At 61.7% G+C, this 106,192-nt stretch carries 86 protein-coding genes (1 of these 86 only partly in view); 49 read left to right on the forward strand and 37 right to left on the reverse strand.

The genetic code is table 11. From position 1 onward, the window contains the following. The 7 genes from BFQ04_RS16410 to BFQ04_RS16440 form a co-directional block, all read right to left on the reverse strand. Positions 1-528, reverse strand: the beginning of a protein-coding gene (locus BFQ04_RS16410; RefSeq protein WP_175413290.1) for a fimbria/pilus outer membrane usher protein. 1,908 nt of this gene lie to the left of the window's left edge; 528 of the gene's 2,436 nt are visible here — the first part of the coding sequence; its start codon is at positions 526-528; its stop codon lies off the left edge, out of view. A 116-nt stretch (positions 529-644) separates the two neighbouring features. Continuing rightward, positions 645-1,349, reverse strand: a complete 705-nt coding sequence (locus tag BFQ04_RS16415; protein ID WP_065951707.1) for a fimbria/pilus chaperone family protein — start codon at positions 1,347-1,349, stop codon at positions 645-647. 34 nt (positions 1,350-1,383) lie between these two features. Beyond that, the gene (locus BFQ04_RS16420; protein ID WP_065951708.1) at positions 1,384-2,067 is read right to left on the reverse strand and encodes a DUF1120 domain-containing protein; all 684 of its coding nucleotides are present in this window, start codon (positions 2,065-2,067) and stop codon (positions 1,384-1,386) included. 3 nt (positions 2,068-2,070) lie between these two features. Next, positions 2,071-2,688 (reverse strand): DUF1120 domain-containing protein, encoded by a 618-nt coding sequence (locus tag BFQ04_RS16425; protein ID WP_065951709.1) that lies wholly within the window; start codon positions 2,686-2,688, stop codon positions 2,071-2,073. A gap of 12 nt (positions 2,689-2,700) precedes the next feature. Further along, on the reverse strand, positions 2,701-3,321 hold the full coding sequence (locus BFQ04_RS16430; RefSeq protein ID WP_065951710.1) for a DUF1120 domain-containing protein: 621 nt from the start codon (positions 3,319-3,321) through the stop codon (positions 2,701-2,703). 25 nt (positions 3,322-3,346) lie between these two features. Continuing rightward, positions 3,347-3,991 carry a DUF1120 domain-containing protein gene (locus BFQ04_RS16435; protein ID WP_065951711.1) on the reverse strand — a complete coding sequence of 215 codons (645 nt, stop codon included), beginning with the start codon at positions 3,989-3,991 and terminating at the stop codon, positions 3,347-3,349. Further along, positions 3,992-4,615, reverse strand: a complete 624-nt coding sequence (locus BFQ04_RS16440) for a DUF1120 domain-containing protein (protein WP_065951712.1) — start codon at positions 4,613-4,615, stop codon at positions 3,992-3,994. A 406-nt stretch (positions 4,616-5,021) separates the two neighbouring features. On the opposite strand from BFQ04_RS16440, the gene BFQ04_RS16445 reads away from it, so the two are divergent. From BFQ04_RS16445 to dacB, 6 genes are all read left to right on the forward strand, one after another. Next, entirely contained in the window at positions 5,022-5,840 is an 819-nt protein-coding gene (locus tag BFQ04_RS16445; RefSeq protein WP_065951988.1) for a response regulator, read from the forward strand. A 198-nt stretch (positions 5,841-6,038) separates the two neighbouring features. Continuing rightward, a complete protein-coding gene (locus tag BFQ04_RS16450; RefSeq protein ID WP_065951713.1) occupies positions 6,039-6,674 on the forward strand; it encodes a response regulator transcription factor in 636 nt (211 codons plus the stop codon). A gap of 91 nt (positions 6,675-6,765) precedes the next feature. Beyond that, positions 6,766-7,236, forward strand: coding sequence for a nuclear transport factor 2 family protein (locus BFQ04_RS16455; RefSeq protein WP_065951714.1), 471 nt, complete (start codon positions 6,766-6,768; stop codon positions 7,234-7,236). A 36-nt stretch (positions 7,237-7,272) separates the two neighbouring features. Continuing rightward, positions 7,273-7,545, forward strand: coding sequence for a GIY-YIG nuclease family protein (locus BFQ04_RS16460; protein WP_065951715.1), 273 nt, complete (start codon positions 7,273-7,275; stop codon positions 7,543-7,545). 119 nt (positions 7,546-7,664) lie between these two features. Beyond that, positions 7,665-10,079, forward strand: coding sequence for a TonB-dependent siderophore receptor (locus tag BFQ04_RS16465; protein WP_065951716.1), 2,415 nt, complete (start codon positions 7,665-7,667; stop codon positions 10,077-10,079). Positions 10,080-10,308: 229 nt separating this feature from the next. Beyond that, on the forward strand, positions 10,309-11,766 hold the full coding sequence (gene dacB / locus BFQ04_RS16470) for a D-alanyl-D-alanine carboxypeptidase/D-alanyl-D-alanine endopeptidase (protein WP_065951717.1): 1,458 nt from the start codon (positions 10,309-10,311) through the stop codon (positions 11,764-11,766). A 1-nt stretch (position 11,767) separates the two neighbouring features. Here dacB and BFQ04_RS16475 read toward each other — a convergent pair whose 3' ends face one another. Then, complete coding sequence (locus BFQ04_RS16475; protein WP_065951718.1) at positions 11,768-12,547, reverse strand: IclR family transcriptional regulator; 780 nt, start codon at positions 12,545-12,547, stop codon at positions 11,768-11,770. Positions 12,548-12,665: 118 nt separating this feature from the next. Here BFQ04_RS16475 and hmgA point away from each other — a divergent pair, with 118 nt between their 5' ends. The 4 genes from hmgA to BFQ04_RS16495 all read left to right on the forward strand — a co-directional run bounded on the left by hmgA (position 12,666) and on the right by BFQ04_RS16495 (position 17,370). Then, positions 12,666-13,949 (forward strand): homogentisate 1,2-dioxygenase, encoded by a 1,284-nt coding sequence (gene hmgA / locus BFQ04_RS16480; RefSeq protein WP_065951719.1) that lies wholly within the window; start codon positions 12,666-12,668, stop codon positions 13,947-13,949. 3 nt (positions 13,950-13,952) lie between these two features. Continuing rightward, a complete protein-coding gene (fahA, locus tag BFQ04_RS16485; protein ID WP_065951720.1) occupies positions 13,953-15,239 on the forward strand; it encodes a fumarylacetoacetase in 1,287 nt (428 codons plus the stop codon). A gap of 12 nt (positions 15,240-15,251) precedes the next feature. Beyond that, on the forward strand, positions 15,252-15,887 hold the full coding sequence (maiA, locus tag BFQ04_RS16490; RefSeq protein WP_065951721.1) for a maleylacetoacetate isomerase: 636 nt from the start codon (positions 15,252-15,254) through the stop codon (positions 15,885-15,887). Positions 15,888-16,038: 151 nt separating this feature from the next. Further along, complete coding sequence (locus BFQ04_RS16495; RefSeq protein WP_065951722.1) at positions 16,039-17,370, forward strand: MFS transporter; 1,332 nt, start codon at positions 16,039-16,041, stop codon at positions 17,368-17,370. Here BFQ04_RS16495 and BFQ04_RS16500 read toward each other — a convergent pair. Then, the gene (locus tag BFQ04_RS16500; protein WP_065951723.1) at positions 17,367-18,170 is read right to left on the reverse strand and encodes a SirB1 family protein; all 804 of its coding nucleotides are present in this window, start codon (positions 18,168-18,170) and stop codon (positions 17,367-17,369) included. The genes BFQ04_RS16495 and BFQ04_RS16500 overlap by 4 nt on opposite strands. A 187-nt stretch (positions 18,171-18,357) precedes the next feature. On the opposite strand from BFQ04_RS16500, the gene BFQ04_RS16505 reads away from it, so the two are divergent. After that, positions 18,358-19,377: a Leu/Phe/Val dehydrogenase gene (locus BFQ04_RS16505; protein ID WP_065951724.1), complete on the forward strand. Its 1,020-nt coding sequence runs from the start codon at positions 18,358-18,360 to the stop codon at positions 19,375-19,377. Positions 19,378-19,436: 59 nt separating this feature from the next. Here BFQ04_RS16505 and BFQ04_RS16510 read toward each other — a convergent pair whose 3' ends face one another. Further along, positions 19,437-19,697 (reverse strand): YebG family protein, encoded by a 261-nt coding sequence (locus BFQ04_RS16510; protein WP_065951725.1) that lies wholly within the window; start codon positions 19,695-19,697, stop codon positions 19,437-19,439. 313 nt (positions 19,698-20,010) lie between these two features. Between BFQ04_RS16510 and BFQ04_RS16515 the strand changes: the two genes are divergently transcribed. Then, entirely contained in the window at positions 20,011-20,499 is a 489-nt protein-coding gene (locus tag BFQ04_RS16515; RefSeq protein WP_057724703.1) for a phosphate-starvation-inducible protein PsiE, read from the forward strand. Here BFQ04_RS16515 and BFQ04_RS16520 read toward each other — a convergent pair. Further along, positions 20,496-20,813, reverse strand: a complete 318-nt coding sequence (locus BFQ04_RS16520; RefSeq protein ID WP_065885908.1) for a DUF3509 domain-containing protein — start codon at positions 20,811-20,813, stop codon at positions 20,496-20,498. The two genes, BFQ04_RS16515 and BFQ04_RS16520, sit on opposite strands and share 4 nt — an antisense overlap. A gap of 305 nt (positions 20,814-21,118) precedes the next feature. Beyond that, on the reverse strand, positions 21,119-22,495 hold the full coding sequence (locus tag BFQ04_RS16525) for an L-serine ammonia-lyase (RefSeq protein ID WP_065951726.1): 1,377 nt from the start codon (positions 22,493-22,495) through the stop codon (positions 21,119-21,121). 137 nt (positions 22,496-22,632) lie between these two features. Here BFQ04_RS16525 and BFQ04_RS16530 point away from each other — a divergent pair, with 137 nt between their 5' ends. Together BFQ04_RS16530 and BFQ04_RS16535 are read left to right on the forward strand one after the other, a co-directional pair. Next, positions 22,633-23,580: a LysR substrate-binding domain-containing protein gene (locus BFQ04_RS16530; RefSeq protein ID WP_065951727.1), complete on the forward strand. Its 948-nt coding sequence runs from the start codon at positions 22,633-22,635 to the stop codon at positions 23,578-23,580. 213 nt (positions 23,581-23,793) lie between these two features. Further along, the gene (locus tag BFQ04_RS16535; RefSeq protein WP_016978251.1) at positions 23,794-24,204 is read left to right on the forward strand and encodes an HPF/RaiA family ribosome-associated protein; all 411 of its coding nucleotides are present in this window, start codon (positions 23,794-23,796) and stop codon (positions 24,202-24,204) included. Positions 24,205-24,256: 52 nt separating this feature from the next. On the opposite strand, the gene BFQ04_RS16540 is transcribed toward BFQ04_RS16535, so the two are convergent. Next, on the reverse strand, positions 24,257-25,768 hold the full coding sequence (locus BFQ04_RS16540; RefSeq protein WP_065951728.1) for an MFS transporter: 1,512 nt from the start codon (positions 25,766-25,768) through the stop codon (positions 24,257-24,259). 104 nt (positions 25,769-25,872) lie between these two features. Here BFQ04_RS16540 and BFQ04_RS16545 point away from each other — a divergent pair, with 104 nt between their 5' ends. Then, positions 25,873-26,745: a LysR family transcriptional regulator gene (locus tag BFQ04_RS16545; protein WP_065951729.1), complete on the forward strand. Its 873-nt coding sequence runs from the start codon at positions 25,873-25,875 to the stop codon at positions 26,743-26,745. A gap of 150 nt (positions 26,746-26,895) precedes the next feature. On the opposite strand, the gene fecA is transcribed toward BFQ04_RS16545, so the two are convergent. From fecA to BFQ04_RS16560, 3 genes are all read right to left on the reverse strand, one after another. Then, positions 26,896-29,232 (reverse strand): TonB-dependent Fe(3+) dicitrate receptor FecA, encoded by a 2,337-nt coding sequence (gene fecA / locus BFQ04_RS16550; RefSeq protein ID WP_065951730.1) that lies wholly within the window; start codon positions 29,230-29,232, stop codon positions 26,896-26,898. Positions 29,233-29,322: 90 nt separating this feature from the next. Beyond that, positions 29,323-30,264, reverse strand: coding sequence for a FecR domain-containing protein (locus BFQ04_RS16555; RefSeq protein WP_065951731.1), 942 nt, complete (start codon positions 30,262-30,264; stop codon positions 29,323-29,325). Next, on the reverse strand, positions 30,261-30,749 hold the full coding sequence (locus BFQ04_RS16560; protein ID WP_065894835.1) for a sigma-70 family RNA polymerase sigma factor: 489 nt from the start codon (positions 30,747-30,749) through the stop codon (positions 30,261-30,263). Before BFQ04_RS16560 ends, BFQ04_RS16555 begins: the two co-directional genes overlap by 4 nt. Before the next feature lie 170 nt (positions 30,750-30,919). On the opposite strand from BFQ04_RS16560, the gene BFQ04_RS16565 reads away from it, so the two are divergent. The 6 genes from BFQ04_RS16565 (at position 30,920) to BFQ04_RS16590 (ending at position 37,079) form a co-directional block, all read left to right on the forward strand. After that, positions 30,920-31,222 carry a DUF3649 domain-containing protein gene (locus tag BFQ04_RS16565; protein ID WP_065951732.1) on the forward strand — a complete coding sequence of 101 codons (303 nt, stop codon included), beginning with the start codon at positions 30,920-30,922 and terminating at the stop codon, positions 31,220-31,222. After that, a complete protein-coding gene (locus tag BFQ04_RS16570) occupies positions 31,219-32,793 on the forward strand; it encodes a PepSY-associated TM helix domain-containing protein (protein WP_065951733.1) in 1,575 nt (524 codons plus the stop codon). The genes BFQ04_RS16565 and BFQ04_RS16570 overlap by 4 nt, the downstream gene beginning before the upstream one ends. Then, the gene (locus BFQ04_RS16575; RefSeq protein WP_065951734.1) at positions 32,794-33,120 is read left to right on the forward strand and encodes a DUF3325 domain-containing protein; all 327 of its coding nucleotides are present in this window, start codon (positions 32,794-32,796) and stop codon (positions 33,118-33,120) included. 7 nt (positions 33,121-33,127) lie between these two features. After that, positions 33,128-33,706 carry an RNA polymerase sigma factor gene (locus tag BFQ04_RS16580; protein ID WP_065951735.1) on the forward strand — a complete coding sequence of 193 codons (579 nt, stop codon included), beginning with the start codon at positions 33,128-33,130 and terminating at the stop codon, positions 33,704-33,706. Further along, positions 33,703-34,680 carry a FecR family protein gene (locus tag BFQ04_RS16585; protein WP_065951736.1) on the forward strand — a complete coding sequence of 326 codons (978 nt, stop codon included), beginning with the start codon at positions 33,703-33,705 and terminating at the stop codon, positions 34,678-34,680. Before BFQ04_RS16580 ends, BFQ04_RS16585 begins: the two co-directional genes overlap by 4 nt. A 158-nt stretch (positions 34,681-34,838) precedes the next feature. Further along, a complete protein-coding gene (locus BFQ04_RS16590; protein WP_065951737.1) occupies positions 34,839-37,079 on the forward strand; it encodes a TonB-dependent receptor in 2,241 nt (746 codons plus the stop codon). Positions 37,080-37,214: 135 nt separating this feature from the next. Here BFQ04_RS16590 and BFQ04_RS16595 read toward each other — a convergent pair whose 3' ends face one another. Both BFQ04_RS16595 and yejK read right to left on the reverse strand, forming a co-directional pair. Continuing rightward, on the reverse strand, positions 37,215-37,565 hold the full coding sequence (locus BFQ04_RS16595) for a glutaredoxin family protein (protein WP_065951738.1): 351 nt from the start codon (positions 37,563-37,565) through the stop codon (positions 37,215-37,217). Further along, the gene (yejK, locus tag BFQ04_RS16600) at positions 37,547-38,569 is read right to left on the reverse strand and encodes a nucleoid-associated protein YejK (protein ID WP_065951739.1); all 1,023 of its coding nucleotides are present in this window, start codon (positions 38,567-38,569) and stop codon (positions 37,547-37,549) included. Before yejK ends, BFQ04_RS16595 begins: the two co-directional genes overlap by 19 nt. Positions 38,570-38,965: 396 nt before the next feature. Between yejK and BFQ04_RS16605 the strand changes: the two genes are divergently transcribed. After that, positions 38,966-39,247 carry an HU family DNA-binding protein gene (locus tag BFQ04_RS16605; protein WP_005785131.1) on the forward strand — a complete coding sequence of 94 codons (282 nt, stop codon included), beginning with the start codon at positions 38,966-38,968 and terminating at the stop codon, positions 39,245-39,247. 184 nt (positions 39,248-39,431) lie between these two features. Here the strand turns inward: BFQ04_RS16605 and rlmF are convergent, their stop codons facing one another. The 5 genes from rlmF to BFQ04_RS16630 form a co-directional block, all read right to left on the reverse strand. Continuing rightward, positions 39,432-40,448, reverse strand: a complete 1,017-nt coding sequence (gene rlmF, locus BFQ04_RS16610; RefSeq protein ID WP_065951740.1) for a 23S rRNA (adenine(1618)-N(6))-methyltransferase RlmF — start codon at positions 40,446-40,448, stop codon at positions 39,432-39,434. A 239-nt stretch (positions 40,449-40,687) separates the two neighbouring features. Further along, the gene (locus BFQ04_RS16615; protein WP_065951741.1) at positions 40,688-43,534 is read right to left on the reverse strand and encodes a valine--tRNA ligase; all 2,847 of its coding nucleotides are present in this window, start codon (positions 43,532-43,534) and stop codon (positions 40,688-40,690) included. A 211-nt stretch (positions 43,535-43,745) separates the two neighbouring features. Next, on the reverse strand, positions 43,746-44,120 hold the full coding sequence (locus BFQ04_RS16620; RefSeq protein ID WP_065951742.1) for a DNA polymerase III subunit chi: 375 nt from the start codon (positions 44,118-44,120) through the stop codon (positions 43,746-43,748). A 7-nt stretch (positions 44,121-44,127) separates the two neighbouring features. After that, entirely contained in the window at positions 44,128-44,556 is a 429-nt protein-coding gene (locus tag BFQ04_RS16625) for a DNA polymerase III subunit chi (RefSeq protein ID WP_065894843.1), read from the reverse strand. A gap of 147 nt (positions 44,557-44,703) precedes the next feature. Then, positions 44,704-46,191: a leucyl aminopeptidase gene (locus BFQ04_RS16630; protein WP_065951743.1), complete on the reverse strand. Its 1,488-nt coding sequence runs from the start codon at positions 46,189-46,191 to the stop codon at positions 44,704-44,706. Positions 46,192-46,474: 283 nt separating this feature from the next. Here BFQ04_RS16630 and lptF point away from each other — a divergent pair, with 283 nt between their 5' ends. The 10 genes from lptF to tadA all read left to right on the forward strand — a co-directional run bounded on the left by lptF (position 46,475) and on the right by tadA (position 56,969). Next, positions 46,475-47,593, forward strand: a complete 1,119-nt coding sequence (gene lptF / locus BFQ04_RS16635) for an LPS export ABC transporter permease LptF (RefSeq protein ID WP_065894845.1) — start codon at positions 46,475-46,477, stop codon at positions 47,591-47,593. After that, positions 47,586-48,665: an LPS export ABC transporter permease LptG gene (gene lptG, locus BFQ04_RS16640; protein WP_065951744.1), complete on the forward strand. Its 1,080-nt coding sequence runs from the start codon at positions 47,586-47,588 to the stop codon at positions 48,663-48,665. Before lptF ends, lptG begins: the two co-directional genes overlap by 8 nt. 153 nt (positions 48,666-48,818) lie before the next feature. Further along, entirely contained in the window at positions 48,819-50,618 is a 1,800-nt protein-coding gene (gene lepA / locus BFQ04_RS16645; RefSeq protein WP_065951745.1) for a translation elongation factor 4, read from the forward strand. Positions 50,619-50,623: 5 nt separating this feature from the next. Next, a complete protein-coding gene (gene lepB / locus BFQ04_RS16650; protein WP_065951746.1) occupies positions 50,624-51,478 on the forward strand; it encodes a signal peptidase I in 855 nt (284 codons plus the stop codon). Positions 51,479-51,622: 144 nt separating this feature from the next. Then, a complete protein-coding gene (rnc, locus tag BFQ04_RS16655) occupies positions 51,623-52,312 on the forward strand; it encodes a ribonuclease III (protein ID WP_003188856.1) in 690 nt (229 codons plus the stop codon). Next, positions 52,305-53,207 (forward strand): GTPase Era, encoded by a 903-nt coding sequence (era, locus tag BFQ04_RS16660; protein ID WP_005785147.1) that lies wholly within the window; start codon positions 52,305-52,307, stop codon positions 53,205-53,207. Before rnc ends, era begins: the two co-directional genes overlap by 8 nt. Positions 53,208-53,357: 150 nt before the next feature. Then, positions 53,358-54,047 carry a DNA repair protein RecO gene (gene recO, locus BFQ04_RS16665; protein ID WP_057724727.1) on the forward strand — a complete coding sequence of 230 codons (690 nt, stop codon included), beginning with the start codon at positions 53,358-53,360 and terminating at the stop codon, positions 54,045-54,047. Positions 54,048-54,098: 51 nt separating this feature from the next. Continuing rightward, positions 54,099-54,842: a pyridoxine 5'-phosphate synthase gene (gene pdxJ / locus BFQ04_RS16670; protein WP_065951747.1), complete on the forward strand. Its 744-nt coding sequence runs from the start codon at positions 54,099-54,101 to the stop codon at positions 54,840-54,842. Positions 54,843-55,092: 250 nt separating this feature from the next. Then, complete coding sequence (locus BFQ04_RS16675) at positions 55,093-56,475, forward strand: multicopper oxidase family protein (protein WP_065951748.1); 1,383 nt, start codon at positions 55,093-55,095, stop codon at positions 56,473-56,475. Continuing rightward, positions 56,475-56,969 carry a tRNA adenosine(34) deaminase TadA gene (gene tadA, locus BFQ04_RS16680; protein ID WP_065951749.1) on the forward strand — a complete coding sequence of 165 codons (495 nt, stop codon included), beginning with the start codon at positions 56,475-56,477 and terminating at the stop codon, positions 56,967-56,969. The genes BFQ04_RS16675 and tadA overlap by 1 nt, the downstream gene beginning before the upstream one ends. A gap of 142 nt (positions 56,970-57,111) precedes the next feature. Here the strand turns inward: tadA and cmoB are convergent, their stop codons facing one another. From cmoB to BFQ04_RS16705, 5 genes are all read right to left on the reverse strand, one after another. Next, complete coding sequence (gene cmoB / locus BFQ04_RS16685) at positions 57,112-58,068, reverse strand: tRNA 5-methoxyuridine(34)/uridine 5-oxyacetic acid(34) synthase CmoB (protein ID WP_065951750.1); 957 nt, start codon at positions 58,066-58,068, stop codon at positions 57,112-57,114. Further along, positions 58,065-58,808 (reverse strand): carboxy-S-adenosyl-L-methionine synthase CmoA, encoded by a 744-nt coding sequence (cmoA, locus tag BFQ04_RS16690; RefSeq protein ID WP_065951751.1) that lies wholly within the window; start codon positions 58,806-58,808, stop codon positions 58,065-58,067. The genes cmoB and cmoA overlap by 4 nt, the downstream gene beginning before the upstream one ends. Before the next feature lie 137 nt (positions 58,809-58,945). After that, positions 58,946-59,335: a protease inhibitor I42 family protein gene (locus tag BFQ04_RS16695; RefSeq protein WP_065951752.1), complete on the reverse strand. Its 390-nt coding sequence runs from the start codon at positions 59,333-59,335 to the stop codon at positions 58,946-58,948. A 177-nt stretch (positions 59,336-59,512) separates the two neighbouring features. After that, entirely contained in the window at positions 59,513-61,930 is a 2,418-nt protein-coding gene (gene lon / locus BFQ04_RS16700) for an endopeptidase La (protein WP_065951753.1), read from the reverse strand. A gap of 159 nt (positions 61,931-62,089) precedes the next feature. Beyond that, the gene (locus tag BFQ04_RS16705) at positions 62,090-63,079 is read right to left on the reverse strand and encodes a GntR family transcriptional regulator (RefSeq protein WP_065937203.1); all 990 of its coding nucleotides are present in this window, start codon (positions 63,077-63,079) and stop codon (positions 62,090-62,092) included. Positions 63,080-63,126: 47 nt separating this feature from the next. On the opposite strand from BFQ04_RS16705, the gene BFQ04_RS29350 reads away from it, so the two are divergent. From BFQ04_RS29350 to BFQ04_RS16745, 9 genes are all read left to right on the forward strand, one after another. Beyond that, the gene (locus tag BFQ04_RS29350) at positions 63,127-63,339 is read left to right on the forward strand and encodes a hypothetical protein (RefSeq protein WP_139111938.1); all 213 of its coding nucleotides are present in this window, start codon (positions 63,127-63,129) and stop codon (positions 63,337-63,339) included. Between the two features lie 74 nt (positions 63,340-63,413). Then, positions 63,414-64,748, forward strand: coding sequence for an amidase (locus BFQ04_RS16710; protein ID WP_065951754.1), 1,335 nt, complete (start codon positions 63,414-63,416; stop codon positions 64,746-64,748). Between the two features lie 11 nt (positions 64,749-64,759). After that, positions 64,760-65,638, forward strand: coding sequence for a polysaccharide deacetylase family protein (locus BFQ04_RS16715; protein ID WP_065951755.1), 879 nt, complete (start codon positions 64,760-64,762; stop codon positions 65,636-65,638). Positions 65,639-65,781: 143 nt separating this feature from the next. Further along, on the forward strand, positions 65,782-67,122 hold the full coding sequence (locus BFQ04_RS16720; RefSeq protein WP_065951756.1) for an MFS transporter: 1,341 nt from the start codon (positions 65,782-65,784) through the stop codon (positions 67,120-67,122). A gap of 10 nt (positions 67,123-67,132) precedes the next feature. Further along, on the forward strand, positions 67,133-67,894 hold the full coding sequence (locus tag BFQ04_RS16725; protein ID WP_065951757.1) for an SDR family NAD(P)-dependent oxidoreductase: 762 nt from the start codon (positions 67,133-67,135) through the stop codon (positions 67,892-67,894). A 137-nt stretch (positions 67,895-68,031) separates the two neighbouring features. Beyond that, the gene (locus tag BFQ04_RS16730; protein ID WP_065951758.1) at positions 68,032-68,781 is read left to right on the forward strand and encodes an SDR family NAD(P)-dependent oxidoreductase; all 750 of its coding nucleotides are present in this window, start codon (positions 68,032-68,034) and stop codon (positions 68,779-68,781) included. Positions 68,782-68,794: 13 nt separating this feature from the next. After that, positions 68,795-69,097 carry a hypothetical protein gene (locus tag BFQ04_RS16735; RefSeq protein ID WP_065951759.1) on the forward strand — a complete coding sequence of 101 codons (303 nt, stop codon included), beginning with the start codon at positions 68,795-68,797 and terminating at the stop codon, positions 69,095-69,097. A 113-nt stretch (positions 69,098-69,210) separates the two neighbouring features. After that, positions 69,211-70,185 carry a CobW family GTP-binding protein gene (locus tag BFQ04_RS16740; protein WP_065951760.1) on the forward strand — a complete coding sequence of 325 codons (975 nt, stop codon included), beginning with the start codon at positions 69,211-69,213 and terminating at the stop codon, positions 70,183-70,185. After that, complete coding sequence (locus BFQ04_RS16745) at positions 70,182-71,357, forward strand: ABC transporter substrate-binding protein (protein ID WP_065885946.1); 1,176 nt, start codon at positions 70,182-70,184, stop codon at positions 71,355-71,357. Before BFQ04_RS16740 ends, BFQ04_RS16745 begins: the two co-directional genes overlap by 4 nt. Positions 71,358-71,473: 116 nt before the next feature. Here BFQ04_RS16745 and BFQ04_RS16750 read toward each other — a convergent pair whose 3' ends face one another. Next, complete coding sequence (locus BFQ04_RS16750) at positions 71,474-73,891, reverse strand: glucose/quinate/shikimate family membrane-bound PQQ-dependent dehydrogenase (RefSeq protein WP_065951761.1); 2,418 nt, start codon at positions 73,889-73,891, stop codon at positions 71,474-71,476. A gap of 454 nt (positions 73,892-74,345) precedes the next feature. Beyond that, a complete protein-coding gene (locus BFQ04_RS16755) occupies positions 74,346-76,364 on the reverse strand; it encodes a TonB-dependent receptor (RefSeq protein ID WP_065951762.1) in 2,019 nt (672 codons plus the stop codon). A gap of 169 nt (positions 76,365-76,533) precedes the next feature. Between BFQ04_RS16755 and BFQ04_RS16760 the strand changes: the two genes are divergently transcribed. Together BFQ04_RS16760 and BFQ04_RS16765 are read left to right on the forward strand one after the other, a co-directional pair. Beyond that, positions 76,534-76,767: a VF530 family protein gene (locus BFQ04_RS16760; RefSeq protein WP_024073644.1), complete on the forward strand. Its 234-nt coding sequence runs from the start codon at positions 76,534-76,536 to the stop codon at positions 76,765-76,767. Between the two features lie 4 nt (positions 76,768-76,771). Continuing rightward, positions 76,772-77,398, forward strand: coding sequence for a Pr6Pr family membrane protein (locus tag BFQ04_RS16765; RefSeq protein ID WP_065951763.1), 627 nt, complete (start codon positions 76,772-76,774; stop codon positions 77,396-77,398). A gap of 59 nt (positions 77,399-77,457) precedes the next feature. Here BFQ04_RS16765 and BFQ04_RS16770 read toward each other — a convergent pair whose 3' ends face one another. Further along, the gene (locus tag BFQ04_RS16770) at positions 77,458-78,225 is read right to left on the reverse strand and encodes a siderophore-interacting protein (protein ID WP_065951764.1); all 768 of its coding nucleotides are present in this window, start codon (positions 78,223-78,225) and stop codon (positions 77,458-77,460) included. After that, positions 78,222-78,731 carry a PadR family transcriptional regulator gene (locus BFQ04_RS16775; RefSeq protein ID WP_005785185.1) on the reverse strand — a complete coding sequence of 170 codons (510 nt, stop codon included), beginning with the start codon at positions 78,729-78,731 and terminating at the stop codon, positions 78,222-78,224. The genes BFQ04_RS16770 and BFQ04_RS16775 overlap by 4 nt, the downstream gene beginning before the upstream one ends. 493 nt (positions 78,732-79,224) lie before the next feature. On the opposite strand from BFQ04_RS16775, the gene BFQ04_RS16780 reads away from it, so the two are divergent. The 5 genes from BFQ04_RS16780 to BFQ04_RS16800 all read left to right on the forward strand — a co-directional run bounded on the left by BFQ04_RS16780 (position 79,225) and on the right by BFQ04_RS16800 (position 84,923). Then, on the forward strand, positions 79,225-79,722 hold the full coding sequence (locus BFQ04_RS16780; protein ID WP_065951765.1) for a CS1 type fimbrial major subunit: 498 nt from the start codon (positions 79,225-79,227) through the stop codon (positions 79,720-79,722). Positions 79,723-79,830: 108 nt separating this feature from the next. After that, entirely contained in the window at positions 79,831-82,353 is a 2,523-nt protein-coding gene (locus BFQ04_RS16785; RefSeq protein WP_065951766.1) for a CS1-pili formation C-terminal domain-containing protein, read from the forward strand. A gap of 31 nt (positions 82,354-82,384) precedes the next feature. Continuing rightward, positions 82,385-83,617, forward strand: coding sequence for a hypothetical protein (locus tag BFQ04_RS16790; protein ID WP_065951767.1), 1,233 nt, complete (start codon positions 82,385-82,387; stop codon positions 83,615-83,617). Between the two features lie 59 nt (positions 83,618-83,676). Next, complete coding sequence (locus tag BFQ04_RS16795; RefSeq protein WP_065951768.1) at positions 83,677-84,435, forward strand: pilus assembly protein; 759 nt, start codon at positions 83,677-83,679, stop codon at positions 84,433-84,435. A gap of 5 nt (positions 84,436-84,440) precedes the next feature. Beyond that, positions 84,441-84,923, forward strand: coding sequence for a CS1 type fimbrial major subunit (locus tag BFQ04_RS16800; RefSeq protein WP_065951769.1), 483 nt, complete (start codon positions 84,441-84,443; stop codon positions 84,921-84,923). Here the strand turns inward: BFQ04_RS16800 and BFQ04_RS16805 are convergent, their stop codons facing one another. From BFQ04_RS16805 to BFQ04_RS16825, 5 genes are all read right to left on the reverse strand, one after another. Then, on the reverse strand, positions 84,924-90,104 hold the full coding sequence (locus tag BFQ04_RS16805) for a dermonecrotic toxin domain-containing protein (protein WP_065951770.1): 5,181 nt from the start codon (positions 90,102-90,104) through the stop codon (positions 84,924-84,926). 421 nt (positions 90,105-90,525) lie between these two features. Then, a complete protein-coding gene (locus tag BFQ04_RS16810; RefSeq protein WP_371914515.1) occupies positions 90,526-92,367 on the reverse strand; it encodes a dermonecrotic toxin domain-containing protein in 1,842 nt (613 codons plus the stop codon). After that, on the reverse strand, positions 92,318-95,371 hold the full coding sequence (locus BFQ04_RS16815) for a hypothetical protein (protein ID WP_065951772.1): 3,054 nt from the start codon (positions 95,369-95,371) through the stop codon (positions 92,318-92,320). Before BFQ04_RS16815 ends, BFQ04_RS16810 begins: the two co-directional genes overlap by 50 nt. A 182-nt stretch (positions 95,372-95,553) precedes the next feature. Next, entirely contained in the window at positions 95,554-100,632 is a 5,079-nt protein-coding gene (locus tag BFQ04_RS16820) for a dermonecrotic toxin domain-containing protein (protein ID WP_065951773.1), read from the reverse strand. A 209-nt stretch (positions 100,633-100,841) separates the two neighbouring features. Then, on the reverse strand, positions 100,842-103,940 hold the full coding sequence (locus BFQ04_RS16825; RefSeq protein WP_065951774.1) for a transglycosylase domain-containing protein: 3,099 nt from the start codon (positions 103,938-103,940) through the stop codon (positions 100,842-100,844). Positions 103,941-104,499: 559 nt separating this feature from the next. Here BFQ04_RS16825 and BFQ04_RS16830 point away from each other — a divergent pair. Then, complete coding sequence (locus BFQ04_RS16830) at positions 104,500-105,912, forward strand: amino acid permease (RefSeq protein ID WP_065951775.1); 1,413 nt, start codon at positions 104,500-104,502, stop codon at positions 105,910-105,912. Positions 105,913-106,192: the final 280 nt, after the last annotated feature.

Consider the following 106,192-nt stretch of genomic DNA (forward strand, 5'->3'; position numbering starts at 1 on the left):
GAAGCCGCTGAGGTCGTAGTTGAGCAGTCCGGCAAACCCACCGGTTTCGTAGCCGGAGATATCCTGTTGCATGGGACGCAGGGCTTCGGTGGGTACCACCAGCGACACCGTCAGCGTTGCCGGGTCCGGCTCCACCAGAGTTTGCGGATAGTGGGCAAGGAAATCCTCGCACCCGGCCGCGTCATCGGCACTCATCAGGTGGGCGGCGTCCAACAAGGTGCGGTCGAAGCACAGATTGCCCTGCTGATCGAAATTCACCGCCAACCGGCCACGGCGCTGGCCGTTGACGCGCAGATTGACGGTATGTTGCCCGGCCGCGTAGCGCGGTGCGGCCAGCAACAGTCTGGCCAACTGCGGATCGATGCCACGTTGATGCAAGGTCTGTGCATCGAAGCCGGACGGGCTCGAATCCTCGGCGCACACCTTGGCGGGCAGGAGCGCACACAGCAGCAGCACCAGCGGCAGGGCCGCGCTGGCAGAGGGATCGGGCACGGCTTCGCCGTCACGGTAACTCAATACTGTTTTCACGCAAGGTACTCGAGTGGTGAACGCCCGGGGCTTGTGGTCCAGGCGTTCTGGTGACGCTCAATGAGCTGTCACTGCGTTACTCAGGCGGCGGTGGGTTATGCCGCCTGGGTGTTCCGTCAGAAACTGATCGGTGCGTCGTAGGCCTTGACCGCAAACCCGTACACGGTGGCCGGTTGCAGCCTTACCGTCCGGGCCTGGCTACCGCTGGCCGGGACGCTCAAGGCTTCGCCCGGCAGTACGTAAGTGCGCGGCAGTATGGCCTTGCCGTCGCCCGGCAGCAGTTGCAGCTCCTGCGCCAGCCGCACCACATACGGCGTGTCGTTGCGCACCTGCAACTGGCCGTCGCGCAGTGTCCAGGTCAGGTCGGTCCAGGGGGTGCGATTGGGTGCCAGGCCCTTGGGGTGCACGATCACCGGCAGGTTCTGGCGCACGGTCACGCCCACGCGGGCATGCCCGGCGGCGGTGGCTGCGCGGCCCTGGGGCATGCCTTCGAACACCGCGCGTTTAAGCCGTTGGGTGAGCAGTGGCTGCTGGTTTTGCAAAATGAAACGCACCAGTTGGGATTTGGACGCTTCGACCCGTGACAGCGGCGGCGTCACCACCAGCAGCGGTTCGGTGTCCTCCGGAATATCCTGCAAGGTGACATGCAGCAGGGCGAGCTGGCTGTCGGTGTTGGTCACCGACACGGACGCTTCGCCGTCTTCTTCATGCACGATCACCACGGAGGTGTCCGGGACCATGCCGTCGGCCTTTACCTGATTGCCGAGCACGAGTAACAAGACAATGAGGCCCACAGCGGTGTTTGAGAATGTCGTCGTCATGACGGGTTTCCATTAGGCCGAAAAGGAGGATCGATCAGAGGTAGCGCAGGTCCAGAACGATGGCTCCGTCGAGCGGGACTTCCTGGTCCAGGGTCAGGTAACGCGAGAAGTTGATGGCGGTGCTCACTTGAAGCTGGACGATCAACTGGCTGATGAAGTCGGGTTGACGGTCACCTGTCGGTGCAAAGGCCATATGGGTACGCGGGTAGGCATTGGGCTCTTGCGACCAGGTTTCGCCGTTGTCGGTGGAGGCCAATACCTGCATGGGCTGCGCATCGCCCACCGCATTGCGATAGGCCAGCGCCACCGAGCCCAGGCGCTCTTCGGGGACGTGGATGTTCCTGCCGAGCCCGTAGAAATAATCGGGAGCCGACGACGAGTCGGCGCGATTATCGATGCCCACCAGCGCAAACAGCATGGGCCTGGCGCACTGCACGCGCAGTTCGAGCGTCTGGATCGGCAGCACGGTGAACTCGTCGGCATTGAGGCTGTGGGAAGCAATCTTGCCGTGATCGACGGTGCCGTCATGGCTCAGCACGATATTGCAGGCATCCGGGGTTACCCGGCCGGTGACCGTCAGATCGACGACCGAAGCCCCGTGGGCACCGGTCATCGTGGCCAGGCAAAGCCCGGTGATGAAGATGCGCATCCATCTACAGTGCACGGGCAACGTAAGGCGCAGCCCATGCCTGCCGGTGGTCAAAGGATGGGCGGCCATGGGTTAGAGGTACTTCACTTCAAGGGTGGCCGAGCCATCGATGGTTACCTCATTGCTGAGGTCCAAGCCGTCTGCGGGGTTGATGATAGTGAGCACTTCCAGATCGACGCTCAGGTCTTTGATCGGCAGCGGCTGGGTGTCGTCGCTCATCGATGCCGCCGCCATGTACATGCTCGGCTCCCAGAATTTCTCGGCGTACCAGGTTTTGCCCTGGTCCGTCGATGCGATGGGTTGAGCGGTCACGCCGTCGGCAACCATGCCGCGCCAGGTAAGGGAGAAGTGGCCCAGCTTCTGGGTTTCGTTGATAAAGCCCAGGCCGAAGTCCGTGGTCAGACCCGAGGCAGCGCGGTTATCGATGGGGTGCAGAGCGAACTGGATCGGCGCGTCACAGTTGACGCTCATCGACAGGGTATGCAAGCCGATCGCCGTTGCCCTGTCCGGGTGCAAATCCTTGGCGGAAATCTTGCCATGGTCGATCACGCCACCGCCAGACAGGCTCGGCGTACAGGCGCTGGGCACGATCAGGCCCTTGACGGTCAGGTCCACGCTGGACGCGGCGAAGGTGGTGGCCGAGTTAAGCAGCAGCACGCTGGCGGCCAGGGCGGTCAATCGGGTTTTCATCGGGGGAGCTCCTTAGAGGTAATTGACTTGCACAGTGGCGTGGCCGTCGATGGGCACTTCGTCGGTCAGCGTAAGGTTGCTGGCGGGGGCGATGTGGGTGATCAGGCGTATTTCGGCGTCCAGCGCCTGCACCGCAATCGGCGCCAGGCCGTCGTTGTCGGCGACCGCCGTCAACAGGGTATGGCTGAGCATCACCGAGGGCATCCAGGTCACGCCGCCATCCCTGGAGGTGATGGTGCGTACCGGCACGCCATCGGCCACTGGCAGATACAGGCCGAGCCCGGCATCGCCGACTTTTTCATCGTTGGGTGTCACGCCCAGGCCATGCCAGGTGAAGTGGCTGGCGGCGGTGCCCGCGCGGTTGTCGATGGTGTTCAGGGTAAAAATGGTCGGCCCTTCACAACGCACGCTCAACAGCATGGTTTCTCTGGGCAGATCGGTGTAGGTGTCGGTATTGAGGTCCTTGACCGATACCTTGCCAAAATCGATGGTGCCGCCACCTGAGACTACGGGTGCGCAGGCGCTGGGGGTAATGCTCCCCTTGACGCTCAGGTCCTGGCTGCTGGCGGCCAAGACCGGGCCGGCGCCAATCAGCAACAATGTCGCGGTAAGGGCAGTGAGGGGGCTAACCATGAGTCACATCCTGTGGGGTTGGGGGTTACAGGTAGTTCACTTCAATTGTGGCGGAGCCATTGATGGGCACCTCTGTAGCGAGGTCCATGCCTGCTGTTGGGGCGATGAGGGTTTGCACCATGAGGTCGGCTGTCAGCTGACGGACCGGTGTAGGGGCCCAACCGCCAGTCGAGCGATCACCGAACGAAGCGAGGTAGGCCGTGGGCCAGATGTCACCGGCAAACGCCTCGCGCCAGGTAAGGCCGTCATCAGTGGACTCGATCACGGAGAGGGGGGTGTCGTCGGCCATGGGGTTGGCTAACGTCAGGGTATATGCGCCCAGTTTTTTGCCGCTGACCAGGCCCAGGCCATAGGCGTTCAGCGGGTCATGTGAACCGCCTCGGTTGTCGGTGCCCTTGAGGGCCAGAAGGGTGGGCGCCTCACAGCCGATCACCAGTTGCAGGGTGTGATTGCCCAGCAATGTCCAGTGGTCCGGCTTCAAATCCTTGGCTGCGACTTTGCCATGATCGATGACGCCGCCGCTGGACAGGTCGGGAGTGCAGGCACTGGGTGTGATCAGCCCTTTGACGCTCAGGTCGACGCTGCTGGCGGCGAACACCGAGGTGGTCATGGCGAGCAGCAGGGCACCGCTCAACAGGGACAGGGAGGTTTTCACGGTGTAAGCGTCCATTTACAGGTACTTCACTTCAAAGGTCGCGGAGCCGTCGATGGCCACTTCGCTGGTCAAGGTCAGGTCTTTTGCAGGCGCAATGGAGCCGTACAGGGTGATGTCCATGGTTGCGTCTTTGACCGGGTGCGGCGCCCAACCGTTATCGCCACGACTGCCCAGTGCGACAAACTCACCTGGCCCAATACCATCGTCCGGATAAATGTCTATCCACTTACCGTCGTTGTTGTACATCGCCAGCAGGGTGGACGGTGTTTCGGCGATGGGGTTGTTGAACGTGAAACTGTACTGGCCAAGTTTCTGGTTGTCGTTGATCAAACCCAGGCCGAAGGCATAGCTATAGATGGAAGAGCCTGCTCGGTTGTCGATAAGGTCGATGGCGAACAGCGTTGCCGCGTCGCAATTCACACTCAGTTGCAGCGTCTTGCGTTCAAGCTGTGTGGGGGTGTCGAGATTCAGATCTTTTGCCGCGATCTTTCCAAAATCGACATCGCCCGGCAGGCTGGCTGCACAGGCGCTGGGGGTGATCAAACCCGTGACGCTCAGGTCGACGCTGCTGGCGGCGAACACCGAGGAGGTCATGGCGAGCAGAAGGGCACTGCTCAACAGGGATACAGGGGTTTTCATTTCAAATCATTCCATTGCAGTCCGGCAGATTGAAACGCGTGCAGGTCAACGCCCGGTCTTGAATGAGCGAGGGGTTGGCTTGGCGGCGGTCTCGATGTTTTTTGCGGTTGCCGGGGAGTGGCAAACCTTCCCTCTTTTTGGGGTGGGCACAATTTAGCGAGGGGGCTGCGAGGGGGAAATACAACTAATACGACATTGGCGAGGCGAGGCCGGCACGCTATTCGGAGGGCTGTTTCGCGGTGCTTTTCGTAGTTGTTGTATCGGCTTGAATGTACTTGAAAGGTTATAGGTTTTGTGTCGATAACCTTCGAAAGAGTATGTCTGGCGCTGCTGCATGACAGGCCGCCCTGGCGACTGCGTCAATGCCGCAAAGGGCTGCCCAATTAACCACCACGAAGAGGTACTGATGGGTTCGCCAGGAGGTTCAACCGCAGGAGCGAACCGCACAGTCAAACCGCCTTTTGCCCCCCCGCCTCATTGGCAGCACCTGAATGTCCTGGTCGTGGAGGATCATTCAGCTTATCGCCTGTTGTTGGGTTGGCTGCTGCAAAAGCTGAGACTCGGCCATCAGTTGGCCGCCGATGGCCTCATGGGGTTGGACGCCTTTACCCATAGGCCCTTCGACCTGGTCATCAGCGATTGCCGGATGCCCCTCATGGACGGTTACAGCATGGCCAGCGCCATTCGCCGGCACGAGCGCAAAAACGGGTTGAAGCGAGTGCCGATCATCGCCTTGACCGCCAATCTGCAAAACGACAGCCCGCAACGTTGCCGCAAGGCCGGTATGGATGCCTGGCTGGTCAAGCCACTGACGCTTGAACAATTGCACGCCGTACTGGTGCGCTGGTTGCCGGGCGATGACGGCCCTCGCACCGGAAAAGAAGCCGCAGTGCCGGTTATGAATTGGCCGACCCGTGCCTCGCTTGTCGCCACGTTTGGCAGCGACGTTATTGTCGACCAATTGCTGGAAAGCCTGCTGGTGGAGGCTTGGGAAGACCTGCGTGTGTTACGTCATGCGCGTGCGACGTTGAACGCATCACTGACCGCCGAGCATTTGCATCGGTTGATCGGCAGCCTGGTGTTCTTGGGGGGTACGGGCCTGGAAACCAGCGCCGTGAGCGTGATCAGGCAGGTCCAGTCCGATGGCGTTGCTGCACATAAGGCGCAGTTGGAAGGGTTCGAGGCACAGCTGTGCACCTATCTCGACTACTTGTCCGACGTTTGAAGAATGCTGATGCAGAGCACTTCATCTATGCACAGATCTTGTTTTGACTGTAGGTGCTTTCCTATTGTGTTGTAGTCCAAAAAGCAGCCGCTACTGAACATTGGGTTCGGCCTCAAGCAGCTCTTTGTTAGCAGTTGTTGATGACCGCAGGCAGAGGTATTTTGCGCGGATTCAAGTTGCCATCATTCGTGGGTGCCTATGCTTCGAGTAATTATTGCTGACGATCACCCCATTGTCCGAGTCGGGCAAAAAGTCGTGATCGAGGCGAATGGCAAGTGCAAGGTGGTCGGTGAAGCTGACGGCCCCGATCAGCTATTAGGCGTGCTGAGTCATACACCGTGCGACGTGCTGGTCACAGACTTCGCCATGCCCGGCGGCCAGCAGGCCGATGGTTATTGCCTGTTGGGCCTGCTGCACCGCCAGTATCCGCACTTGCCGGTGATTCTGGTGACGATGTTCGCCAATGTCGCCACCTTGCGCGCCGCCTTTGCCCATGGTGCGAGGGCGGTGGTCGCCAAAAGCGCGTCGGCCAAGGAGTTGCCCCTGGCGATCAAGGCGATACAGGCCGGACAGACCTTCGTCAGCGAATGCCTGCGCATGCAGCTGGTGGAGGCCGGCACCGGTGACCAGTCCCAGGAACCTCAGCTGTCGGGCAAGGAGCGCGAGGTGGTGCGCATGTTGGCCAGCGGCATGACCGTCAGCCAGATCGCAGCCCAGGTCAACCGCAGCGTCTCCACGATCAGCAAGCAGAAGAGCACGGCCATGCAGCGCTTGAGTATTTCCACCGACGTTGACTTGTTCGCCTACGCCCGCAGTACAGGCATAGCGCCGTAGCCCGCCCATTTGCCTGGCGAATGACAGTAGCCATGGCGGCGTGGGCAGCTTATCGTGCGCCTACTCTTTTGACCCCTGCGGAAGCCTGCCCATGAGTGATGCCCACAACGCCTTGATCAGCCGGTTCTACAGCGCCTTCCAGCGTCTGGATGCCGAAGCCATGGTCGCCTGCTACAGCGATGACGTGGTGTTCAGCGACCCGGCCTTTGGTGAACTGCGAGGCCGTGACGCGGGGGATATGTGGCGGATGCTCACCACACGGGCCAAGGATTTTTCCTTGACCTTCAACCAGGTAAGCAGTGACGAACGCACCGGCAGTGCACACTGGGTGGCCACCTATGTGTTCAGCGCGACCGGCAATACGGTGGTCAATGATATTCAAGCGCGCTTCGTCTTTCGCGATGGCAAGATCTGCGAGCACCACGATCAGTTCGACCTGTGGCGCTGGTCGCGCCAGGCGTTGGGCACCAAGGGCCTGCTGCTGGGGTGGACACCGCTGGTGCGAAACGCCGTGCGCGCCCAGGCGAACAAAGGCTTGAAGGCATTCCAGGCCAGTCGTTGATAAACTGCGCGCCCCTTTGCCTTGCCGAATCCGTCCGTGAGCACGCCTGAACCCAAGCCCTGGTACGTCTACCTGGTGCGCGCCGCCAATGGCGCGCTGTATTGCGGCGTCAGCAACGACCCGGTGCGCCGATTCGCTTCGCACCAAAGCGGCAAGGGGGCGCGGTTTTTCCTGTCCAGCCCGGCCATAGCGCTGGTGTACACCGAGCAATGCGCGAGCAAAGCTGAAGCGTTGCGCCAGGAGCGCTTGATCAAGAAATTGAAGAAGAGCGCCAAGGAGTGCCTGGCGGCGAGTGGCTTATCGGTTTAACGGCGGATACTCGACATTATTTTTCGATTTCGGTGAGGTAAACCCGCGGCCCATCCGTGTAGTGCATGAAACTGCGATCTATTCGCATTAACAGCGCTTTCTACACAGGTTCTCACAGCATGAAGTCTACGGCGGGCGGTTGGGTCAAACAGTGGCTGGGAGCCTCGGTACTGATGGTGTCGGGGTTGGCATTGCTGCCCCTGGCGGTGGCGCAGGCGCAGGAGCAGCAAAGCGCCCAGTTCAATTTTGACCTGGCAGCCAAACCGCTGCCCCAGGCCCTGAGCGATTTCAGCCGGGTGACCGGCATCAGCGTGATCTATACCGATGACGCACCCTATGGGCTCAATGCCCCGGCACTGAGCGGGCCGATGAGTGCGACCCAAGCCCTGCAACGCCTGTTGAGCCACTCCGGCTTCACCTTCCGCCAGATCGACGCCCGCACCCTGGCCCTGGAGCCTGTGCCAACCGACGGCGCGGTCAATCTCGGCGCCACCACCATCAGCGGCGCCAACCTCGCCCAGGACAGCACCAGCTACCAGCCGCCGCCGACCAGCTCAGTGATGCGCTCCCGTGGCCTGCTGCTGGAAACCCCGCAGACCGTCAACGTGGTCCCGGCTCAAGTACTGCGCGATCAACAACCGCGCAATCTGGATGACGCGCTGGGCAATATCAGCGGTATCACCCAGTCCAACACCCTCGGCAGTACCCAGGACGCGGTGATGTTGCGCGGTTTTGGCGACAACCGTAACGGCTCGATCATGAAGGACGGCATGCCGGTGGTGCAGGGCCGTGCGTTGAACGCGACGGCCGAGCGTGTCGAAGTGCTCAAGGGCCCGTCGTCGTTGCTGTATGGCATCCAGGACCCTGGCGGCGTGGTCAATATCGTCAGCAAAAAGCCCGAACTGGTGCAGTCCACCTCCCTGACCGCGCGCGGCTCGACGTTCGGCAGCGGCAAGAACGGCAGCGGCGGTAACCTGGACACCACCGGCCCGCTGGGTGACAGCGGCCTGGCCTATCGCCTGATCGTCGACCATGAAGATGAAGACTACTGGCGCAACTATGGCACCCACCGCGAGACGTTGGTGGCGCCCTCGCTGGCATGGTACGGCGACACCACCCAAGTGGTGTTGGCCTATGAGCACCGCGAATTTCTTTCGCCGTTCGACCGTGGCACCGCCATCGATCCCAAGACCAACCACCCGCTGAACATCCCCGCCACCCGCCGTCTGGATGAGCCGTTCAACAACATGGAGGGCCGCTCCGATCTGTACCGCCTCACCGTCGATCACGATCTGAACGACGACTGGAAAGCTCACGTCGGCTACAGCTGGAACCGCGAAACCTACGATGCCAGCCAGGTACGCGTGGTCAAGGTCAACACCAACGGCACCCTGACCCGCAGCATGGATGGCACCCAGGGCGCGCTGACCACCGACCGCTTCGCCACCGCCAGCCTTGAAGGCAAGGTGGATGTGGCGGGTATGCAGCACGACCTGGTGGTCGGCCTGGACGACGAATACCGCAAAATCTACCGCGCCGACCTGATCCGCCAGACGCCGCGTGGCGCGTTCGACTACAACAACCCGGTGTACGGCAACGAAGTGGCGGGTTCCAAAGTCAGCGCTCCGGACAGCAACCAGACCGACCTGCTGCGCAGCGACTCGCTGTTCTTCCAGGACGCGATCCACCTCAATGACCAGTGGATCCTGGTCGGCGGCGCGCGCTACCAGATGTACGACCAATACGCCGGCAAAGGCGTGCCGTTCACCGCCAACACCGATGGCAACGGCCAGAAATGGGTGCCGCGTGCCGGGCTGGTGTATCGCTACACCGATGAGCTGTCGTTCTATGGCAGTTATACCGAGTCGTTCAAACCCAACTCCACCATCGCGCCGTTGGCCAACAAGACCGTACTGGATGGCAGCCTGGAGCCTGAAGAATCCAAGGCGTGGGAGTTGGGCGCCAAGTTCGACCTGCCGGGGCGCATCACCGCGAGCGCGGCGCTGTTCAACATTGATAAACGTAATGTGCTGGTGCAGGTTGGCGACGGTTTGACCTCGGTCTACAGTGTGGCGGGTAAGGTGCGATCCCGTGGGCTGGAAGTGGATGCCAGCGGTCAGTTGACCGACAAGTGGAGCCTGATCGGCAGTTACGCCTACACCGATGCCGAGGTCACCGAAGACCCGAGCCTCAAAGGCAATCGCCTGCAGAACGTGGCGAAAAGCACTGGCTCGCTGTCGGCGGTGTATGACTTCGGCAGTATCCTGGGCGGTGATCAACTGCGCGTCGGCGCCGGCGCGCGTTATGTCGGTGAGCGGGCAGGGGATGCGGCCAACAGTTTCGAACTGCCGAGTTATACCGTGGCCGATGTGTTCGCCAGTTATGACACACGGCTTGACGGACAGAAGGTCAAGTTCCAGCTCAATGTGAAGAACCTGTTTGACCGCACCTACTACACCTCTTCGGTGAACACGCAGTTCGTGTCCATGGGCGATGCACGGCAGGTATCGGTGTCCAGCACCCTGACTTTCTGATGCGGTTCGCTTTGTGTGGGAGGGGGCTTGCCCTGATGCCAGTCAGTTAAGCGAACGAAATGCTTAAAGCAGCGAAGATCAAATGTGGGAGGGGGCTTGCCCCCGATGACGGTGTGTCAGCAAATGCTGATGTTGGTTCACACACCGCTATCAGGGGCCAGCCCCCTCCCACAATGACACCTGAGCTGTTAGCGTTGCGGGCATTGGATGCTTACGGAAAACGCGACTGATGTATTTTGGAAAATGGTTACACACCCGCACCCTGCTGGTCGGCTTGAGCCTTTTACTGGGCGGCTGCGCCGGCGTTTCACAGACCTCCACGCCCGCAACGCTCGACAAGCTGCTGGCCGACCCGGCGCTGCAGGGCGCCACCGTCTCGCTGATGGTGCGCGACGCCCGCACTGGCGCCACGCTTTACCAGCACAACCCCCGTACACGGTTGGTGCCCGCTTCCAACCTCAAACTGCTGACCACCGCCGCAGCGATGGATGTGCTGGGCCCGCAATACCGCTTCGCCACGCAACTGTTGAGCGATGGCATCCGCCAGGGCGATCGTCTTACCGGCAATCTCTACCTGCGCGGCCTGGGGGATCCGACCCTTCAGTACGCCGACTATCAGGCGCTGGCGGCGCAATTGGCCAGTCAGGGCGTGCGCCAGGTGCAAGGCGACCTGGTATTCGACGACACCTGGTTCGATGCCGAGCGGCTGGGGGTCGATTGGTCCCATGATGATGAAACCACCTACTACGGCGCGCAGATTTCAGCGCTGACGGTGTCGCCCAATAGCGATTTTGATGCCGGCAGCGTGTTGGTCACCGCCAAGGCGCCGGTGCAAGTTGGTCAGCCTGTCAGCGTCGACATCTTTCCGCCCACCGACTACCTGCAACTGAACAACCGCGCCGTCAGTGGGCCGGGCAACAGCTATGGGATCAATCGCCGGCATGGCACCAACCTGTTGCAGCTCAGCGGCGCGGTGGCACCGGGACGGCAGAGCCAGCAACTGATCAGCGTCTGGGAGCCGACGCAACTGGTAGCCAATCTGTTTGAGCACGCCTTGGCGCAACAGGGCATTACGGTGCAGGGGCGTCGCGTGATGGGCGGGGCCAGCCCGGCGGCGGTGACGGTGCTCGCCGAGCACCAATCGGCGCCGTTGCAGGCGTTGATCACGCCACTGCTCAAACTCTCGAACAACAACATGTCCGAAGCCTTGCTCAAGGCCATGGGGCGCCAGACGGCCAACAGCGGCACAGCCGCGGCGGGCGCGGTGGCCGTGGCCGGGTTTCTCAAACGCCAGGGGCTGGACACCACCACGTTCAGCCAGGTCGACGGCTCCGGCCTGTCGCGGCGCAACCTGGTGTCGTCGCAAACCCTCACCGAGGTGCTGCTGGTCGCCAGCAAACAGCCGTGGTTCAACGCCTGGTACAACGCCCTGCCGATTGCCGGCAACACCGACCGCATGACCGGTGGCAGCCTCGGCTATCGCCTGCGCGGCACCCCGGCCGAAAACAATCTGCACGCCAAGACCGGCTCCATGACCGGTGTTTCGTCATTGAGCGGCTACGTGACCGACGCCCAAGGGCGCAAGTTGGTGTTCTCGATGCTGAGCAACCACTACGTGGTGGCCGGCGCGCAGGTCAAGACGCTGGAAGATCGCGTGGCAGTGGCGCTGTCGCGCGGGGCCCCATGATTCAGGGCTGATAGCCCATGCGCCAACTCACGGCCCGGGTCGCCGCCAGCAAATGCTGCGCCGCCGGGCCGTCCTCATCGGCGTGAAACAGCGAGGTGGGGCCGACCACGGTCATGACCGCCGCCACGTGCCCGGTTGCGTTGAACACGGGCGCTGATAACGCATCCACGCCGGGCATCAGCAAGCCATGCACAAAGTGCAGGCCACGGCTGCGGATCTGTTCGCAGAGGGTGGCGTAGGCCGCATCGTCTGCCAGGGCGTGGGCGATACCGGCCTGGATTTCGCGCTCGCGCAATTCCACGGTCTCCCGCGACGGCAGGTAGGCGCTGAATACCAGCCCGGTGGACGAACTCAATAGCGGCAATACCGACCCCAACTGCGTCACCACCGTGACGGCGCGCACCGCCGGCTCGATCTGCACCACGGTCGCACCCTGGTTGCCCCACACCGCCAGAAAGCAGGTTTCATTCAACTCATCGCGCAGCTCCGCCAGCGGCAGTGCGCCGACCTTCAACACATCCATGCTGCCCAGCGCTGCCAGGCCCACGCGCAACGCTTCGCGGCCCAGGCCATAGTGGTTGGTGGCCGTGTTCTGTTCGGCAAAGCCCGACGCGATCAGCGCCTGCAAGTAGCGGTGTACCTTGCTCGCCGGCATCTGCACATGGTCGGCCAGGCGCGACAATGACGTGGAGGGCGACAGTTGCGCCAGGGCCTTGAGGATATCGGTGCCCACCTCAGCCGAGCGGACTTTCTGTTTACCGGTGTCGCGGGGCTTTTCCATGGGAGAGCGAGAATCCGAGAGATGAGTGGGCGTCTTTATAGCTTGACGCTCCCTGGCGATCAAATTACGTTATGCGTAACTGGATTACGATAAAAACAACTGACCCAGAGGACGCTCCATGAACCTCGAATACCTGTCGGGCTTTGGCAATGAATTTGCCAGCGAAGCCTTGCCTGGCGCACTGCCCGTTGGCCAGAACTCGCCGCAGAAAGCGCCCTACGGGCTGTACACCGAACTGTTCTCCGGCACCGCGTTCACCATGGCGCGCAGCGAAGCGCGGCGTACCTGGCTGTACCGCATCCAGCCGTCGGCCAATCACCCGGCGTTTATCAAACTGGAGCGGCAATTGGCCGGTGGGCCACTGGGCGCGGTGACGCCCAATCGGTTGCGTTGGAACCCGTTGGACGTTCCAGGTGAGCCGACCGACTTTATCGACGGGCTCGCAGCAATGGTGGCCAACTCCGGGTCGGAAAAACCCTCAGGGATCAGCATCTACCACTACCGCGCCAATCGGTCGATGGAGCGGGTGTTTTTCAATGCCGACGGCGAATGGTTGATCGTGCCCGAACAGGGCCGTTTGCGTATCACCACTGAGCTTGGCGTGCTGGAAGTCGAGCCGCTGGACATTGTGGTATTGCCACGCGGGCTCAAATTTCGCGTCGAACTGCTCGACGCCCAGGCACGCGGTTACGTCGCCGAGAACCATGGCGCGCCGCTGCGCCTGCCGGAGCTTGGCCCGATTGGCAGCAACGGCCTGGCCAACCCGCGCGACTTCCTGACGCCGGTCGCCCACTACGAAGACCTCAAGCAACCGACCACCCTGGTGCAGAAGTTCCTCGGCGAGCTGTGGGCGTGCGAACTCGACCATTCGCCGCTCAATGTGGTCGCCTGGCACGGCAACAACGTGCCGTACAAATACGACCTGCGCCGCTTCAACACCCTCGGCACGGTGAGCTTCGATCACCCGGATCCGTCGATCTTCACCGTCCTGACCTCGCCCACCAGCGTGCATGGCCTGGCCAACCTCGACTTCGTGATCTTCCCGCCGCGCTGGATGGTGGCCGAGAACACCTTCCGGCCGCCGTGGTTCCACCGCAACCTGATGAACGAATACATGGGCCTGATCCAGGGCGCCTACGATGCCAAGGCCGAGGGTTTCCTGCCCGGCGGCGCGTCGCTGCACAGTTGCATGAGCGCCCATGGACCGGATGGCGAGACCTGCACCAGGGCGATCAATGCCGAGCTGGCACCGCACAAGATCGACAACACCATGGCCTTCATGTTCGAGACCAGCCAAGTGCTGCGGCCCACACAGTTCGCCTTGCAATGCCCGCAACTGCAGCCCTCTTACGACGCGTGCTGGGCCGCGCTGCCCGCCACCTTCAACCCGAATCGGAGATAGCCCATGACTCAACCAACGCAGACCCGCAGCTGGGTGGCCTCGGCCAACGGTCACGCGGACTTCCCCCTGCAAAATCTGCCGCTGGGGGTGTTCAGCCTCAATGGCTCGGCGCCGCGCAGTGGCGTGGCGATTGGCGACGCGGTTTTCGACCTGCACGCGGCGCTGGACCAGTTTGACGGTGAAGCCCGGCGAGCAGTGGAAGCGACCGCCGGTGGCCAATTGAACGCCTTTTTCGAACTTGGCCGCGGCCCCCGCGTGGCGTTACGCGAGCGCCTGCTGCAATTGCTGGCCGAAGGCAGCCCGCTGCAAACCCGTGAGGCGCAGGTGTTGCACCGTGCCGCCGATTGCCGGATGCACCTGCCGGCCAGGATCAATGACTACACCGACTTCTATGTTGGCATCGAACACGCGCAGAACGTCGGCAAACTGTTCCGTCCCGACAACCCGCTGTTGCCCAACTACAAGTACGTGCCGATTGGTTACCACGGCCGTGCCTCAACCATTCGCCCCTCGGGCACCGAGGTCCGTCGCCCCAAAGGCCAGACCTTGCCCGCCGGCCAAGCCGAGCCGACGTTCGGCCCCTGCGCACGCCTGGACTATGAGTTGGAACTGGGTATCTGGATCGGCCAGGGCAATGCCATGGGCGATGCGATTGCCATAGGCGACGCGGCCGAACATATCGCCGGTTTCTGCCTGCTCAACGACTGGTCGGCGCGGGATATCCAGGCCTGGGAATACCAGCCGCTCGGCCCGTTCCTGTCCAAAAGCTTCATCACCAGCATCTCGCCATGGGTGGTGACGGCCGAAGCGCTGGAGCCATTTCGCAAGGCGCAACCGCCGCGCCCCGAAGGCGATCCGCAGCCATTGCCGTACCTGCTGGACCCTCGCGATCAGAAGGCGGGCGCTTTCGATATCGAACTGGAAGTGCTGCTGACCACGGCGTCGATGCGTGAACAGAACCTGCCGGCCCATCGCCTGACCTTGAGCAACACCCAACATATGTACTGGACCGTGGCGCAAATGGTGGCGCACCACAGCGTCAACGGCTGCCAGTTGCAAGCCGGTGACCTGTTTGGTTCGGGCACCTTGTCCGGTCCGCAGCCGGGGCAGTTCGGCAGCCTGCTGGAAATCACCGAAGGCGGCAAAAAGCCGATTGAGTTGGCTTCTGGTGAGGTGCGCAAATTTCTTGAAGACGGCGATGAAATCATCCTGCGTGCCCGCTGCAATCGTGAAGGCTTCGCCTCCATCGGTTTCGGTGAATGCCGCGGTACCGTAGTCGCCGCACGCTGAGAGGGCAGGGTCATGGAACTGTATACGTATTACCGTTCTACCGCGTCGTACCGGGTGCGCATCGCCCTGGCCCTCAAGGGCCTGGATTTCACCGCGATACCGGTCAATCTGCTGGTGCCGGCGGGCGGCGCCAATCGCCAGCCCGAGTTCCTGGCGATCAATCCGCAAGGGCGCGTGCCGGCCTTGCGCAGCGATGAGGGGCAATTGTTGCTTCAATCCCAGGCGATCATCGAATACCTGGAGGAACGTTATCCACAGGTACCGCTGCTCTCGAAGGACCTGACCGCCCGTGCCCATCAACGCGCGGTGGCCTCGATCATCGCCTGCGATATCCACCCGTTGCATAACTCCAGTACTCAGAACCTGCTGCGCCAGTGGGGCCACGATGAGGGGCAATTGCTGGAGTGGATCGGGCATTGGATCAGCCAGGGCCTGGGCACGGTGGAGCAGTTGATTGGCGACACAGGGTTTTGCTTTGGCGAGCAGCCGGGCTTGGCGGACACGTTTCTGATTCCCCAGCTGTATGCCGCCGAACGTTTCAAGGTGCCGTTGGGTGCGTACCCGCGCATCGGCCGAGTGGCGGCGTTGGCGGCGCAGCATCCGGCGTTCGTGCAGGCTCACCCGGCCCACCAACCTGACACCCCATAGCGCTCAAAACTGCAGGGCTCCAAATGTGGGAGGGGCTTGCCCCCGATAGCGGTGTGTCAGTTGATAAATGTATTGCTGATGCACAGCAATCGGGGGCAAGCCCCCTCCCACAGTGAGCGTGCCAACCTAATAAAAATAAAGGTCCCTTGCGATGCACAATCAGATTGCCAGCTTCCGCGCGGCACTCGACGCCCGTCCGGTGTCGCGCTACCAGTGGTTGATTCTTCTGTTGCTGGCATTGCTGCTGGTGACCGACGGCTACGACGCCCAGGTGCTGGGCTATGTAGTCCCGGCCTTGGCCAAGGACTGGGGCCTGGAAAAAGCCGCGTTCGGGCCGGTGTTCAGCGCCAACCTGCTCGGCCTGACACTGGGCTCGCTGCTGGTGACACCGCTGGCGGACCGGTTCGGCGTGCGGCGTATCCTGTTGGGCTGTGTGCTGATCTACGCCAGCCTCACCGTATTGATGGTGTTTGCCGATTCGTTGACCACATTGATGGCCGCACGCTTCATCTGCGGCATCGGCATGGGCGGCGCGATGCCCAGCGCCATGGCCCTGATGTCGGAATATTCACCGCCCCGCATGCGCACGTTGATGGTCACTCTGGCAGCCTGTGGTTTCTCGTTCGGCGGTGCGGCGGGTGGTTTCGTGGCGGCCGGGTTTATTGATGGCTTTGGTTGGCAGGCGGTGTTTCTGGCGGGTGGGGTGACGCCGTTGCTGCTGTTCCCGTTCCTGCTGTGGTTGCTGCCCGAATCCCTGCCGCGTTTGCTGCGGGATGCGCCGCCTTATCTGCGTCTACGCAAAGTCACCGCGCGCATGTTGCCCGACTGGCAACCGCCGCCTGCCAGCGAAGCCGAAAATCTCCAGGAGCAGGGCAGCCAACTGACGGTGCTGGAGCTGTTTCGCAATGGCTACGCACGCCCGACGTTGCTGATCTGGGCGACTTTTTTCGTCAGCCTGATCCTGCTGTACTTCATGATCAGTTGGTTGCCTTCGCTGCTGCTCGAAAGCGGGCTGGCGCTGAACCAGGCCAATCTGGTGACCTCGATGTTCCTGTTCGCCGGCACCTTGGGCGCGATTGGCATGGCCTGGTTGGCCGATCGGTTGAAAAGCAAGGTGCGTCTGCTCTCCGGCGTGCTGGCAGCGGCCGCGGTGTGCACAGTGTTGCTGGGCCTGAATCATGACAACCCTGGCTACCTGGTGGCCTGCGTGTTTGCCGCCGGGTTCTGCATCATCGGCGGGCAACTGACCCTGAATGCATTCGCCAGCAACTTCTACCCGGCGCACGTGCGCGCCACCGGCACGGGCTGGGCGCTGGGCGTTGGGCGTTTCGGGTCGATTCTGGGGCCGTTGTTCGGCAGCATGTTGCTGGCGATGCATATCCCGGTGCAGCAGATTTTCTTTTTCTGTGGGATTCCAGCGGTGATTGCCGCGTTGTTGATTATTCAGGTGCGCTCGCCGGTGGCCCGCTTGAAGGTGCGTTAATGCACGATGGCGTTGGGCGGCAGATGGCCGAGTCGCTCGGTCAGGCGCAGGCGCTGGATCGGGTCTTCGCTGAGCATCAGCGCGTGTTCCAGGTCAAAGCGCTCGGCGCTCGGGCAGTCCAGGCGCTGATACAGGCTGGCGCGTGCCAGGTAATCGGCAGCGCTGGCATTGCCCAGTTCCAGTACGCGCTCGGCATCCACCAGGGCGGCCAGCGGTTCGTCGTTGGCCAGGTAAAGTTGGCGCAGATTACGTGACAGCCGCTGCAGGATCGAGCGAGGCTCGGCGGTGTGCAGGTGCTCGGCCTGCAATTTGAGGTTCGGGCCATATTGGCGATGCAGCAGTTCGCGACAGTCGTTGGGATACAGGCGTCGGCCACCACAGGGGTCCAGCAGGTGATCGGCCCCGGGCACCCGCAGCAGGAAGTGGCCGGGGAAATTCACCCCCACCATGGGGATGTCCAGGCGCCGCGCCAGTTCCAGGGCGATCAGGCCCATGGCCAGGGGTTGCCCGCGCTTGCGCTGCAACACCTTGTCCAACAAGGCGGCGGCGGGGCGCAACGGGGTGAAATCATCCTGGGCAAACCCCAAGTCGTTCATGCGCCGCAGCAACGGTTGACCCAGCTCATCGGACGGCAGCACCGGCATGCCCAGGCTGATCTGCTGTTGCAACAGGCTGAATGCCTGCAGGATCAGCAACGGCTGTACGGTGGCGTCGTGTTCGGCAGCAATCCACAGCGCGGCTTCGAACAGCGCGGGGGGTGAACGCTCCAGGCAGGCGAAAAAAGCGGTGCGGGGATTCATTGCATTCTCCGGCGGATGCTCTCGTTTTAGCCTTGCTGTGAATTTTCGTCCAGCACCATAAGAAATATCCCACTCGCTTATGTCACAGAACTCACGAAATTGGGCGGCTTATTCCAGTGCAATCCAGCACTTTTCTGCCGCCAGCCTATACTTGGGCCACTACCAGAAGTGATTCGGGAGCACGACGATGTTTGCGCTCATGCACAGCACCCGCCTGGAATCGCTGCACCTGAGCGTCGACCCGGTGACCGGGCTGAAGGCGATCATCGCCATCCATAACAGCCGCCTGGGGCCTGCCTTGGGCGGCTGCCGCTACCTGGCTTATCCCGACGATGAAACGGCCATGGCCGACGCCGCACGCCTGGCCCAAGGCATGAGCTACAAAGCCGCCCTGGCCGGCCTGCCGGTGGGTGGCGGCACGGCGGTCATCCTGCGCCCGGGCCATGTGGAGAGCCGTGCCGCGCTGTTTGAAGCCTTCGGCCGCTGTGTCGAGCAGCTTGGCGGGCGCTACATTACCGCCATCGACAGCGGCACTTCGGTCGCCGACATGGATTGCATCGCCCAACACACTCGCTTCGTCACCAGCACCAGCGCCGCCGGCGACCCGGCGCCCCACGCGGCCATGGGGGTGTTTGCCGGCATTCGCACCACCGCCATGGCCCGCCTGGGCAGTGATAACCTCGAAGGCCTGCGCGTGGCGGTGCAGGGCTTGGGCAATGTCGGTTACGCCCTGGCCGAACAACTGCATGCGGCGGGCGCCGAACTGCTCGTCAGCGACATCGACCACGGCAAGGTGCAACTGGCCATGGAACAATTGGGCGCCCACCCCATCGCTAACGACGCCTTGCTCAGCACCCCCTGCGACATCCTCGCCCCGTGCGGCCTGGGCGCGGTGCTCAATCGCCAAAGCGTCGGCCAACTGCGCTGCGCCGCCGTTGCCGGTTCTGCCAGTGCACAACTGACCCGCCTGGACATTGCCGATCAGTTGGAAGGCCGCGGCATCCTCTACGCTCCCGACTACGTGATCAATTCCGGCGGCCTGATCTACGTCGCGCTCAAACACAGCGGCGCCGAGCTGCCGAGCATCACCGCGCACCTGTCCAACATCGGCAGGCGCCTGACCGAAATCTACGCCCATGCCCAGGCTGAAAAACGCTCCCCGGCACGTGTCGCGGACGAACTCGCCGAGCGCCTGCTCTACCCATGACCCGGCCTTAAATTAAAAAGGCCCTGAGTCGATGATTCAGGGCCTGTTCAATTCGGGCTTTATTCCGCCACCGCGTTCAACAACTCGGACAGCGCGTCCGGTTGGCTCTTGAACGCCTTGGCAAACACATCGCGGTTCTTCGCCATATAGATCCCGGCTTCTTCCACCTGCTGCTCGCTCAAGGACGGCACGGCTTTTTGCAACACTTCTGCCAGCAACTCAGCGAGTTCAAGCATCTTGTCATGAGCGTCAGCTTCGGCTTTATTCATGAACAAACGCTCCTGATCTCGGCTGCTGCGGTATACCACTTCGACGGCCATTCACCACCTCACATGCCTTCACGATAGTTGTCTTTTCGACTACTGTATTTATATACAGCTAAAAGCATAAGCCAAACGCCGGGGTTTGGATAGCAGGTTTTTAATGTAGTTGGGAAATGGGGTGTTGCTACACCGGAAATTTAACCGGTTCGATCATTCCCGCGCGGAGGGTGGGAACGAGCTGGGTGAAATAAGTGCCTCGTGTCAGACGGCCACCATCTTATTCCCCAGCGCTGGCCTTTTTCCTGCAAGCAGAACAACCGTCACCTCCACCCCGCATTATCCGGTCGCACCGACCTAAGGAAGCAACATCGTGAAAATCAACTGGGCCGAAAAGCTGCGCCAGCAAGTCCATGGGCTGGCCGAGTCGCTGGGCAATCTGTTTGTGGAGTCGTTCCATTACCTGGCGCTGTTCGCCATTGGTGCAGTGACCGCCTGGGCGGCGGTAATGGAATTTCTGGGGATGCTGGAGAACGGGCACATCAAGATCGATGACATCTTGCTGCTGTTCATCTACCTGGAATTGGGCGCCATGGTCGGGATTTACTTCAAGACCAACCACATGCCCGTGCGCTTCCTGATCTACGTGGCCATCACGGCGCTGACGCGGCTGCTGATTTCCAACGTGTCCCATCACAACCCGCCTGACGTAGGCATTATCTACTTGTGCGGCGGGATTCTGCTGTTGGCCTTCGCGATTCTGGTGGTGCGCTATGCGTCGTCGGCGTTTCCTTCGGTGAAAGTCGAAGGCCCGCGTCGCAAGGGCGAGGCGAGCCTGGAAACCGAGAAGGGCGAGCTTTAAAGCCCGACGCTGAAAGGCAGGTGACGGGTGGGCGGCCGCTGCAACAGCTTGTGATTGTCCCCATCCGTCATCACCGCCAGGATTTCCATGGCGCTGTGACCCTGCTCGATGGCAATACCGAACTGGATGCTTTGCACCAGGCGCTTGAGCCGTTGCGGGTCGTTGCGTTGTTCGGCGCTGATCATGCGCTTGGCCACTACGCCGCCGTCATCGGAGAGGGTGAGCATGATGCTGCCGTCCAGCCGCTGGATGCTCAGGTTGACGCGGTATTGTGGGCTGAAAGTGTCGGTGATGATCTGAAAAGGGTTGTCCATGGTGCGTTACCGCCTGATAAGAACATGCAGTCATTGACGACCGGTGTCGGGAATAGTTCGCGTTGCCTGACCACCGGCCAAAGTCCGTTTTCCTCAAAAGCTCTACAGCAAGGGGCGTGCCGTACAGTCGCGGGGTTCGAAATGTGGGAGGGGGCTTGCCCCCGATGGCGGTGCATCGGCCAATGAATACTTGGCTGAAAGACCGCTATCGGGGGCAAGCCCCCTCCCACATTTGAACTGCGTTGTGCTTGGGGGAAGTGACCTGTTTCAGGGCAGCACGGAGAAAACGATCGCAGACGGCGCAATCAGCACTCCACCCAGCTGACCGCCAGGCCGCCCCGCGACGTTTCTTTGTACTTGTCATGCATATCGGCGCCGGTATCGCGCATGGTGCGGATCACCCGGTCGAGGGAAATGAAGTGCTTGCCGTCGCCGCGCAGGGCCATTTGCGTGGCGTTGATCGCTTTGACGGCCGCGATGGCGTTGCGCTCGATGCACGGCACCTGCACCAGGCCGCCGACGGGGTCGCAGGTCAGGCCGAGGTTGTGTTCCAGGCCGATTTCGGCGGCGTTTTCCAACTGTTCGGGGGTGGCGCCAAGGATATCCGCCAGCCCTGCAGCGGCCATGGCGCAAGCCGAGCCCACTTCGCCCTGGCAGCCGACTTCGGCGCCGGAGATCGAGGCGTTCTTTTTACAGAGGATGCCGACGGCGGCGGCGGCCAGGAAGAAATTGACCACGTCATCGTCAGACGCGTCGGCATTGAATTTCATGTAGTAATGCAGCACGGCAGGGATGATCCCCGCCGCGCCATTGGTCGGTGCGGTGACCATGCGCCCGCCGGCGGCGTTTTCTTCGTTGACGGCGAGGGCGAACAGGTTGACCCACTCCATGGCCGACAAGGTTGACGTGATGACATTGGGCTTGCCGATTTCCAGCAGGCTGCGGTGCAATTTCGCAGCGCGACGCGGCACGTCCAAACCACCGGGCAGAATGCCCTCATCGCGCAGGCCCTGTTCCACGCACTCGCGCATTACCGACCAGATATGCAGAAGGCCGCTGCGGATGGCTTCGTCGCTGCGCCAGGCGCGTTCGTTGGCCATCATCAATTCCGAAACCCGCAGGCCGTGCTTGTTGCACAAGGCCAGTAGTTCAACGGCGCTGGAAAAGTCGTAGGGCAATTGCACATCGCTGGTCGGCGCTATGCCCGATGCGGCTTCGGCCGCTTCGATGATGAAACCACCGCCCACCGAATAGTAGGTTTGCTCGCTCAACAGACCGCCGTCGCCGTAGGCGTGCAGGGACATGGCGTTGGGGTGGTAGGGCAGGCTTTCATCGAGCAGCAGCAGGTCGGTGTGCCAGTCGAAGGCAATGGCCTGTCGGCCGGCGAGTAACAACTGGCCGGACTCGCGCAGTTGCTGGATGCGCGCGTTGATCGAGGTGGGGTCGACCTGATCCGGCCATTCGCCCATCAAACCCATCACACAGGCGCGGTCAGTGGCGTGGCCGACACCGGTCGCGGACAGCGAACCGTATAAGCGCACTTCGACGCGCCGGGTCTGGCTGAGTAACTGCTGGTCGGCCAGTGCCTGGGCAAAGGTCGCGGCAGCCCGCATCGGGCCGACGGTATGAGAGCTGGACGGGCCGATGCCCACCTTGAATAGATCGAAAACGCTGATAGCCATGCTAAAGCCTTACAAGCAATGGAGTGGACATCGCTGCCATGTTTTGTAGAGCAGGCGGAGTTGGCGCGATACTGAGCCTCTGGATCGGCGCTGACCAACGAATTATCCTAAGACACCCTTTAGCAGGACTAAACGCTATGACCCGGCCCCTTCATGGCCAGACCTATGTCTGGCTGCATGTTTTTTCTTGCGCTGCGCGGCACCTTTCGTTCACCCGCTGCGCCGAGGAATTGCACATCACGCCGGGCGCGGTGAGTCAGCAGATCCGTCAGTTGGAAGAGCGCCTGGGCTTCAGACTGTTTCACCGCCGCGCACGGGGTGTGGAGCTCAGCGCCGAAGGGCAGCGCCTGGCGACAGTGGTAGGGGAGGCCTATGGCAGCATCGACGCCGAATTGCAGCGTCTGGACGCGGGGATGATCAGTGGCACCTTGCGCCTGCGCTCGATCCCGTCGTTTCTCGGCAAGTGGCTGACCCCGCGCCTGCCACGCTTGCAGCAACGCTTTCCGGACATTCAGTTGCGCATGGTTGCCGAAGACAGCAGCGTCGCGCTGCATGAGGGCGACTTCGACCTGGCCATCGACTTGAACGATGGCAGCTATCCCGGCTTGTTATCCACAGCCCTGTTGGATGAGCAGATATTTCCGGTGTGCGCCCCCAGCCTGTTGCGTGGCCGGCCGCCATTGCATGGCCCCGCCGACCTTGCCCACTTTCCGTTGCTGCACGACATCACCGCCTGGCGTGGGAGTTTTGAGTATGCCGAGTGGGAGTTCTACCTGAATGCCATCGGTTACCCCGATGCCGATGTGCGTCGCGGGCACACCTTCAACCGCAACCACCTGACCATCGAAGCCGCCATTGCCGGCATGGGTGTGGCCATTGCACGGCGCACCTTGCTCAATGATGAGCTGGAACGCGGCACGCTGATCGTGCCGTTCGGCCTGGCCGTGCCCAACCATAAACGCTACGTGCTGCTGTATGCGCCGGGTGCATTGAGTCACCCCGGCGTGCGGGCGGTGCACGACTGGCTAGTGGAAGAAGCGGGGATTTTTCGCGCCCTGCACCCGTTGGGAGCGGGGCAATCGTGAGGAAAACTGGACGTAAGAAGTTGTAACTAACTCCCCACCCTACCAGCGTTTTTGCCCGTCGTCAGGGTTAATTTGTAATGTGGGATTTATCTTTGCAAAGGGGTTGAAATGTTTCAGCAGGTGCTCAATTGTGTAATCAAGAGGTCATGGTTTCACCACCCCGGTGTTGCAGTTTGTGATCTCTGGCGAGCTAGCTGAAATAAGGGAAGAACTATGCAAATCCAAGTCAATAGCGATAACCATATTGAAAGCAGCATCCGACTGGAGGAGTGGGTACGTACCACCATTGAGAGCACGCTCGAACGTTATGAAGAAGACCTGACCCGTGTGGAGGTCTACCTGCGGGATGAGAACGGCGACAAGCCCGGTCCCCACGATTTAAGTTGCCGTCTGGAGGCTCGGCCAAAAGGCCACCAACCGCTTTCGGTGCTACACAAGGCCGATACGCTGGAACAGGCGATCGATGGCGCAGCCACCAAGCTCGATCACGCGCTGGAACATCTGTTCGGCAAACTGCAAGGCAAGCCCCGCGCTGCCGGTAAAAACCAGCCGACCACCAAAGTCAATGAAGATGAGCTTGAACAGGAGTTTCTGGAAAAAGAACGTGCCGTATTCAACGGCTGACGGTTTTTGACTTTCATTGAAGACGGGCCTGCGCGAGCAGGCCCGTTTTCGTTTACCTGCGCTGGCGAAAGAAAAACCCGCTAAGCATCGCCAGCCCGCAAGCACCCAACCCTGCAAAGAGCATGGCCCAGCCGGCGCCGTTGCGCAGAGCTGCCTGGGCATCGCTGAACGCCAATCCCCGTGTGTCCAGCTTGCCCGCCGCGAGGTGCTGGCTGAGGGCCGGCCAATCCATTGCCGTGCCTGGCGGCAGTACCTCGGCCAGGTAATGGCCGATCCCCAGTAACAGCACCAGGCCCATCAGCGCGATATTGAGCGCCAGGGTGATCAGCCGGGCGCTGAAGTCGATGCCCGAGGCCATGCCCGCGCGATCAGCCGAGACGGCGCCGGTGGTGGTGTTGGTGGTGGGCGAATTGGTCAGCGCCAGGCCAGTGCCCGCCATCACGCAACTGAGCAGTACCAGCAGCGTGTGTGGCTGGGCGGCGACATTGGCCGCGGCCATCGCCAGAAACCCTGCGCCCATGGTCGCCAGGCCCACCGGGATAATGCGTTCGGCGCCGTAGCGCAGGGCCAGGCGTTCTGCCAGCGGTGGCACCAGCAAGGTCGGCAAGGTGTAGGCGAGCAGGGCGCCGCCGGTGGTCAGGGTGTCGTAGCCCAGGCCCGCCTGGAAATACAGCGGCAGATAGATCATGAATGGCCAGAAGCTGAAGTTCATGCCGATCGAGCCCATCAGTGCACCGTTGAAGCGCTGGATGCGAAACACCGAGAAATCGAACATCGGATGGGCACTGCGCTTTTCAACCACGATGAACAGCAGCAACGCCACCAGCGCCAGGCCCGCCCAGCCGAGCATGGCCGGTGTGGCGAAGCCGTGCTCGGTGCCCTGGGTGATGAAGTAGACCAGGGCGAACACCGACAGCGTCAAGGTCAACATGCCGGCTATGTCGAGGCGATGGCCGGCCGGGTCGCGGGATTCCTGCACGCTGATGCGCAACAGCACCAGGGTGAACAGGGTGAGCGGCACGTGCGCGAGAAACACCCAGCGCCAATCCGCGACTGCCAGGATCAGCGCGCCGACCATCGGCCCGAATCCCAGGCCTACGCCGGCAATCACGCCCCAGATTGCGAAGGCCCGGGCGCGTGCCGCCGGTTCACGAAACAAGTGCGACAGAATCGCGAACTGGCAGATCATCATCGCGCCGGCACCGATGCCCTGGACGAAGCGCGCCACGATCAGCATTGACGCGTCGTTGGCCAGCCCGCAGGCCAGCGAGGCCAGGCCAAACACCCACAGGCACAGCACCAGCACGCGTCGGCGGCCAAAGCGATCGGCCAGGGTGCCCGCTGCCATCAGTACACTGGTGCAGGCCAGGGTGTAGGCATTCATGATCCACTGGGCATCTTGAAACCCGGTGCCCAATTCGCGTTCAAGGGTGGGCAGGATGACCGGTACGCTGGAGATTTCCAGGCCGAACATCAGGGCCACCAGACACACGGCGGTGAGCGCCAGGCCGTTTCTGGCGGCATGCGCTGGGCTGAGGGCCGATAGAGCGGCGACAGGTGGCATACGCAGTTCCTTAAGAGAGGGGGAGGGGTTATTCTCTCGGGAATAGGGTTCTTTATTTGCGATAACTTTTCCCTTGATAGGGGATTAAAAGGCGACAATCCACCATGCCCACCCCACGTTTCGATGGCGTCGAACTGTTTCTGCACATCGTCGAAAGCGGCAACCTGAGCGCCGCCGCCGAGCGGCTGAACCTCACGCGCTCGGCGGTGGGCAAGGGCCTGGCGCGGCTTGAAGCGCGCCTGGGCACCTGCCTGTTGCAACGCTCCACGCGCCGCCAGCGTCTGACCGAGGATGGGCAGGCGTACTACGAGCACTGTCTGCGCGCGCTGGCGGAGCTGGAGGCGGCCGAGTCCGTGCTGGAAAGCGGCCGTCAGCAGCCACGCGGGCGCTTGCGCGCCAGTTTGCCGCTGGCGTTTGGTCACCACTATGCCGGGCCTGCCCTGTGGGGCTTGATGGAGCGTTATCCGGACCTTGAGATCGACATTTGCTTCTCCGACCGCATGATCGATCTGGCGCAGGAAGGCTTCGATATTGCCGTGCGTATCGGCCCGTTGCCGGATACCGACCGCCTGAGTGCGCGGCGTCTGGGGGAGCAAGTCATGGGATTGGCGGCGTCACCGGCGTACCTGCAACGCAGGGGGCGAATTGAACATATCGAGGAATTGGCGGCTCATCGCGGCATTGCTTACCGCAGCAATAACGTCCATCGCTCGCGGCTGGTCACGCCCCTGGTGTTGGACGACCTCCAGGCTGTGGCCGATGCGACGATTGCAGGCGTGGGCCTGGCCTGGTTACCGAGCTGGTTGATTGCCCACTATGCGCTGCGCGGGCAACTGGAGGCGGTACTGCCCGACTATCGCGAGCAGCCGGCCCCCATCCATGTGATCTGGCCGACGGCGCCGCACATGCCGGCCAAAACACGATGCGCCATTGATGCGCTGGTCGCGGCCACGCCCAGTTGCCTGGCGGGCAGTTAGAACCCGAATCCTGAACACACTGAGGATCAAATGTGGGAGGGGGCTTGCCCCCGATGACAGTGTGTCAGTCAGCTTATCTTTAGCTGACCCACTGCAATCGGGGGCAAGCCCCCTCCCACAGTTGGTTCTGTTTTGTTCTGCAGATTCCAGTCAGAACGCGATGGACGTCTGCACATACACCGTGCGCGGCTCACCCACGTACTTGCCCTTGTTGTTATCGTCGAACGAGCGCGTGTAGTACTGCTTGTTGAAGATGTTCTTCACCCCGACCGCGACGTTCAAGTCCGACAGCTGCGGGCCGAAGTCGTAGGCTGCGCGGCTGCTGAACAGCATGTAGCCGGGGATGCGTCCGTTCGCGCCGTCGGCGCTTTCGGCCTGGGTGTTGGCGTTGTCAGCGAACTGGCTGCTCTGGTAGCTGCTGTCCAGGTTGAGCTTCCACGGGCCTTCGGTGTAACCCACGCCGAGGGTGCCTTTGTGCCGGGAGGAGAAGGGCACGCGATTGCCTTTGTTCGGGCCGTCTTCACGGATGGTCGCGTCGACATACGCATAGGTGGCGTACACATCGAAGCCCGCCAGCGCCGGGCTCACGCCGTCGAGGGCATAGTTGATGCTCGACTCGATGCCCTGGTGCCGCGTTTCACCGCGGGCGATCACCGTGTCGTTGGTCTGGTTGCTGTCGTACTGGTTGTCGAAATTGATCAGGAACGCACCGATTTCCGCGCGCAGGCTGCCGTTGTCATAGCGCGTGCCGAGCTCCCAGGTGCGGGCTTTTTCCGGCTTCACTTCGCCGCTGTTCACGCGGTTGGGCATCTGGCTGTACTGCACGCTGCCGAACGAGCCTTCGGTGTTGGCGTAGAGGTTCCAGTCGTCGGTGAGGTGATAGAGCACGTTCAACGCCGGCAGCGCGGTGTTGTAGTCGCCTTTGTAGTTGACGTTGCTCAGGTTGTTGGTCTGTTGGGACTTGATCATTTCGTAGCGGATGCCCGGTGTGATCGTCCACTTGCCGATATCGATACGGTCGTCGATGAAGAACGCATTGGCTTCAGTGCCGCCACGGGTGTCGCGGTCGTTACGGCTGTCGGTGGTCGGCAGTTGCTGGTTGGCGGCAATCGGCGTGCGGTAGCGCAACTCGTGGCCGGCTTCGTTGATGTAGCGGTAACCGACGCCGACTTCGTGGGTGGTGGGGCCGAGGTCGAAGCCTTGGGCGAGACGGGTTTCCAGGCCACGTACCCAATACTCGCGGGGTGACAGCGAGAGGAAGTTGCCTTGATCGAGGTAACCGCTGCGCAGGGTCTTGGTGAAGAAACTGTTGACCGTGAATTCACGGCGATCCTGCTCGTAGCGGTAGCCGACGTTGAACATCGTGCGGCGGCCCCAGAACTTGTCGTAGGGGCGGGTCGACTGGTACGGGTCGGCCTTGTAGTCCTTGACGTTCAAGCCCCCAGGCATATCGGCCTCGCCGTCGTAGTACTGCGCCATGGCGTTGAAGCTGTTGGCGTCATCCAGCTGGTAGTTGCCCTTGAGGATCAGGTCGTCGATGCGCGTGTCGCTGTTTTCACGCCAGTCGCCGCCACGGGTGCCGGAGTACAGGAGTGCGCCGCCCAGGCCATTGTCGGCGGTGCCGCCGGCCAGCAGGTTGCCGGTGGTCTTGAAACCATCGTGGCTGGAGGACGGGCTGGTTTCGGTCTGCAGGCCGCCTTTGACGGTGGGCGCATCCGGAATCGCACGGGTCACGAAGTTGACGATGCCACCGACGTTCTGCGGGCCGTAGCGCACCGCGCCGCCGCCGCGCACCACGTCCACCGCGTCCATGTTGCCCATGCTGATCGGTGCAAACGAAAGTTGCGGCTGGCCATAGGGTGCGAAGGGCACGGGAATGCCGTCCATCAACACCGTGGAGCGTGATGCCAGCCGTGGGTTGAGCCCGCGAATGCCGAAGTTCAGCGCCATGTCATGGCTGCCGGTGCCGTTGTTGTCCGGGGCATTGACGCCGGGGATGCGGTTGAGCACGTCGCGCGCCTGGGTCGCGCCCTGGCGCTCGAATTCGTCGCGGCGGATGACGTCACGGGCGCCGGGATGCTCGAACACGTTGGTCTGCGCCGCATCGCCGAGCCAGTCGCCGACCACGTTGGAGGTTTGCAACTCGAGGGTGGCCGGGACGCCAGCCGGTTGCAGGCTGTAGGCATTGTCGCCCTCGGCGCGGGCTTGCAGGCCACTGCCTTCCAGCAGTGTGTTCAGGCCTTCGGCGGTGCTGTAGTTGCCCGCCAAACCGGGGCTTTGCAAACCGGCAGTGACCTCGGAACCGAAGGACACCAGCACCCCGGCTTCGCGGCCGAACTGGTTCAGGGCCGCCTCCAGACTTGTCGGCGCGATGTGATAGGCCTTGGTGTCGGCCGCCATCACCGGGGGCAGCACCGCCAGGCTGAGGCTGGCGCCGAGCAGGAGTTGGCGCAGGGTACGGGCAAGAAGGGTCGGTTGCAGGGGCATGAAGGGGTGTCCTGAGAAGGAAGGATCAAGGTGGCTTTCCTTCTCTGTCACGCGAGGGTTGGAAAACGGCTCAGCGTTTTTCAAACCATTTCACGCACGGGCCTGAACCGTCACCCAATAGCGGGTAAAGCGCCGCACGGTTACCGGCAGGCTGACTTCCAGCAGGTCGAGAATGCGTTCGCTGTCATCCAGCGGATAACTGCCGGACAGCAGCAGGTTTGCCACCTGCGGGTCGCAATTGAGCTGGCCACGGCGGTAGCGCCCGAGTTCGCCGAGGAAATCTTCCAGGCGCATGTGCGCGGCCACCAGCATGCCGTCGGCCCATGCGCCGCTGTTGGCGTCGACAGGACGCGGGCTGTCCCAGCCTTTGCGGGTGTAATTGACCTGATGCGCGGCGTTCACGATCAGTGGCAGGCCGCTGTAGCTGTTGGGCATCACGTCGACACGGCCATCGAGCACTGCCAATTGGGTATGGTCATTGAACTGACGCACGTTCAGGCGCGCCGCCTGGCTGCTGAGCAAGCCCTGGCCGGTCAGCACGCGCAGCGGCGTGGCACCTGCGCGGGCGGTCAGCAGGATTTCACCTTCGAGCAGGCGGATCAGTCGCTGCTGGCCATCGAAATGCACATCCACCGCGCTGCCGGTGTTGAGCTGCAATTGGCTGCCGTCGGCCAACGGCACACTGCGACGCTGGCCGACAGGGCTGCGGTAGTCCGCCGTCAACGGCGGCAAAATGTGTTGCTGGCGCAGGCTCCAGGCTGCCGCCGAACCCGCGCCGAGAATCAACAGCAGCTTCAGCGCCTGGCGCCGGCTGGTGGACTTCGGTGCATTCAACGCTGCGTGCGCCAGGGGCGAAGGCAGGCCGCGCAGGCGCTGGTTGACGCGCTGGATCTGGTCCCACGCGCGCTGGTGTTCGCTGTGCGCCTGCAGCCATTGTTGCCAGGCCGCCTGTTGGCGTGGGTCAAGCGTGCCTTGCTGCATTTGCAACAACCAGTGCACGGCCTGTTCGGCAACCTGGGTCGAGACGTTCATAGGGCGAAGTAGCAGCGCAGGGCGGCTTTATGCAGGTGGCGCTTGACCGTGGCGATGGAAATGCCCAGTTGCGCGCCGATCTGCGCGTAGGTCAGACCATCAAGCTGGGCCAGCAGGAAGGCGCGTTTGACCTGGACCGGCAGGCCGTCGAGCAGTTGGTCCAGTTCCACCAGGGTTTGCAGGATGATTGCACGGTCTTCTTCCGACGGCGCCACGTGCTCGGGCATTTGCGCCAGGGCGTCGAGGTAGGCGCGTTCCAGGTCCTGGCGACGGTAGTAGTTGAACAGCACACGTTTGGCGACCGTGGTGAGAAAGGCGCGCGGTTCGATCAGCGTTGGCGCTTCCCGCGCGCTGAGCACCCGGATGAAGGTGTCGTGCGCCAGGTCGGCGGCGCTTTGCGGGCAGCCGAGCTTGCGTCGCAACCAGCCGGTGAGCCAGTGGTGATGGTCGTTGTACAAAACTTCGACGGTGTTGGACGGCGGCAACGTGATCACTCCATCAGCATCGGCATGCTTTAGAGAACAAGAATTGTTCGCATTGTAGGGCCGCAAACACGGTTCGGCAATCGACCCGAGCAGGTGATTCATCCGTTCTCTTTTGCTTATGAGAATATTTATCATTAATATTGCGCGCTGATGAACTTGGCGCCTGCCGCATGAAAAGCAAAACCTCACTCCCCGCCTCTTATCGCCTTGCCGTTACTTCGCGCGTATTGGCGGCTGTGGTCGGCGGTTATCTGATGGCCTCCCTGGCCGCTATCTGTCTTGCGCTGTGGCTGCCGACGGCGCGCGCCGACGCGGTGATCGTCGGCATGATGAGTTCATTCGTGTTCTACCTGCTGGCGGTGCTCTGGTGTTTTGCCTGCCGCACCGCGTGGCGCGCGTGGGCCGGGGTGATGCTGCCGAGCGCGCTGTTGGCCACACTGGCGGGCATTGGGTTCTGGGTGGTGCGCACATGAAAGAGGGTTTTCGCCAAGCCATGGCCTGGCTGCACACCTGGGCTGGGTTGATCTTCGGCTGGCTGCTGTTTGCGATTTTCCTGACCGGCACCCTGGCCTATTTCAAGGATGAAATAACCCACTGGATGCAGCCCGAAGTCCAGGCCCATCCGATGGACGACGCGCGCAGTCTCGCCGTGGCCCAAGACTACCTGCAGCAACAGGCGCCCACTGCCGCGCGCTGGTTCATTACCTTGCCCACCCGCCGCGACCCCGGCCTGTCGGTGATGTGGCAAGACAAGGTCGACCCCGGCAAGCGCGGCAACTTCATCCAGAAAGTCCTCGACCCGATCAGCGGCCAAGCGGTCCAGGCCCGCGAAAGCATGGGCGGTGAATTCTTCTACCGCTTCCACTTCCAACTGCAAATGCCTTACCCATGGGGCCGCTGGCTGTCGACCCTCGCCGCCATGGTGATGTTCGTCGCGCTGATCACCGGCATCATTACCCACAAGAAAATCTTCAAGGACTTCTTCACCTTCCGCCCGCGCAAAGGCCAGCGCTCCTGGCTGGACGGGCACAACGCGGTGGGCGTGCTGGTGCTGCCGTTTCACCTGATGATCACCTACAGCAGCCTGGTGATTTTCATGAGCATGGTGATGCCGGCGCCGATCGTGGCCTCCTATGGCAATGACAGCCGTGCCTTCTTCAATGAAGTATTTCCCAGTTCCGATAATGCGCCCGCACTCGGCCAGCCGGGCACGTTGCTGCCGTTGTGGCCGATGTACCAGCAGGCGCGGCAGCAGTGGGCGGGTGGGCCTGTCGGGCGCCTGGCGGTGAATAATCCAAGCGACGTCAACGCCTCGGTGAATATATTCCGCGCCGGCTCCGACAGCGTGGTGCATGATTTCGGCAGCACCGTTTCATTCAACGGCACCACGGGCCAGTTGCTGCGGGTCAGTGGTGAGCCGTCCTTGCCGTCGGTTATCGGTGGCAGTTTCTACGGCTTGCACATGGGCCATTTCGCCGGCCCGGTGCTGCGTTGGTTGTATTTCATCTGCGGCCTCGCAGGCACGGCGATGATCGGCACAGGCCTGGTGATATGGCTGGGCAAGCGTCAGCTCAAACACATAAAAACCGGTGTGATGCCCTTTGAACTGCGGTTGGTGGAGGTACTGAATATCGCCAGCATGTCGGGGCTGATGATCGCCATCGCGGCGTTTTTCTGGGCCAATCGACTGTTGCCGGTGAGCGTGGCCGAACGTTCCGACTGGGAAGTGCGAGGCTTCTTTATTGCCTGGGGCCTGAGCCTGGTCCATGCCACGTTGCGGCGCGGTCGTCAGGGCTGGGTCGAGCAGTTGAGCCTGGGCGCGCTGCTGTTTGTGGCCATCCCGCTGATTAACGCGCTGACTACGCCGTATCACTTGGGCACTTCGCTGATGAGCGGCGACTGGGCCATGGCCGGCTTCGACCTGACGTGCCTGGCCAGCGGTCTTTTCCTCGGATGGGCAGCCTGGAAGATGCAGCGCCGCGCCGCGTTGCAGCCCAAGGCAGAGCGCGCGCGTGCATTGGCGTTCAAGCAGGAGGCCGGCTGAATGCTGCTCGCGCTGCTGCTGTGCTACGCCGGGTTTACCGCGCTGTGCCTGGCCACCGACCGTCATCACGGCGAGCTGCTGCGCAGCAAACCGACGCCTGCACGGCGCCTGGGGTTGCGTGCGGCCGGCTGGTTGCTGCTGACCCTGTCGGTCTGGCCGGCGGTGGCCGCCACCGGTTGGGGCCGGGGCCTGGTGGAGTGGTGCGCGGTGTTGATGCTCAGCGCCTTGCTGTTGGTGCTGCTGTTGCCGTACCGGCCACGGCTGGCCTTGGTCCTCGCGGGCGTCGGCCTGCTGGCCAGCCCTCTCGCGGCATTCGGCCTTTTCTGAGCTGCCCATGACCATCAGTCCCCCGCCCAGACCCCAAGACAGTTCGCACCCGGACGCGGCCGGTGGACGTGCGCATTTCCTGCAGGTGTTCCTGTCCCAGCGTTCACAGATGGAGGCATTGGTCAGCCGCCGCGTCGGTTGCCGCGCCACTGCGGCTGATCTGGTACAGGACCTGTTCCTGCGCTTCTGGCGCCGCCCGCTGGTGCAGGTCGAAGAGCTCAGCACCTACCTGCTGCGCTGCGCCGGCAATATCGCCATCGACCATTTGCGCAGCGAAGGCGCCCGCGTGCGCAGCAATGAGGGCTGGTTGCCGGAGCAACAGGACAACCAGGGCTGCGAACCCCAGGCGGCTCTCGAAGCGGGCAATGACCTGCGGCATGTCGAAGCCGCCTTGCGCAGTCTGCCCGAGCGCACTCGGCAGATTTTCCTGCTCAACCGCATTCACGGGCGCAAATACGCAGAGATCGCCAAGGCCATGGGCCTGTCCCAAAGCGCCGTGGAAAAACATATGATGCGTGCCCTGCAAGCGTGCAAGGCGAGCCTGCGCGAACCGTCAGTCCCACGTACGCCAGGGAAAGCACCGTGAACGTCACCCCCACGCCCGCCCAGGAACAGGCCGCGCTCGACTGGCTGAGCCGGCTGCACGACCAGCCCGGCAGCGGCGATCAAGCCTCCTTCAGCCAATGGCTGCGGGCCGACCCCGCCCATATCCAGGCCTACGCCCAGGCCCAGGTGCTGTGGGAGTTGAGCGAAGTCCCGGCACGCACCTTGGCCGGCGAAGACGCACAGGCCTTGCAGGGCTACCTCAATGCGATGAGCCGTTCCAGCCGCTCGCGCCTGGTGCGCGGGGCCGGCGCCTTGGCCATGGCGGCCTGCTTGTTGCTGATGGTGTCGATGGGCGCCGGTTGGCAGCCGTTTCGTTGGGTCGATGACCTTGGCGCCGATTACGTGACGGCGCCGGGGCAGGTGAGGACCGTCACCCTGGCCGATCAGTCCCACGTCACCCTCGACGCCGACAGCGCGATTGCCGTGGATTTCAGCCACGGCGAGCGGCATATCCAGTTGCGTCGCGGGGCCGGTTTTTTCCGCGTTGTCCACACCGGCCAGCCCTTCGTGGTCGAGGCGGGCGATGGAGAAACGCGGGTGCTGGGCACGCAGTTCGAAGTGCGCCTGCAACCGGCGGGGGCCCAGGTGACAGTGCTGTCCGGCCGGGTTGGCGTAACGCCGTCCGCACAGGGGGCGCAGCAAATTCTGACGGCAGGCCAGCAAGTGGCCTACGCCGACGGCCTAGCCGAGCCGCTGCATTCGGTGGACAGCGAATCACGCCTGGCCTGGCGCGAGGGTTGGCTCAATTACTACAAGGCGCCGCTGGCCGAGGTGGTCAGGGACCTCGCGCGTTACTACCCGGGCCGAATCCTCCTGCTCAATGATGAGATGGGCGCCAGACGCGTCAGCGGCAGCTTTCCAAGCAACGACCCTGTCGCCGTATTGAAGGCCTTGCAAGCGGTCCTCGGCTTCGAGCAGCACACGCTGTTGGGGCGCGTGATCGTAGTGCGCTAGCCGCATCGCGCCGTTCACCGAAGCTTCATCGCAATCGCCAAAACCTGTCACCAAACGGTTACACGTGCCGTGGATCATCCTGGGTTTCCTGAACAAGTGGTCAGGAAGCGACCTACATCTGCCCGTTCAACAGGGCATTGTCAGTAAGGGATCTACACGTGAACTACAACAAACTCTATGCCCTGTTCCTGGCCTCGGGCCTGGGCGGTTTTGCGCCGCTGAGTCTGGCGGACGATTCCCAGGACGTCGGTTCGGTGAATGTGGCCGGCAAGCAGACCCTGGGCAACGGTCACATGATCCGCGAGGAAAGCGCCAAGGCACGGTCGACGGTGACCAAGGAGGCCATGGACGAGATGCCGGCGACCGCCAACGCCATCGACAAGCTCAAATACACGCCGGGTATCAACGTTTCCAGCGACGACGCCAGCGGCACCAGCGGTACCACGTTCACCATGCGCGGAATGAGCTCCGACCAGGTTGGGGTGTCGGTCGACGGCGTACCGATCAACGATTCGGGCAACTACAGCGTTTACTCCAACCAATTGGGCGATCCGGAAAACCTCGCTGAAGTGTTTGCCACTCAAGGGTCTTCCGAGGCGGATGGCCCGCACATCGGCTCCAGCGGCGGCAATATCGGCATGATCACGATTCGGCCGACCCAGGACGCCGGGGTGTTCGCCAAGCAGATCGTCGGTGCCAATGCGCTGCGCAAAACCTTCGTACGTGCCAACACCGGTGACTTCGGCGGCCTCAAGACCTGGGTCTCGGCGTCTCACCTGGAAGGCGACAAATGGCGCGGCAAGGGCACCCTGCGCAGCGACAAGGTCGAGTGGAGCAGCCTGTTCGAAGGGGATAATGGCAATTCCACGCTGGCCACGGTCAAGTACAACAAGCAGGAAAACTACAACTACAACAGCCTGAGCAAGGCACAGTTCGACACTGAAGGACGACGCAAGGACTACGCCGAAAGCCCGGTGTACAAGGCCGGTTTGTTATCTGCGTCCTATAAGCTCAACCGCAACCCCTTTGAAAGCGTCAACGCCACGCTGACCCAGCGCTGGCAACTGCAAGACAACCTGTCGCTGACGCTCACGCCGTATTACTACTGGGCCAACGGTGGCAGCTTCAGCGGCCAGACCGCGTCAAACCTGGGGCCGCGCTCCGACAAGGCCGGCAATTACGACCTGGGCAACCTGCAATCGGCCAACTATTACCGCCCTTCATGGACCGAGACCTGGCGTCCCGGCTTCACCGCCAAGATGAAGTGGGACATCAACGAGGAACACAGCCTGGACTACGGCTACTGGTACGAACGCGCACGCCAGCGCCAGACCCAGCCGTTTATCGGGATCAACGGCGAAGGCGCGCCTGATGAGGTGTGGGGCGACTACAACGACGGTGGCCAGGTGGTCGATAAAAACGGCAAGACTGTACAAGGCCGTCACTACTACACCGTCACTCCGGCACAGAAACTCTGGGTTCAGGACAGCTGGCAGGCCACCCCGGACCTGAGTTTTGTCGGCGGTGTGGCCTACCAGTACGTCGAGCGTGACGGTAATAACCTCGGCAGCCTCTACGACCAGCCGGAGAAACGTAACACCCGCTACCACCAGTTCCTGCCCAACTTCAGCGCCAAGTATCAGGTGGACGAGCGCAACCAGGCGTTCTACAACCTCACCCGCAATATGCGCACCCCGCCCAACTACGTGCTGTACAACAAAGGCGACTCGGTGAGCCTCAAGTCCGAACTGAGCTGGAACCAGGAACTGGGCTGGCGCTACAGCGAAGACGACATGGCATTGAGCGCGACGCTGTTCTACATCAGCTTCAAGGATCGCCAGGTGTCGACCACCGACGCCAGCGGTGACTACATGGTGCTCAACGTGGGCAGTGTCGCTAACAAAGGCCTGGAACTTGAGTGGAGTGGTTTGCTGCCGAACCACTTCAACTACTACGCGTCCTACACCTACACCCAGTCCGAACAGAAGGACGATTTGCTCAGCAAGAATGTGTTGTTGCCCACCTCGGGCAAGCAACTGGCCAACGTGCCGCAAAACATGTTCAACCTGGTCTTCGGCTATGACGACTCGCGGTTCTACGGGAATATTGCGGGCAAGTATGTCGGCAGCTTCTATGGCGATTTGACCAACAAGGAAAAGATCGAGGGCCGCACGGTGTTCGACCTGAACGCGGGTATTTATCTGCCGGTGGACAAGAAGGTCATCAAGTCGGCCGCGTTGCGGTTTTCGATGCTTAACCTGTTCGACAAAGAGTACTTGAGCTCGGCGCGTACCGTGGCGTTCAACTCGGCACCGGTCAATGGGCTGGCACCGAGTACGGCGTATTACAACGTGGGGGAAGAGCGGACGGCGATGGTGTCCCTGGAAGCCAACTTCTAAGGTCACCACAAAACCAAATGTGGGAGGGGCTTGCTCCCGATTATGGTGGATCAGCGACAGATAGGCTGGCTGACACACTGCTATCGGGGGCAAGCCCCCTCCCACATTTGATCTGCGGTGTTTTCGAGGGCCGGGTTATTTCAGGGCGGCCATGATCGCATCCGGATTGTAGTCGCGGATCAACGTGCCATTGACGTCCACAAACGGAATCCCGCCGCCGCCCAACGCTTCATAGGCCTTGCGCGCCTGGGCATCTTTCTCGATGTCGAAGGTCTGGTAAGGAACCCCCTTCTGGTCCAGAAAGCGCCGGATCTGCTTGCAGTAGCCGCACCACTCGGTGGTGTAAAGCACCACGCGCGCCGAGGCGCGTATCTGCTCGGACACCACCTGCGACGGGTTGAACAGCCGCTCGAGCTTGCCCCAGTTCTGAATCACCACCACCACCAGCAACACCAGCAGGACTTTCTTCAAGACCCCGCCAAGCATGAGTTACGGCGCTTGAGCTGGTCGGTCAGTTGGGTCGGCAGGCCCTTGATGATCAAGGTGCCGGCGGCTTCGTCGTATTCGATCTTGTCGCCCAGCAGGTGGGCTTCAAAGCTGATGGACAAGCCTTCGGCGCGGCCGGTGAAGCGGCGGAACTGGTTGAGGGTGCGTTTGTCGGCAGGAATTTCCGGCGACAGGCCGTAGTCCTTGTTGCGGATGTGGTCGTAGAACGCTTTGGGCCGATCTTCATCGATCAGGCCGGACAGTTCTTCCAGGCCCATGGGCTCGCCGAGCTTGGCCTGGCTGCTGGCGTAGTCCACCAGGGTCTTGGTTTTCTCGCGGGCCGACTCGTCCGGCAGGTCCTCGCTTTCAACGAAGTCACTGAACGCCTTGAGCAGGGTGCGGGTTTCGCCCGGGCCGTCGACGCCTTCCTGGCAGCCGATAAAGTCGCGGAAGTACTCCGAGACCTTCTTGCCGTTCTTGCCCTTGATAAACGAGATGTACTGTTTGGACTGCTTGTTGTTCTGCCACTCGGACACGTTGATTCGCGCGGCCAGGTGCAGTTGGCCCAGGTCCAGGTGGCGCGAGGGCGTCACGTCCAGCTCGTCGGTCACCGCCACGCCTTCGCTGTGGTGCAGCAGGGCGATGGCCAGGTAGTCGGTCATGCCTTGCTGGTAGTGTGCGAACAGCACATGGCCGCCGGTGGACAGGTTGGACTCCTCCATCAGCTTCTGCAGATGCTCCACTGCGGTACGGCTGAAGGTGGTGAAATCCTGGCCACCGTCAAAGTATTCCTTCAACCAGCCGCTGAACGGGTGCGCGCCGGACTCGGCATGGAAGAAACCCCAGGCCTTGCCCTGTTTGGCGTTGTAGCTCTCGTTGAGGTCGGCAAGCATGTTCTCGATGGCGGCCGATTCGGACAGCTCCGAATCACGGGCATGCAGAACTGCGGGTGTGCCGTCGGGTTTTTTGTCGATCAGGTGGACGATGCAATGACGGATCGGCATAGGCTTCTCGGCTGGTTGAAGGGGAGCGGTGAGCCTCCCCCAAAAAGTTGCCCAGTGTACCGCACCCGTTGGTCAAGACGCGCCTGGAAGGGCGGTTTGGATGTTCTCCCACCGTGCATATGGGGTTTTTTCACGCTTTAGAGCGATAAAGCTGACCAAATGGGTATGTTGAGGCGGATATTTCCCCGTCTCTGTGCTAGTTTTGCCCCGTCTTACGCCAAGTCTCGGCGTTAAGCGTGCATTCAGCATTTGTCAGGTCGAACCAATCCCCGTTTCAAGCATCTATAACCCCGTTCTCCAAGGTTATAGCCGGGGCGCCAGGCCGACACGGTCGGGCTCGACGGCTGACACTGCACTCTGCAATCCATATGAATTTGATAGGGAAGGAACACCACAATGGCTTTGACTAAAGACCAACTGATCGCTGATATCGCTGAAGCTATCGACGCGCCGAAAACCACCGCGCGCGCAGCGCTGGACCAGCTGGGCCAGATCGTTGCCGATCAGCTGGAAAACGGCGGCGAAATCACTCTGCCAGGTATCGGCAAGCTGAAAGTGACCGAGCGTCCTGCCCGTACCGGTCGTAACCCTTCGACTGGCGCTGCCATCGAAATCGCTGCCAAGAAAGTTATCAAGCTGGTTGTGGCCAAAGGCCTGACCGACGCTGTTAACAAGTAAGACGCAGTAAAAAAAACCGTGCTCCGGAGTGATCCGGGCACGGTTTTTTGTTGCCTGCGATTTTGTTTGTAACTGTAGGAGCGAGCTTGCTCGCGAAGAACCCACAATCACCGCGTTTATCCAGAATACACGCGTTATCGTTGGCGTCCTTCGCGAGCAAGCTCGCTCCTACAGGGGGCTGGGTTCAACGAACCCAGCGCTGGCGCCAGATGTGCTGTTCATTCTTGGTCTGGAAGGTCCAGGCGACGAACCGGCTTTGCTTTTGCCCTTGGGACATTTCCACCACTTGGCTTTCCAGCACGCCGGCCTTTTTCAACGCCGTCTCGATCGCGGGCAAGTTTGACGCTTTTGACACCAGTGTGCTGAACCACAGCACCTTGTGGGCAAAATGCGCGCTTTCGGCGATCAACTGCGTCACAAAACGCGCTTCGCCGCCTTCACACCACAGTTCGGCCGACTGGCCGCCGAAGTTCAGCACCGGCAACTTGCGCTTGGGATCGGCTTTGCCCAAGGCGCGCCACTTGCGCTCGCTGCCTTTGGTGGCTTCGTCCATGGACGCGTGGAACGGCGGGTTGCACATGGTCAGGTCAAAGCGTTCGGCAGGCTCCAGCAGGCCCAGCAGGATGTGCTTGGGATTGGGCTGCTGGCGCAACTGGATGACTTTGCTCAAGTCATTGGACTGCACAATGGCCTTGGCGGCGGCCACGGCGATAGGGTCGACCTCAGAGCCGAGGAAGTTCCAGCGGTACTCCATGTAGCCAATCAACGGGTAGACGCAGTTGGCGCCCATGCCGATATCCAGCACCTTGACGATGGAACCGCGCGGAATCTTGCCGTCGTTGACGCTGGCCAGCAGGTCGGCGAGGAAGTGCACATAGTCGGCGCGCCCCGGCACCGGCGGGCACAGGTAATCGGCCGGGATATCCCAATGCTGGATGCCATAGAACGATTTGAGCAACGCCCGGTTGAACACCCGCACCGCGTCCGGGCTGGCGAAGTCGATGCTCTCTTTGCCATAAGGATTGATGATCACGAATTGCGCCAGTTCCGGCGTGGTCTTGATCAGCGCCTGGAAGTCGTAACGGCCTGTGTGGCGGTTGCGCGGGTGCAGGGTCGCCTCTTTGCGTGGTGCGACGGGTTTGGCCGTGGCAGCGGTTTCAGGCTTCTTGCGCGGTGGTTTGGGTGTGCTAGGGGCGGTCATGTTGATTCTGGTGTTGGCTCAAAGTGGCGGCCATTGTCACACATTCCCGAGGACAACTCGGTCAAATGTGGGAGGGGGCTTGCCCCCGATGGCAGTGTGTCAGTCAATTATCTGTTAACTGACCCGCCGCCATCGGGGGCAAGCCCCCTCCCACATTGACTGCATTGGCAGCAGGACATCGGGCAACGATCAGGCAAAAAAAAGAGACCCGAAGGTCTCTTTTTTACGCGACTCAAGCCTTACAGGCTGGAAATCCGCGCATGTTGCTCCGCCAGCTTGCCCAAGGCCTGTTCAGCCTCGGCCAACTTGGCGCGTTCCTTGTCGATCACTTCTGCCGGCGCCTTGTCGACGAACGCCGCGTTGGACAGCTTGCCGCCCACGCGTTGCACTTCGCCTTGCAAGCGGGCGATTTCCTTGTCGAGTCGGGCCAGTTCCGCGCCCTTGTCGATCAGGCCGGCCATCGGCACCAGCACTTCCATATCACCGACCAATGCAGTGGCCGACAGCGGTGCTTCGGCGCCATCGGCCAATACGGTGATGGACTCCAGCTTTGCCAGCTTCTTGAGCAGCGCATCGTTCTCGCTGAGGCGACGCTGGTCTTCGGCACTGGCGTTCTTGACGAACACGGCCAGCGGCTTGCCCGGACCGATGTTCATTTCGGCGCGAATGTTGCGCGTACCGAGCATCAGGGTCTTGAGCCATTCGATATCGCTTTCGGCGGCCTCATCGATACGGGCTTCATTGGCCACCGGCCAAGGCTGCAGCATGATGGTCTTGCCTTGTATACCGGCCAGCGGCGCCAGGCGCTGCCAGATTTCCTCGGTGATGAACGGCATGAACGGGTGCGCCAGGCGCAGCGCCACTTCCAGCACGCGCACCAGGGTGCGACGGGTGCCGCGCTGGCGTTCGACCGGCGCGTTTTCGTCCCACAGCACCGGCTTGGACAGTTCCAGGTACCAGTCGCAGTACTGGTTCCAGATGAACTCGTACAAGGCCTGTGCGGCCAGGTCGAAGCGGAACTGGTCGAGCTGGCGGGTCACTTCGGCTTCGGTGCGCTGCAGCTGCGAGATGATCCAGCGATCGGCCAGGCTCAGCTCGAAGGCTTCGCCGTTCTGGCCGCAGTCTTCGCCTTTATCCAGCACGTAGCGTGCGGCGTTCCAGATCTTGTTGCAGAAGTTGCGATAACCTTCGACGCGGCCCATGTCGAACTTGATGTCGCGACCGGTGGACGCCAGCGAGCAGAAGGTGAAGCGCAGGGCGTCGGTGCCATAGCTGGCGATGCCGTCGGCGAACTCGTCGCGGGTCTGTTTCTCGATCTTTTTCGCGAGCTTGGGCTGCATCAGGCCCGAGGTGCGCTTGTGCACCAGGGTTTCCAGGTCGATGCCGTCGATGATGTCCAGCGGGTCCAGGACGTTGCCCTTGGACTTGGACATTTTCTGGCCCTGGCCGTCACGTACCAGGCCGTGCACGTACACGGTCTTGAACGGCACCTGCGGGGTGCCGTCTTCGTTCTTCACCAAATGCATGGTGAGCATGATCATCCGGGCAACCCAGAAGAAAATGATGTCGAAGCCGGTGACCAGCACGTCGGTGGAGTGGAATTTCTTCAGGAATTCGGTCTGCTGCGGCCAGCCCAACGTCGAGAAGGTCCACAGGCCCGAGCTGAACCAGGTGTCCAGTACGTCATTGTCCTGTTGCAGCGCGATGTCGGCACCGAGGTTGTGCTTGGCACGCACTTCGGCTTCGTCGCGGCCTACATACACCTTGCCCGACTCGTCGTACCAGGCCGGAATACGGTGGCCCCACCACAGCTGACGGCTGATGCACCAGTCCTGGATGTCGCGCATCCACGAGAAGTACATGTTTTCGTACTGCTTGGGCACGAACTGGATGCGGCCGTCTTCCACGGCAGCAATCGCCGGCTCGGCCAGCGGCTTGGTGGACACGTACCACTGGTCGGTCAGCCACGGCTCGATCACGGTGCCGGAGCGGTCGCCCTTCGGCACTTTCAGGCCGTGGTCGTCAACGCTCACCAGCAAACCGGCAGCGTCGAAGGCGGCAACGATCTGCTTGCGCGCTTCGAAGCGGTCGAGGCCGGCGTATTCAGCCGGGATCTTGCCGTCGATGCTGTCGTTCAGCGTGCCGTCCAGGTTGAACACCTGGCAGGCCGGCAACACGGCGGCATTCTTGTCGAAGATGTTCAGCAGCGGCAGGTTGTGACGCTTGCCGACTTCGTAGTCGTTGAAATCGTGGGCCGGGGTGATTTTCACGCAGCCGGTGCCGAATTCAGGGTCGCAGTAGTCGTCAGCGATGATCGGGATGCGGCGGCCGACCAGTGGCAGCTCGACGAACTTGCCGATCAGTGCCTGGTAGCGCTCGTCGTTCGGGTTAACCGCAACGGCAGCGTCGCCGAGCATGGTTTCCGGACGGGTGGTGGCGACGATCAGGTAGTCGTTGCCCTCGGCAGTCTTGGCGCCGTCAGCCAGCGGATACTTGAGGTTCCACAGGAAGCCTTTCTCGTCGTGGTTTTCCACTTCGAGGTCGGAAATCGCCGTGTGCAACTTGGTGTCCCAGTTGACCAGGCGCTTGCCGCGGTAGATCAGGCCGTCTTCATGCAGGCGCACGAAGGCTTCCTTCACCGCTTCCGACAGGCCGTCGTCCATGGTGAAGCGCTCGCGGCTCCAGTCTACGGACGAACCCAGGCGACGGATCTGACGGCTGATATTGCCGCCGGACTGGTCTTTCCATTCCCAGATTTTCTCGAGGAACTTCTCGCGGCCCAGGTCATGACGGCTCTGGCCGGTGGCTTCCAGTTGGCGTTCCACCAGCATCTGGGTGGCGATACCGGCGTGGTCGGTACCCGGTTGCCACAGGGTGTCGCGACCCTGCATGCGGCGGAAACGGATCAACGCATCCATGATCGCATTGTTGAAGCCATGGCCCATGTGCAGGCTGCCAGTGACGTTCGGTGGCGGAATCATGATGGTGTACGAGTCGCCCGCACCTTGTGGGGCGAAATAGTTTTCGGACTCCCAGGTGTTGTACCAGGAAGTTTCGATAGCGTGGGGCTGGTAGGTCTTATCCATGCGCGGCGGGACCCTAGTTGGCATTTATTCAGGAAAGCCGGCAAGTATAACGGGGGATAGAGCGCAGGGCGAGGCGAAGACAGGGCTTAAGGCGTATGCAACCAAATGTGGGAGGCGGCTTGCCCCCGATGGCGGCGGGCCAGCTTCAAATAGACGGCTGACGCACTGCTATCGGGGGCAAGCCCCCTCCCACAGGGGATGTCGGTTTGGTTCAGGATTGGTATTGGCTGAGCAGCCGCTCCATCCGCGCATCCATGCGCCGTTTGATCTCGGCTTCAATATGCGGCGAAAAATCATCGATCACGTCCTGCATGATCAATTGCGCGGCGGCGCGCAGTTCGTTGTCCAGGTGCAGCAGCAGGGCGTCGGGGGCTTTTTGGGCAGCGGGGGCGGGCTCGGTAATGGCTGGCTCCGGCGCAGCAGGCTTGTTGCCGACCATGTCGAACAACAGCGGAATCTGTACCTCGCCGTCGGCCGTTTCGGTCAACAGCGGCGGTTGCAAGCCATCATCACCCAGCAACTGACGGATCGACTCGAGGTCGTCCAGCAGGTGGTCGTCTTTTTTCAGCGGGTTGGGCGTGTCCATCATGTACTCAAAGTCGTTGTAGCCGGTGATCCTGCAGAGGATAGCCCTGTTCGCGGTAGAAACGGAAACTCTCCCGCGCGGCCTGACGAATAGCCGGGTCTTCCACCACCACTTCCGCCACGCGGGCGAATGCCTTGGCGAAGGCCGGTACTTTCAGGTCAAGGTTGACCAGCAGGTCATGGTGGTCGCCGCAACTGTCGCCCAAACCCAGCACTACCACGCCATCGGGTTCCGATTCAGCGGGGCCGTGGGGTACGAAGCTTTCGCCCTTGAAACGCCATAGACGGGCATCGAGGTCCTCACGTTGGGCGGCATCGCTGCAATGCAGGTAAATGCGATGGCCCATGCGCCAGGCCTTTTCAGTGAGCTTGCAGGCAAAGTCCAGGCGCGCGGACGGGTCGGCGCTGGGCAATATATAGAAGTCGACTTGGGTCATTGCGGTTCCTGGTGCTGGCCTGGTTGCCCCTGTAGGAGCGAGCTTGCTCGCGAAAAACCTGAGGACACCGCGCTCATCCAGAATGTGCGCGTTATCGTTGGCGATCTTCGCGAGCAAGCTCGCTCCTACAAAGGGCGCGGGGGCCGCTTAGGCCTTGGCGCGGTCCAGCAGGTATTGGGTCAGCAGGGGCACCGGACGGCCGGTTGCGCCCTTGTCCTTGCCGCTGGCCCATGCGGTGCCGGCGATGTCCAGGTGCGCCCAGTTGAAGTTCTTGGTGAACCGCGACAGGAAGCAGGCTGCGGTGATGGTGCCGGCTTTCGGGCCGCCGATGTTGGCGATGTCGGCGAACGGGCTGTCCAGTTGCTCCTGGTACTCATCGAACAACGGCAACTGCCAGGCGCGGTCGTCGGCCGCCTTGCCGGCGCTGAGCAGTTGCTCGATCAGCTCGTCGTTGTTGCCCAGCAGGCCCGAGGTGTGGGCGCCCAGGGCAACCACGCAGGCGCCGGTCAGGGTGGCGATGTCGATCACCGCCTGCGGCTTGAAGCGTTCGGCGTAGGTCAGGGCGTCGCACAGCACCAGGCGGCCTTCGGCGTCGGTGTTGAGGATTTCCACGGTCTGGCCGCTCATGGTCGTGACGATATCGCCTGGACGGGCGGCACCGCCGCTCGGCATGTTCTCGGCGCAGGCCAGGATGCACACCAGGTTGATCGGCAGCTTGAGTTCCAGCACGGCACGCAGGGTGCCGAACACGCTGGCGGCGCCGCCCATGTCGTACTTCATCTCGTCCATGCCGGCGCCCGGCTTGAGGCTGATGCCGCCGGTGTCGAAGGTGATGCCTTTGCCCACCAGGGCGTAAGGCTTCTCGGACTTCTTGCCGCCGTTGTATTGCATCACGATCAGGCGGGGCGGCTGGTCGCTGCCCTGGCCCACGGCATAGAACGAGCCCATGCCCAGTTCCTTGATCTTCTTCTCGTCCAGCACTTCAACCTTGAGGCCCTTGAACTCCTTGCCCAGCGCCTTGGCCTGTTCGCCCAGGTAAGTGGGGTGGCAGATGTTCGGCGGCAGGTTGCCCAGGTCGCGGGTGAACGACATGCCCCTGGCGATCGCGGTGGCGTGGGTCACGGCGCGCTCGACTTCAGCCTGCGCGGCCTTGATAGTCAGCAGGGTGACTTTCTTCAGGGCGCGGGGTTCAGCCTTCTGGCTCTTGAACTGGTCGAAGACGTAGCCGCCGTCCACCAGGCTTTCGGCCAGCAGGCGGGTCTTGCCGTAGCTGTCACGGCCTTTGATGACGATTTCATCGAGTGCCAGTGCCGCGTCGCTGCCGCCCAGGCCGTTAAGCGTGGTGAGGATGGCGCTGATGAGCTTGCGAAACGGACGGTCGCCCAGTTCGGCGTCCTTGCCCACGCCCACCAGCAATACGCGCTCGGCCTTGAGGTTGGGCAGGCTCTGCAACAGCAGGCTCTGGCCGACTTTGCCGGCCAGGTCGCCGCGCTTGAGCACGGCGCTGATGGCGCCGCCGCTCAGTTCATCCAGTTGCTTGGCGGCAACGCCGAGTTTGCGGCCTTCGCCGACAGCGACCACGAGGGTGGCGGTTTTCAACGTTTCGGGGCTAACGCTTTTTACAACCAATTCCATTTTCGGGTCCCTTATAAAGGTCGGTGAGCCTGGCGTTTGTACCCAGGCTTTAAAGCGTGGCAGCCTTGTAAACCGCCAGCGACAAAGGCCGCAGTTTGAACCTCGCAGGCGAAGCCTGACAACCCTCGAAGCACGCTTTGTGCGTGCGCATGAGGTTGCGCAGTGACAGGCGCGGTCAATCACAGGATAATGCGCCATCTTTTTAGCCGGCCCGCGCAAACGGGTCGACTCGGTATGCTTGCTTGTTTGGCCGCCTTAGCCTGACAACCCTGGAGTGTCTGGTTTGATCGTCTTCCGTTATCTATCCCGCGAAGTCCTGTTGACCCTGAGTGCCGTGAGTGCGGTATTGCTGGTCATCATCATGAGTGGTCGTTTCGTCAAATTCCTTGCGCAGGCGGCCTCGGGCGCCCTGGATCCGGGTTCGCTGTTCCTGATCATGGGCTTTCGCCTGCCGGGCTTTTTGCAACTGATCCTGCCGCTCGGCCTGTTCCTTGGCATTCTGCTGGCATATGGCCGGCTGTATCTCGAAAGCGAGATGACCGTGCTGTCGGCCACCGGCATGAGCCAGCAGCGTCTGCTGGCGATGACCATGGTGCCGGCCGCCGGCGTTGCCCTGGTCGTGGCCTGGTTGAGCCTGAGCCTGGCACCCCAGGGCGCCATGCAGTTCCAGTTGCTGCTGAACAAGCAGGACGCGATGACCGAGTTCGATACCCTCGAGCCCGGGCGCTTCCAGGCACTCAACGACGGTACGCGAGTGACCTATACCGAAGAAATGACCGAAGACCGTTCCAACCTGAGCGGCGTGTTCATTTCCCAGAAAAACCTCGGCAAGGACCAGAAAGACCGTGGTATTTCGATTCTGGTGGCCGACGGTGGCCGCCAGGAAGTGCGTCCCGATGGCAGTCGCTACCTGATCCTGGACAACGGCTATCGCTACGATGGCAGCCCTGGGTTGGCCGATTACCGCGTGATCAAATACGACACCTACGGCGTCATGCTGCCCAAACCTGATATCAGCGACGAAGTCACCGACCGCGACGCGCTGCCCACCGCCTCGCTGTTCGGTAGCCAGGAACTGCGCTCCATCGCCGAGCTGCAATGGCGCCTGTCCCTGCCGCTGCTGGTGTTTATCGTGACCTTGATGGCGGTGCCGCTGTCGCGCGTCAACCCACGCCAGGGCCGATTCCTCAAGCTGCTGCCGGCGATCCTGCTGTATATGGCTTACCTGACCATCCTGATCTCCGCCCGTGGCTCCCTGGAGAAGGGCAAGCTGCCGCCCGCCCTGGGCCTGTGGTGGGTGCACGGGATTTTCCTGGTGATCGGCCTGGGGCTGCTCTACTGGGAGCCTATCCGTTTGAAAATGAAGAGCCGTCGTGGCCTGAAGGAGTTGGCTCGTGGCTAAGCTCGATCGCTACATTGGTAGCAGCGTACTGATCGCCATCCTGGCGGTATTGGGCATCATCCTGGGCCTGGCCTCGCTGTTCGCCTTCATCGATGAAGTGGGCAACGTTACCGATACCTATACCGTCATGGACGTACTGAGCTTTGTGGCGCTGACCGCGCCGCGTCGTCTCTACGACATGATGCCGATGGCCGGCCTGATCGGCTGCCTGATCGGCCTGGGCACCCTGGCCAGCAACAGCGAATTGACCATCATGCGCGCCGCGGGCGTGTCCATCGGGCGGATCGTCTGGGCCGTCATGAAGCCGATGCTGCTGCTGATGGCGTGCAGCGTGCTGATCGGCGAATACGTCGCACCACCGTCCGAAGCCACCGCCCAGGCCAATCGCGCCCTGGCCCAGGGTTCGGGCGATGCGCAGAGTTCCAAGCACGGCCTGTGGCACCGCCAGGGCGACCAGTTCATCCACATCAACGCCGTGCAGCCCGGCGGGCTGTTGATCGGGGTGACGCGCTACACGTTTGACAAAGAGCGGCACATGCTCAGCTCCAGCTTCGCCAAACGCGCACAATACGATGGCGCGCAGTGGCAGCTGAGCGAGGTCACCACCACGCTGTTCCATAATGTGGGCCAGGGGTTCAATGCCAGTACCGAAGTGGTCAATGCCCCCACCCAGACCTGGGATATTGCGCTGAAGCCGGAGCTGCTCAATACAGTGATCATGGTGCCGGAAACCTTGCCGATCTCGGGCCTCTGGAGTTATATCCACTACCTCAAGGACCAGGGCCTGAACAATGGCCGCTACTGGCTGGCGTTCTGGGTCAAGGTGCTGCAACCGGTGGTCACCGCCGCACTGGTGTTGATGGCAATCTCCTTTATCTTCGGCCCGTTGCGTTCCGTGACCCTCGGCCAGCGGGTATTCACCGGGGTGCTGGTGGGCTTCACCTTCCGCATCGCCCAGGACCTGCTGGGGCCGTCGAGCCTGGTATTCGGCTTCTCGCCGTTATTTGCGGTGCTGGTGCCGACTTTTATCTGTGCCGTGGCCGGGTTCTGGTTGCTGCGCCGAGCCGGCTGATTGCGAGCAAGCTCGCTCCTACAACATTGGGCCCCGTGGAAACGGGGCTTTTTTGTGTTCGTCAGCAAAGATGACGTCTGGCCCGAGCATCAGGTACAATTCCCGGCTATTTTTCAGCGGGCAATCTGCCTGCAGCCTTTTGAGTGTTGATCCGTGAGTGATTTGAGTCATATCCGCAATTTCTCCATCATCGCCCACATTGACCATGGTAAGTCGACGCTGGCCGATCGATTCATCCAGATGTGCGGCGGCCTTGCCGAGCGTGAAATGGAAGCCCAGGTCCTGGACTCCATGGACCTCGAACGCGAGCGCGGGATCACCATCAAGGCCCACAGCGTCACTCTGTACTACACCGCCAAAGACGGTATCAAGTACCAGCTCAACTTCATTGACACCCCGGGCCACGTCGACTTCACCTATGAAGTCAGCCGTTCCCTGGCCGCCTGCGAAGGCGCGCTGCTGGTGGTGGACGCGGGGCAGGGCGTTGAAGCCCAGTCCGTGGCCAACTGCTACACCGCCATCGAGCAGGGCCTGGAAGTGATGCCGGTGCTGAACAAGATCGACCTGCCACAGGCCGATCCGGACCGCGTCAAGGAAGAGATCGAAAAAATCATCGGCATTGACGCCACCGACGCCGTCGAGTGCAGCGCCAAGACCGGCCTGGGCGTCGATGAAGTGCTCGAGCGCCTGGTCAAGACCATCCCCGCGCCGACCGGCAACTACGACGATCCGCTGCAAGCGTTGATCATCGATTCCTGGTTCGACAACTACCTGGGCGTTGTCTCCCTGGTGCGCGTGCGCCATGGCCGCGTGAAGAAGGGCGACAAGATCCTGGTCAAGTCCACCGGCAAGATCCACCTGGTGGACAGCGTCGGCGTGTTCAACCCCAAGCACACCGCTACCACTGATCTGAAAGCTGGCGAAGTAGGCTTCATCATCGCCGGTATCAAGGACATCCACGGTGCGCCGGTCGGTGACACCCTGACCCTGAGCTCCACGCCGGATGTCGACGTGCTGCCTGGCTTCAAGCGCATCCAGCCACAGGTCTATGCCGGTCTGTTCCCGGTCAGCTCCGACGACTTCGAAGACTTCCGCGAAGCCCTGCAAAAGCTGACCCTCAACGACTCGTCGTTGCAGTACACCCCGGAAAGCTCCGACGCCCTGGGCTTCGGCTTCCGTTGCGGGTTCCTCGGCATGCTGCACATGGAGATCATCCAGGAGCGCCTGGAGCGCGAATACGACCTGGACCTGATCACCACCGCGCCAACGGTTATTTTCGAGCTGGCGCTGAAAACCGGTGAAACGATTTACGTCGATAACCCCTCCAAGCTTCCAGACCTGTCTTCGATCGAAGACATGCGTGAACCGATCGTACGCGCCAATATCCTTGTACCGCAGGAACACCTGGGCAACGTCATTACCCTGTGTATCGAAAAGCGTGGCGTGCAGCACGACATGCTGTTCCTCGGCACCCAGGTGCAAGTGACCTACGATTTGCCGATGAACGAAGTGGTCCTGGACTTCTTCGATCGTCTCAAATCCACCAGTCGCGGCTATGCTTCGCTGGACTACCATTTCGACCGTTACCAGTCGGCTAATCTGGTGAAGCTGGATGTATTGATCAACGGCGACAAGGTTGATGCCCTGGCACTGATCGTGCACAAGGACAATGCGCACTACAAAGGTCGCCAGTTGACCGAAAAGATGAAAGAGCTGATTCCGCGTCAGATGTTCGACGTTGCGATCCAGGCCGCCATTGGCGGACAGATCATTGCGCGGACCTCCGTCAAGGCACTCAGAAAGAACGTACTGGCCAAATGCTACGGTGGCGACGTCAGCCGTAAGCGCAAACTGCTTGAGAAGCAAAAGGCCGGTAAAAAACGCATGAAGCAAGTGGGCAATGTGGAAATTCCACAAGAAGCCTTCCTTGCGGTGCTCAGGTTGGATAGTTAGGTCCTATGTCGCTAAATTTCCCGCTGTTGCTGGTCATCGCCGTTGCCGTTTGTGGTTTCCTGGCGTTGCTCGATCTGGTGTTCTTCGCCCCGCGTCGGCGTGCCGCTATCGCGTCCTATCAGGGCAGCGTCAGCCAGCCCGATGCCGTGGTGGTCGAGAAGCTGAACAAAGAGCCTTTGCTGGTTGAATACGGCAAATCGTTCTTCCCGGTGCTGTTCATCGTGCTGGTGCTGCGTTCGTTCCTGGTGGAGCCGTTTCAGATCCCTTCGGGGTCGATGAAGCCTACCCTGGACGTGGGCGACTTCATTCTGGTGAACAAGTTTTCCTACGGGATCCGCTTGCCGGTGATCGACAAGAAGGTCATTGAAGTCGGTGACCCGCAGCGCGGTGATGTGATGGTGTTCCGCTACCCGAGCGACCCGAACGTCAACTACATCAAGCGTGTGGTCGGCCTGCCGGGCGACGTGATCCGCTACACCAGCGACAAGCGCCTGTTCATCAACGGTGAGTCGGTGGCCGAACAACTGTTGGGCGCCGAGCCGAACACCTTGGGCAGCGCCGAGCTGTACCAGGAAAAACTCGGTGCGGTTGAGCACCAGATCCGCAAGGAAATGAGCCGCTACCGCGCGATGCCCGATGGCCAGTGGAAAGTGCCGGCCGGGCACTACTTCATGATGGGCGACAACCGCGACAACTCCAACGACAGCCGCTACTGGGACGACCCCAATATTCCCAAGGACCTGCTGGGCATGGTGCCCGACGAGAATATCGTCGGCAAAGCCTTCGCGGTCTGGATGAGTTGGCCGGAACCCAAGCTCAGCCACCTGCCGAACTTCTCGCGGGTGGGGCTGATCAAGTAATACAGGCGGCGCTGTGATCACAGCGCCGAATGCTTTTCTGGGGCTAGGACATTTTCCCATGCCCGGTACCCATCAGGATTTGAATTTGAACACTGCGTCAATCGTCGATGGCCGCCGGTGCCACCAACTAGATATGGATAAACCGTGACCGTTTCTCTCAGTCGTCTCGAGCGCCAGCTCGGCTACACCTTCAAGGACCAGGAATTGATGGTCCTTGCCCTCACCCACCGCAGCTTTGCAGGGCGCAATAACGAGCGCCTGGAATTCCTCGGTGACGCCATCCTCAATTTCGCCGCCGGTGAGGCGCTGTTCGAGCGTTTCCCGCAAGCGCGCGAAGGTCAGCTTTCGCGCCTGCGCGCCCGCCTTGTGAAAGGCGAGACCCTGGCCGTGCTGGCCCGCGGTTTCGGCCTGGGCGAGTACCTGCGCCTCGGTTCCGGTGAGTTGAAAAGCGGCGGTTTCCGTCGCGAGTCGATCCTGGCTGATGCCCTGGAAGCCTTGATCGGTGCGATCTACCTCGACGCAGGGATGGAGACGGCCAAGGAGCGCGTGGTCGCCTGGCTGGCTTCGGAAATCGAAAGCCTGACGCTGGTCGACACCAACAAGGATCCCAAGACCCGCCTGCAGGAATACCTGCAGTCGCGCGGTTGCGAACTGCCACGCTATGAAGTGGTGGATATCCAGGGCGAGCCGCATTGCCGCGTGTTCTTCGTGGAATGTGAAATCACCTTACTGAACGAAAAAAGCCGAGGTCAGGGTGTGAGCCGTCGTATTGCCGAACAGGTAGCGGCCGCTGCAGCACTGATTGCCCTGGGCGTGGAGAATGGCCATGACTGATTCAACCGCAACACGCTGTGGCTATGTTGCCATCGTCGGCCGCCCCAATGTGGGCAAGTCCACGCTGCTCAACCACATCCTCGGCCAGAAGCTTGCGATCACTTCGCGCAAGCCGCAGACCACCCGCCACAACATGCTGGGCATCAAGACCGAAGGCAACGTCCAAGCGGTCTACGTGGACACCCCGGGCATGCACAAGGGCGGTGAAAAGGCGCTTAACCGCTACATGAACAAGACCGCTTCGGCGGCGTTGAAAGACGTCGACGTGGTGATCTTCGTGGTCGACCGCACCAAGTGGACCGACGAAGACCAGATGGTCCTCGAACGCGTGCAGTACGTCACCGGCCCATTGATCGTCGCGCTGAACAAGACCGACCGTATCGAAGACAAAGCCGAACTGATGCCGCACCTGACCTGGCTGCAGGAACAACTGCCGAATGCCCAGATCATGCCGATCTCGGCGCAGCACGGCCACAACCTTGAAGCCCTGGAGCGCGTGATCGCCGGGTACCTGCCGGAGAACGAGCATTTCTTCCCGGAAGACCAGATCACCGACCGCAGCAGTCGCTTCCTGGCCGCCGAACTGGTGCGCGAGAAAATCATGCGCCAGATGGGCGCCGAGCTGCCGTACCAGATCACCGTTGAAATCGAAGAGTTCAAGCAGCAGGGCAAAACCCTGCACATCCATGCGCTGATCCTCGTTGAGCGTGACGGCCAGAAGAAAATCATCATTGGCGACAAGGGCGAGCGCATCAAGCGCATCGGCACCGAGGCGCGCAAGGACATGGAATTGCTGTTCGATTCCAAGATCATGCTGAACCTGTGGGTGAAGGTTAAGGGTGGCTGGTCCGATGATGAGCGCGCGTTGCGCTCCCTGGGCTACGGCGACCTGTAAGGCTTGAATGCACCGCAGGGCTGAAAAATGTGGGAGGGGGCTTGCTCCCGATAGCGGTGGGTCAGTGAATAGATAAGTGACTGACACACTGCCATCGGGGGCAAGCCCCCTCCCACATTAGGTTGATGTTGTTTTCAAAATCGAGAACTCATGTCGCAATCCCCACCTCCCAGCCAGCTCGCCTACGTGCTGCACAGCCGCGCCTACCGTGAGACCAGCGCCCTGGTGGACTTCCTCACGCCCCAGGGCCGTCTGCGCGCGGTTCTGCGCAGCGCGCGGGGCAAGGCTGGTACGTTGGCGCGGCCGTTCGTGGCCCTGGACGTGGAGTTTCGCGGCAAGGGCGAGCTGAAGAACGTCGGCCGCCTGGAAAGCGTCGGCACGTCCGCCTGGCTCAATGGCGATGCGCTGTTCAGCGGGCTCTACCTCAATGAGCTGCTGATCCGCCTGCTGCCCGCCGAAGACCCGCACCCGGCCGTCTTCGATCACTACGCCGCCACCTTGCTCGCGCTCGCTGAAGGCCGCCCCCTGGAGCCGCTGCTGCGGGCCTTTGAATGGCGCCTGCTGGATGACCTGGGCTACGGTTTTGAATTGCACAACGACCTGCACGGTGACCCTGTCGCCGCCGACGGCCTGTATCGCCTGCAAGTGGACGCGGGCCTTGAGCGCGTGTACCTGTTGCAACCCGGCCTGTTCCAGGGCGCCGAGTTGTTGGCCATGAGTGAAGCGGACTGGACCGCCCCCGGTGCCTTGTCCGCCGCCAAGCGCCTGATGCGCCAGGCGCTGGCCGTACACCTGGGCGGACGGCCGCTGGTCAGTCGCGAGTTGTTTCGAAAGCCCTGACATCCCCGTGTATGCTGTGCACCGATTCTTTCCCTTTTCAGGAGCGCTTCCGTGACCACCAGCAATCGCATTCTTCTTGGCGTCAACATCGACCACGTCGCCACCCTGCGCCAGGCTCGGGGCACCCGTTACCCTGACCCGGTCAAGGCCGCGCTGGACGCCGAAGAAGCGGGCGCCGACGGCATCACCGTGCACCTGCGCGAAGACCGCCGCCACATCCAGGAGCGCGACGTGCTGCTGCTCAAGGATGTGCTGCAGACCCGCATGAATTTCGAAATGGGCGTCACCGAAGAAATGATGCAGTTCGCCGAGCGCATCCGCCCGGCGCACATTTGCCTGGTGCCGGAAACCCGCCAGGAATTGACCACCGAAGGCGGTCTCGACGTGGCCGGCCAGGAAGCGCGGATCAAGGCCGCCGTGGAGCGCCTGTCAAAGATCGGCAGCGAAGTGTCGTTGTTCATCGACGCCGACGCGCGTCAGATCCAGGCCTCACGCCGCGTCGGCGCCCCGGCCATCGAACTGCACACCGGCCGCTACGCCGATGCCACCACGCCGACCGAAGTGGCTGAAGAGCTGCAACGCATCATCGACGGCGTGAACTGCGGGCTTGGCCAAGGCCTGATCGTCAACGCCGGCCATGGCCTGCACTACCACAACGTCGAAGCCGTGGCGGCGATCAAGGGCATCAACGAATTGAACATCGGCCATGCGCTGGTGGCCCATGCGCTGTTCGTCGGTTTCAAAGGCGCCGTGGCCGAGATGAACGCCCTGATCCTGGCGGCTGCCAGAACCTGAGCGAACACACTCTAAGACTCAGTGGAGTTCAAAATGTGGTAGGAGGCTTGCCCCCGATGGCGGTGTATCAGGTAAGAATAGGCTGACTGACACACTGCCATCGGGGGCAAGCCCCCTCCCACATTTTTGATCTTCATTGACCTCCGCAATTTCGCTGTGCGGCAATGCGAACCCTTACTGTTTAGGCCCCGCAGGTGTATCGTATCTGCCCTTTGCGGGCCTTGGCCTGCGGTAGATACGTGAGGTTGCTGTGTCCCAATCGTTTTCCCGTCGACAGATTCTCGGTGGCCTTGCCGGCCTGGCAGTAGTCGGTGTGGGCGCGGGTGGCGCCTATCGCTACTGGCTGGGCAAGGTCGCCGATGCCAACGCAGGAAGCGACTACCAACTGATTGCCGCCCCCCTGGACGTGGAACTGGTGCCGGGCCACACCACCCAGGCCTGGGCGTTCGGCCCCTCGGCGCCCGGCACCGAGTTGCGGGTACGCCAGGGCGAGTGGCTGCGGGTGCGTTTTATCAACCACCTGCCGGTCGCCACCACCATCCACTGGCATGGCATCCGCCTGCCGCTGGAAATGGACGGCGTGCCCTACGTCTCGCAATTGCCGGTACTGCCCGGGGAATACTTCGACTACAAGTTCCGTGTGCCCGACGCCGGCAGCTACTGGTATCACCCGCACGTCAACAGCAGCGAAGAACTCGGCCGTGGCCTGGTCGGACCGCTGATCATCGAGGAGCGCGAGCCCACCGGTTTCAGGCACGAGCGTACCCTCAGCCTGAAAAGCTGGCACGTGGACGAAGAGGGCGCCTTTGTCGCCTTCAGCATTCCCCGTGAGGCGGCGCGCGGCGGTACGGCGGGGCGTTTATCCACCATCAATGGCGTGTCCCAGGCTGTGATCGACCTGCCGGCCGGGCAGATTACCCGTGTGCGCCTGCTCAACCTGGACAACACCCTGACGTATCGCATCAACATTCCGGATGTCGACGCGCAGATCTACGCGCTGGACGGCAACCCCATCGAGCCGCGCCCGCTGGGCAAGGAATACTGGCTGGGCCCAGGCATGCGTATCTGCCTGGCGATCAAGGCGCCGCCCGCCGGCGAAGAGCTGTCGATCCGCAATGGTCCGGTGCGCCTGGGCACGTTCCGCTCGGTGGCCAACACCGACGCGCCCACCGAATGGCCCCCGGCGCTGCCGGCCAACCCGGTTGCCGAACCGGACCTGGCCAATGCCGAGAAACTCAACTTCAATTTCGAATGGGTCGGTTCGGTGTCGGTCAACGTCGACAACGGCAAGCCGCCGAGCCTGTGGCAGATCAACGGCCAGGCCTGGGACATCACCGACAAGACCTGCGCCGACCGGCCCATCGCCAGGCTCGAAAAGGGCAAGAGCTATATTTTCGAACTGAAGAACATGACCCAGTACCAGCACCCGATCCACCTGCACGGCATGAGTTTCAAGGTCATTGCGTCGAACCGCCACAAGGTCATCCCGTACTTCACCGACACCTACCTGCTGGGCAAGAACGAACGCGCCCGTGTGGCGCTGGTGGCGGATAACCCGGGCGTATGGATGTTCCACTGCCATGTGATCGACCATATGGAAACCGGCCTGATGGCCGCCATCGAGGTGGCGTGATGCGCCAGATTCGCCCGGCGATCATCGACCGCAGCCGCGACCAGGACTTCATGCGCGAAGCCCTGGCACTCGCCGCCCAGGGCGCCGCGCTGGGTGAAGTGCCGGTGGGCGCGGTGCTGGTGCAGGACGGTGAGATCATCGGCCGCGGTTTCAACTGCCCGATCAGCGGCAATGACCCCAGTGCCCATGCCGAGATGGTCGCAATCCGCGCGGCCGCCCACGCCGTCAGCAATTACCGCCTGCCGGGCAGCACCCTCTATGTGACGTTGGAACCGTGCAGCATGTGCGCGGGCCTGATCGTGCATTCGCGAATTGCACGGGTGGTGTACGGCGCACTGGAGCCCAAGGCCGGGATCGTGCAGAGCCAGGGGCAGTTTTTTACCCAGGGCTTTCTCAACCATCGGGTCCTGTTTGAAGGTGGGGTGCTGGCCGAGGAGTGCGGCACCGTCCTGAGTGAATTCTTCAAGGCTCGCCGGGCCAAGCCTCCACTCTAAAGAACACTGAGGATAAAAGTGTGGGAGGGGGCTTGCCCCCGATAGCAGAGTGTCAGTCACCACATCCATGGCTGATACACCGCTATCGGGGGCAAGCCCCCTCCCACATTTGGATCTCCATATATTCAGTGATAACTCACCGTTATTTCCTGGCGATGATCACCGCCCGCATCGGCGCCGGCAGCCCTTCAATGGTCTTGCTGTGATCTTCGGGATCGAGGAAATCACTGAGCGACTGGTACTTCATCCATGCCGTCCCGCGTTGTTCCTCGACCGTGGTCACGCTCACATCCACGCAGCGCACATCGCTGAATCCCGCGCGGCGCAACCACAGCATCAGCGCCGGCACCGAGGGCAGGAACCACACGTTACGCATCTGCGCATAGCGGTCTTCCGGCACCAGCACTTGCTGCTGATCGCCTTCCACCACCAGGGTTTCCAGCACCAGCTCACCGCCTTTGACCAGCGTGTCTTTCAGCGCCAGCAAGTGTTCGATCGGCGAACGCCGGTGATAGAACACGCCCATGGAAAACACCGTGTCGAAGCCTTCAAGGTTTGCCGGCAAGTCTTCGAACGGGAACGGCAGGTGCCAGGCCCTGGGTTCGGACAGGTAACGCTGCACCGCCTGGAACTGGCAGAAGAACAGCCAGTTGGGGTCTACGCCAATCACGCTGTCGGCGCCGGCACCGAGCATGCGCCACATGTAATAGCCGTTGCCGCAACCCACATCGAGGATGCGCTTGCCCTTCAAGTCCAGGTGCGGCGCCACGCGGGACCATTTCCAGTCCGAGCGCCATTCGGTGTCAACATGCACGCCGAACAGGTGGAACGGGCCTTTGCGCCAAGGGCTCAACCCCATGAGCGCGGTGTGCATCTGTGCGCGAGTCTCGTCGTCGCAATCAGTGTCCAGCACCAGGCCGTTCAACAGGTCCACTTCACTGGGCTGGATCTTCGGCAGTGCGTCCAAGGCACTCTGCCAGCGCTCGAGGTCGCCGTGGCCTTTTTCCATCTTGCTATCGAGCTGCGCTTGCAGGCCCTGGGCCCACACGGCCAGGGGAGTACCGACCAGGTGGCGGGCGAGGGGAGACAAATCAATCATGGCAAGGCAATCAACGAGGCAAAGTTAAGACACTGGAACCACGGCACGACTTTCGAGAACCCGGCCGCCAGCAGGCGTTCGCGGTGTTCTTCGAGGCTGTCGGGCTTCATGACATTTTCGATGGCGCTGCGCTTCTGGGCGATTTCCAGTTCGCTGTAGCCGTTGGCGCGCTTGAACGCGATATGCAGGTCGGTCAGCAACGCGTGTTCTTCGCCATCGTTGAAACGCAGCTTTTCCGAGAGGATCAGTGCGCCGCCCGGCAGCAGCGACTGACGGATGCGCCCGAGCAGCGCCAGGCGCTCATCGGGTGCGATAAATTGCAGGGTGAAGTTCAGCGCCACCACTGAGGCCGGTTGGAAGTGCAGGGCGAGGATATCGCCTTCGATCACCTCCACCGGCAGCAATTCCTCGAACATCGAGTCCTGGCCATTGAGGTATTGGCGGCAGCGTTCGACCATCGCCGTCGAGTTATCCACCGCGATCACCCGGCAACCCTCGGTGCGCACATGGCGGCGCAGGGCCTGGGTGACCGCGCCCAGGGATGAGCCCAGGTCATACAGCACGCTGTTGGGCTGGGCGAACCGGGCGGCGAGCACGCCGAGGTTTTCAACGATGGTCGGGTAACCGGGCACCGAGCGCTTGATCATGTCCGGGAACACCCGCACCACGTCCTCGTTAAAGGCGAAGTCCGGCACCTGGGGCAGGGGCTGGGCGAATAGGCGATCGGGTTCTTTGCTCACGGTTGTTCCGGCGACGAAGGGGAAAGGCCGGCATTTTAGCGTAGGAGCTGGCTTGCCTGCGATGGTCGTCAACGATTACGCAGACATTCTGGATGAACGCGGTGCCGGAATCAGCACGTCACCACAGCCTTGACCCATCAGTTCACCGTAATCGCGCATTCAAAGATCTCGACGGGTTCGGCTTCCGGTTCCCACGGTTGCTGCGAGGTCAGGCGCAAACGGCCCTGGCCGGCGGCGAATGCCTGAAAGCGCCAGGTCGACTGGCCGCCACCCCCGATCACGCCGGATTCGCTGCTGCTGTACACCTCTGGGCTCAGCGCGCGCAACACGCCGCCGGCGGAATCCTGGATAGCCCAGCGATAGCCGGTGGTGGGATTGCTGGGCAGGGTGAGGATCAGGTTTTGTCCGGTTTTAAGCGGGAGCGGACAGGCGCTCTGGTTGTCCACGGTGACGTTTTGCTTCGGCGCACTGGCGCACGCGGCGAGCAGGGCAAGGCTCAGGGGGAGAAGCAGGCGGGCTGCGGTCATGGGGGCTCCGTTTATACACGACGAAGGGCGAGCATAACCGAAGATGGGTCAAGTTGTGACAGAAGGGGGCAGGTCTGGCCTCATCGGAGGCCCCCTCCCACATGTTGATGTGTGAACACATTCAAGTGTGGGAGGGGGCTTGCCCCCGATGAGGCCAGCTCAGGCACTACATAACTGTCAGAAAAGCACCTTCGCCACATCCGCAAAGCGCTTGGCAAAGTGCACGGTCATGCCTTCCTTCAGGTACTCCGGCAGTTCTTCAAAGCTGCCACGGTTGGGCTCCGGCAGGATCAGCTCGTGAATCTTCTGGCGCCGCGCCGCAATCACTTTTTCGCGCACTCCGCCAATCGGCAGCACATGCCCGGTCAGGGTCAGTTCGCCGGTCATCGCCACGCCTTTCTTTGGCGGCTGGTTGCGTGCCAGTGACAGCAACGCGCTGGCCATGGTCACACCCGCGCTCGGGCCGTCTTTGGGCGTGGCACCTTCCGGCACGTGCAGGTGGACGAAGGCTTCATCGAAGAACTTCGGATCACCGCCAAACGACTTCAGGTTCGAGCTGATGAAGCTGTAGGCGATTTCTGCGGACTCCTTCATCACTTCACCCAACTGGCCGGTGAGCTTGAAGCCGCGATTGAGCGTGTGGATGCGCGTCGCTTCGATCGGCAGGGTGGCGCCGCCCATGCTGGTCCAGGCCAGGCCGGTAATCACGCCGGTGCCGGACAGTACCTGTTCATTACGGAACACGGGCATGCCCAGGGAGCTTTCCAGGTCCTTGCTGCCGATCTTGATCACCGAATCCGGCTCATCCAGCAGCTTGACCACGGCCTTGCGCACCAATTTGCCCAGTTGTTTCTCCAACTGACGCACACCGGCTTCCCGCGCATAGCCATCAATCAGCGCACGCAAGGCGCCGTCGCTGATGCTCAGACTGTTTTTCGAGACGCCGGCTTTTTCCAGCTGCTTGGGCCACAGGTGACGCTTGGCGATGGCGACTTTTTCCTCGGTGATATAGCCCGACAGGCGAATCACTTCCATACGGTCGAGCAGCGGGCCGGGAATCGAGTCCAGGGTGTTGGCGGTGCACACGAACAGCACTTTGGACAGGTCCAGGCGCAGGTCCAGGTAGTGGTCGAGGAATTCGACGTTCTGTTCCGGGTCGAGGGTTTCGAGCAACGCCGACGCCGGGTCGCCCTGGAAGCTCTGGCCCATCTTGTCGATCTCGTCGAGCATGATCACCGGGTTCATCACCTCCACATCTTTGAGCGCCTGCACCAGCTTGCCGGGCAGGGCGCCGATGTAGGTGCGGCGATGGCCCTTGATCTCGGCCTCATCACGCATGCCGCCGACACTGAACCGGTAGAACGGCCGGCCCAGGGATTCGGCGATGGATTTACCCACGCTGGTCTTGCCCACGCCCGGCGGGCCTACCAGCAGCACGATGGAACCGGCGACTTCGCCTTTATAGGCACCCACCGCAAGAAATTCGAGGATACGGCTCTTGATGTCATCCAGGCCCGCGTGGTGCTTGTCCAGCACCTTGCGCGCGTGTTTCAGGTCGAGTTTGTCTTCGCCATACACGCCCCACGGCACCGAGGTGGCCCAGTCCAGGTAATTGCGCGTCACTGCGTATTCCGGCGAGCCGGTTTCGAGGATGGAGAGTTTGTTGAGTTCTTCATCGATGCGTTTTTTCGCCTGGGCCGGCAGTACTTTGCCTTCCAGCCGCTGCTCGAATTGCTCGACGTCGGCGCTGCGGTCGTCCTTGGTCAGGCCCAGTTCCTGCTGGATGACCTTGAGCTGTTCCTTGAGGAAGAACTCGCGTTGGTGCTCGCCGATCTTGCGGTTCACTTCGGCGGACAGCTCTTTCTGCAGACGCGCGACTTCGACCTCTTTGCGCAGCATCGGCAGCACTTTCTCCATACGCTTGAGCATGGGCACGCAATCGAGCACTTCCTGCAACTCGTTACCGGTGGCCGAGGTCAGCGCGGCGGCGAAGTCGGTGAGCGGCGACGGGTCGTTGGGGCTGAAGCGGTTGAGGTAGTTCTTCAGCTCTTCGCTGTACAGCGGGTTGAGCGGCAGCAGTTCCTTGATCGCGTTGATCAGCGCCATGCCGTAGGCCTTGACCTCGTCGGTCGGCTCGCTCGGCTGGTGCGGGTATTCGACCTCCACCAGGTACGGCGGGCGGTGATGCTTGAGCCAGGTCTTGATACGCACGCGGGTCAGGCCCTGGGCCACGAATTGCAGCTTGCCGTTCTCGCGGCTGGCGTGGTGCACCTTGACCAGCGTGCCGTACAGCGGCAGGGCCGAGGTGTCGAAATGGCGTGGGTCTTCGGGCGGTGTGTCCATGAAAAACAGGGCGAGGGAGTGGTGGTCGGATTTGCTCACCAGTTCCAGGGTCTCGGCCCAGGGCTCTTCGTTGACGATCACCGGCAAGACTTGCGCTGGGAAAAACGGCCGGTTGTGGATCGGGATGATGTAAACCTTGTCCGGCAGGTTCTGCCCAGGCAGGGCCAGGCCGGTGTTGGACGAGGATTCAGCGTTTTCGGGGTCGGCGTAGTCGTTCAAGTCGTAATCAGGGATGTCTTGCTGGTCGCTCATGGGGCACCTGCATCAGGAAGTATGGTGCTTAGATGGGGCAGGGCTGTGGTGGTTTCAATGGTGGGGGTGAGATAGCAACATATTGCATGAAATTATCAGAACGACGCTGGACTAGTGTGGGAGGAGGAAAGCCCCCTGCCACATTGGGTCTGTGCTGGGTCAGCTGATTTTGTGCAGGTAGGCGGGTAGCGGTTGTTCGGGCAGCACCGACAACACCTTCAACCGCTGCAACATCCTTTGACTGGCCCTTTGCAAATGCTCACGCAGATTCAGCGCCGCCGCATCAAACGCGCCGTGCAGCAACAACTCCAGAATCAGTCGATGTTCGGCCAACATCGCCGGATCGGCGCCAATCCCCAGCAACCGATAAAAAATCCGACTGATGATCATCGGGCTCTGCCCCTGTCGAATCAGCGCCGCGATCTTGCGATTCTGCAGGCCGGCCAGGCAGCGTTGGTGCAAGTCTTCCTCGATCTGCTCGATGGCCTCCAGGCTGCACTGCGCACTGTCCTGGGCGTCCAGCACGCGTTGCAGCATGGCTTCAAGCAGCTCGCGATCGAGGTTGGGCGCGCTCTGGCGCAGGGCTTCGGGCTCAAGGCAGGCGCGCAGTTCGTAGTCTTCGGTGACTTCCCGCGCGGTCAAAGGCCCGGCCAGCCATTGGGAGTAGGGCTCTTTTTCCACCAGGCCACGGTCGCGCAGGCGCATCAGCGCTTCACGCACTACCGCGCGGCTGACGCCGTAGTGGTCGGCGGCGGCTTGCTCGTCCAGGCGGTAGTGGCCGAAGGCAATGCAGGTGGACAACGCTGCGCCGATTTCCTCGACGATGCGTTCGCCCAGCGGCCGCGTGTCCACTAGCTCGTCCTCGCCGTTAAGACCCAGGTGCGCATGGCTCAGGGGCAGGCGCAACGGCTCCATGGCCAGGCCTTGCGGATTGATCAGGTAGCCCCGGCCGTTGAAGCGGCAGATCAAGCCTTCGTCATGCAGCAGGTCGAGGGCCTTGCGCACCGGCACGCGGCTGGTGCCGAACAACTCGGCCAGCGGCGCTTCGAGCAACACCAGCCCATGGCGGGCGGTGCCGTTGACGATCGCGTCGCGCATCACTTTGTGAATCATCGCGTAACGGGAGGCCGAGGCGGACACTGCTTTCATTGCGTTCTCAGAGGTGGAGGGACCGTTGACCGGGGATTCTCTCATAGATGCGCCTGTCACTCTGCGCCACGTCGGCGGCACGTTTTTGGGGCTTGGAAAGTCGACCTGTTACTTTTCTGCACCAAAATGTACTTATTACTAAAAAGTACATTATTTCCTTGAAAGTGCTGAGCAAGCGCCTGCCCAGATTTTTTACCTGGTCAAACACCCTCTACCTCGCGGCTTTGGGCGAAAACCGCTGTCAGCGCAAAATTGGGTGAGCACAGACTGGCACGAAAGCTGCCTTTATAAAATGTACATTTTATTAATATGTACGTTTTTGAGGGTCATCCTGATGTCAGACGCCACTTCAATGGCCGAGGACTTCGCCAGTGGTCGCAGCGACCCGGTGCAAGCCCTCGAACAGGCACTGGACAAAGCCAGCCAGGCCCCGTCGGTGTTTATCAGCCTGACGCCCGAGCGCGCCCGTCGTGAAGCCCAAGCCTCTGCCGCACGTTGGCGCGCCGGCCAGCCGTTGAGCAGGTTCGATGGCGTGCCGCTGGCCTGGAAGGACCTGTTCGACGTGGCTGGCAGCATCACCACGGCGGGCGCCGCCTATCGCCGCCATGCGCCCGTCGCGTTGCTCGATGCACCCACCGTCGGCCGGCTGTGTCGTGCCGGAATGGTCAGCGTCGGCAAGACCAACCTCAGCGAACTGGCCTATTCCGGCCTGGGCCTGAACCCCCATTTCGGCACCCCGCACAATCCCCATGGCAATGATCAACCGCGCATCCCCGGCGGATCTTCCTCGGGGTCGGCCGTGGCCGTTGCCGCCGGCATCGTGCCCATCGCCATGGGCACCGACACTGCCGGGTCCATCCGCATTCCCTCGGCGTTCAACGGCCTGGTGGGTTACCGCAGCAGCAGTCGGCGCTACAGCCGCGATGGCGTGTTCCCACTGGCGCACAGCCTCGACAGCCTCGGCCCGATAAGCCGCAGCATGCGTGACGCCCTGGCCGTCGACGACTTGCTGCATGGCCGCATCCACACCCAGAGCCAGACCTCCATCGCCCGCAGCCTCAAGGGCCAGCGCTTCGTGCTGGCGCAGCAGGACGTCGAACCCGCCGTGGGCAACAACCTGTTGCGCGCGGTCGCGCAACTCAAGGCCCACGGCGCGCTGGTCGAGGCGCGCGAATGCCCGGCCTTCCAGGCGACACTGGAACTGATCAAGCACCATGGCTGGCTCGGCGCCTTCGAAGCCTTCGCCCTGCACCAGGCGTTACTCGACAGCCGCGACGCCGATCAGCTCGACCCTCGCGTGCGCCGTCGCCTGGAAGCCGCGCGCTCACTGCCGGCCAGCCAACTGATCCACCTGACCGACTCCCGCCGCCGCCTGCAACAGCAACTGATCGAAGACCTCGACGGCGCCGTCCTGATTACGCCGACCGTTGCCCACGTGGCCCCGCCGTTAGCCGCGCTTGAAGCTGACGATGACCTGTTCGTTCAAACCAACCTCGCCACCCTGCGCCTGACCATGCCCGGCAGTTTGCTCGACATGCCAGGCGTGACCCTGCCCAGCGGCTGCGATGCCCAGGGGCTGCCCACCGGGTTGCTGCTCAGCGTCCCGACGGGAGAAGACGCACGCCTGCTGCGCGCAGCGTTGTGCGTTGAATCCGTAATGACAATTTAAGGAGACACACCATGGCTAAAGACATCCTCTGTGCATTTGGCGTCGACGTTGACGCCGTCGCCGGCTGGCTCGGTTCCTACGGCGGTGAAGACTCGCCGGACGACATCTCTCGCGGCCTGTTCGCCGGTGAAATCGGCGCGCCACGCCTGCTCAAACTGTTCGAACGCTACGGCCTGCGCACCACCTGGTTTATCCCCGGTCACTCGATGGAAACCTTCCCCGAGCAGATGAAGGCCGTGGCCGACGCCGGCCACGAGATCGGCGTGCACGGCTACAGCCACGAAAACCCGATCGCGATGACCGCCGAGCAGGAAGAAATCGTTCTCGACAAGTCCATCGAACTGATCACCCGGGTCACCGGCAAGCGCCCCACCGGCTACGTGGCGCCGTGGTGGGAGTTCAGCAAGGTCACCAACGAACTGCTGCTGAAAAAAGGCATCAAGTACGACCACAGCCTGATGCACAACGACTTCCACCCTTACTACGTGCGCAAGGGCGATACCTGGACCAGGATCGACTACAGCCAGCACCCCGATACCTGGATGAAACCCCTGGTGCGCGGCGAAGAAACCGACCTGGTGGAGATCCCGGCCAACTGGTACCTCGACGACCTGCCGCCGATGATGTTCATCAAGAAAGCCCCCAACAGCCACGGCTTCGTCAACCCGCGTCACCTGGAAGAAATGTGGCGCGACCAGTTCGACTGGGTCTACCGCGAACACGAACACGCCGTGTTCACCATGACCATCCACCCCGACGTGTCCGGCCGCCCGCAAGTGCTGCTGATGCTCGAGCGTCTGATCGAACACATCCAGAGCCATGCCGGCGTGCGCTTCGTCACCTTTGACGAAATTGCCGATGACTTCATCCGCCGCCAGCCGCGTACCTGAACCTGCGTCACCCTGTAGGAGCGAGCTTGCTCGCGAAAATCGTCAACGATGACGCGGGCATCCTGAATGCACGCCGCGCTCTCCGGTTTTTCGCGAGCAAGCTCGCTCCTAAAGGGCCCATCAATCCCCCTGAGGCGCGATCTATGTCCATCTACAACAAGCTTGACCTGACTGGCTGGAAACCCCGGCAGCTGACTTCCCGGGAGGTGCGCTTCGCCACCTGGATCGCGTTTTTCGCCTGGGTGTTTGCGGTGTACGACTTCATCCTGTTCGGCACCCTGCTGCCGGAGATTGGCCGGCACTTTGGATGGGGTGAAGTGGAGCAGGCCGAGATTGCGACCTGGGTGGCGGTGGGCACCGCCGTGGTCGCCCTGGCCATCGGACCGATCGTGGACAAGCTGGGGCGACGCAAAGGGATTATCTTCACCGTGGCCGGTTCCGCGTTGTGCTCGGCGCTGACTGCGATAGGCGGGGCGTGGGGCAAATCGCCGCTGATCCTGATCCGTTCGCTGGGCGGCCTGGGCTATGCCGAGGAAACCGTCAACGCCACCTACCTGACCGAGTTGTACGGCGCCTCCGAAGACCCGCGGCTGACCAAGCGTCGCGGCTTCATCTACAGCCTGGTGCAGGGCGGCTGGCCGGTCGGCGCGTTGATCGCCGCCGGGTTGACCGCGCTGTTGCTGCCGATCATCGGCTGGCAGGGCTGCTTCATTTTTGCGGCGATCCCGGCTGTGGTGATCGCGATCATGGCGCGCAAGCTCAAGGAGAGCCCGCAGTTCCAGGTCCACGAACGCATCAGCCGGCTGCGTAAAAGCGGCGCGGTGAGCGACGCGCAGAACGTCGCGCAGACCTATGGCGTGGACTATGACGAGCACAGCAAGGCCGGTCTCAAGGCCGCGTTCCGTGGGCCGGCTCGCCGTGCCACGTTGGTGATCGGCGCCGCATTGTTGCTCAACTGGGCGGCGATCCAGGTGTTCAGCGTGCTGGGGACTTCGGTGATCGTCAGCGTGCACCACATCTCGTTCGAGAACTCGCTGATCATCCTCGTGCTGTCGAACCTGGTGGGTTATTGCGGCTACTTGAGCCACGGCTGGATGGGCGACAAGATCGGCCGTCGCAACGTGATCGGCCTGGGTTGGATGCTCGGTGGTCTGGCGTTCGCCGGGATGCTGTTCGGCCCGAGCAATATGGCGATGGTGGTCGGGCTGTACAGCCTGGGCCTGTTCTTCCTGATCGGGCCATATTCGGCGGCGCTGTTCTTTATCAGCGAGAGTTTCCCTACCAGCATCCGCGCCACTGGCGGCGCGATCATCCATGCCATGGGCCCGATTGGTGCGGTGGTCGCAGGCTTTGGTGCAACCCAGGTGTTGTCCGCCGGCAGTGACTGGCAGACCGCCGCGCTGTGGTTTGGCGCCGTGCCGTGCTTCTTGTCCGGCCTGTTGATGTTTGCCGCGCGCCATGTGCGTCCGGAAACCGTTCAGTAAGGAGTCAATGATGAACCGTAACGTTGCCTTGATTACCGGTGCCGCCAGCGGCATCGGCCAAGCCCTCGCCGTGGCCTATGCGCGCCACGGTGTGGCGGTGGTCGGCGGGTATTACCCGGCGGACCCCCATGACCCGCAGGCCACCGTCAGCCTGGTGCAGGCCGCCGGCGGCGAATGCCTGATGTTGCCGTTGGACGTGGGCGATACCGCCTCGGTGGATGCACTGGCCGCGCAGGGCGTGCAGCGTTTTGGTCGGCTGGATTACGCCGTGGCCAACGCCGGGTTGCTGCGTCGCGCGCCGTTGCTGGAGATGACCGATGCGCTGTGGGACGAGATGCTCAATGTCGACCTGACGGGGGTCATGCGCACCTTTCGCGCGGCGACCCGGCATATGCACGAAGGCGGCGCGTTGGTGGCGATTTCGTCGATTGCCGGAGGCGTGTATGGCTGGCAAGAGCATTCGCATTACGCGGCCGCCAAGGCCGGCGTGCCGGGGTTGTGCCGCTCGCTGGCGGTGGAGTTGGCGGCAAAGGGCATACGCTGTAATGCGGTGATTCCAGGGTTGATCGAGACGCCGCAGTCATTGGATGCGAAGAACTCGCTGGGGCCGGAAGGGTTGGCGAAAGCGGCGAAAGCGATCCCGCTGGGACGGGTAGGGCGTGCGGATGAGGTGGCTTCATTGGTGCAGTTTTTAACCAGTGATGCATCGAGTTACCTGACCGGGCAGAGCATCGTCATCGACGGTGGCCTGACCGTACGCTGGCCCGACTGACTGTACTGGATCAAAAATGTGGGAGGGGGCTTGCCCCCGATGGCTGTGGCTCAGAAAAACAGCTGTGACTGACCCACCGCTATCGGGGGCAAGCCCCCTCCCACATCGCAACTGTGTTTATTCGGGAGATTATTTACATGCCTCAACTCACCCACCGCCGCGCCGTCATCACCGGCGCCGGCAGCGGCATCGGTGCCGCTATCGCCCGTGCGTACGCCGCTGAAGGCGCACGCCTGGTGCTGGCCGACCGCAACGCCGCCAGCCTCGCCGAAACCGCGATCACCTGCCGCAACCTCGGTGCCGAGGTGTTCGAATGCCTGGCTGACGTCGGCACCGTCGAAGGCGCCCAGGCCAGTGTCGACTGTTGCGTCGAGCACTTGGGCGGTATCGATATCCTGGTCAACAACGCAGGCATGCTCACCCAGGCGCGCTGCGTCGACCTGTCCATCGCGATGTGGAACGACATGCTGCGCGTCGACCTCACCAGCGTCTTCGTCGCCAGCCAGCGCGCCTTGCCGCACATGCTTGCGCAGCGTTGGGGGCGGATCATCAATGTCGCCTCGCAACTGGGCATCAAGGGCGGCGCCGAACTGACGCATTACGCCGCCGCCAAGGCCGGCGTGATTGGCTTTACCAAGTCCCTGGCGCTGGAAGTGGCCAAGGACAATGTGCTGGTCAACGCCATCGCCCCCGGCCCCATCGAGACGCCATTGGTCAGCGGCATCAGCGCTGACTGGAAGCGGGCCAAGGCCAGGGAGCTGCCCCTGGGCCGCTTCGGGCTGGCCGACGAAGTGGCGCCGACGGCGGTGCTGCTGGCCAGCGAGCCCGGCGGCAACCTGTTCGTCGGCCAGACCCTGGGCCCGAACGCCGGCGATGTCATGCCATGAGCGGGGTGTAATCATGTGCGGACTCTGCGGATTGCTCGGCGAAGACCTGCATTGGAGCGACCCCCTGGGCGACGAGCTGCCCAGGCGTCGTGAACGCCTGCGCCGGATCGCGGCGATCAACCAGGTGCTGGCGGTGTTTCGGCTCAAAGTCGAAGACTTCCAGGGCGCGTCGTATCTGTTGCTGGGTGCCACTGGCAAACAGGAACTGGCCAGCGGCCTGGATCAGCTGTGGCAGGCGGCGCAGAACATGCTCGGTCGTCCGTTGGATCCCCTCGACCCCAAACTGCTCGACCATTTGGAATGCAACCCACTGTAGGCGCGGGCTTGCCCGCGAAAAACCTCAACGATAACGCGTGCATCCTGGATAAACGCGGTGTCCCTGAGTGCTTCGCGAGCAAGCTCGCTCCTGCAAGGGGCGGAGGTATAAAAATGAGCATCGCTCTCAACGTCATCACCGGCTTCCTCGGCAGCGGCAAGACCACCTTGCTCAAGCGCCTGTTGCAGGGTGAAAGCCTGGGCGACACCGCGTTGCTGATCAACGAATTCGGCGACGTCGGCATCGACCACCTGCTGGTGGAAGACATCGCGCCGGACACGGTGCTGCTGCCCAGCGGCTGCGTGTGCTGCTCGATCCGTGGCGAGCTGAAGGAGGCGCTGCTGACCTTGCTGCAACGTCGCGAGCGCGGTGAAATCCCGGCATTCAAGCGGGTGATCCTGGAAACCACCGGCCTGGCCGACCCGGCGCCCATCCTCGCCACCTTGAATAACGACGTGCAACTGCGCGGGCGTTTGCACATCGGCCTGGTGATTACCCTGGTGGACGCCAGCCACGCCGTCCTGCAGGAACGCCTGCACCCGGAATGGCTGGCCCAGGTGGCGGCGGCGGATCGCTTGCTGTTGAGCAAGACCGACCTGGCGGGCGACTGCACGGCACTGCGCGCGCATTTGCGGGCACTCAATGCCGGCACGCCGATCCTCGATACCCATGCCATTCACAGCGGCGACCAACTGCTGCTTGGCGAAGGCCTGCGCAGCGCCGAACCCGCCATTGAAGTCAGCCGCTGGCAGTTGCATCAGACCACCACGGCCAGCCACGGCACCGCGCAAGTGTGCAGCCTGACCTTCGACCAGCCTTTGGATTGGGTCGGTTTCGGGGTGTGGTTGTCGATGCTGTTAAGATGCCACGGCGAACGAATCCTTCGTGTCAAAGGGCTGCTCAACGTGAACGCCAGTCACACCCCCATCGTCATTCATGGCGTGCAGCACTGCCTGCATGCGCCGGTGCATCTGCCTGCGTGGCCGGGCAGCGACCGGCAATCGCGCCTGGTGTTTATCCTGCGCGGCCTCGACCCTGCGCTGTTGCGCCGCTCCTTTGATGTGTTCTCGCGGCGGTTCGCAGCATGATCACGTTGAGGGTCCTCGGCACGTCGGTCACCTTGCTCGAATGCCTGCGCGTGCGGGCCGAGCAGGAACTGGGTATCCGCCTGGTGTATCAGGTACACGACGTCGAACAAGCCCAGCGCATCGCGGTGATGCAGCCCGAAAGCTACGACCTGTACGACCAGTGGTTTCACAATGTCGATTTCGTGTGGCCGGCCCGGGCGATCCAACCCATCGACACCCGGCGCGTCGCGTTGTGGCACGAGATCAATGACCTGCCCAAGCGCGGACGTCTGTCGCCCGATGACCGCCTGGGCAGCGGCAGCGTGCCCAGCGAGCGGTTGTTCGTGCAGCACGATGGCAGCCTGGGCAGCACGGTTACCGAGCGCATCAGCATGCTGCCCCTGACCCACAACGCCGACAGCTTTGCCTACCGTCCCGAGCGTATGCCCGACGGGTTTTGCCACGGCAATGAAAGCTGGGGCTGGCTGTTGGACCCCGCGTGGCGTGCGCGCACGGCCTTGCAAAGCGACGCCGCCATCGGCGCCCTGGACGCCGCGCTGGCGGTGCAGGGGGCAGGGCTGGCCAGCTTCAAGGACATTGGCAACATGAGCATCGAAGAGATCGATTTGCTGGCCGACGTCCTGGTGCGCAAGCAGAAGGAAGGGCACTTTGCGGCGTTCTGGTCCGATGACGAAGAAGCCGCGCAATTGATGCTCAGCCCCAGCATCGATATCCAGAGCCTGTGGTCGCCGACCTTGATGCGCCTGCACCGCGCCGGGGTGAAATACCGCCTGGCGGTGCCACGTGAAGGCTATCGGGCCTGGTTTGGTGGCTTGTCGTTATCGCGCCATGCCCAGGGCGCGGTGCTGGATGCGGCCTATGCTTACTTGAATTGGTGGCTGTCGGGCTGGCCCGGGGCGGTGATGGCTCGGCAGGGCTATTACATTGGCAATCCGGCGCGCAGTCGCGATCACTTGAGCCGTGCGGAGTGGGATTACTGGTACGCGGGCAAGCCTGCGCGAGAGCAACTGCCGGGCAGCGATGGCCTGCCGCTGATCGATATTGGCGAAGTGCGCGACGGCGGCTCCTATGAACAGCGCATGGGGCATATTGCGGTATGGAATTCGGTCATGGATGAGCACAACTACCTGGTGCGGCGCTGGGGGGATTTCATGCGGGCCCGGCGAGGCTGACGCGCAGCGTCACGGGATGCATTCCCACGCGGAGCAAGGGAACGAGCATTCAGTGGCGCAAAGAAAAGGCGGTTACCTGTTGAAGGTAACCGCCTTTTTAATACCGCCAGTCTTGCTTATTCCGGCAGTTTGAACGCCATCACGTAGTCACCCTGCTTGGTGCCCAGGGAGCCATGACCGCCGGCCACGACCAGCACGTATTGCTTGCCGTCCTTGCCGGTGTAGGTCATCGGGGTGGTTTGCGCGCCTGCAGGCAGGCGGCCTTCCCACAGTTGCTTGCCGTTTTTCACGTCATAGGCACGCAGGTACTGGTCGAGGGTGCCGCTGAGGAACGCGACGCCACCGGCGGTGGTGAACGTACCGCCCAGGCTCGGCACACCCATGGTCAGCGGGATCGGGATCGGCGAGCTGTCACGCACGGTGCCGTTCTTGTGCATCCAGATGGTCTGGTTGGTGGTCAGGTCGACCGCTGCCACGTAACCCCATGCCGGCGCCTGGCACGGCAGGCCCATTGGCGACAGCAGCGCTTCGAGGATCACACCGTACGGCGCGCCTTTGTTTGGCTGTACGCCTTCGGTTTCGCTGACGCGTGGGCCTTGCTTGGCAATGTCGGCCGCCGGGATCAGTTTCGATTTGAACGCCATGTAGCTCGGGTTCACGAAGGCGATCTGGCGCACCGGGTCAACCGAAATGCCGCCCCAGTCGAACACGCCGAAGTTGCCTGGGTACACGATCGAGCCTTGCAGTGACGGCGGGGTGAACGGGCCGTCGTAGCGCAGCGACTTGAAGTCGATCCGGCAGATCAGTTGGTCGAACGGCGTCACGCCCCACATGTCACGCTCTTTGAGGGGCGGTGGCATGAAGTTCAGCTCGGACTTGGGCTGGGTAGCCGCGGTGCGATCGCCCGCGACGGCGCCCTGTGGTACCGGGATTTCATTGAAAGGCACAATCGGCCAGCCGGTGGCGCGGTCCAGCACGTAGATGCTGCCTTGCTTGGTCGATGCCATCACCGCGTGCCTGACGCCGGCAGCGGTCTTGATGTCGATCAGCGACGGCTGGCCGCCTACGTCCATGTCCCACAGGTCGTGGTGGGTGAACTGGACGGTCCACTTCACATGGCCGGTCGCGATGTCCAGGGCGGTCAGGCCGGCCGCGTACTTCTCGGAGTCTTCGGTACGGTCGCCGCCGTACTGGTCGGGCATCTGGTTGCCCATCGGCAGGTAGAGCATGCCGAGTTTTTCATCCACGGAAAACATGGACCACATGTTCGGCGAGTTGCGGGTGTAGGTCTTGCCTTCGGCCAACGGGGTGGTGTCGTGCGGGTTGCCGCTGTCCCAGTTCCACACCAGCTTGCCGGTGTGCACGTCGAACGCACGGATCACGCCGCTTGGCTCGTCGACGGAAACGTTGTCGGTCACGTGACCGCCGATGACCACCAGGTTTTTGGTCACGGCCGGTGGCGAGGTGGAGTAGTAACCCCCTGGGGCGAAGCTGCCGATATTGGCGCGCAGGTCGACCTGGCCTTTGTCACCGAAGTCTTCGCACATCTTGCCGGTGTCGGCGTTCAGGGCGATCAGACGGGTGTCGGCGGTCGGCACGAAGATGCGTTTCGGGCAGGCGTTCGGTACGGCGGCCGGGCTGGCCTTGCCGGTTGGCTTCTGCTCGGAAGCGTAGGCGGCGTCATCGTGATACGACACGCCACGGCAGGTCATGTGCGCCCAACCCTTGAAGTTCTCGGCACCCTGGGTGCTGATCTTCGGGTCGAAACGCCAGATTTCCTTGCCGGTGTCCGGGTCCAGGGCAATCACCTGGCTGTGCGGGGTACACACGTAAAGCATGCCGTTGACTTTCAGCGGGGTGTTTTCCGCAGTGGTTTCACCGGGATCGCCCGCGCCGGGAATGTCACCGGTACGGAAGGTCCAGGCCGGCACCAGCTTGTGCGCGTTTGCCGGGGTGATCTGGGCCAGTGGCGAGTAACGGTCAGCGAAGGCCGAGCGGCCATAGGAATTCCAGTCACCGTCAGCCTGGCTCGGCGCAGTGTTGGTCATGCCGGCCACGGTGTCGCGGTTCAGTTGGCCGGTCTTGACCATTTCACCGGGGTTGGTGAATTGGCTGGCCAGGGCGGTAGCGCCCGCCAGTACCACGGCGGCGCTCAGCGCGCCGGTGCCCAGCGGCGCGGCCTGGCCATGCAGCAACGGACGGCGAAACCACGGCAGCAACATGACGATGCCCAGGGCGAACAGCAGGGCCAGGCGCGGCACCAGCTGCCACCAGTCAAGGCCCACTTCCCACAGTGCCCACACGGTGCTGGCGAACAGCACCAATGCGTACAGGCCCAGCGCGGCGCGGCGGGTGGCCAGCAGCAACACGCCGGTCAGGGCGATGCCGATACCGGCCAGCAGGTAGTACCACGACCCGCCGAGCATGCTCAGCTTGACCCCACCGGCCAGCAAGGCCAGCCCCATGATCAGCAGCAAGACGCCTAGCAACCTGGGCAGCAGGCGGCTTGGGCTTGAGGCACCATCAGTGCTCATAGTGTGTTTCTCCGTTACGTTGGAATTATGTAACCCCGTGCTTCACTCACTGTAGATGACGATTCGGCGCGGGCTTGGTTCATCGTTTTTTTGGTTTTTTCTGTGGATAAACGGGTTATCCACAGACGGGTAACACCCCCCCGGACGCAGGCTGATTTCGGACAGCGCTGTCTTTACGTACAGGGAGATTTGGCAAAATGAGGTCGGCCAGGAAGTGAAGCGTTGCAGATTGTTGCGAAGGATAATGCGGCGGGGCTTTTTGAGGAAGGGTGAATCGTAAGATGCATCATTTCAGATTTGGTAACAGTGACAGATAGTCGCTGCCAGAATAGCCTCTGTAGGAGCGAGCTTGCTCGCGAAAAACCCACTGGCGCCGCGTGTGTTCAGGAAGCACGCGTTATCGTTGACGGTTTTCGCGAGCAAGCTCGCTCCTACAGGGGATGTGTGGTGTGGGTTAGAAGGTAGTGCGGATGCCGAACTGCACACTGCGCCCCGGCGCTGGCGCGATGTCACGCAGGATCGAGCTGGCGTAGCGCACCGTCTGGTTGGTCAGGTTTTCACCGTTGACGAATGCCAGCCACTGGCTGCCACCCACATTGAAGTGGTAACCCGCGCTCGCACCCAGGGTGGTGTAGCCATCGGTGCCGCTTTCATTGCTCGGCACGCGCCCCTGGCCGGCGGCATGTTCCACGTCGATACGCGCCTGCCAGCGGTCCAGTTCCCAGAGCAAACCGCTGTTCAAGCGCAGCGGCGCAATGCGCGGCAGGGCTTGGCCCGTGTCCAGGTTGGTCGCGCGGGTGTAGTCGCCCGACAGCTCCAGGGCGAACTTGCCGTAGGCGCCTTCGCCGAGTTTCCAGTGATCCTGGGCTTCGAAGCCGGCGAAACGCGCGCGTACGCCGGAATAGGTGTACTCGGGAATACCGCTGGCGTCCTCTTCACCTTCGTCGTTCAGCGTACGGCCAGTGCCGAGCAAGCCGATGTAGTTGGAGAAGCGGCTGTAGAACACGCCGAAGCTGCCTTTATGGGTGCCGTTGTCGAAGCGCAGGGCCAGGTCGCTGGACACGGCTTTTTCCTTGGACAGGTTGGCATCGCCCAGTTCGTAGGTGCCGGTGGCGACGTGGGCACCATTGGCGTACAGCTCGTAGAACGTGGGGGCACGCTCGGTGTAGCCCAACGTGGCGGCCAGGGACCAGATCGGCGTCAGTCTGTAGACCGCGCCGGAGGACAGGCTGCCTGCGGTGAAGTCACTGGCCTTGTCGGCATTGGCAAAGCGCGCGTTGCCCTTGGCGTCCGGATCGACGTTGGTGTGTTCCAGGCGCCCGCCAAGGCTGAGCTTGAGGCGCTCGGTGGCTTGCATTTGCTCAAGAATGAACAGCGCGCCGGCATTGGTATCGGTCTGGGGGACGAAGGCTTCTTCACCCAGGGCCGAGAATTGGTTGCGGGTCACTTGTGCGCCGACCACACCCTCGAACGGGCCCATAGGCTGGTGGCGGGCCTCCACCCGCGCTTCATAGCCCTTGTTCTTGAAGGTGGTGCCGGTTTCGCCGCCTTCGATCTCGCGGTGCTGGTAGTCGGTGTAGCCCGCGTCGAGCTTGACCGAGGTAAACGGGCCTTGCAGGTTGCGGATCTCGGAGGCGAACGCGTAGTGCTCCTGTTGCATGCGGATGCGCACGTCCTGCTCGGCGGGGGAGCCGTAGTTGCTGTCGTAGTTGCTGTAGGACAGCCCCGCGTAGCCATCATCCCAGGTGTAGGACCCACCCACCGCGCCGCCATCCTGGCGCCCGTCGCTGTTGCCCAGGCGGCCATTTTTGCCGGGGCCATCCTCGGTTGCGGGGGCATGACGGCTACGCGCGTAGCCCGGGATTTTCAAGTCGTTGAATTCCCGCGCGTTGGCGTCCAGGTGCAAGGCGAAGGTGCCGTTGCCGGCCTCCAGTTTGCCCGCACTGCTGCGGGTGGTGTCGGCGCCGCCGTAGCGCAACTCACCGGCACCGTGGATGCCTTCGATGGCCTCGGTGGGGATGCGGTTGTCGAAGGTATTGACCACGCCGCCGATGGCGCTGCCGCCGTACAGGAGCGCGGCTGGGCCGCGTACGATTTCAATGCGCTCGACATTGATCGGGTCCAGCGGCACGGCATGGTCGTAGGACAGCGACGACGCATCCAGCGCGCCCACCCCGTTACGCAGGAGGCGAATACGGTCGCCGTCCTGGCCACGAATGATCGGCCGACTGGCACCGGGGCCAAAGTACGACGACGACACCCCCGGCTGCTTGTTCAGGGTTTCGCCAAGGCTGCCTTTTTGTTGCAGGGTCAGGTCGTCACCTTCCAGCACGGTGGTAGGCGAGGCGAGCTGTTCGCTGCCCAGCGGGTTGCCGGTGACGACTTGGGGAGGCAGTTCCAGGGCGTGGGCCTGGGAGCCGATCAACAGGGCGGCGGCGAGGGGGGACAAGCGCCAGAGAGAAGAGCGGGACATCGGACATTCCTTGGCAGAACTTCAATAAGAGTTGTTACAATATAACATCTCTTTTTTCACTGAAAAGAGGAACTTTTGCCGGACGGCTATATTCAATGCAGTGCTTCCACCGTTACGCCCCGTCGGCTAAGGTGCGCGGCTGTGTTTCCTCTCTCGCAAAAGGCCTGGCATGACCGCGACAAGCAACGACCCACTTCATGGCGTGACTTTGCAACACGTCCTTACCACCCTGGTGGAACACTACGAATGGGCCGGCCTGGCCGAACGCATTGATATCCGCTGCTTCAAAAGCGACCCCAGCATCAAGTCAAGCCTGACCTTCCTGCGCAAGACCCCGTGGGCCCGTGAAAAAGTCGAAGGCTTGTACGTCAAGCTGATGCGCACCAAACGCCCGCTGGACTGAGCCCATGAAGCGTTATGTCGCGACGGCCGCACTCGCCGGTTGGGTGGGGCTGGCGATCCAGCAATACCTGATTCTGTATTCGCGCTGGTCCAGCGGCGCGAGCCTGCTGGGCGGGTTGATCAGCTTCTTCAGTTTCTTCACGGTGTTGACCAATACCCTGGTCGTCGTGGTGCTGAGCTATTGGCTGGTCAAGCGCGACTCCGCCGGCAAGCGGTTTTTCCTCGCGCCGGTTATCAGCAGCGCGATTGCCGCGAGCATCGTACTGGTGAGCCTGGCCTACAACCTGCTGCTGCGGCACTTATGGAGCCCGGAGGGCTTTCAGTTTATCGCTGATGAATTGCTGCATGACGTGATGCCGTTGCTGTTTCTGATCTATTGGTGGCGGTGCGTGCCCAAGGGCACCCTGCGGCTCAAGCACATTGCCGGGTGGGTGATTTACCCCTTGGTGTACTTCGCTTATGTGCTGCTGCGCGGGCATTTGCTTGGGCAGTATCAATATCCGTTTTTGGATGTGGGCAGCCTGGGTTACCCACAGGTGCTCGTGAATGCCGGGGGGATTCTGTTGGGTTTCCTGATGATTGCGCTGGCCGTGATTGGGTTGGACAGGCTTGTCAAACCTGCCTCGGTTTAAGGCGGGCACAGCCACTGTGGGAGGGGCTTGAACCCTCCCACAGTGTGATCGCCTCCAGGTCAGTCTTCGTCGCTGCCTTCAGCGCGCCAGTAACCCACGGCCTTGAGGTACTCTTCATTGACCTTGTGCGTATCCAGCAACACCCGCCGCACCTGACGCGACAGCTTGGTTTCGGTGGCGACAAAGCTGTACAGCGTGCCGCCGGGCAGCGTCAGGTTGCGCACCACCTCAAGCAGATCATCCTGGCCGCGCAGTACCCAGATGATTTCAACATCCGCCGCACTTTGCAGTGTCTGTTGTTCGGCAGCATCGGCAACTTCAACCACCGCCAGCGCCTTGCGCCCGGCGGGTAATTCTTCCAGGCGTCGCCCAATGGCGGGCAGGGCGGTTTCATCGCCAATCAGCAGGTAACTGTCGAAGATGTCCGGCACGATCATCGAGCCCCGTGGCCCAGCGACATACAGGGGCTGGCCGACCTGCACCTGTTCGGCCCAGGTCGAAGCGGGGCCATCGCCGTGCAGCACGAAGTCGATGTCCAGTTCGCCGGTGCTCAGGTCGAAACGCCGTGGCGTGTAATCGCGCATTGCAGGTTGAGGGCCGTCGGCCTTGAGGGTGAACGTCGGGCTGTCCAGCGCCGCCTGCTCGGCGGCGTTCTGCGGGAACAGCAGCTTGATGTGATCGTCACTGCCCAGGCTGATAAAGCCTGCCAACTCCGGCCCGCCCAGGGTGATGCGACGCATGCGCGGCGTGAGGTCGACCACCCGCAGGACTTGCAGGCGGCGACGTTTGATTTCATGGGTAACGCGATGGATGGCTTGAGTGTTCATTGGTCTGTCCCGTCGGCAATGGCTTGAGCGGTGCGATTGAGCAGCGCCGCGACACGAATGATTTCTTCCGGGCTCCAGTGCCCGTTGTGCGAATGCAAGGCGTGGCGCAGGTTGTGCACCGCCTCATGGATCTGGGGTGGGCGGTCGTGGCCACGCAGCGAGCGCTTGCTGACATCCAGGCGCATGCGCACGCCATCCAGGGCAACGGCTTGTTCGCTTAAGAAGAGACGACCGGCGTCGGTGATTGTGTAGCGTTTTTTTCCGCCATCGGCGTCGCCGCTGATCAGCTCGCTCTCTTCAAGAAAGGTCAGGGTGGGGTAGATCACGCCGGGACTGGGGCTGTAGGCGCCGTCGAACAGGCTCTCGATGCGGCGGATCAGGTCGTAGCCATGGCAAGGTTGCTCGGCGATCAATGACAACAGCAGCAGCTTCAGGTCGCCGGGGGCGAATACCCGTGGGCCGCGGCCGCCGCGTTTTTCAAATTCCCCGCGATGCTCGTGTTTCATGCGCAAGTCCTCTGTACAGGTTTAGATATAACTTAAGATATATCTTTACGCGGAGGATAGTCATTGGCGACCAACGGTCAATGGGGTAGGCACGGGTTTCAGTCATAAGTGAAACAAGTCCGATTGGACCTTTTTTATTTATAGAGTTATAACTTTAATTAGAGTTATAGCTCGAGTTCTTGTCTGGTCCGGTATTGTGCAGGCGCTTTTTACTTCGTGTGGTCTGCCTCCTACAGTAACTTCTTTATCGTGTTTTTAGGTGTGTAGCCTGTTTCCTACGGATACTTTTAAAGTTTTGGCGAAATGCCATCTTTTTCGCTCAACCCCTGTTTACAAGGGCTACGCTCATTTTAGAATGCGCCTGCATACCTGCCTTTAGTTTCGCTTGATCATTGTTTGGCATTGCTGGTTCCAACTAATCGGCAATGTAATTCGTTGTTAGGGATGTCCTTGGCAATGAACCAATCAATGTTGTCAACTACAGGTATTGACCATGTTCAAAAAGTTTGCTGTTGCTGTTCCCCTGGCTGTTCTGGCGCTGTCTTCCTCGGTAACTGCTATCGCTGCCGGTGAAGCCAGCCACACCGTCAACCTCAAGGCAAACATCCCGACCACCGTGTTCCACGCCCAGCCGCGTGATCCGAACTGGGGCCGTGACGAGACCATGACCTACAACCTGGTCAGCGGTGAATTGGCGCCCCTGAGCGCCATCTACGACATCAAGAACACCAACGGTTCGGTTGCCGCCTACATCGAAGGTGGCCCGGCGGTGCTGTTCAACGGTGATGCCGCTCAGAACATCCCGGTTACCACTACCCTCAACGGAGTGACCCTCACCGGCACGCCACAGGAAGTGGTCAACGAAGCCGACTCCACCCCAGGCGTGGGTGCGGAAATGCGCATCGCTGCCGCCAAGCCTACGGCGACTCAGCGTGGTTCCTACACCACCACCATTCCGGTGGTGTTCGACGCCGTACTGCCAGCCCTGTGAAGCCAATGAGTGCCTGTTAATCACGGGCATTCACTTGCAGGTCGGCTGATTCCCTTCTCTGTCCGCCGACCTGATTTTTTTATCTCTTGGCATTCAGGGTATCCGTTCATGTTTCCGATGACGCCTATCGCGGCTGCGCTTGCGCTGTTGATGTGTACGAGTGCGCTGGCTGCACCTGCTGCCTCCGGCGCTGCAACCCCTGGCAGCTTGATTACCCAGGCCCAAGGCCTGCCCGCAGGTTTCAGTGATCACTTTTTCGACGTGCCGTTGGCGGTGCGGGTGGACCTTGACCAGCAACCGCTGGGCGAGGCTCTGATTGTGCTGTCACGGGATGATCGCGTGACCTTGCTCGAATTCACCGACACCGGCGACAGCAAAGTCCCGGCTGCTACCCGTGATACCTGGCAAGCCCTGTTGGAAAAAGGCGTGGCCCTGGGCGCCTGCACCCAGGCCTGCCCGGAAAAAATGATCTCGGTGTTCTACAACCTGGAAAGCTCGCAGTTGTCGATCCTCACCCAGGACGTCGAACGCAGTGACGACATTCCGCGTTTCTATGACCAGCCCGAAGGGGGCAGCCTGGGGCTGATCATTGACAACCAGCTCAACCTCAACGGCAGCCAGGAAGACAGCCTGGGCGGTCGCTACGGCTTGCAGGCCAGCTCCAGCCTTGGCAACTGGAGCCAGGTGCTCAACCTGCAACTGGCGCGGCAGAGTGGCGATGAAGAACAAGTGCGCCATGCGATCCACGAGCTGTATACCCAGCGTGAGTTGGAAGGGCAGTTTTTCCGCCTTGGCCATTTCACCCCCAATTCCGATGGTCTGACCCGTCAACTGCGCAGCTTCGGCGCCAGCCCCGATACGGCGCTGGGCCTGATGTATGGCAGTTCCGACAGCCTGGCCATCAACAATTCCGCGCCCAGCGTGTACCCGATCTACGTCACTGCCAACCGCCAGGCAGCGGTTGAGATCTACCGCAACGGCTTGCTGATCAACACTCAGGCAGTGGCAGCCGGCCTGCAAACCCTGGATACCCGGCCACTGCCCGGCGGCATTTATGAAGTGGAAGTGCGCCTGGTGGAAGACGGCCTGACCACCAGCACTACCCAGGAGTTGGTCTACAAGCCCAGCAACTGGCGCAACGCCGAAGACCGCTGGCGCTACAACCTGTTTGCCGGGCGCGAGACCAAACTCTTCAGCAACTGGGATGAGCAAGCCTCGGGCGCGATGACGGCCGGTGCGTCGCTCAACTATCTGATACACCCGCGCGTGATCCTTGGCCTGTCGGCCCGCCAGGTGCGCGAGCAACTCCAGTACGGCGGGTCGATGGACTGGACGGTGGCCAATAACACCAGCGTCTATGCCAACCTGTACCAGACCCGGGAACATGGCACCGGCATGGACCTGCAAGGGCTCTACACCTTGGGCTCAACCAACCTGGTGTTCAGCCATAACCGCAGCTGGCTGGACACTCGTGACACCTACGAAACACTGCCGGACGGTACGCGTCTGCGCCGCAATACCTTCGTGGGCGAGGCCAGCAACACCGCGTTGTCGGTCAACCACCGGCTCGACGCGAAAAACACCCTGAACATGCGCCTGTCCCACAGTGAGGGCAATATCGAGGGCGCTGGGCTGGACCTGGGCTGGAGCCGCTACGACAACCTGTTCGGCAGCGACGCCAACTGGCGTTTTTCGGTGTTCGACCGACCCGGCAGCGCCGGTACCAATGACGCACGCAACCGGGGTGTGGATGTGAGCGTGAGTGTCAATCTGGGCAGTGAAGGCCGGCAGATTTCCGGCAGCATCGGCACACGGACTGCCCGTGATGGCGGGCGCGATAATAACGCCTCGGTGACCTTGCGCCAGGACCTCTCCGATCACTTCCTGCAAAGCGTTTCGGCGACGGCGATCACCGACACCTATGGCGTCGGCCTGTCGAGCATGGCCAGCTTCAACACGGACGCGCTCAGCGGTGACGGTTTTGTACAGCGCAGTTCCTTCAACGGCGACCTGAGCGGTGGCCTGAACCTCAACAGCACCTTCGTTGCCGGTGCCGGCAAGATGCTGCTGAGTAGCCAATACCAAGGCAACGGCGCCGGCATGATCATTGACGTGGAAACCGACCTCGACGAAATCGCCCTGCGCGCCGACGACCTCGGCGGTGGTGGCGCGATCTTGCGGCCGGGGCGCAACTACGTACCGGTCTCGGCCTACAAGAGCAGCAGCGTGAGCTTCGACTTTGAAGGTAATCACCCGCCGGCCGCCAATATCCAGCCGCCCCGCACCAGCTATCACCTGAACAAGGGCGGCGTGGATTACCGGAAAATCACCGTGATGAGAACCGTCACCGTGCTCGGCCGCTTGTTGGATGAACGCGGTGCTCCGCTCAAGGGCCATCACGTGATCAACCACGCCAGCCGTGGAGTCAGCGAAGTGGACGGGTTCTTCTCGATGGAAATGAGTTCCAGCGCGCCAACCCTGCAGGTGCGCTACCAGAACCAGTTGCTCTGTCAGTTCCGCTTGGACCCAAGCAATGCGCCGAACGAAAACGACGTGTTGATGATCGGCGATTTGCGCTGCACCAAGGACACGCTCGCAGAAGCGACCCACAACGCCGAAACCGCTGGTTAACGGCGGTTCGGATAAAAGAACCGGGATTTTTATGAGTGTTAATACAGCAATCAAACAGTTCGCAGGACCTTGCGTGTTGGCGGTGGCCCTGGGGGCGTTCAGCCAGCCTGCGCTGGCCATCGTGGAGGAGATTACCGCAGTCTTTCGCCCTGACCCCTCTAACCCCATGAGCAACAAGTTCATCAACACGACGCCGCAAAGTGGGTTATGCCCTTGGCACGTTCCGGCCAAATGTGAGGCGGTCAATACCTTCAGTATTCGTAATAGCTCGTTCAGGGCCTATTCGACTGGACCCATACCGGCCTATCCCGACGACCCACGCAAGAGCGCCTACTTCAAGGTGCCTTCAGCATTCCGTGATCTGCAAGTGACGCACAGAGGCACCGGCAGAGTGGAAACGGTACAGATGCGCATGGCTGGAATTGGAGGGCGGTGGAATGCGCCGGTATCTTCTTGGACGACTACGGATGCAAGGTGGGACCGCTACTGGTACGGGGCGCCCTCGCCGTGTATGCCGATCAATTACATCGCGGCAGGGGTCAACTTCGCGCTGTTTTTCTGGATCGTGCCTGAAAACGCCGGGGCTTGCAGTGTGACCAACGGTTATGGAATCGCGCGTATGAGCTACTCCACGCTTGAGTATGGCTATGAACTCAAGACCCCCAACCCGCTGGGGATGGACGCCGGTGTGTATGAGGGGAGCATCACTTACAGTATGGGGCCGGGCGGTGACGTCGATTTCGGCGATGCGATGATCCCGGATGACAACGCACTCACCTTTAACTTTACCTTGTCGGTCGAGCACAACCTCAAGGTTGACCTGCCGCCAGGCGGCAACCGCATCGAATTGCTACCCGAAGGTGGCTGGCAAGCCTGGCTCAATCGCGGGCGCCAACCGACGCGTCTGTTCCGTGACCAGACCTTCGTCATTTCCGCCAGTGGGCGCTTCAAGATGCAACTCGAATGCAGCCTTGCGGTGGGCAACACCTGTGGCCTGCGCAATGGCGCGGGGGACCTGGTGCCGTTGCAGGTGGCTGTCAGCCTGCCATTTGGCATGCAGGACCAGGCCGGGCAAGCCGTCAACAAGCTGCCCCTGCGCCTGGATGGCGTGGGCACCGAGCTGTTCCAGCCGGTGTTTTATGTGAACAACCGCTCCGGAAAACTGCACTTTGAAGTCGAAAACAACGACGTCAAAGGGATGCTCGAACATCCGGGCAGCACCTATTCGGGCGTGGTCACGGTGATCTGGGATTCAGAAGTCTGAGCGGGTATTGGCCGCATCTCAGCCCCTGGCTGGGCTCATTCAATAAGGCGTAATCAAACATGAAACATGCAGTGTTATCGGTGGGACTGTTCCTGATGTCGCTGAGCGCTTATGCAGGGCCGGCGATCAACGTTGGGGTGGTCTATGACTATCTGGACGGCGACCGTAGTTCCTACCTCAAGCGGGTCTACAACGGCGGCACCAGTACCGCGTTTATCAAGGTCAATGTGCTGGAGATCGTCTACAACGCCGACGGCACGTCCCGGGAAGTGCCCGTCGCGTCGATGACCGACGCCAAAGGCAGCACCACCAATCGCGACGGCCTGATGGCCAGCCCGGCGCGTCTGATCGTACCGGCCGGCGGGCGTCAGGGCACGCGTTTGCTGTACATGGGCCAGCGAGACAAGGAGCGCTATTTCCGCGTGCGCTTCATTCCGGTGGTGCCGGAAAAGGAAGATGACTTTGCTGTCACCGATGCCGAGCGCGCCGAATACAAGAACGCCCTGGCAGCCGGGGTCAACGTCATGGCCGGGTACGGCACGGTGTTCTTCGTGCGTCCGCAAGACACCCGTTTTGATACCCGGATCAGCGAGACCGCCAGCCAGTACAGCTTGCGTAATGCCGGCAACAGCGTGGTGGTGCTTGATGAGTTCCGCGATTGTTCGGTGGCGAAAAAGACCGACTGTGAGGCCACCACCAAGCACCACATCCTGCCCGGTCGCCAGTTGGTGCTCGAGAAAAAGCCGGAGCGCCAGTTCAACTTCCAGATGATCGAGGGCCGCAACAAAAAACCGATGTCGGTCAACAGTAACGGGTGATGACTATGTTCAAGCAACTGACGGTGCTGGCGGTACTGATGGCGCCCGTGCTGATGGGCGAGCGGGCGCTGGCGTTCCAGGAGCGCCACACGTTCGATGTGTCGGTGACCATCCCGATCCATGAGGCTTATGTGCTGCCCTCCGAGCCCGACTGGATGGGGCATGACCAGGTGCTGGCCTGGGACCTGGCGACTGCCCGGTTGGGACGCCTGCGCAAGAACTTCGACGTGAAAAACATCAATGGCGGGGTGGCCGCGCGCCTTGGCGATACGCCTTACCTGTTGAGTGGTCGCAACCGTATCGAACTGCAGGTGTTGTTCAACCGGGTGCCGCTGACGCTGGATTCGACCCTGGTCCTCAGCGCCGACGAGGCACGTGCCGGCCGCCGCGCCGAGCTGGAAATTGCCGCCATCGAACCGGCGGACGGTTACAAGGGCGGCGAGTATTATGGCACGGTGCACCTGCTGTTTGATTTTCCGGCGCCTTGATCAAGTCCGGTTTTTACGGGGGCCCGCGCGGTTCAACGCCTCGCGGGTCAGATCTCGCAGCCACTGGTTGTGACGGTACCCCAACTCGTTGAGCGTTGTGTCGTATTGCGTCGAACTCATGGGGTTGCCGGACAACACGCCGGCTTCGTCCACCTCCAGCGCCTGTGCCAGTGTGCGCAGTTGTGCCCGCAGGGAGGCCAGGTCGGCCTCGGGCAGGTTCTGCGAGGCTGCGTATTGCCCTTGCAGCGTTTGCAACGCGTCGAGCTGGGCGAATTTCAGGTCGAAGGTGGTTTCATTGTTCCGGTAGGCGATAGTGTTGTGCTGCGTGAGGTAGTCCTCCCAACCGCTTTGCAGCAGCATCTGGTTCACCAGCCCGTCGCCTGCTTCCTGCAGGGTCACCGCATTGGCAACGGTTTCGATCTGCTCAAGCGTCACATCAGCTTCTTGGCGGTAGACCATATGGTCGCTGAGCCATGGCAGGTCCAGGCGCTCGGCCAATGTGGTGCGATAGGCCAGGTGAATGCCGGCTTCGTCGACCTCGCCATGCTCGCCGTTGATCACCACCGACCATAGCCGTTGACCGAGCCCACCCAGTTCTTTGGGTTTGAGACGGTGGGCGACATCCTCACCAATGGCATTGCCCATCAGCGAGTCGCGGGCGGCGCCGCGGGCCAGTACCGCCAGCCTGGCCTCGAGCTCCTCTGGCGAGGTGCTGGTGCGATACGCTTCGCTGGCGAGTACTTCGACGCCCAGTTTCTGGAAAATCTGCGCGCCTGCGTCGGGGCACAACCCAGGGTAGCGGGTATCTTTGAACACGCGGTCACGCAGTGGAGCGTCAACCTCGACCGCCCTCAGCAGGCGCCAGACGCGCCGGCTCAAATCAGGGTGATTGCTCTGGTAGGCCAGGCGATCACCTTCGGTTTGAAACGCATCCGGCTCTTCGAGGGATTTGATCACTTCAAACAGGCCCTGGGAGCCGGGTTCCTTTTCAATGTCATTCCACAGTTGCCGATGCCGCTCCCTCTCTTGAGGCCTGATGTAGCTGAGCCAGGGCGCGCTGTCGCCTTTGGGGGCGTAGGAACGCAGCGGGTCCAGCCCTGCGGACTCGCGGTATTGAGCAAGCAAGTCCTGAAAGTCCAAGGTGAGCTTGCTCTGGTCCAACCGGGTGCGGGCGATAATGTGGGCATCATCCGAGCCTGGCCTGACATGCGGTAACTGGGTAATCGGGTTCTCGCTCAGGTCCAACAGGAAGCCCCGCGGGCGGGATTGGCCCACGAGCCCGGCAGGCCAATCCTTGATGTGTGTATTGCGCAGGTTCAGCAAGGTCAAGTTCGGCATCTGGCTGATATCCGGGGGTTGTCCCAATGGGTTGCCGGCCATCTCAAGCTGTTTGAGGCGCTTGAGGCGCTTGAGCGTGGCAATGGCCGAGTCATCCAGCACCAGGGCATTTTTTTCCAGGTGCAAGCGCCGCAGGCGTTTGAGGTTGCCGAGGGTCTCGGGCAGCTTGGTGATGCGGTTATCGCTCAGGTCCAGGTCGCGCAGATGAGGGAAGTTGTCGAGAAAGGCGGCGTGACTGTCTGCAAACTCGCAACCGCGCAGGTCCACGTCGCTGATGTGGTTCAGCGGCACGCTAAGGGTCGGTAGCTCATCGGGCATATTGGTGTTGAACAAGTCGAGGGCGATGCCGCGACGGTGGCCGAAGCTTTCGTCCAGGTGAACCGTCAGGCTGTTGCTCCAGCCGTCGTACAGGGTGGTTGCCAATGCTGCCCGGCGGTGGCGCACTTCGGGCTCCAGGGGCGTGCCTTCCCAGCGCGTCGGGCCTTTGATGTAGGTATCGAGCTGTTTGAACAATTGTTCTTTTTGTGACTCCATGTGCTCCAGTTTTTGCTGGCCTTCGAGCGTCGACAGCGTGTGCGATAAGCGTGGCAGGCCCTCGTCGCTGACGTTGGGGAGCAACAGCTTGATGCGCTCCTCAATCGTTTTGGGCTGCATGTCATAGCTGTCGGCTCGGCTCATTTTGCAAGATACGCCTCCGCCCAGGAGCACCTCGGTCTCGGGGCCGGGCCGCATCCGCACGGGCGGTTCGGCCAATGCCAGGCGTCGCTCGGCCGGGGCCTGATTGTGGTTGATGACCCATTGCCTGAGCTTCTCGCCTTCGCTGCCGGCAAAGGGCGGGGTGCGGTCCGGAACCTGCGCCAGGGTCCAGAGAAGGGACTCGTACAGGTCTGCTGCAGGGTTCAGCGATTTGCCATCAGCGTCGAACACCCGATAAGTCCCCTGGGCGTCGCGCACCAAGGTGCGGGCGTGGGAGGCGTCGCTTTCACCGACGCTGCAGCGCAAGGCGCCGATGGGGCTGTTGTCACGAATGTCGATTCTCAGGTTGCTGAGCGAATCGCTGTGCAGGCGCAGGGTGTGGAGCACCAGCCGTTCGCTCTGCGCAGACGGTTGCTGCGGCGGGTAGAGCCCTTCGACTGCGCGGCTCGCCTGGGTGTCGAAGTCCAGCTCCCGAGCCAGGGTTTTGAGGCGCAGGGGCAGGCGCTGTTCGTCTGTCATTGCCTTTAGTTCTTCGGGCCATGCCTGTTTGAGCAGGGCGTTGGCGCTGCTCAGGGGCAGTTCGGGAAAGGTCTGGCGCAGCAGGGCGATGTGCGGATCGCTGCTGGCTTGGCCCAGTTGATAATGACTATTGGCGATGTGCCCGCCAAAGCCGTCTACGTAGTCCGCCAGTTTATTGCGCAGCGCCTGGTCCTGTTGTGCCTTGGGCAAGGTTTCGCCCAGCAACGTATTGACCTGCTGTTCGTCGAGAAAACCCAGGACACGCTCCGGCAGTTTGGCAGCCATTACGTCGGCCAGGCTGATGGCCAGCGTGTCGGCCGGCAGGGCGGTGGCATTGCCATACTTGCGCGATTCGCCGCTCAGGTCGCTGTTGTGAAACACCTCCAGGGCCTTGCTTGGCGGCCAGCCGGGCAGGTCGGTGACGGCCTGTTCGAACCAGTAGGAGTACGGCTCCAGTGTCTGGCCCGTGCGCAGCTTGCGGGCGGATTCGTCGGCCAACCGGCCGGCGCGAAAACGCTCAATGCTATCGGCCAGCAGCGGTGGGGTCGGCCGGTTGCGCAGGTACATATGGCGTAGATGGTCGGGCTCGCTGCCACTGATGGTACGCACCTGTTCGAGCTGTTCAGGGGTGAGCCCCTGAGTGGTGGCGCTGATACGGCGCATCAGCGCAGTGTCGTCCCAACTGCGCGGCTGTTCACCTTCACGCACCCAGGCGCCGTTGCCATTGAGTCGCACCTTCGGTTGATAGGCCTCCGGCCGGCCGGGGTGCACGATGCGATGGTGCAGCAGTTGCTTGTCCGGTTCGATCTGGTAGTGCTTGTCGGCGTGTACCAGCCATTGTTTTCGAGCGTGTTGATACACACCCTGTGCGTCAGGCCGGGTGTCTTTGGGCAGGCTGATGTTCTGCAGGTAGGGCGAGAGGTCAGGGTTCCACAAGCGTTTTTCGCCGCTGGCCAGCTCCACCGGGTGCAGGCTCTCGACGAATGGCGATAGCTTGAGGGTGAGGGTCTGGCCGAGAGTTCCTGCCGCCGCCCAACCGCCCAACTGCACCACCGCCTCCACGACCGCCATGGCGTGACCGATAGCTTCCAGCCCTTTGCCCTGCGCCCAGTCAACGATACCTTCGAACACATCGTTGGCCACCTGGTAGGCGGTGTAGGCAAGCATCAACTCTCCCAGGAACGGCACGAACGGGGTGACCACCAGCAGCGCGGCGTTAAAGATGTCCGACAGGATCTTGCTCAGGTTGTCCCACCAGGCCCAGCGCGCCATCAGGTCTGCATAGGCGGTGGTGATGGCAATTTCCCGGGTATCGTTGACGATCTTGTTGAGTCTGACCCGATACAGGTAATGCCACAGCGTATCGGGCTCGGAGTGGCCTGAGGGCGGGCGGTTCTGGTAATCGTCAAAGATGTCTTGCACGCTGAAGTGCAACTGCGGCGTGTCGACCTTGAGGGTTTGCCAGCTGGGGCCGCTGTCGGTGCGTGCCTTCTGATGCCACTGCACTGTGTACAAGCGGCGCTGCAGTTCAGCGAAAAAATGCCCGCGTTGTTTGTGGTCGATAAATTGACTGAAGAATTGCCGGTAGGTGGCCTTGGTCGGCGTTTGGCCTGTTTCATCCGGAGGCGAGGGGCTGTCGCGCAATTGGCGCGTCAACGCGTTCATGAATGCGACCGGTGAGGCGTACTCCTTCAACGGATGCTCGGGGTCCTCGGGGATATAGGCAATCAAGCGTTTGATGTGTTTGTCGCTGCCTTGTGGCGCGGCAATCAACACAATGCCGCTCAGTTGCGCATCCAGCAGGCTCAGGTTGTAGTACTGCACCGCAATGCCACCCAGGGCCGGGGCCGGCTTGCCCTCAGCGATGTCGAAGAGCAAACGCCGGGCATCGTCTTGGATATGCTGTTGCGACAGGGCGATACAGGCGGCGTTTTTCAGCGCTGCCTTATCGCAGGCAATCACCTTGAGGCGTAATTTATCGGCCTGCACCTGATTGTTGAACCCCAGGACTTTCAATAGCCGCGTCTGGTATTGCAGGCCGATATTCAGGCTGCGGCACAGCCTTTTGAAGCCCAGTGCGGTCAAGGGTTGGCCGCTGGTGCGCGAGGTGAGCTGGAGAATGTCCTGCTGGCCTTGAGCGTCCGCCTTGGACAAGAACGCAACGTCGGAAAATTGCTCACTGGCAGAAAAATTATGCAGGGCTGCGTCCAATAACGATACGGTCCGGCTGGTTACGCCTTTGCGTACGCCAATGGCCCACCAGCCGTTTTTAGCGGGGGCATAAAGACGAATAAAGGTGTTTTTTACATCAATGTTGCCGTATTCCCGTAAGGCTTTTTTGAGCAGGGGCTCGGCGAAGGTATAAACGTCTTTTACGTACTTGAATGTTTCATCCACGGTGTTCCTGGATGTCCAATGCGCGGCCATGGCCTCTTTCGAAACACTGTTCAGGGCTTCGTCGATGGAGGTGATTCGTGTATAGACGTAAGGGCTCGCGGCCTGCACCGCGCGAGCGCGGGCCAGCGTTGTCGAACTGAGCCAATCGGGTATTGCACGCTTGATAAAGTCAAAGTGAATACCCTTTTCTGCATGGCTTGCAGCGTGGTGATAAGGAGACTCGAATAACATGGTCAGGTTGCCTTTAGAGGAACAGCCAAGGGCTGCACGGCACTCAGGCCGGGCAGGGATGAACGTGAAAAATTGGCAGTGAGTGGCGCTTGAGCCGATAGGCGTCGGGTAGCGATCAGAAGGCAGGCAGCATTCAGCTTTTGCCGTGCAGGCCGTTCAGAGGGGAATACGGCAGGCGCCTGGGTTTGAGTACGCAGCGCTGGATCGATTTCAAGCAGGTGAGTACGTATTTCTTGAGGCGTCGGTGATGCTGCTGGTGTGTTCGACGTGCTCATTGGCAAGGTCCTCATGCTGATGGAGTGAACTATCAGCATGGGGTGGGGGCGGGTTGTGTCGGCGGTAACTATTGAAAGTGCGGGTGAAAGTGCGGGTGAAAGCGCGGGTGAAGGTGCGGGTGAAGGTGCGGGTCAAGCACGCGCGTTCAGGCCGGAGCCTGGGCGGACGGGCCTGCCGCTGAGAGGTCGAGAGGGGCTGTTTGCGGCGCTGTGGAGGGAATTCCCAGGCGCTCAAGTCGCGCCGATTGAGCCGGGTTGTGCCTGAGGAAAGCGCCTCCCTTGGGGGATACGTATTTCATCCAGGAGTCGATGTGAAGGCCATTATCAAATGCATATTTCATCACTTGCGCTTTTGTGATGGGCGCGGTTCTCGGGACTTCCGGTCGCAGGTACAGCCTGTCCCAGTCCAGAAGGTGTTGATCGGTGATCTTGCTTCTCTTACCCGATGGAAGATTGGCCAGCCTTATTGATCGGGTCATGCCTGGCTCGGTCAACTTGCCGCCCTTCGTCACGTACCTTGCCCACACGGTTGGGCTGATATGATGGGCCCTGACAAAGGCCTGCGCTGCTTGCGAGGTTTCATCACCCAGCCCTGTCCACGTCTTGAAAAGGTCGTCGGTAAACTTTGCGTACCCTTGTGCGGGCGCGGGGCCGATTTTGGCTAAACCCGCGGCGTTTATCTCGCCGCTTTGCCTTACATATTTGTTCCAGGTCTTGACTGCGATCGCTCGGCTTTTGAAAAAATCGGCTGGGTTGAGCGTTGTCAGCGGATTGGCTGACTGGGCATTGGCCGCGACGTGCGCGTTCCAATCCCTGAGAGCAACGGTGACGGTGCTGTCGACTTTTGGCCCTCCGCCGGGCACGCGGTTCAACGTGTCCAACTCCCAGCGTTGATTGGCCAGTTTACGCAGCTTGAAAGGCGTGACGCCTGCGCGGGGGGTGAGCACCGGGGCCACCAGCCCATGGGGGTCGTAGAGCTTGAACGAATTCTGAATCCGAAATACCTGCTCTTTACCCTGCCCATCGGCGGCACGGACCAACCAGGTGGGGGGATTGCTCGGTGTGCGATAGATGCCTGTGCCTTCGGACAACGATGAGCCGGCCGGAATGCCATCCTTGACCACCAGGGCGGGAGACTCTTGTCGGAAGGCTGACTCATAGGCCGTCAGGTCGGGCTTGCGCGTGTTTCTTGCGGGCCGCAGTAGCATCTGTAACGGCTTGATACCAATACCGGCGGTGCGAATGGCGCCAGTGACAGTGGTGGTGGCCGTTGCGAACTCGAACAGAACCTGGCCCTTCCCGCCGCGACGTACAATCAACCCTGCAACGCTTTGCCCCACTTTGCGTAGGGCCTGGACCGTGGTCTTGCCCATTCGGCCCACCCAGCGCAAGGCCGAAGCGGTCAGATGCCCACCCCAGGGGAACCCGCCGAGCACGGTCATGACGACTTCAATGCCGAACATCACTTTGTTAAGCGTGGATTGGTAGGCCAATTCCTCATTGGTCACGCTTTCAGTATCGGTTTTGTCCAGCAAATACAGGTAATTCTGCCGGTACAAGCCCTCCAGCACATCGCCTGGATGGGCGACCAGGCGATGATTGAGCAAGCGCGTGTTCGCCGGTAAACGTGCCAGCAGGTAAGCCTGCCAGGCCGAAGTGCGCATCAGCTTGATCAGCTCAGCCTCGCTGGCGACTTCCCTGAGCTCCACGCTGTCGGGCGCATGCGGGGTATAAAGCACCAGCATTTCATCGACGGCGGTGGAGAGTATCAAAACCCCGTTCACGGTCTGCCCACCGCGCCCCTCGGGCGCGTCGCTGGCGGGATTGAACATCAGGGCATTGGCGACGATTGCCTGCCCGTCGACCGGTTGGCGTACCTTGGGGTCTGTGGCGGCGAGTACGGCCGCCATCCAGGCGGCGCCTTTGTTTTGAACGGGGTCACTGGCCAATACTGTGCTGTAGGCATCCGGACTCAAGCGAGCCAACAAGGCTGCATAGTCCAGGGCGGCCTTGTTGGCTCGCCATCCAGGCTTTTTTCACGGCCGTATCGGTCTGGGGTGCGAGGTGTTTTTTGAGGATGTTCTCGGTGTACTCGTGACCGATATTCAGCTCTTTGACCCACGCTTGGAGGCGCTCCTTGTCCACGGTGATGACTTCACCTTGGGCGTTACGCAGCCAGTTGCCCTGCGCGGTGGTCAGGTTGGCTTGCAATGTGTCGTCCTCTGTCCAGGATAAGCTCCTGCTCCATGGCTTGTTGTTTTGCAGCAGCAGGTTGGTCAGGCTGACGCGACTTGGCACCACTCGTTCATGCACTGAGCCAAAACCGGCACCGGCACTGATACGGGTTCGCGTGGTACGGATGACCATCGTCTGGTCCGGGTCAATGTCCTGTGCGCGATGGTCTGGCACCAACGCGCGTATCTTCAACAGCACCCGTTGCCTGGCGTACCCGGCCAGTGTGGGAATCAGCGCGTGCCACTGTTTGCTCAGTTCGTTCTGTTTCTCGTCTGCGCTGCGCAGGTGGTCTTGCAGCGCCTTCTGGTCCGCTGGGCTCAGGCGCTTCTCCCAGTCCGATCGCCAATGCTCCAACAGCCGCTGGTTGCGTGCCACAAAGGGCTCTGCCATGTCCAACAGCTCGACCAGTTCTACACGGCCATTGCTCTGCGGATCGGGTTCACCCTCGGCCAGGCCCAGGATGGCTTCGATGTCGGACTGCTGCTTGTCCAGTAACGCTTGAATGTTGTCGGCGACAAAATCACTGGCTATCGGTGCAAAGGTGTTGCGCAGGTCACTGCCCCATAACCCGGTTTTGCCGCGCAGTACCAACAGCGGCACGCTGGCGATCAATAATCTGCCCGTGTCGTCACCGGCATCGATGCGGGCCTTCAGGGTGTCGTGCAGTGTTTGCAGGGTGGCAAATTCTTCAAAGCCCTGGCTCGGGGTAAACAGCACGACCGTACCCTCTCCAGCTTTATGGGTACTGAGATTTTTATGACCATTGGGCCAATGGGGATGTACCGGGCTGGAGCCGTCGCTGGAGGTCAGGACGAAGCTGCCGGCCAGGCGTACGCCCTGTGCATCACCGGTGTTCAGCGTTAATTGATACACCCCTGGGCGGTTTCCGTGGCTGAAGCGGGCTTCACGACGGGCCAGGGTTGGGCATTGCAGCACGCGATCAATCAACCGTCTGGCCTGCGGGCTCAACGTATTGTCGGCCATGCCCAGGCGCGCCTGCACATCCAGGGCTTGACGGTGCACCTCTATCAATCTGGCTTGTGGGCAGGCCAATTCAGGCGCTATGGGCGTGTGCCAGTAAGTGGTGATGTGTGCGCTCAACGTGGCCAGCAGGGTTTGCGCCAGGGCTGTGAGTGTACCGGTATACGCGATCTGGTCGGCAGCACTGAAGGCTGTGGCGCTGCTGAAGACACCTTCGGTGTGATTCGCTTGTTCCTGGGGTTCATCCTCCCAGCGTAATAAAGCGCAAAGCGCCTCCAACAGGCTTTGCGAAGATTCAAAATGGCGCTGACCGTCGCTGTCGGTGCGGTAGCGGTTGACATATAAACCGGTTTCTTGGGCCTGTTGTGGGAAGGTCTCCTTGAGCAGGGCTGACAACACACCCTCCAGCGAAGGATGTTTGTCGGGGGCCAGTACGTACTCGATCTGCTGGTTGAGTGAGTGCCAAAGCTGTATCAACTGCGCCTGCTGTTCAGGGTCCGGCGGTGTGTGGGCGAGGGCCGGCAGGGTCGTCGGGTCTACCGCTGCAGGCACGCGGGCGTTCAAGCTCGGGCTGCCTTTGAGCGGCAGTGCCAGGGGGGCGCCCAGCGCGGCCGCCAGTGTGTCAAACCGGGTAGGGGGGGCGCTGAAGGCTTGATCGATATCGGCCTCTTGCTGGTCACGCTGGGCTTGCAGGCACGCCCTGAATACGGGGCCGGTCATCGGTGTGTAGCGCAGGTTCTGCCCACTGCGTAACCCTTCGTCCACAAGGCGCCGCTGGCTGAGTGCAATGTTGGTGAGCAGACGGCCTTTTTCGGCACCTGCCACCAGGCGTCTGCGCAGGGTGTTCTCCATGGTGGAGAACTGCTCGAATACCTCAACGCCCAATTGCGGGGTGTAGAGGACCGTCGGGCGCGTGCCGTGCAGTCGCTCGGTGAGTACGAAGCAGCCGTTCAGCGCCGCCGACCAGTCGGGCTGGCCCGTCGAGTACAACGTGATCGCCACCACCTGCGGGCGTGTGGCGGTGCCCGAGGTCTCATGGAGCACCAGGTTGTCGATCAGCTGCCGGCCCTCGGTGTACACCTTCAGGTGGGCCTTGGCTGCGGCAACGTCCGTCAGGGCTTGAGTGTCCGTGGGCTTTTCCTGCAACGCCTGCTCGGCCTGGGCGACCTCTTGCAGGGCGTCGTAGGTGGTCAGATCCGACTCAAGTACAAACACGATGCGTTGTTTTTGACTGATGGCTTCGGACACGCTGAGGGCGCCGGTGGTTGCCTGGGCAGACGTCCAGAACACGTCGAGCTCGCGCAAGTAGAGCGCCTGGCTGTCGTGTTGCAGGTTGCTGATCAGTTGATTGAAGGCCGTGACTTCAAGGGCTGACAGTTCGCCGTCGCGACCAGCGTCGTGAGCGCGTGAGTAGAAGCCCACTGCCTGCTCGACTACGCCGGTTTGCGGTTCCTTGGCATGCTCGGTCGGTATTTTTCCGGTGGCAATAGCTTCTTGCAGGACCTGGGTCAGATTACGCGTGCGGGTGACCCGGGGCTTTGGTTCGAGGCGGTCTGGAGCGTCCGTCGTCGGGCTGTCGTACACATACTCGTTCAGAAAAACTGCATCGGGATCAAGCGGGGTGTCGGGCACAAGGTCGGCCAGTGCCTGGCGCAAATGGGCGGCCATCAGCGCGGCGAAGTCCGGCTGGGCATCGAGCAGATGCTCAATGGCCGTGAGACATACCGGTAACCGACGTAGCAGGTCTTCGGTTGGCGGAAGGGGCAGTGACGACATAACCTGGGTTTCCTGTAGAGAGAGGGTGACGGCACCCCACGTGAATCGAACAATCGACTCGACCTACACTACTTACCCAGGGTAATGCAGCGGCCATACATAACCACTGCATGGGCCTTTCATCTCTGCGTTGAGTTCAGGTTTTTGCAGGTACCAGGGGCACGCCTGGTGCCTGCTGAGGGTCAAAACCCGACGGCAACCATGGCCTCACGAGTCAGGCGGCGGCCCAGTTCCTGTTCGTCGTAGAAACTCTTGAGAAACAGGCTCAAGTACCGTTCTTCCGTCATAGGCTCGCCGGTCAGGACTTGCTCATGGGCGACATTCAGTGCGTCTGCCAGGTCGAGCAGACGCTGTCGGAGTTCGGTGCTGGTGGTCGAACTTTTGCGCGCCGGTGGCAGTTGTTCATGGGCGGCCCAAGCCTGTTGAGCCAGGCGCAAATCGTCGATGCTTTCACTGGCCTGTTCATGCTGGCATTTGATCTGTCGGAACGCCTCGGGACGGGTATTGAGCAAATAGTCGCGCCAGAAATACTGCTCAAGCATTTGGTTCACCAGCCCATCGCCTTGCTCCTCCTCGATGACCTTGTCGTAGGCATTGGCCAGTTGCCAGGCTGCGACATCGCCGGCATCGCGGTATAGCATGTGGTCCGCCAACCAAGGCAGATCCAGGCGCTCCTTCAGGCCGGTCTGGTAGGCGCTGTACACTTCGACTTCATCCAGGGTGCCCGGAACACCGTCGACGACTTCGGTGGTCAGCCGCAACGGGGGGCCTTCGCTGCCATCCTCATTGAGTGCGGGGGTGTTGAGGCGAGTCTGGATATCGTGTCTGGCAATCTGGTTGACCTTGTCCAGCCGCGCCTTTTGTCTGGCCAGCCGTACCAGCGCACCGGTGCGGGCTTGAGGAGTGGGCTCGCGCCATGCCTCCAGCTTCATGGCTTCGATCCCCATGGCGTTGAACAGCTGGGCGCCCGCATCGGCGCAGTGGGTCGGCATGGCGCTCAGGTTGAACAGCGCGGTACGGGTTTGCTCGTCACTGTCGGCGGCCCTTAGCAGGCGCAAGACATTGGTGCGCAATTGTCTGAGGTTCTGGTTGTAGCGCACCAGATCGTCCGGGTCGTGGACGATGTCGGGGGCGGGTTGTCGCTGGCTTCTGATGACTTCAAAAAAACCCTGTGAGCCATGTTCCCGTTCGAGATCGTCCCAGATTTCCTGCCATCCCTGGCGTATTTCGGGTGTCAGGTGTTCGAACCAGAATTGACTGTCCAGCTTGCCTCGGGGGGGATAGGTGCGATAAGGATCCAGGCCCGCGGCGCGCCGGTAACTGACCAGCCGATCCTCGGCGTCTTGCTCCAGCTTGTTGTTGTCCAGGCGTGCCCGTGTCACCAGTTCGGCTTGCGCCGAGCCGGGTTCGACGATCGGTACCTGGGTGATCGGTGTATTCAGCAAATTCAGGTTGAAGTCGGGAGAACGGGGCAGCTCGAACAGCCCTATGGGCCAATCGCGGATTTGCGTGTTGTTGAGCGCCAGTATGCGCAATTCCGGCATGCGGCTGATGTCCGCCGGTGTGATCAAGTGTTCATTGTGCGAAAGGATCAATACCCTCAGGTGGTGTAATTGCCTGAGGTGTTCCAGGTTCTGCGCTCGCCAGCGAATCGGGTTTTCGGACAGGCCCAGATGGGTGAGTCGACGCATACCGCTGATGGCCGATGGAAAAGTCTTCAGGTGCTTGCCGGTGATATCCAGCATACGCAGGTTAGGGAAATTGTGCAGGAACGGGCTGTCGGCATCAGTGAAGTCGGTGCCTGCCAGGTTGAGGTTGGTGATGTGGTTCAACGCGGTGTCCAATCGGGGGAAGTTTTGCACAAACCCGTAGATGGTTTCTCCACGCAGGTCCAGTTCACTGCCCACTCGGCGTTCGCCGAAATCCGTTTCGTACCCCTTGGCCGATTGCTCCCAACTGCTCTGTATGAGCGCAGTCACTCGCTTCCTGAACAACTGCTCCGGGAGTGTTGCGCGACGTCTTTGAGTGCCGGCAGCCGGCAGCCCCTGCCAATGGTTGAGTGCCTTGAGCAGGTGCTTTTTCTCGGTTTCAAGCTCAGTGAGCAGACGCTGTCCCTCGGCCGAGTCCAGCGACAGGGCATAGGCCGCTACATCTTCTTCGCAAAGCGTCGGATACAGCGACTTGAGGCGCTCGTCTACGCTGGCGCGCCCCAGTCTACGGCGCAGGGCGCTGAACATCGGCTTTTGCAGCAGATCTCGGATCTCTAGGGGGGCGACGCTGAAGACCGGCGGTTCGGCCAACACCGTGCGGCGTTCGGCAGGTGGTTGCAGGGTGCGTGTGAGCCACTGGCGCAACGCCTCGCCATCACCCGGCGCGAAGCCCAGGGTGCCACGGGGTAGGGCTTGTAGCACGGCTTCATACAAGTCCAAGGTGCTAGCGACGCCGGCTTCATGGCGTGCGTATTGCCCAGGCGCTGTGCGTACCAGCAGCGCATCGGTCGCCGCCTCGTCCGGACCGACCTGGCAACGCAGGTGCCCGCTGGGCACTTGCTCGCGGATGCTCAAGCGCAGGTTGGCGAACGCGTCACTGTGGATTCTCACCGCGTTGAGCAGCAGCCGTTCGGTATCGGGTGTGGGCGCGTTGCCCGGGTAGAAACCTTCGTAGGCGTGGGTGGTTCGCGCTTCGAACTGTAATTCCCTGGCCTGATGCTTGAGCCGTAGCGGCAAGCGCTTCTCGTCGTTCATCAACTGCACTTCCGCCGGGCGGGCCTGGTTGAGTATCACTCGGGCCAGGCTGTCGGGCAGCTCGGGGAACTGGCGTTGCAGCAGCAACCCGTGGGCGCTGTTTGACTGGCGTTTGAAACCGTACAGGTGCTCGAAGATATCGTCCTTGCGTGTGGCGACGTAACGGCTCAGCTGTTCACGCAGGGTTTGCGCCCGCGCCTCATTGTCGGCGGGCAAGGGCTTGCCGAGTAGAGCGGTAAGCTCGGCGTTGTCCAGAAAGTCTACGATTCGTGGGGTTAACCGGCCTGCCAATAACGCTTCACGGCTGATGGCCAGCGTCGACGCCTGCGTTGCCTGCATTGCGCCATGCTGCATCGGCTCGCCGCTCAGGTCGGCTGCTTCGAACACCGCGATGGCTTTATCGGCCGGCCAGCCAGGCATTCGCGTTACCATGTCGGCGGACCAATAAGCGGCTTCACCGTTGTCGGCGGACGGTTCACTGAGCGTGTCGATGTGCTGTCGCAGTTCGAAGCGATTCAGGGTATCGGTCAATAGCGGCGGCGGTGCCTGGTTTTCGGCGTACATATGCCTCAGCGCGCCGGGTTCGGTGCCACTGATATCGCCTAACTGCTGCAGGCGTGCAGGTGGCCAGGTGGCGGTGACGGGGCTCAGGCGCTGGAGCAGTTGTGAGTCGTCCCAGGCCCTGGGTTCTTCGCCCTCCAGCATCACGGCACCCTGACCGTTAAGCACCACCTCGGGACGATAGGCGTGCGGGCGTTGTGGATGGGCGATCCGGTGCCGGCCAGTGTCGGGTTCCTGGCTGACCTCGTAATGTTTGTTCTCCAGGCGCAGGATTTTTTTGCCGGCGTGCCAGTGAAACCCTTGGGCATCGGGTTTTGAGTCGGGGGCCAGGGTTACGGCTTTTTGTTCATAGGGGCTCAAGTCCGCATGCCACAAACGGGTTTTGCCATCAGCCAGCGTCACAGGCTTCAAACCCTCGACAAAGGCGGACAGCTTGAGATGGGCCAGGTGCCCGGCGGCACCGAATGCGATCAGTTGCACCACGTTCTCCGTGACCCCGACCACATGTTCAATGGCCTCCAGCCCTCGGCCTTCGGCCCAATCCAACAGCCCTTCGAACACTTCGTCCGCGAGTTGATAAGCGGTATAGGCCAGCATCAATTCGCCCAGAAACGGAACGAAGGGGGTCACCACTAGCAGCGCCGCGTTGAGAATGTCCGAGAGGATTTTTTCCAGATTATCCCACCAGGCCCAACGTGCCATGCGGTCCGCGTAGGCGGTTGCGATCGCAAGTTCACGGGCATCGTTGAGGATTTTATTGAGGCTTTGCTGATACAGATGCTCCCACAGTGGCGTGCGCACACGCGTCCCGCTGAACTGCAGGTTGGGGTTGTCGAGGGGCGTGTCACGCCAGGTCGGCTGTGGATCGCCGGGCGCGCGCTGATGCCATTTCACCTGGCTCAAACGCGTGTCCAACTGGCTGAAAAAGTGCCCCTGGTACTGATGCTCGACAAACCGGCTGAAAAATTGCTGATAGTCGGGCTGGCGCAGTTGCCCCGTCAGTGCCTGCATGAACGCAACCGTCGAGGGATAGCGCTTGAGTGGGTGCTGCGGGTCATCCGGAATATAGGCGATCACGGGCGTTGCCTGGCGACTGACTTCCAGGTCGGCGGCAATCAGCACCACGCCGGTCAAGGTGGCGTCCATCAGGCTGAGGTCATGGCAGTACGCGGCCTTGCCGTCGAGCATCAGGTGTTGCTGGCCCTTGATCAAACCCGTGATCAACGCATGATCCAACGCCTGGATATCGCCCTTGATCAACGCCATGCGCGCGGCCACCGTGAGGGCGGCCTGCTGGTTGAGCATCACCCGGGCGCGCAGCACGCCCTCGACCACCGGGGCGGTGCGGCCGAGATAGTTCTCAAGATGCTGTTGGTACTGGGCGCCGATGTCCAGGTTGCGAACCAGCGCTTTGAACTGCTGGATCGACAGCCGGGCTTTGAGGGGGAGGACTTCGAAATGACCCAAGGCGTCGGGCAGGGTGATAAATTGCGAATCGGCGGTGAACGCCTCGCTGTCGGCAAAGTTGTGCAGTGCCGCGTCCAGCAGCGACACCGTGCGGCTTTGCACGCCACCGCCAAAATCCATGACCCACCATGGCCGGTCAGCCGGGGCATAGAGCCGCAGGCAGGTACTGCGCACATCGACATCAAGGTTGTACTGCTGTTTCAGCGCGGCTGTTAACAACGGCTCGGCGAAGCCTTTGAGATCGGTGATCGGGGCGAGTTTCTGGTCGACGAGGGTTTGGGTTTTCCAATGTTCGGCAACCGCGGTTTTCAATAATTGATGCTGGTGGGAGGAGGCACTTTTATACCAGGGCGCAATCGTTTTGCGGCTGGCTTTCAAAGCGCTGATGCGTGATATCGACAGCTTGGTGACCCAGTCGGGCAAGGCTTCCCGAATGACGTCGTAGTGCTGGCCCTTATCTTCGTGTGTGGCGGGGGCAATGGCGGTCATGGCGTATTTCTGCAGTGGGGGCGGACACTCAGATTAGGCTCGCGCAAGGGAGCGCCGGGCAGTAACAGTCTATTGATGCTGGGTGCCCGGCAGGCTGTAGCGTCGATGGCTCTATCACACCGAAGAAATCTGGCATCGTCAGGCGTTCACTCCTAGCGCGGTGGCCCGACCGGGCGAAGAGTGCGCGGCCTTTTGCCCGACGCCTGTTTTCAGTATTGCCCGGCCACGGGCTGGCACAGCGTCTGGCTGCCTGGCTTCAGGTACGGCAGCAGAATGGGCGCCATGCCTTTGAGCACTTGCACCGGCAGCGCCGAGGTGAACGTGAAGGTTTGTGCCGAACTGCCTGGGACGAAGGCGGTGAGCGTGCCGAAGTGGTGGTCACCGATAAAGAACACAAAGGTGGCAGTGCGGTTTATCGCCTTGGAACTGAGTACCCGACCGCCAGCGCCGATGGCTTCGATGCGGTTGTCGCCGGTTCCGGTCTTGCCGCCCATGGCCAGCGGTGTGCCGTCGTCCAGCTTGAAACTGCCGGCCACGCGTTTCGCTGTACCGGCATCCACCACTTGGGATAAAGCCCCACGCAAGGCCCGCGCCACTTCTACCGGCATCACCCGCTTGCCCTCGGCCGGGTCGTTGATCACGCGGGTTTCATAAGGCGTATCGGCGGCAAAGTGCAGACTGTCGATGCGTACTGCCCGCGCACGCACGCCGTCATTGAGGATGATCCCCATCAGCTCGGCCAATGCGGCAGGGCGGTCGCCGGAGCTGCCGATGGCGGTGGCCAGCGATGGCACCAGGTGATCGAAGGGATAGCCCACGGCCCGCCAGCGTTGGTGGATATCCAGGAAGGCTTCAACCTCCAGCATGGTGCGGATACGGCTATCGCGCGCACGCTGATGGCGGCTCTTGAACAGCCAGCTGTACACCTCCTGACGCTCGAACTGGCTGGCCTTGACGACCTCGCCAAAGGTCGCGTCGGGGTGGTTGAGCAGGTAGCCCAGCAACCATAGGTCCAGCGGGTGGACCTTGGCGATATAGCCCTGGTCGGGCAAATCATAGGTGCCGGGGCCGTAGTCTGCGTACAGCCGCCGCAAGCGTTCGTCGGTCAGTTTGTCACTGGTTTTGGCAGTGCCCAGGTGTGAGCGCACAAAACGGTTGAACGTGTCCTGGTCGGCCTCGGGAAACAGGTAGCGGTGCACGGCGCTCAGGCGAATCGCCGTGGGGTGCAGGCTGTCGAGAAAGGTATCGAGGCGTGCCTGGGTGTCTTTCTTCTGGTATTTCCTCCAGAACTTGAGGAGGAAGGTGGTGCCTTCACGGTCGGCAAATTGGGCCAGGTATTCCTGGCGCCGTGGGTCGTCGTCATCCTTGAGCAACTGCGCGCTGTTATTGGGGCCTGTGTAGGTGACGTAACGTTCCAGGTCGCGCATCAGGCGAATGAACGGCAGGTTGATCGACTCCCGTAATGCATCGCGCAAGGTCGGGTTGCGGCCGTTGTCTTCGTGACGGAAATTGTGGAAGTGGTGCAGGCCGCCACCGGTGAAAAAGCCTTCGCTGGGGCTGGCCGAGTAAGTACGGTCGAGGGCGGCGGCGAGCATGCGGCTCAGGGATTTGTCCGCGGCGTGGATCAGATAGTCCAAGGCCCAACGGCTGATACGGTCCTGCTCGGCGATCTCGGTTTTTTCAAGGGCGGCCGGTGTTTGCGCGGCATAGCGCTCATGCAGTTCGCTGATGATTTGCAGGTAAGTGGTGAGTACCCGCAGCTTGGCCGTGGAGCCCAGTTCCAGCTTGCTGCCTTCGTTGATGTCGAAGGGTTGGTCGGTATTGTCGGTTTGCACCCGCACCCGCGAACCCTGCGCAGTCAGCTCGAACAGGGTAAAGCTGTAGCGCACCTGGGCGGTGCTGGCGGGCGTCAGCAGGCGTTCGCCGAGCAGGCCGGTCTTACCGGCGAAGGTCGGGTCGGCCAATTGCTTGAGGTAGTCGGTGACCTGGGTTTGCAGCTCGCCCTGCAAGGTGCTGGTGGCGGAAAGGTCCAGGCGGTCAAGGTCGTACAGCGGTCGGTTGAGCAGCGCGGCGAGGCGGCTGCGGGCGACGCTGATGCCCTTGTTGGTGTCGATGGGCTGGACGGTCGGCTGTTGCTGCCAGTCGCGGTAGGTGACATGCGCCGCCAGCGCGGCCTTGAGCAGTTTTGGCTCGATCAGATCGTTCTGCGCCAGCAGGCGCAGGTGGCTGTCGGTGAGTCGCGCCAGTTCGTCGCGTCCCTTGGCCAGGTAATGGGAAGGGCGGCGTTGGGCGATCATCAGCGACAATACTTGGCGCAACGCAAGGCCACGCGCGTCCAGGCTGGCTGGCGTCGATGCCGTGTCGAGCAGGGCCCGATTGACCTGGGTGAAGTCGGCGCCGTACCACACGCGCAAGCCTTCGGCCATGCCATGCACTTCGCCATGCCCGGGCACGGCCGACAAAGGCACGCTGTTCAGGTAATCGCGCACCACGTTCTGCCGGGCGACAAGCGTGTTCGGGCCATTCTGGTAGGCACGCACGCTGGCCGAGAGCATCTGGCGGATCTTTTCGCTGCCCGACAGGGTCAGGCCTTCGGGCGAATGGCGGTACTTTTCCAGTTGCGTCGCCAGGGTGCTGCCGCCCGCGGTCTGCCCAGGCAAGTGCAATTGACGGGCGAGCTGTGACCATGCGGCCTTGGCAAAGCGCGGCCAATCCACCGCCGGGTTGGCCTGCGCGGGAACAGGCGCCAGCAACTCGCGGTTTTCGATGAACAGCAGGCTGTTGACCATCAGCGACGGAATGTCATCGAAGCGCGCATACAACTGGGTCGGGTAGTTGAACTGATACAGCGGTGCGGCGCGGCAATCGGTGAGGGTCAACCCGGCCTGGATTTTCTCGGCGTAGGGGATAAACAGCCCGTGGCGGCTGTAGTCCATCAGCGCCTCGGAGAAGCGCGCCTGGGACTGGATCAGGTAGTTGCGCTTGAGCAAGCGCGGCAGGAACTCGCCAAGGTCGCTGTAGCCCAGGCGTCGGTCGAACGGCCCGGCGCCGGGATACACCATCGCATCGCTGGCGCCTGGAGCCACGCTGTAGGTCAATGTGGCGGCCCACTGGCTGAATTCGCGCGCCTGCCAGCGGGCGGTGTGGATTTCCCGGTGTGCGGCAAAGCCCAGGGCGATCAAGGCCATTACCAGGATCAGCCAACCCAGGCGGCGCCAGGGATGTTTTTTTGCAGGCAAAGACGCTGGAGACGGGCTGTCGTTGTCGAGTTCAGCCTTGACGGGACCGGTTTGCCACAGAGCGCCCATAGTCGATTGATCCATGCTTGCAGATTGATCGGACCTGTCTGAAGCGTAGACGCGGATTACCTGCGCCATGAGGTTTGTTGGTTAAAGATCGCGCAGAAGGCCCTGTGGTAGCAGTGCCGTGGGGGCCGTCATGCAGGCCTGCGGCTCGATTGCTGATCCACCAGGCGATTTGACGACGGCTGTCTCTGCGGCCTGCGGTAGTGAATGACTCGTGTGCACACGGTGGTCGGGGATTCTCACCTGCACCGGGCTCGACATGTCCCACCCCTTCAAAGGTATGCAATACTCCGCGCCGTTTTGCGCCGAGAAGGCCGGTCTAGACCACTAGCGCACCTCCGTGGCAGCCGGTTTTTTCGGGGTATATCGCCAAATATTGCTGTTTATTGAGTGAAAAGCCCTATCGGGAGCTTTTTATACTGCACGTCCCGCCGACCTGTCCCACTCCGTGCGCCAGGTAGGTTTGCCCACGAGGCAAACTCGGCCAAGCCGGTGTCTGAACCCCCCGTTCTTACGCCGCAGGCTCGGTGGATAAATCCAATAAAAACGAGGTTGTATCCCTATGCCTGTTGGCAAACCACTGCCCCCTGGCGAGACCGCTCAAGGCGGCCCGCTCAAACGCGAACTCGGTGAACGGCATATTCGCCTGATGGCCCTCGGTGCCTGCATCGGCGTCGGCCTGTTTCTCGGCTCGGCCAAGGCCATTGAAATGGCCGGCCCGGCGATCATGCTGTCCTACATCATTGGCGGCCTGGCAATCCTGGTGATCATGCGAGCCCTCGGTGAGATGGCCGTGCACAACCCTGTCGCCGGTTCGTTCAGTCGTTATGCCCAGGATTACCTCGGCCCGTTGGCGGGCTTTCTCACCGGCTGGAACTATTGGTTCCTGTGGCTGGTGACCTGCGTCGCGGAAATCACTGCCGTGGCGGTGTACATGGGCGTCTGGTTCCCCGACACCCCCCGCTGGATCTGGGCCCTGGCGGCGCTGATCAGCATGGGCACCATCAACCTGATCGCGGTCAAGGCGTTCGGTGAGTTCGAGTTCTGGTTCGCCTTGATCAAGATCGTCACCATCATCGCCATGGTGATCGGCGGCGTCGGCATCATTGCCTTCGGCTTCGGCAATGACGGCGTGGCGCTGGGCATTTCCAACCTGTGGACCCATGGCGGCTTCATGCCCAATGGCGTACAGGGCGTATTGATGTCGTTGCAGATGGTGATGTTCGCCTACCTGGGCGTGGAGATGATCGGCCTCACCGCCGGTGAAGCGCGCAACCCGCAGAAGACGATTCCCAGCGCCATCGGCTCGGTGTTCTGGCGCATCCTGCTGTTCTACGTGGGCGCGTTGTTCGTGATCCTGTCGATCTACCCGTGGAATGAAATCGGCACCCAGGGCAGCCCGTTCGTGATGACCTTTGAACGCCTGGGCATCAAGACCGCCGCGGGTATCATCAACTTCGTGGTGATTACCGCCGCGTTGTCGTCCTGCAACGGTGGCATCTTCAGTACCGGGCGCATGCTCTACAGCCTGGCGCAGAATGGCCAGGCTCCGGCCACCTTCGGCACCACGTCCAGCAATGGCGTGCCACGTAAAGCGTTGCTGCTGTCGATTTTTGCCTTGCTGTTGGGCGTGCTGCTCAACTACCTGGTGCCGGACCAGGTGTTCGTATGGGTGACCTCCATCGCCACCTTCGGCGCGATCTGGACCTGGCTGATGATCCTGCTGGCGCAGCTCAAATTCCGAAAGGGCTTGAGCCCGGCCGAGCAAGCGGCCCTCAAATACCGCATGTGGCTGTACCCGGTCAGTTCCTACCTGGCGCTGGCGTTCCTGCTGCTGGTCGTGGGCCTGATGGCGTACTTCCCGGACACCCGTGTGGCGCTGTATGTCGGCCCTGCGTTCCTGGTGCTGTTGACGGTGTTGTATTACGTGTTCAAGTTGCAGCCGACCCAGGCGACGGGGCGTTCAGTTGCCTGAATCCTTAGGCCGAACCGGAGCCGGGAAATAGGGAGCAGGCTTGCCCTAATGCCGATCAGTTAGCGCAGATCTCCTGTGGGAGGGGGCTTGCCCGCGATGGCGGCCTCAGGACCGATCAGGATGTTGGATCGATCCCGGTTCAAATGTGGGAGGGGGCTTGCCCCCGATGGCGGCCTCCGGGCCGACCAGGATGTTGGGTCGATCCCGGTTCAAATGTGGGAGGGGGCTTGCTCCCGAAGGCGGCCTCAGGACCGATCAGGATGTTGGGTCGATCCCGGTT

It is taken from the genome of Pseudomonas sp. 37 R 15 (genome assembly GCF_900004865.1).
GTDB classification, from domain to species: domain Bacteria; phylum Pseudomonadota; class Gammaproteobacteria; order Pseudomonadales; family Pseudomonadaceae; genus Aquipseudomonas; species Aquipseudomonas fluorescens_AM.

Bases quoted from the DNA above. Each gene is read 5' to 3' on its own strand.
- BFQ04_RS16540 (WP_065951728.1), bottom strand. From the start codon at position 25,768: ATGCCACCTGTCGCCGCTCTATCGGCCCTCAGCCCAGCGCATGCCGCC.
- BFQ04_RS16580 (WP_065951735.1), top strand. From the start codon at position 33,128: ATGACCATCAGTCCCCCGCCCAGACCCCAAGACAGTTCGCACCCGGAC.
- BFQ04_RS16820 (WP_065951773.1), bottom strand. From the start codon at position 100,632: ATGACCGCCATTGCCCCCGCCACACACGAAGATAAGGGCCAGCACTAC.
- BFQ04_RS16430 (WP_065951710.1), bottom strand. From the start codon at position 3,321: ATGGTTAGCCCCCTCACTGCCCTTACCGCGACATTGTTGCTGATTGGC.
- BFQ04_RS16605 (WP_005785131.1), top strand. From the start codon at position 38,966: ATGGCTTTGACTAAAGACCAACTGATCGCTGATATCGCTGAAGCTATC.
- BFQ04_RS16565 (WP_065951732.1), top strand. From the start codon at position 30,920: ATGAAAAGCAAAACCTCACTCCCCGCCTCTTATCGCCTTGCCGTTACT.
- BFQ04_RS16830 (WP_065951775.1), top strand. From the start codon at position 104,500: ATGCCTGTTGGCAAACCACTGCCCCCTGGCGAGACCGCTCAAGGCGGC.
- BFQ04_RS16815 (WP_065951772.1), bottom strand. From the start codon at position 95,371: ATGTCGTCACTGCCCCTTCCGCCAACCGAAGACCTGCTACGTCGGTTA.
- fecA (WP_065951730.1), bottom strand. From the start codon at position 29,232: ATGCCCCTGCAACCGACCCTTCTTGCCCGTACCCTGCGCCAACTCCTG.
- rlmF (WP_065951740.1), bottom strand. From the start codon at position 40,448: ATGACCGCCCCTAGCACACCCAAACCACCGCGCAAGAAGCCTGAAACC.
- BFQ04_RS16415 (WP_065951707.1), bottom strand. From the start codon at position 1,349: ATGACGACGACATTCTCAAACACCGCTGTGGGCCTCATTGTCTTGTTA.
- BFQ04_RS16435 (WP_065951711.1), bottom strand. From the start codon at position 3,991: ATGGACGCTTACACCGTGAAAACCTCCCTGTCCCTGTTGAGCGGTGCC.
- BFQ04_RS16745 (WP_065885946.1), top strand. From the start codon at position 70,182: ATGATCACGTTGAGGGTCCTCGGCACGTCGGTCACCTTGCTCGAATGC.
- BFQ04_RS16535 (WP_016978251.1), top strand. From the start codon at position 23,794: ATGCAAATCCAAGTCAATAGCGATAACCATATTGAAAGCAGCATCCGA.
- BFQ04_RS16505 (WP_065951724.1), top strand. From the start codon at position 18,358: ATGTTTGCGCTCATGCACAGCACCCGCCTGGAATCGCTGCACCTGAGC.
- BFQ04_RS16455 (WP_065951714.1), top strand. From the start codon at position 6,766: ATGAGTGATGCCCACAACGCCTTGATCAGCCGGTTCTACAGCGCCTTC.
- BFQ04_RS16450 (WP_065951713.1), top strand. From the start codon at position 6,039: ATGCTTCGAGTAATTATTGCTGACGATCACCCCATTGTCCGAGTCGGG.
- BFQ04_RS16800 (WP_065951769.1), top strand. From the start codon at position 84,441: ATGTTCAAGCAACTGACGGTGCTGGCGGTACTGATGGCGCCCGTGCTG.
- BFQ04_RS16725 (WP_065951757.1), top strand. From the start codon at position 67,133: ATGAACCGTAACGTTGCCTTGATTACCGGTGCCGCCAGCGGCATCGGC.
- BFQ04_RS16500 (WP_065951723.1), bottom strand. From the start codon at position 18,170: ATGAATCCCCGCACCGCTTTTTTCGCCTGCCTGGAGCGTTCACCCCCC.
- tadA (WP_065951749.1), top strand. From the start codon at position 56,475: ATGCGCCAGATTCGCCCGGCGATCATCGACCGCAGCCGCGACCAGGAC.
- BFQ04_RS16530 (WP_065951727.1), top strand. From the start codon at position 22,633: ATGACCCGGCCCCTTCATGGCCAGACCTATGTCTGGCTGCATGTTTTT.
- BFQ04_RS16465 (WP_065951716.1), top strand. From the start codon at position 7,665: ATGAAGTCTACGGCGGGCGGTTGGGTCAAACAGTGGCTGGGAGCCTCG.
- BFQ04_RS16555 (WP_065951731.1), bottom strand. From the start codon at position 30,264: ATGAACGTCTCGACCCAGGTTGCCGAACAGGCCGTGCACTGGTTGTTG.
- BFQ04_RS16740 (WP_065951760.1), top strand. From the start codon at position 69,211: ATGAGCATCGCTCTCAACGTCATCACCGGCTTCCTCGGCAGCGGCAAG.
- BFQ04_RS16730 (WP_065951758.1), top strand. From the start codon at position 68,032: ATGCCTCAACTCACCCACCGCCGCGCCGTCATCACCGGCGCCGGCAGC.
- BFQ04_RS16710 (WP_065951754.1), top strand. From the start codon at position 63,414: ATGTCAGACGCCACTTCAATGGCCGAGGACTTCGCCAGTGGTCGCAGC.
- BFQ04_RS16615 (WP_065951741.1), bottom strand. From the start codon at position 43,534: ATGGATAAGACCTACCAGCCCCACGCTATCGAAACTTCCTGGTACAAC.
- BFQ04_RS16545 (WP_065951729.1), top strand. From the start codon at position 25,873: ATGCCCACCCCACGTTTCGATGGCGTCGAACTGTTTCTGCACATCGTC.
- BFQ04_RS16790 (WP_065951767.1), top strand. From the start codon at position 82,385: ATGAGTGTTAATACAGCAATCAAACAGTTCGCAGGACCTTGCGTGTTG.
- BFQ04_RS16825 (WP_065951774.1), bottom strand. From the start codon at position 103,940: ATGGGCGCTCTGTGGCAAACCGGTCCCGTCAAGGCTGAACTCGACAAC.
- dacB (WP_065951717.1), top strand. From the start codon at position 10,309: ATGTATTTTGGAAAATGGTTACACACCCGCACCCTGCTGGTCGGCTTG.
- BFQ04_RS16760 (WP_024073644.1), top strand. From the start codon at position 76,534: ATGACCGCGACAAGCAACGACCCACTTCATGGCGTGACTTTGCAACAC.
- recO (WP_057724727.1), top strand. From the start codon at position 53,358: ATGTCGCAATCCCCACCTCCCAGCCAGCTCGCCTACGTGCTGCACAGC.
- BFQ04_RS16510 (WP_065951725.1), bottom strand. From the start codon at position 19,697: ATGGCCGTCGAAGTGGTATACCGCAGCAGCCGAGATCAGGAGCGTTTG.
- BFQ04_RS16805 (WP_065951770.1), bottom strand. From the start codon at position 90,104: ATGTTATTCGAGTCTCCTTATCACCACGCTGCAAGCCATGCAGAAAAG.
- BFQ04_RS16755 (WP_065951762.1), bottom strand. From the start codon at position 76,364: ATGTCCCGCTCTTCTCTCTGGCGCTTGTCCCCCCTCGCCGCCGCCCTG.
- maiA (WP_065951721.1), top strand. From the start codon at position 15,252: ATGGAACTGTATACGTATTACCGTTCTACCGCGTCGTACCGGGTGCGC.
- BFQ04_RS16625 (WP_065894843.1), bottom strand. From the start codon at position 44,556: ATGACCCAAGTCGACTTCTATATATTGCCCAGCGCCGACCCGTCCGCG.
- BFQ04_RS16595 (WP_065951738.1), bottom strand. From the start codon at position 37,565: ATGCTTGGCGGGGTCTTGAAGAAAGTCCTGCTGGTGTTGCTGGTGGTG.
- BFQ04_RS16765 (WP_065951763.1), top strand. From the start codon at position 76,772: ATGAAGCGTTATGTCGCGACGGCCGCACTCGCCGGTTGGGTGGGGCTG.
- BFQ04_RS16440 (WP_065951712.1), bottom strand. From the start codon at position 4,615: ATGAAAACCCCTGTATCCCTGTTGAGCAGTGCCCTTCTGCTCGCCATG.
- BFQ04_RS16795 (WP_065951768.1), top strand. From the start codon at position 83,677: ATGAAACATGCAGTGTTATCGGTGGGACTGTTCCTGATGTCGCTGAGC.
- BFQ04_RS16520 (WP_065885908.1), bottom strand. From the start codon at position 20,813: ATGGACAACCCTTTTCAGATCATCACCGACACTTTCAGCCCACAATAC.
- BFQ04_RS16495 (WP_065951722.1), top strand. From the start codon at position 16,039: ATGCACAATCAGATTGCCAGCTTCCGCGCGGCACTCGACGCCCGTCCG.
- BFQ04_RS16475 (WP_065951718.1), bottom strand. From the start codon at position 12,547: ATGGAAAAGCCCCGCGACACCGGTAAACAGAAAGTCCGCTCGGCTGAG.
- BFQ04_RS16775 (WP_005785185.1), bottom strand. From the start codon at position 78,731: ATGAAACACGAGCATCGCGGGGAATTTGAAAAACGCGGCGGCCGCGGC.
- BFQ04_RS16750 (WP_065951761.1), bottom strand. From the start codon at position 73,891: ATGAGCACTGATGGTGCCTCAAGCCCAAGCCGCCTGCTGCCCAGGTTG.
- BFQ04_RS29350 (WP_139111938.1), top strand. From the start codon at position 63,127: ATGCGCCTGTCACTCTGCGCCACGTCGGCGGCACGTTTTTGGGGCTTG.
- BFQ04_RS16620 (WP_065951742.1), bottom strand. From the start codon at position 44,120: ATGGACACGCCCAACCCGCTGAAAAAAGACGACCACCTGCTGGACGAC.
- yejK (WP_065951739.1), bottom strand. From the start codon at position 38,569: ATGCCGATCCGTCATTGCATCGTCCACCTGATCGACAAAAAACCCGAC.
- BFQ04_RS16720 (WP_065951756.1), top strand. From the start codon at position 65,782: ATGTCCATCTACAACAAGCTTGACCTGACTGGCTGGAAACCCCGGCAG.
- BFQ04_RS16425 (WP_065951709.1), bottom strand. From the start codon at position 2,688: ATGAAAACCCGATTGACCGCCCTGGCCGCCAGCGTGCTGCTGCTTAAC.
- BFQ04_RS16575 (WP_065951734.1), top strand. From the start codon at position 32,794: ATGCTGCTCGCGCTGCTGCTGTGCTACGCCGGGTTTACCGCGCTGTGC.
- BFQ04_RS16705 (WP_065937203.1), bottom strand. From the start codon at position 63,079: ATGAAAGCAGTGTCCGCCTCGGCCTCCCGTTACGCGATGATTCACAAA.
- era (WP_005785147.1), top strand. From the start codon at position 52,305: ATGACTGATTCAACCGCAACACGCTGTGGCTATGTTGCCATCGTCGGC.
- cmoB (WP_065951750.1), bottom strand. From the start codon at position 58,068: ATGATTGATTTGTCTCCCCTCGCCCGCCACCTGGTCGGTACTCCCCTG.
- lon (WP_065951753.1), bottom strand. From the start codon at position 61,930: ATGAGCGACCAGCAAGACATCCCTGATTACGACTTGAACGACTACGCC.
- BFQ04_RS16715 (WP_065951755.1), top strand. From the start codon at position 64,760: ATGGCTAAAGACATCCTCTGTGCATTTGGCGTCGACGTTGACGCCGTC.
- BFQ04_RS16785 (WP_065951766.1), top strand. From the start codon at position 79,831: ATGTTTCCGATGACGCCTATCGCGGCTGCGCTTGCGCTGTTGATGTGT.
- fahA (WP_065951720.1), top strand. From the start codon at position 13,953: ATGACTCAACCAACGCAGACCCGCAGCTGGGTGGCCTCGGCCAACGGT.
- BFQ04_RS16735 (WP_065951759.1), top strand. From the start codon at position 68,795: ATGTGCGGACTCTGCGGATTGCTCGGCGAAGACCTGCATTGGAGCGAC.
- BFQ04_RS16570 (WP_065951733.1), top strand. From the start codon at position 31,219: ATGAAAGAGGGTTTTCGCCAAGCCATGGCCTGGCTGCACACCTGGGCT.
- hmgA (WP_065951719.1), top strand. From the start codon at position 12,666: ATGAACCTCGAATACCTGTCGGGCTTTGGCAATGAATTTGCCAGCGAA.
- BFQ04_RS16780 (WP_065951765.1), top strand. From the start codon at position 79,225: ATGTTCAAAAAGTTTGCTGTTGCTGTTCCCCTGGCTGTTCTGGCGCTG.
- BFQ04_RS16630 (WP_065951743.1), bottom strand. From the start codon at position 46,191: ATGGAATTGGTTGTAAAAAGCGTTAGCCCCGAAACGTTGAAAACCGCC.
- lepB (WP_065951746.1), top strand. From the start codon at position 50,624: ATGTCGCTAAATTTCCCGCTGTTGCTGGTCATCGCCGTTGCCGTTTGT.
- BFQ04_RS16695 (WP_065951752.1), bottom strand. From the start codon at position 59,335: ATGACCGCAGCCCGCCTGCTTCTCCCCCTGAGCCTTGCCCTGCTCGCC.
- BFQ04_RS16525 (WP_065951726.1), bottom strand. From the start codon at position 22,495: ATGGCTATCAGCGTTTTCGATCTATTCAAGGTGGGCATCGGCCCGTCC.
- BFQ04_RS16445 (WP_065951988.1), top strand. From the start codon at position 5,022: ATGGGTTCGCCAGGAGGTTCAACCGCAGGAGCGAACCGCACAGTCAAA.
- BFQ04_RS16770 (WP_065951764.1), bottom strand. From the start codon at position 78,225: ATGAACACTCAAGCCATCCATCGCGTTACCCATGAAATCAAACGTCGC.
- BFQ04_RS16420 (WP_065951708.1), bottom strand. From the start codon at position 2,067: ATGGCCGCCCATCCTTTGACCACCGGCAGGCATGGGCTGCGCCTTACG.